The following is a 112,562-nucleotide window of genomic DNA, read 5'->3' on the forward strand; positions in this document are numbered from 1 at the left end:
GCCGGTCTGGATCACGTTCACCCGCCCGGTCGGGTCGATGAACAGGATATCCAGCGGGATCAGCGTGTCATGCATCCAGAAACTGGCGCTATGAGGTGCCTGAAAGATAAAGAACATGCCCGCGCCGGTCGCCATGCTGTCGCGGTGCATCAACCCGGTGGCGCGTTCCTGCGGTGTCTGGGCCAGTTCGACCCGGAACCGCGACACACCGTTTTCCGAGCGGATCTCGACCCGGTCGTCGCGGCATTGCTCTTGCGCGTCGGCCCCCTGCGGCATCAGGATCAGCGCCACCACCCCGAAGGCCAGTCCGCGCAGCGCCGCAATCAAGGGCGCAGCCGGAGACGGCATGGGTTTGAATTGATACATCTTCTTGCCTTTCCCTCACGTCGTGGCCTGCCCGCCGAACCGCGGATTCAGGCCATCGGATCAGGGATCTGGCGGGGCGTCCCAGGCACGGATTTCGGCCGCCATACGACCCCGTTTGCCGTCGATCACCCGCAGGGCGATCGCCTCTCCGGGGTCCAGATCCGCAAGGCCCGAGGCCCGCAGTACCTCGACGTGTATAAAGACATCTTCGGGACGTCCAAACACATTTGCAAAACCGAAGCCCTTGCCCTTGTCGAACCATTTGACCCGTGCCGCCACCAGCGGCGCGTCCTGAAGGGCCTCACCGTCCAGCGCTTCGAAATCGTCGAGGACCTGAACGCCATGGCCTTCGGGCGGGGCGATGCGGATGATCTCGACCGCCTGCTGGCCCCGGTCGGATTTCTGGACGATGATCTCTATCAGCGCGCCTTCACCCACCGAGTTCTGGCCGTAGTTCCGCAGCACATTCGCATGCAGCAGGATATCGGGACCACCGTCCTCTGACAGGACAAAACCAAAGCCACGGGCCGGATCGAACCATTTCACATGGCCTTCCATCTGACGCGTGTTTTCACCTAATTCGCTCAACTGGCACCTCAACTCGTCGCTGCCAGCCTCCGCACCGCGAAGACACCGACAGTATCACATGACCTGCCGGGTTCGATTCGCGTCGATCCGTGCAGCACGTCCGAGTCAGGGGTTGAGACGGTTAACAAACCATGAATCATCCTGCGTTTCCCTGCTCCAGCGGTACCGATCATGTAGTCGAAAGGCGCCATCGGCCCAGAATTCGATCTCGGTCGGGGCAATGTGGTAGCCACCCCAGAACGGGGGTCGGGGCGGATTGGTCCCCTTGCTGGCGGTGACGCGGGCGACCTCGGCCAGCAGGGCGTTGCGGGATTCCAGCGGCCTGGACTGGCGCGAGGCCCAGGCGCCAAGCCGGGATTTCAGCGAACGCGATTCGAAATAGGCATCCGCCTCGGGCCCCTCGAACCGGGTGATCGGTCCGCGCACCCGGACCTGACGGCGCAGGGATTTCCAGTGCATCACGAAGGCCGCCTTGCCGGCCAGGTCCAACTCCTGCCCCTTTACGCTTTCGTAGTTGGTATAGAAGACGAAGCCGTCCTCCAGGATATCCTTCAGCAATACCATGCGGACATTGGGCAGACCGTCGCCGTCCACCGTCGCCAGGGCAATGGCATTGGGATCGTTGATCTCGGCCTCGGTGGCCTCGGCCAGCCAACTGCGGGCGATGGCGAAAGGATTGTCTCCGGCAAAGATGCCGCTGCGGTCGGACATGGGCTGATCTTCCTTCTGCAAGGTGCCTTCCGGATGATGTGAAAAATCGAGCCCGAAAGGCGGGGATGTTGCCCCTTGGTATCCCGCCCTGCCCCGAGGATGGCAAGGCCCTGCCCCCCTGCCCCATGACCTGCCGCCTGCCCCGCGCGCCCGGCGGCGGGCCTGTCAGACTTGAAGCACCCCGACCTATCGCCTAAAGGAAGTGAACCGAAGGACACAGGTCCGAAAACCAGAGAGGCTGAGAGCGGATGGCAAATACTCTGATGGCAGGCAAACGTGGCCTGATCATGGGCCTGGCCAATGACAAATCCATTGCCTGGGGCATCGCAAAGGCGTTGGCCGATGCCGGGGCCGAACTGGCCTTCACCTACATGGGTGACCAGTTCAAGAAGCGGGTCGTGCCACTGGCCGATCAGCTTGGGGTCACCAAGTTGTATGATTGCGATGTGTCGGACGAAGCCTCGATCGACGCGGCCTTCGATTCGCTGAAGGCCGATTGGGGCCAGATCGACTTTATCGTTCATGCCATCGGGTTTTCCGACAAATCGGAACTGCGCGGCCGCTATGTCGACACCAGTCGCGGCAACTTTGCCATGACTATGGATGTGTCCGTCTACAGCTTTACCGCCGTGGCGCAACGGGCCGAAAAGATGATGCCCGCCGGTGGCTCGATGCTGACGCTGACCTACTACGGCGCCGAACAGGTGATGCCGCATTACAACGTCATGGGCGTCGCCAAGGCCGCGCTGGAAGCCAGCGTGAAATACATGGCCGAGGATCTGGGCAAGGACGGTATCCGCGTCAACGCGATCTCGGCCGGCCCGATCAAGACACTGGCGGCCAGCGGCATCGGTGATTTCCGCTATATCCTGAAGTGGAACGAACTGAACTCGCCGCTGCGGCGCAACGTGACCATCGAGGACGTGGGTAAATCCGCGCTCTACCTGCTGTCCGACCTCGGGTCGGGCGTGACGGGCGAGAACCTGCATGTGGACTCGGGGTATCACATCGTCGGGATGAAGGCAGTCGACGCCCCCGATATCGACAAGAGCTGAGCGCGCCTTGCTGGCCGTGGTCTTCGTCAGCGAGGCCGCCTGGAACATGATGTTGGCGCGGCTTTTCTCGCTTTCACGGGCGCGGGCCTGCTATACCCGCCTCAAGACACCGATCGACCGCGTGCTGGGCGCCGGGCTTGCTGCCCTCGGCCTCAAGATCGCCACGACCTGAAGGATCAGACCATGACCGACCGCCTTCCCCATGAAAAGGGCTTCCATGTTTCCTGGGACCAGCTGCACCGCGACGCCCGCGCATTGGCCTGGCGGCTGGACGGCCATGGCCCCAAGGAGACCGGCGGCTGGAAGGCCGTGGTCGCCATCACCCGCGGCGGCATGGCCCCGGCGATGATCGTCGCGCGCGAGCTGGACATTCGCACCGTCGACACGATTTCGGTGAAAAGCTATGACCACCAGAGCCAGGCTCAGGCCCATGTGCTGAAAGCCCCGGACGCCGAGATGATGGGCGATGGCACCGGCATTCTGGTCATCGACGACCTGGTCGATACCGGCAAGACGCTGGAACTGGTCCGGTCGCTTTATCCCAAGGCGCATTTCGCCACCGTCTATGCCAAGCCGAGCGGCCGCCCGCAGGTCGAGACCTTTATCACCGAGGTCAGCCAGGACACCTGGATCTTTTTCCCCTGGGACATGGCCCTGCAATACGTCGAGCCCTATCGCGGCAAGGACTGATCCCGGCGCGGGGGGCTCTGCCCCGTCTCCGTGCCGGAGACTCCCCGGAGTATTTTTGACAGGATGAAGGCCCGTGGTGACTTGCTGCGGGCCTTTTGCCGTCGGATTGATCAGGGGCGCGCGCCGGGCCCATCGGGCGCTTTTCCTTTGGGCGGGGCGCTGCTAGCGTCGCGTAGTCCACATCCCCGGAGAGCCCCTGAATGACTGCTGCCCCGACCCGAACGTCTGCGACCTTCCTGCCCCCGGTGATGGAGGCGCGGCGCTGGATTTCCGGGGTATCCTTCCCGCCCGAACGCCCTCTGATCAACGTCTCGCAGGCCGCGCCGGTCGCGCCGCCGCCCGCGCCGCTCGTGGCCGCGATGGCCGAGGCGCTGGAGCGCACCGAGACGCATCTTTACGGCCCCGTTCTGGGCCTGCCCAGCCTTCGCGCCCGGATAGCGGCGGATTGGTCTGCGATCTATGGCGGGACGATCCGGGAAAGCCAGGTCGCGATAACGGCCGGCTGCAACCAGGCCTTTTGCGCCACCCTTGCCGCCCTGACCGGCGAAGGGGACGAGGTCATCCTGCCAACCCCCTGGTATTTCAATCACAAGATGTGGCTGGACATGACCGGGGTGCGGGCGGTTGCCCTGCCTTGCGAGGCCGATTTCCTGCCCGATCCCGAACGCGCCGCGACCCTGATCACCGATCGTACGCGCGCCATCGTTCTGGTCACGCCCAACAACCCCACGGGTCGGGAATATCCGCCTGAACTGATCGCTGCCTTCCGGGATCTGTGCCGGGACCGTGGCCTTCGCCTGATCGTGGATGAGACCTACAAGGATTTCCACAGCGCCACCGGTGCACCGCACGACCTGTTCACCGATCCCGACTGGGACGACACGCTGGTGCAGCTTTATTCCTTTTCCAAGGCCTACCGGCTGACCGGACACCGCACCGGGGCCATCGTCACATCGCCCGCCCTGCTGGCCGAGATCGAGAAGTTCCAGGACACTGTCGCCATCTGCGCACCGCAACTGGGCCAGATCGCCGCCCTTTGGGGGATGGAGAACCTTGGGGAGTGGCTCGCCGGGGAACGGGTGGAGATCCTGACCCGCCGCGCCGCGATGGAGGCTGAGGCCGACCGGTTGGCGCAGGCCGGCTGGCAACTGCATTCGGTCGGCGCCTATTTCGCCTATCTGTCCCAGGGCATGGGGGTGTCTTCGGCTGAGCTGGCCCCGGATCTCGTGCGCCGCGCCGGGGTGCTCATGCTGCCGGGGACCATGTTCATGCCCGTCTCGGATGCCTCCGGTCAGGGCCAGATGCGCGTGGCCTTCGCCAATCTCGACAGCGCCGGGATCGCGGGTCTGGTCGACCGTCTGGTCGCGCTCTGACCCGGTCGCTTGCCCCGCGCCGGGCAAGGCCTTATCAAGGCCAGCAATGAAATACCGGCGCCGCGCACGGCGCCTGCTATCGGCAGAGGGAGCCCCATGGCGAACAAGAAATCCAAGACCCTTATGTGGGGTCTCCTGGCGATGCTCGTGGTCGGTCTGGGCGGCTTCGGCGCCACCAGCTTTACCGGAACGGTGAACGAGATCGGCCATGTCGAGGACAAGCCGATCCGCGTTACCGCCTATACCAGCGCGGTTCAGGCCCAGATATCGCAGGTCTCGCAGCAATTCGGTCAGCAGATCGGCTTTGCCCAGGCCGAGATGTTCGGCATCCCCAATGCGGTCCTGTCCAACTTGGTGACCGATCGCGCACTGGATGTCGAAGCGGATCGCCTTGGCCTGTCTGTCGGGGATGGCACGGTGTCGGAATCGATCATGCAGATCCCCGCCTTTCAGGGGCCGACGGGCGAATTTTCCCGCGACACCTATGATTTCGCCCTGCAGAACGCCGGTCTGACCGATGCCGTCTTCGAGGCGGATCTGCGCGATGAAAGCGCCCGGTCGATCCTGCAGACGGCGGTGATTTCCGCAACCCGGATGCCGCCTGCCTACCTGACCGCGCTGACCGCCTATTCCGCCGAGACCCGGCGCATCACCTATGCCCGCGTCGGCGCCGATCAGTTGGACGCACCCCTGCCGCAGCCCGAAGAAGCCGATCTTCAGGCCTTTTACGACGCCAATATCGCCGATTACACCGCGCCCGAGAAAAAGCGCCTGACCTATGCCTACCTGTCGCCGGAAATGGTGATCGATGCGGTCGATATCCCCGAGGAAACCATCCGCGCCCAGTATGACGCCCGCATCGATGAATTCGAACAGCCCGAACGCCGTCTGGTCGAACGCCTGATCTTTTCCGACGAGGCTGCCGCCACTGCTGCCTCGGACCGGCTGAAGGCAGGCGAGATCGATTTCGACACGCTGGTCGGCGAACGCGGTCTGGCCCTGTCGGACATCGACCTTGGCGATGTGGATCAGGACGCGCTTGGCGCCGCCGGCGCCGCCGTCTTCGACACGCCCTCGGGCGAGGTCACGGAGCCGCTGGATACCGATTTCGGCCCGGCGCTGTTCCGGGTGAACGGCATCCTGCAGGCAACCTCGACCGACTACGACGAGGCCGCTGCGCTGATCCGCGATGACCTTGCCGCCGACGCCGCACGCCGCGATGTGGAACTGGAGGCCGAACCGGCCGAGGATCTGCTGGCCGGTGGCGCGACGCTGGAGGATCTGGCCGAGGAAACCTCGATGCAGCTTGGCACCATGGACTGGGCGGATGGATCGACCGAAGGCCTTGCCGCCTACGAGGATTTTGCCGCCGCGGCCGCCACTGTCAGCGCCGGAGATTACCCCGAGATCCTGACGCTGGACGATGGCGGTATCTTCGCCCTGCGCCTTGACGAAGAGCTTGCCGCCGCGCCGATCCCCTTCGAGGAGGCCCGCGACCAGGTGGCTGCCGACTGGCAGGCGGATACCGCTGCCAAGGCCTATCACGCCCGCGCCGAGGCGCTGATGGCGCGGCTTGATGCCGGCGAAAGCTTTGCCGATCTGGGTCTGGATGCGCTGACCGAATCCACCGTGACCCGCAACGGATCGGTGCTGAGCACACCCGAAGGTTTCAACGCCGAGGTCTTTGCCATGGAGACCCCCGGCACCCGCCGGATCACCGACGGCTTCGACGCTGCGATGATCGTGCAACTGGACGGCATCGTGCCGCCCGCCGTGGATGACCCCAACCTGGCCCAGATGCGCAATGCGCTGGATCAGCAGATCTCGGGCTCGCTGTCGACGGATCTTTACCAGGCCTATGCGCAGGAAATCCGCGACAATGTCTCGATCTACGTCGACCAGGACGCGCTGAACGCGGTCAACGCGCAGTTCCAGTAACGTCTTTCAAAGGCTGAAATGCAGAATGCGCCGCGGTTTCCCGCGGCGCATTTTTAGTTTTCTCACCTCTGATCCGTTCGTTGGCTCTAGCTGCCGGAGCCTTCGGTCAATACAGCCGAGACCGGCACCAGCGCGACCGTATCGGCCTTGTCCGTCAGTCCCCAGACCACAAGCGCCGACAGGGTTTCGGGGCGCAGATGGCCCAGCATCACGACGCCCGCCCCCGGCCGGGCCAGGTTGGCCCCGAAGTCAAGGAAGCGACGCATCAATGTGCGGTCCTCTCCCTTGCCGTCAAATTCCCGGAACAGCGTCGCGGCCGGAACGCCCCGACGTTCCGCAATCTTGCGGGTGACGTCTTCGCCTTCGGGATAAAGCACGAGGCCGTAGCCCTGCTGTGCCAGCGCCCCGGCCAGATCCTGCGCCGCCGCACTTCCCTGTTGCAAGGCACCCGGCGCGGGTTCCAGCAAGGCGAGGCTGCCCGGCAAGGCCGAGATCCAATCGGCGGTCAGATCAGGCGCGGAGGCAGCATCGGGGACAGTGGCAGGACGCGCCAGCACCTCGAATCCGGCAGCCCGGTACTGCGCCATGGCGGCGGCGGCACCGGGTGCTGCCGGATCAAGCGCAATGCTGAGCGGATGGGGGAAATCGCGCACCCGGTTCAGCAGCGCGGGGGTTGCGGTGCCGTCGTCGATCAGCACGACCGCCAGCCGGGGGCGGCTGTCACCGGCGTCAAAGGGCTGGGCATTACGCTCCAGCGCCGCGCCGCCTTCCGGCGTTGGCAGCGTGGGCGTATCAGGCTGGATCTCGGGGCGGACCAGACCGTTCGCGCCCGGTGCGGGCGCGGGTAGCGGGACCGTGGGGCCGGTTTGGGGCGGCTCCGGCAGGGTGTCGGTGGCCTCGGACGCAGGAGGTTCGGGCGCTTCGGGGGCATCGGCCTCGGGCGTTTCAGGCACCAGCTCAGGGACAGTCGGGACGACCGACGCCGGAGCCTCCGTTTCCGGGGTGTCGGCTTCCGGGATGTCGGCTGCGGGCCCTTCGACACCGGGCGTCCTAGCCTCCGCAGGCGCGGCGACAGGCGCTGCCACTTCCGGGGTTTCAACATCGGGGGCTTCAGGCTGCGGCGCAGGTTCGGCCTCCGCTTCCGGCGCGACCACGGGCGCCTCGGCCACCGCCTCTGTGTGGCCGCCGATCTGCGGGCTGGGGATCAGCGCCCCGGCCAGCCAGATCAGCCCGATTGCCGCCAATATCCCGGTCACCCCGCCGGTAAGAATTCCTCGCAACACGGCCCGTGCTCCTTCCTGCGGGTCATGCCCGCCGCCGCGCGCCCCCCGGCGCAAGCGGCCCGTCTGCGGCGTGAAACGCGACAGAGGCCCTTGACGCTGAGACGCTGGCGCGGGATTGATGTGCCCGGCCTTTCCGGCCGGTTTTACCCAGCTTTTGGGTCCGGGCCGGACTATACCACCATATCCGGCCTCGGAAAGAGCAAGAGGGAAAGATCCATGTCCGACGCCATCAAGCCGCTCATCGCCGCTGCCGCCAGCCGCCCGCTGACCCGCGAAGAGGCCGGAACCGCCTTCGAGATCCTGTTCAACGGCGAGGCGACGCCAAGCCAGATCGGCGGCTTTCTGATGACCCTGCGCACGCGCGGCGAAACGGTGGATGAATATGCCGCCGCTGCCGGTGTAATGCGGGCCAAATGCCACAAGGTCGCCGCCCCCGCCGGCGCCATGGATATCGTCGGCACCGGGGGGGACGGCAAGGGCACGCTGAACATCTCGACCGCGACGGCCTTCGTGGTGGCGGGCGCCGGGGTGCCGGTGGCCAAGCATGGCAATCGCAACCTCAGCTCCAAATCCGGCGCGGCAGATGCCCTGAGCGCGATGGGTGTCAACGTCATGATCGGCGCGGACCGGGTCGAACGCGCGCTGGCGGAGGCCGGGATCGCCTTCATGATGGCCCCGATGCACCATCCTGCCATGGCCCATGTCGGCCCGACGCGGGTCGAACTGGGCACGCGCACGATCTTCAACATCCTCGGGCCGCTGACCAATCCGGCCGGAGTGAAACGCCAGCTGACCGGTGCCTTTTCCCGCGACGTGATCCGACCGATGGCCGAAACCCTTGGTGCGCTCGGCTCTGAAAAGGCCTGGCTTGTGCATGGGTCCGACGGCACGGACGAGCTGACCATCACCGGTGTCAGCTGGGTTTCCGCGCTGGAAGAAGACGGCAGCATCCGCGATTTCGAACTGCACCCCGAAGAGGCCGGCCTGCCCGTCCATCCGTTCGAGGACATCATCGGCGGCACGCCCGAGCACAACGCCGAAGCCTTCCGCGCTCTGCTGGCCGGTCAGCCCTCGGCCTATCGCGACGCGGTGCTGCTGAACGCCGCCGCCGCGCTGGTGGTCGCCGGGCGCAGCACGGATCTGAAGGAAGCCGCCGGGATCGCCGCCGAAAGCATCGACAGCGGTGCGGCAAAGGCGCGGATCGAGACGCTGGCGCGCATCACCTCGGCATGACCCCGCCGGAACCCTGGGCGCATCTGCCCTTTTTCCGAGACGGTTACCCCCGGATCAAGGCCACACTGGCCGCCGAGACACGCCCCGTTCTGCCGCCCGAGGAACAGCGTTTCGCGGCCCTCGACCTCTGTCCGCCCGACGCGGTGCGGGTGGTGATCCTTGGCCAGGACCCCTATCCGACGCCCGGCCATGCCCATGGCCTGGCCTTTTCCACCGAGGCGGATGTGCGCCCCCTGCCGCGCAGTCTTGGCAATATCTTCAAGGAGATGCAGGACGATCTTGGTGCCTGCCCACCGAATGGTGACCTACGTTTCTGGGCCCGCCAGGGGGTGCTGTTGCTGAACACCTCGTTGTCGGTTCCAGCCGGGGATGCCAATGCGCACGCAAAGCTCGGCTGGAGCACCCTGACACGGCAGGTCATCGCCGATCTGTCCCGCACCCCTCGCGCTTTCGTCTTGTGGGGGAAACCTGCGCAGGGGTTCGCGCGTTACATCCATACCCCCGAAGGCGGCCGCGCCGGGGATCACCTGATCCTGACCAGCGCGCATCCTTCACCCCTGTCCGCGCGGCGGGGATTTTTCGGCAGCCGGCCATTTTCAAGCGTTAACAACTGGCTTACAGAAAAAGGCGCGCCGCCCATCAACTGGATCAATCCGGGAGCCCCGACATGAGCGAAACCATCCTAGATCGCATCAAGGCCTACAAGCTGGAAGAGATCGCCGCCGCCAAGGAAGCCCGTCCCGTTGACGAGGTCGAAGAGGCCGCCCGCAAGGCCCCCGAGGTGCGCGGTTTCAAGGATGCGCTGATGGAGAAAGCCCGCACCGGCTTTGGCCTGATCGCGGAAATCAAGAAGGCTTCGCCCTCCAAGGGGTTGATCCGGCCCGATTTCGATCCGCCCGCCCTGGCCGCCGCCTACGAGGCCGGCGGAGCGGCCTGTCTGTCGGTGCTGACCGATACGCCATCTTTCCAGGGTGCGCCGGAATTCCTTGAACAAGCGCGCGCCGCCTGCTCCCTGCCGGTGCTGCGCAAGGATTTCATCTATGACACCTACCAGATCGCCGAGGCCCGCAGCTGGGGCGCGGATTGCATCCTGCTGATCATGGCCTCACTGGACGACGGCCAGGCGCAGGAGCTGGAAGCCGCCGCAATGGACTGGGGCATGGACGTGCTGATCGAGGTCCACGACAAGGCCGAGCTAGAACGCGCCTCGATGCTGAAAAGCCCCTTGATGGGGATCAACAACCGCGACCTCAACTCCTTCGAAACCAGCCTCGACACCTCGCGCACCCTTGCGCGGATCGTGCCCGAGGACCGGATCATCGTGTCGGAAAGCGGGCTGAACACACCCGAGGATCTGGCCGATCTGGCGCAATACGGCGCGCGGTGCTTCCTGATCGGGGAAAGCCTGATGCGGCAAGACGATGTCGAACAGGCCACCCGCAAGATCCTGAGCCAAGCCGCCCGCACGGGCATGGCCGGCATGATGTGACGAAAGATCCGGCCATGTCCCTGACCCATTTCGACAGCAAGGGCGATGCCCATATGGTCGATGTGTCCGACAAGCCCGAGACCGCGCGCATCGCCGTGGCCCAGGGCTGGGTGCGGATGCTGCCCGAGACGTTGGAAATGATTACCTCCGGCACCGCGAAGAAGGGCGATGTGACCGGCATTGCCCGGCTGGCAGGCATCATGGGGGCCAAGCGCACCGCCGATCTTATCCCGCTATGCCATCCGCTGCCGATCACCAAGGCGGCCGTGGAGATCACCCCCGATACCACCCTGCCCGGCCTGCGGATCGAGGCGACGGTCAAGACCTCTGGCCAGACCGGGGTCGAGATGGAGGCGCTGACGGCGGTCTCGACCGCCGCGCTGACGGTCTATGACATGGCCAAGGCCGTGGACCGCGCGATGGAGATCGGTGGTATCAGGGTTCTGTTGAAGGATGGCGGCAAATCGGGCCGCTACGAAGCCAGATGATTTCGGTAGCGGGTGCGCTCGACGCGCTGTTCGCGCTGGCCCGGCCGCTGCCGGTGGAGACGGTGCCGCTGCGCGCCGCCGCGGGCCGCGTTCTGGCCAGTCCTGCGACGGCGCGCCGTGACCAGCCGCCCTTTGCCGGCTCGGCCATGGATGGCTATGCGCTGGCCAACGCCGAGGCCCATACCGGCGCGCGGTTCCGCGTTGTGGGCGAAGCCGCTGCGGGGCGGCGTTTTGACGGGCGCCCCGGACCCGGCGAATGTATCCGCATCTTCACCGGCGCGCCGGTACCAGAGGGCTGCGACCGGATCATCATTCAGGAAGACGTAACCCGCGACGCTGACATGATCACCCTCAGCGACCGGCTGGACCGGGGCACCCATATCCGCCCGGCTGGTGCGGATTTCCGCATCGGGGATCAGCTTTCCGCCCCGCGTCGGCTGTCCCCGTCGGATGTTGCGCTTCTGGCCTCGATGAACATTCCGCAAGTCGCGGTGCATCGCGCGCCCGAAGTTGCGCTGATCTCGACCGGGGATGAACTGGTGCTACCGGGTGAAGACCCCGGGCCGGATCAGATCATCGCCTCCAATACCTACGGGCTCGAGGCGCTGTTTCGCAGCCTTGGCGCGACCACCCGTCTTTTGCCGATCGCCCGCGACAGCCGTGCCAGCCTGCGCGCGACCTTCGCGCTGGCCCAGGGTGCGGATCTGGTCGTCACCATCGGCGGCGCCTCGGTCGGAGATCACGATCTGGTCGGACCGGTGGCGGCTGAACTGGGGATGCAGCAGGCCTTTTACAAGGTTGCCATGCGCCCCGGCAAGCCGCTGATGGCCGGGCGTCTGGGCGATGCCATGATGATCGGCCTGCCCGGCAATCCCGTTTCGGCCATGGTCTGCGGGCATGTCTTCGTCGCCCCCGTCCTGCGCGTCATGCAGGGCCTTGGGCCCACTGCGGCCCTCCGCAGCCGCGCCCCACTTTCCGCGCCGCTGCCACGCAATGGGCCGCGCGAACATTACCTGCGCGCCCTGCTGACACCCGAGGGGATCGAAGCGGCCCCACGTCAGGACAGCTCTCTTCTGACGGTTTTGTCGGACTCCAATGCGCTGATCATCCGCCCCCCCGATGCGCCCGAGGCTGCCATTGGTGATCTCGTGGACTTCCTCACCATCTAGGCATCTTGCCGCCGATTCCCGTCGCACTTGAACGCCAGCGGCCAAGTATCCGATTTCCCTGATGGATTGACACAAAAGGGGAACAGCTATAGAACAAACCTTAACGGGACCCGGGCGAACCGGAACATCGCATTGCCGATTTCCTTTTTTGCCCAACCAACGCATCGAAGGAGCGCACAGGATGTTGACCAAGAAGCAGCTGGATCTGCTGGAGTTCATCCACTCGCGGGTGCAAAGCGACGGCGTACCGCCCTCTTTCGACGAAATGAAGGAGGCGCTGAACCTGCGCTCCAAGTCCGGCATCCACCGGCTGATCACGGCGCTCGAGGAACGCGGCTTCATCCGGCGCCTCGCGCATCGCGCGCGCGCCATCGAAATCGTCAAGCTGCCCGACAGCATCGCCCGCTCCCCGGCCAGCTTTCGCCCCCGGGTGATCGAAGGCGGTGCCGGCAAGCCCAAAGCGGCCCCAGCCCGTCCCGATGCCGCGCAGGTTCTCGAGTCGCTGTATGCCATGGAATTGCCCGTCATGGGCCGGATCGCCGCCGGTGTGCCGATCGAGGCGATCAGCGAAGTGTCGCACAACATGGCCGTTCCGGGTGCCATGCTGCGCAGTGGCGCGCACCATTATGCCCTTGAAGTCGATGGCGATTCCATGATTGACGCCGGGATCAACGATGGTGACGTGGTGATCATCCGCGAAACCGCCACGGCCGATGACGGCGATATCGTCGTCGCCCTGGTCGAGGAAAAGGAAGCCACGCTGAAAAAGCTCTATCGTCGCAATGACCTGATAGAACTGGTGGCCGCCAACCCCGCCTATCCCCCCCGCAAACTGCGCCCCGATCAGGTGCGTGTGCAGGGACGGCTGGTCGGGTTGATCCGCTCTTACTGACCCCCCATCATGGGTTTGGAGCCGGTCAGTCCGGCGGATGCACCCGGGCGATCGCGTTTCCGCTCGTCAGTGACTCCAGCACCTTCTGCAATTGTTGTCCGAGCGGTGGGATCCGTCCCGGCACGCTCCAGTACCTGTCGCCCGAAACCGCCTTTGCCGTGACTTCGCGCCAGCCATCCGCTTCGGCGAACAGCGCGACCGATCCACTTTGGCGCAGGCTGTCGATATCGTAGATCCGGCAGTTCCTCGCCCCGGAGGCCTCCGCCGCCGGGACGTTCAGCACCAGCACACCACCCGACGCGCAGGGTCCGGCGGCCGCAGCGGCACGCTTGCCTGTTTCATGGCGGATCGCCCCGGCGGGCCAGCGCAGGGCTGCCGTTTCCTGACCGACCGGGTCGCCGTCATTTTCCAGCCAGATCGAGGCGACAAAACTCTGCGCGCGATCCCGGCTCAGCCCGCGCCCCTCGGGCGTCATCACCCCGACAATCCCGCCGCTTTCGGCGATCAGCACATCGGGACGCGTGGCGGCGGACCAGAGCCAGAAGGCCAGCGCTATCGGCACCGCCCCCAACCAGCGCCCCCGCCCGATCCAGAGCGCGATGACCAGCGCCCCAAGCGCCAGCATCGGCAGCACCTCGGACGGCGGAGCCATGACCATGCCCCGTGCGCCGGACATGCCCGCAACCCAATGGGCGATCATCAGGATCCAGTCCAGCCCCAGCCCCATGACCCACAAGGGAAGCGCCTGTAGCCCGAAGGGCATCGCCAGCACCGCGATCAGCGCCGAGGGGATGACCAGGGTGCCCATCACCGGCACCGACAGCAGGTTGGCGAGCAGCCCGTAATGCGCGATCTGGTTGAACTGCGCCGCCGCCACCGGCGCCGTGGCCGCCCCCGCGACGGCCGAGGACATGACCAGCGCCAGCGCCTTGCCCTTCCAGCCCGGCAGCCGCCAGCCCTTGGCATTGATGCCGCCAAAGACCGCGACCAATGCCAGCGTCGCGGCAAAGGACATCTGGAACCCCGGCGACAGCAGGGCTTCGGGGCGCATGAGCAGCACGATCAGCGCCGCCAAAGCCACCGCCCGCAGTGAGATCGCGCGTCGCAGCACCATCACCGCGATCAGTGCGACGGCGGCCATGACATAGGCGCGTTCGGTCGCGATGGAGCCACCGGCCATGGCGAGGTAGGCTGTTGCCACCAGCAGCGCCGCCATCGCCGCGATGGGCTTCACCGGCCAAAAAAGCGCGGCACGGGGCGACAGGACCAGCAGGCGCCGCACGGCCATGAAGACGAAGCCCGCCAGCAGCCCCATGTGCAGCCCCGAAATCGCGAGCAGATGCGCCAGGTTCGACACCCGCAGGGCCTGCAGTGTCTCCTGCCCCATGCCGGACCGATCCCCCGCCGTCACCGCCGCTGCAAAGGCCCCGGTTTCACCGGCAAGCCCGGTCTGAAACGCGCGGCTCAACCCCATGCGCCAGCGGAAAACGACGGTTTCACGGGGGTTTGGAGGCTCCAGAAGCATCAGCGGCACGCGGGTATACCCAACCGCGCCGATGCGCAGAAACCAGGAATGGCGCTGGAAATCGAAACCGCCCGGCTCGACCGGGCCGCCGGGGGGCGACAGGTGGCCGGTGGTCATCACCAGCGCGCCGGGTTGCGGGGTCGTGCCTTCGGGACCATGCAGCGAGATTCGCACCTTGGCCGGGGTCCGGTCCGGCGCGACCCGGTCCAGCCGGACCCGATCCAGCGTCAGCCGCACCGCGTCCGAAGCGGATCGGTCGATGCCAATCACCCGCCCCTCGACCGGCCCGTAATAACGCCAGCCCATCACCGGGGCCGACACGGCCTGCGCCCGCCAACCGGCCAGCAGCAGTCCGGCCCCGATCAGCACCAGCGCGCATATCAAGGGCTGCACCACCGGCCCGCAGCGCCAGGCGATCAGCACCAGCAGGACAATGCCGCCCGCCAGCCCGGCCAACAGGGGCAATCCCGGCTCTTTTCCAAGCGCGAAATACCAGCCGATGCCGATGCCAAGGCAGACCGGCGACCAGTGAAACAGGCAGCCGCGCTGCGCCAGCAGGGCCGCTGCAAGGGTATCCGCGATGCGCCGCACTTGTCTCGCCTCCGGCCCGCCGATAGACATTGCCGGAAACGCTACCCGGCGCATGGTTAATCAAAGGTTAGGACCCCTCCCTCGTGTCTGAACAGGTCGTCACCCGCTTCGCCCCTTCTCCCACCGGATATCTGCATATCGGGGGCGCCCGAACGGCGCTTTTCAACTGGCTCTATGCCCGCGGACGCGGCGGCAAGTTTCTGCTGCGGGTCGAGGATACCGACATCGCCCGATCGACCCCCGAGGCCACTGCGGCCATCATCGAAGGCATGGCCTGGCTCGGCCTCGATCACGACGGAGAGATCGTGTCTCAGGCCAGCCGCGCCGACCGGCACCGTGCCGTCGCGCTGGAACTGCTGGACCGCGGCGCGGCCTACAAGTGCTTTGCCACGCAAGAAGAAATCGAAGCCTTCCGCGAATCGGCGCGGGCCGAAAAGCGCTCGACTCTCTATCAAAGCCCCTGGCGCGATGCCGATCCGGTCAACCACCCGGATATGCCTTACGTGATCCGGCTGAAGACCCCGCTGGAGGGCACAAGCGTCATCGCGGACCAGGTGCAGGGCAACGTGAAGATCCGCAACGATCAACTCGACGACATGGTCCTGCTGCGCTCGGATGGTACGCCGGTCTACATGCTGGCCGTGGTGGTCGATGACCACGACATGGGTGTGACCCATGTCATTCGCGGTGACGATCACCTTAACAATGCCGCCCGCCAGATGGGCATCTATACTGCCATGGGTTGGGATGTTCCGGTCTGGGCGCATATCCCGCTGATCCACGGCCCGGATGGCAAGAAACTGTCCAAACGTCACGGCGCGCTTGGGGTCGAGGAATACCGCGACATGGGCTATCCGGCGGCCGGCATGCGCAATTACCTCGCGCGGCTCGGCTGGTCCCACGGCGACGACGAATTCTTTACCGATGCGCAGGCGCAAGAGTGGTTCGGCTTTGACGGAATGGGCAAGAGCCCGGCGCGGTTCGATTTCAAGAAACTGGCCAATATCTGTGGTCAGCATATCGCTGCCACGGAGGATGCTGCGCTGCTGCATGAACTGGAGGCGTTCCTGGCGGTCACCGAAGCCGCCCCGCTGAGCGAGGCAAAAAAATCTTTGATGGCCGAGGCGATACCCAGCCTCAAAGACCGCGCGAAGACATTCCCTGAACTCCTTGATAAAGCGCAATTCATTCTCGCGGAAAGGCCGATTGAGCCGGATGAAAAAGCCGCGAAATCCCTTGATCCTGTATCCATTGGTATACTGGGAGAATTGACGCCGCAGTTGCAAAGTGCTAGCTGGAACCGTCCGGAACTGGAGGGTGCGCTGAACACTTTCGCCGAGGCGCGGGAGATGAAATTCGGTCAGCTGGCCGCACCGCTCCGCGCGGCTCTGGCGGGCCGCAGCGCCACCCCGTCGGTCTTCGACATGATGCTGGTCCTGGGACGCGAGGAATCCATCGCGCGCATCCAGGACGCAGCCAAGGGTCCGGCTTAACGCTTCGTTGAGATCGACCATGAGAAGTAAGGGCGCCGGACTGACCGGTGCGGGAAACGAGGAAGGGAATTCACTGAATGTCTGATTCGAACAAGAAGGCAACTCTGACGGTCGGGGATCAAAGCTGGGACTTCCCCGTCCTTTCCCCCACGGCCGGGCCTGACGTGATCGATATCCGCAAGCTCTACGGCAGCACGGGCATGTTCACTTACGACCCGAGCTTCACCTCCACGGCATCCTGCGATTCCGAGATCACCTATATCGACGGTGAAGAAGGCGTCTTGCTGCACCGTGGTTATCCGATCGACCAACTGGCCGGCAAATCGCATTTCCTCGAAGTCTGCTACCTGCTGCTTTACGGAGAACTGCCCGACGCGGCCAAGCTCGAGAAATTCGAGACCCTGGTGACCCGTCACACCATGGTCCATGAACAGATGCACCGGTTCTTCACCGGCTACCGCCGCGATGCTCACCCCATGGCGATCATGGTCGGGACCGTTGGCGCAATGTCGGCCTTCTACCACGACAGCACCGATGTGAACGATCCGCATCAGCGCGAGGTCGCCTCGATCCGCCTGATCGCCAAGATGCCGACCATCGCGGCCATGGCCTACAAGTACACGATCGGCCAGCCCTTCGTTTATCCGCGCAACGATCTGGATTATGCGTCGAACTTCCTGCGCATGTGCTTCGCCGTCCCGGCCGAGGAATACCAGGTGAACCCGATCCTGGCCCGCGCCATGGACCGGATTTTCACGCTGCACGCGGATCATGAACAGAACGCCTCGACCTCGACCGTGCGTCTGGCCTCGTCTTCGGGCGCCAACCCGTTTGCCTGCATCGCGGCCGGCATCGCCTGCCTCTGGGGCCCGGCTCATGGCGGCGCCAACCAGGCCTGCCTCGAGATGCTGCGCGAAATCGGGACCGTCGACAAGATCCCGGAATACATCGCCCGCGCCAAGGACAAGAACGATCCCTTCCGCCTGATGGGCTTCGGCCACCGGGTCTACAAGAACTTCGACCCGCGCGCGACGGTCATGAAGGAATCGGCGGACGAGGTGCTCGACCTGCTCGGGATCGAGGACAACCCGACGCTTCAGGTTGCCAAGGAACTGGAAAAGCAGGCTCTGGCGGACCCCTACTTCACCGAGAAGAAGCTGTTCCCGAACGTCGATTTCTATTCCGGCATCATCCTTGAAGCCATGGGTTTCCCGACCTCCATGTTCACTCCGATCTTCGCCCTGTCGCGGACCATCGGCTGGGTGTCGCAGTGGAAGGAAATGATCGAGGAACCCGGCATGCGGATCGGCCGTCCGCGCCAGCTTTACATCGGCGCGACCGCACGGGATTACATCGACGTCGAAAACCGCTGATCTTTCAGCGAGACAGATCAGGCCGGGCGCGGAAGACCGCCCCCGGCGGTCAGACCGAAAAAGGCGGCGCTCGATGCGCCGCCTTTTTTGTTCTCGTCCTGCAGAGTGTCCCTATCGCCCCTCGAACCGAGCCTCGCGTTTTTCGAGGAAGGCAACGACACCTTCCTTGAAATCCCGCGACCCGCCGCAGGCCCCCTGGGCCCGTCCTTCGGCGGCAAGCTGTTCTTCCAGCGTATTGTCCCAGCTTGCCCGCACGATCTGCTTGAGCTCGCGGTAAGCCAGGCTTGGCCCCTTGGCGAGTTGTTCAGCGCGGGCCTGCCAATGGGTCGGGAAATCCGCGTCGGGCACCGCTTCCCAGATCATTCCCCAGTCAGAGGCCTGCTGCGCCGACACCGGTTCGGCAAACAGCGCCGCACCCATGGTTTTCGCCATGCCCATGCTGCGCGGCAGGAAATAGGTCCCGCCCGCATCCGGCACCAGACCGATCCGGGTGAAGGCCTGCAGGAAATAGGCGCTTTCGGTCGCTATCACCACATCGGCACATAGCGCAAGGTTCGCCCCAGCCCCCGCCGCCGCGCCGTTCACCGCACTGATCACCGGTACCGGGCAATCCACGATGGCGCGCAGCATCGGCAGGTATTCGTCGCGCAGGGTCCGCTCCAGATCCGGATTGGCGATGCTGGCGCGATCCGACAGGTCCTGCCCCGAGCAGAAGGCCTTGCCCTCGGCCGTCATGACCAGCACCCGTGCTTCGGACGGCAAGCTGCGGACGGCGTCGGTGATCTCGGCCCGCATCTGGCCGTTCAGCGCATGCATGACCTCAGGACGGTTCAGGCGCAGCACGGCAACGCCTTCGGTCAAATCGAATGTAATGGTTTCGTAGGTCAAGGGATCTCTCCTCCCGCTTGCATTCCCGGGGATGGAACCCGCAACGCGGCGCCAGGTCAAATCGGACGAGGCGTCATTCCTTCAGAATTTCACGCAACCGCGCGGCTTCGGTCTCTGAAAGGCGATCTGGCACATCTGCTGCCCGACCCCGGCGGCGGACAAAGACCAGCGCCCCGATCAGTCCCAGCAAAAGCATCGCCGGCCCCGCGCCCCAAAGCAGCCAGTTGGCGCCGGTGACGCGCGGTTGCAGCAGGACGTATTCGCCATAGCGGTCGGTGACAAAATCGAGGACCTCGGCATCGCTGTCCCCCGCCGTCAGACGTTCGCGCACCAGAAGGCGCAGATCGCGGGCGAGATCAGCGTTGGAATCGTCGATGTTCTCGTTTCGGCAGACGAGGCACCGCAGCCCCTGACTGATCTCGCGCGCCCGGCTTTCCAGCGTCGGATCGGCGAGAACTTCGTTTGGCTGCACCGCAAGACCCGGCGCCACGAAGGACGGGGTCATCAGCGCGGCCACCACCAGCGCACGAAGGATCCGGCGCAGGCTCATTCTGCCGCCACCTGGTCGCGTCGCCGTGTCGTCTTGGCCGCGCCAGCCGCGACGCGGAAGCGCCGGTCAGACAGGCTCAGCCCACCCCCAAGCGCCATCAGCATTGCGCCGCCCCAGATCCAGTTGGCCAGTGGCTTGTAATAGCTGCGCATCGCCCAGCCTCCGCCCTGCTGTGGGTCGCCGATCACCACGTAGATATCGCGCAGGAAACCATTGTCGATGGCTGCCTCGGTGGTCGGCATGGCCGCCACCGGATAAACTCGTTTTTCGGGATGCAGGGTCGCGACGTCGCGCCCTTTCCGCGCCAGTGCGATGTCTGCCGTGGTCGAAAGGTAATTCGGCCCGCGGACCTCGCGCACATCTTCCAGCGTGATCGCGTATCCCGCCAGTTCGACCGTATCGCCGATTTGCACCACGCGAATGTCTTCCTGTTGCCAGGCCAGCATGGCCGCGATCCCGGCCAGGGTCACACCCAGCCCGCCATGGGCCACGACCCGGCCCCAATCCGCCCCCGGAAGCCGCAACAACCGGGCGAAACCACCGGAGCCAGTGCGCGTCCAGATATCCACGACCGCGCCGCCGATCAGCCAGGCGCCCAGCCCAAGACCCAGGGGCCCAAGCGCCGAACGACCGTCCTGCATTGCCCAGAACAGCGCCGCAATCGCGATGGCCAGCACCGCCACAGGCAGCAGCTTGCGCGCCACCCGACCCAGTTTAGCGCGTTTCCAGGACAGCATCGCCCCAAAGGGCAGGATCACCCCCAACAGCACCATGAAGGGCGTGAAGGCCATGTTGAAGAAAGGCGCCCCAACCGACAATTTGCGCCCGAACCCCATTTCCGCCACCAGCGGCCAGATCGTTCCGACGAAAACGACGAAGGCCGCCACCGCCAGCAACACGTTGTTCAGGACCAGCGCGGTCTCGCGACTTTTCAACCCGAAGACCCCCTTGGAGGTCATCGTCTCTGCCCGCGCGGCATAAAGCACCAGCGCACCGCCCATGAAAAATCCCGTGATCGCCAGCAGGAACACCCCGCGCTCCGGATCATTGGCAAAGGCATGGACCGATGTGAGCACGCCAGATCGGGTGATGAAGGCCCCGATCAGCGAGAAACCGAAGGCGATAATCGCCAGCAGCACGGTCCAGCTTTTCAGGCTTTCACGTTTCTCGACCACGATGGCCGAATGCAGCAGTGCCGCCGCGATCAGCCAGGGCATGAAAGAGGCATTCTCGACCGGATCCCAGAACCAGAACCCGCCCCAGCCAAGCTCGTAATAAGCCCACCAGGAACCAAGCGCGATGCCCACGGTCAGGAACATCCAGGCCGCCAGCGTCCAGGGCCGCACCCACCGGCCCCAGGCCGCGTCGACACGGCCTTCGATCAGGGCGGCGACAGCGAAGGAGAAGCTCATCGAAAGGCCGACGTAGCCCGCGTAAAGAAAAGGCGGATGGAAGGCGAGGCCCGGATCCTGCAGTAGTGGATTCAGATCCTGCCCGTCAAAGGGCGGAAAGGCGATCCGCAGAAACGGGTTGGACGTGAAGATCAGGAACGCAAGAAAGGCCACCCCGATCGAGGCCTGAACGCCGATGACCCGCGCACGCAGACTGGGCGGCAGGTTGCTCCCGAAGACCGCGGCAGCCGCCCCGAACAGGGCCAGGATCAGGATCCAAAGCAGCATGGACCCTTCGTGGTTTCCCCAAACCCCGGTCACCTTGTAAAGCATCGGCTTGGCGGAATGGGAATTCGCCCAGACCAGCTCCAACGAGAAATCCGAGGTGATGAAGCCGTGCATCAGACAGCCGAATGACAGGGTGACCAGCAGGCATTGCGCGATGGCGGCAGGCTCGGCTGCGGCCATCCAGGCAGGCCAGCCGCGCCAGGCACCGATCAGGGGCACGAGCATCTGGAAAAGCGCCACCGCGAAGGCGAGGATCAGGGCGAAATGACCGAGTTCTGCATACATGCCCTGCTTATAGGACGGCCTTGGACCGGGGGCCAATTCAAATACGCGTTGGGGGCGCGACAGATTTGTCGCGCCCCCTCTGGCTCAAGGTGAGATCCAGCGGTTTGAACTCCGGACTAAGTCCGGGCGCGCCATGCCTCCAGCGCCGGATTGGGGTCAGCGGGGCCCTCGGAGATTGGGCCCACCGGCGTCTGATCAGCAGACAGTTCCGGCCCCTCGCGCAGGGCGTGAAGGTCGCGCATATTGCCCGCGACCTGCGGCGCCATGGTCAAATTGCGGGCCAGTTCCCGTTGAAATTGTTGACCTTTCACCTGATGGCGGGCGCCGAAATAGAAACTGACAACCGCCCCCAGCAACCACCACAAGGCCTCGGGCACCAGCGCCAGACCCTGCATTCGCGCGGCAAACCAGATCGGGTCGCTCATCGCAGCAACCATGAGGCCGATGGCACCAAATGCCATGGCCGGGCGCGGCAATCGGTTCAGCGCGTCCATCACCCGGTCAAAGCCGCTGCGTTGATCGCGGAATTCAGCGCTGAATTGCTGCAACGCATTGGCAAGCATCTCGTGATCCCGCTGCGCGGCAGCCTCTGCATTGGGGCGGAAGACCTCTGCGGTGCTTCGGATCACGTTGCCGCCCTGGCCAAGCAGCGCGTTAAGCCCCGTGTCGATCATCCCCATGCTGCGGTCCTCGCGGTAAATTCCGCCGCAGACAGATGGAATGCCGGAGAGATAAATTCCTCGGCCCGGCGAATCCAGCCACCCTTTCCGCCTGCGCGGGTTCGGGCGTATTTGCGGCTGGCCGGTCGCCGATCCGCAAGGCTCAGGTAATAATTGCGCCGCGCGATCCCATAGGCATCCACGATATGATCCGGGGCTTCGAAACAGGCAGCCGCACAGGCGTGGAGCGTCTGCGGGCCAATCATCCCATCGACATCCACGGCCTGCCCCATGTCCCGCAAAAGCTGTTGCAGGATGCGCACGGCGTTGGTGCCCGCATTCACGTACATGTCGAAAACCGAGGCGCGCAGGGAATCGGGCAAGTCACCGATCCGGGGACGATGGTAATAGTCCCGCATGAAGATCTCGATTGCCTGATCGCGGTCCAGGGCGCGGACATCATGTTCATCGACCCGACCGTCGCCCGTCAGATCAAGGCCGAGGCCGCGCAGGGTGTGGATCGTCACCCCGTGATTGGTCGCCCCACCCGGATCGTCCGGGTCGTTTACATAGCCCCCCTCCCGGGCGACGATCTCTTCTGCAATCTTGCGTACCGCGATGCTCATCTCGGGCCTCCTGCTGATCACCTTGCAGGGCCGAGGCTAAGCCTATTTTGGTTAATTCCGCCTATCCGGACCGGTCTCTGCCGGGTGGCGGCCTGTCGACCCGGTCCTCAACTGCCCTCCGGAGCTTCGTAGACGCCTTGCTCCTTCAACGCATCGATGACCTCTTTCGGCATATAGGTCTCATCGTGTTTTGCCAAAATTTCAGAGGCTTCGAAGGTGCCGTTGATGTATACGCCGGTGCCTACCATGCCCTGTCCCTCGTCAAAGAGATCCGGCAAGATACCGCTATAGACCACTGGCACGGACACGGCCGTGTCGGTCACGACAAATCGCACGACTTCTCCTTCGCCGCGGATCAGGGACCCTGCCTCGACCAACCCGCCAAGGCGGAACACCTCGCCCGGTGCGGGCGGATCGGACATCACCTGACTTGGGCTACGGAAGAAGTTGATCCCGTCGCGCAGCGCATATCCGGTCAGCCCGCTGGCAAACGCCAGGGCGACGAAGGCCAGCAGGATGACCTGTATACGGCGTTTCTTCTTCAGACCTTTCATAGCGACCTCACGGGAAAAGAGGGACGCCCATCAGCCCCTCCGTCTCGGGCAGGCCGAGCATCAGGTTGGCGTTCTGGATCGCCTGCCCGCTGGAGCCCTTGCACAGGTTGTCGAGTGCTGTCACCACAATGGCCCGCCCCGGAATCCGGTCACCCGCCACCCCGATATGTACGAAGTTAGAGCCCCGCACATGATGGGTGCTGGGCGTTTCTCCAAACGGCAGAACCGAAATGAAAGGTTCATCCGCATAAGCCATTTCATAAGCTTTCTGAATGGCTTGCGCGCCACCCTTGACGTAAGACGTGCACAGGATACCCCGGTTCACCGGCAGCAGATGCGGGGTGAACTGAACCTGCACGGGCCGCCCGGCCAGCTTCGAGAACTCCTGATCGAATTCGCCGAGGTGCCGGTGGGTCCCCCCGACGGCATAGGCGTTGTAGCCCTCGCTCAACTCGGCATGCAGAAGGTTTTCCTTCAGGCTGCGTCCGGCCCCGGAGACCGCGCATTTCATGTCGAGGATAATCTCGTCCAGGTCGATCACCCCGGCCTCGATCAGCGGACGGATGGTAAACTGCCCGGTCGCGGCATTGCACCCCGTCCCGGCAACTAGACGCGCAGCCGTGATGTCGTCCCGATAGAATTCGGTCAGCCCATAAACGGCCTCGGCCTGCATCTTGATCGCCGAATGAGGATTACCATACCACTTTTCGTACTCATCCGCATCGCGCAGCCGGAAGTCTGCCGAAAGGTCGACGATCTTCAAGGTCTTGGGAAGGTCACGGATGACCTCCTGGCTGGTCTTGTGCGGCAGCGCGCAGAACGCGAGGTCTATCTGGCCGAAATCGATCTGGTCCACGGTCACCAGATCGGGCAGCCCGAGGTGGCGCAGATGCGGATAAACCTGCGCCATGCTCTGCCCCGCCTTGGAATTGGCGGCCAGCGCGGCGATCTCCATGCCCGGATGGGTGGCGATCAGCCGGATCAATTCGGCTCCGGTATAACCGGAGGCGCCGATGATTGCGATTTGCTTTGCCATGTCAGCCCTTTCAGCGCGGCCCTTGGGCCCGCTTTTACATCTTCTTGCATATATCTGGATATGTCCGAGATCAAAACCCGGCGATCTGCGCGGTCACGCCGCGTGAAAATCGATTCTTCGTCGCAGGAATTGCGTCGCGTGGGTCGATACGCGGGCGGGATCACCTGTGGTCAGGAACATCGCCACCTGCCCCGGCCCGCGCATCTGCGGCCGTCTTTCAAGGTAGTCGGCCAGCGATTCCGCCACCAGGTTGGCCTGGCTGTAGACCGAGACATCCCCGCCGAGGGCCTGCTGGAAGATCTCCTGCATCAGCGGGTAATGGGTGCAGCCCAGGATCGCGGCCTGAGGATGCGGCATCTTGCGCTTCAGCGCCTCGACATGGCTTCGCACAAGGGCTTCGGCGAGAATCATGTCACCTTCCTCGATCGCATCGACAACACCGCCGCAGGCCTGCGCCTCGACATCCACACCGATGGCACGGAACGCCAATTCGCGCTGAAAGGCCCGGCTGGCGACGGTCGCGGGGGTGGCGAAGAGCGCGACATGTTCGACGCCGACGGCACGCGGCGGGGAATTGTCCCCCCATTGCCGTTCCGTCAGCGCCTCGATCAACGGAACGAAGACGCCAAGCACGCGCCTGTCGGGGGCCAGCCAGCCTTCTTGCATGCGACGCAGGGCCGCGGCAGAGGCCGTGTTGCACGCCAGGATCACCAGATCGCAGCCCGCGTCGAACAGACGCTGTACACCAGCCTTGGTCAGGTCATAGATATCGTCGGCGGCCCGCACGCCATAGGGTGCATGGGCATTGTCGCCCAGATAGACGAAGGGCACATCCGGCAGCCGCCGCGTGCAGGCGTCCAGCACGGTCAGACCGCCCAGACCGGAATCGAAAATACCAACTGCCATGGATCAGGTCCGATGCTTTTCTTCAAATTCAAACCCGTAATCGTAGGATTTCAAGGGCTTCGGTGAAAGCTCATATGTCGCCTTGCGCAGGAAATCCATCATGGCCTTGCTGTCCCCGGCCCGCGCCTGCAGCGCCTCGGGCTTGATCGGCTTGCCGATGACGATATCGACAGGGCCATCGACGCGGGCGCGGAATTCCCGCAGCAGCAGCCCCATGCGCAGGGTGGCATGCAGGTGGCTGGCGATCTGGAAGCTGCGCGAGGTCGTGCCGTCAAAGAAAACCGGGACGACGGTCGCCCCGCTGCGCGCAATCATCCGCGCGGTAAAGCCGCGCCAGCCTGGGTCCATCGGGTGGGAAAACGGCCCCTGGGCGGTGCTGACCGTACCGCCGGGGAATACGCCGATCGCACCTCCTTCGGCCAGATAGCGCAGCGCCTCCTTGCGGGTTTCAAGGTTGGTCGCGATACCTTCGCGCGTTTCATCGAAGGAGACCGGCAGGATGATCCGGTTCAGATCCTCGGCGCGCCGGAAAACCCGGTGCGCCAGCAGACGGAAATCGCCTCGCCGTGCCTGCAACATGTGCCCCATCACCAGCCCGTCCAGGATGCCGTAGGGGTGGTTGGCAATCAGGATCAGCGGGCCCGTTTCGGGAATGTTGTGAAGGCTGCCACCGATGACGTTCAGCGTCAGACCGTAGCGCTGCATCATAACCGACCAGAAATCCCGGCCCGCTGCGACCTCTTCGCCATAACCATCCGCGCGCCGGATCAGCGCCGGGCGGCCAAGCGTGTTTTCCATCAGCCGGATGATCGTCCGTCCACTGCGCGTTGCGGCGCTGCTTGCATAGGATATATCGCGCGCGGCCTGATGCGCCGATGCGACCGGACAAGGTCCAGGCAGCTTGCCAGGTAGGATCTCTGCGCTCATCACCGGGCCCTCGTGATCGCGAAAAGGGTGTCGCCTTGAAAAACAGACGCCAGAACCACGGGAATCGCGGTCCTGGCGTCTATTTAGGCAGATCACGCGTTACGATCCAGTTGTGCGAGGCCCCGGCGCCACTATTCGGCGGCTTCTGGTATCCCTGCAACGCGGGTTTCCGCCGGCCCGGGCGCAAGCTCTGCGATCAGGGCTTCGCGGGTCTTGGCCGCGCGCGCCTGGTTCGCCGCCTTGACCGGACCGAAGCCCCGGATCTCCAGCGGCAGTTCGGCCAGCGCGCATGCGACGCCCATCCGACCCGGCGCGATGCCTGCCAGCAGGCGTTCAAGGTCGCCTTCGTATTGGGCAATCAGATCGCGCTCCAGCCGGCGTTCCTCGGCCCGCCCGAAGGGATCAAGCCGGGTGCCGCGCAGGAATTTTCCGCGCGCCAGAACGCTCAAGGGCAACTTGAACCACGGCCCGAAGGTCCTTTTCGCCGGGCGGCCATCCTTGCCCTCGGTGCCCAGGGTCGGCGGAGCCAGGTGATAGGACATGCGAAAATCGCCAGAAAAGTCCTTCTCTGCCTTCTTGCGGGTCTGGATCAACAGGCGGGCGACCTCGTATTCGTCCTTGTAGGTCAGCAGCTTGTGATAGCCCTTCGCGACGGCTTCCTGCAGGGCGGGATCGTCAAACCGGGCCACCATCGCGCGGTATCGCCTGGCCAGCCCGCGACCCTGGTAGGCCCGCAGATGATCGGCCCGGAAGGCGATCTTTTCTTCCAGTGTCTTTTCCGCCGGCGGACCCGCCGGGGCGATCATCGCTGCCGCCTGATCGGGATGCAGCGAAGCCCAACGTCCGATTTCAAAGGCACGCAGGTTGGCTTCGACCGCAGCCCCGTTCAGGCCGATCGCTTCCCGGATCGCTGCGTGCCCGATCGGCACCAGCCCGCGTTGCCAGGCCGCCCCGCACAGCAGCATATTGGCAAAGATACTGTCGCCCATGGTCGCCCGCGCCAGTTCGCTGGCATCGAACAGGCTGACCTTGTCGCCCAACCGTGCCTCCAACTGCAGGGCAAGCCGGTCGGAGGGCAGCGCGAATTCGGTGTCCCGCGTGAAATCACCGGTGATGATCTCGTGGCTGTTGACCACCGCACCGGTATGCCCCGTACGCGTCAGCCCAAGGGTCTTTGACCCCGCACTGACAACAAGATCGCCGCCGATCACTGCGTCTGCCTCGCCATTTGCGACACGGATGGCGGTGATGTCGCCGGGGGTTTCCGCGATGCGCAGATGGATATGCACCGCGCCGCCCTTCTGGGCGAGACCGGCCATTTCCATCATGCCCGCTCCCTTGCCATCGATCTGGGCCGCCTGCGCCAGGACCGCGCCGATGGTCACCACGCCGGTGCCGCCAACGCCAGTGATGATGACGTTATGGGTGCCTTCGATCGGCGCGAATTGCGGCTCGGCCATCTCGGGCAGGTCCAGCGCCTGAGTTTCGGCGGCATCCTTTCGGATCCTGGCCCCTTCCAGCGTCACGAAGCTGGGGCAAAAACCCTGAATACAGCTGAAATCCTTGTTGCAGCTCGACTGGTCGATGGCGCGTTTGCGGCCCAGGTCCGTCTCGACCGGCACGATGGAAACGCAATTGGATTGCACGCCGCAATCCCCGCAGCCTTCGCAGACGTCGGTATTGATGAAGACCCGCTTGTCGGGGTCCGGGAAAGTGCCGCGCTTGCGCCGGCGACGTTTCTCGGCAGCACAGGTCTGGATATAGAGAAGTGCCGAGACGCCTTCCTGCCGGGCGAGGTCCTCTTGCACCTGCATTACATCGGCGCGTTCGCGGGTCTCGACCTCCCTGGGGAACAGGGTCAGGTCGACCTCTTCCTTGGCGTCATAGACAGCCACGACGCGGGGCACACCCATGGCGACCAGTTCGCGCGCTATCTGATAGGCATCAAGGCCCCCTTCGTTTGCCTGCCCGCCGGTCATCGCAACGGCATCATTATAGAGGATCTTGTAGGTCATGGTGACGCCGGACATCACCGCCGCCCGGATCGCCTGAATGCCGGAGTGGTTATAGGTCCCGTCTCCGATGTTCTGGAAGACATGCCCGCGCTTGGAAAACGGCGCCTCGCCGATCCAGTTCGCGCCCTCGGCCCCCATATGGGTGACCCCGAGCGTGTCACGGTCCATCCATTGCACCATGTAGTGACAGCCGATCCCGGCGTAGGCGCGACTGCCTTCGGGCACCTTGGTCGATGAATTATGCGGGCAGCCCGAGCAGAAATAGGGCAACCGCGCGGCCAGATCCGTTGCGGTATCGTTGCGCCGCACATCGGCCAATGCGGTCATCCCGTCGCTGATAGCCTCGCTGCCATGGCCTTCGTCGATAAGGACCTGCCCCAAGGCTTCGGCGATCATCACCGGATCAAGCTGCATCTTCGAGGTGAACAGCACCTTGTCGCCGTTCTTCGCCCCGATGACCCTTGGCCGGTCGGGCACGTCGAACAGGGTTTCCTTGATCTGCGTTTCCAGGATCTTGCGCTTTTCCTCGACCACCACGATCAGGTCCAGTCCGCCGGCCCATTCGGCAAAGCTGGTCCGATCCAGCGGCCAGACCTGCGCGATCTTGTAGCTGGTCAGGCCAAGCCGCTCGGCCCCCTCTCCGTCCAGCCCCAGCAGGCTGAAGGCATGTTGCAGGTCGAGCCAGTTCTTTCCGGCCGCGACGAACCCGATCCGGGCGCCGGGCTTGCCCCAGCCGCGCTTGTCGATCCGGTTGGCGCGGGCATAGGCTTCGGCCGCGCGGACCTTGTAGTCCAGCAGGCGGGCTTCCTGTTCGACAGGCGTATCGACCAGCCGGATGTTCAGGCCACCTTCGGGCAGCGCATCCGGTGGCGAGAAAAGGGTCACGCGGTCATGGTTGCCTTCGACAACGGCCGTTGCCTCGACCGTGTCCTTCATCAGTTTCAGCGCGACCCAGAGGCCGGCGTAGCGGCTCAGACCATAGCCGTAATGGCCAAGATCCAGGATCTCCTGCACGCCGGCGGGGCTGAGGACCGGCATCTGCGCATCCATCGCTGCCCATTCGCTGGCATGCAGCACGGTCGAGCTTTCGCCGGTATGGTCATCCCCCATGGCAACCAGAACACCGCCATTGGGATCGGTGCCGGCCATATTTGCATGGCGGAATACATCGCCTGACCGGTCCACGCCCGGCCCCTTGCCGTACCAAAGGCCGAAGACGCCGTCGAAACGCCCCTCGCCCCGTAGCCCGGCCTGCTGCGCGCCCCAAAGGGCGGTCGCGGCGAGGTCTTCGTTCAGACCTTCCTTGAAAAGCACATCTGCGCCTTCGAGCAGCTTTCCTGCCCGGCGCATCTGCATATCCACCGCCCCAAGCGGTGATCCGCGGTATCCCGTGACATATCCAGCTGTGTTGAGCCCTGCATCGGCGTCGCGCGCCTTCTGGGCCAGCATGAGCCTGACCAGCGCCTGTGTGCCGTTCAGCAACACCGTCTTGCGCGTCAGGTCGAATTTGTCATTCAGGCTGATCCGAGGTTGGGTCACCTAAGTTGCCTCCTCTGCCTTCATATGGATCAAGCCTAGGCCACCGCCCGGCAGGTTTGAAGGGATTCACGAAAAATAACCTATGCTTCCGGTATGGTCGCCGCTAAGAGAGGCGCCAAGAGCCGATGGCAGGAAACTGTTGCGCTAAACACCGAACTCACATCAGATTGAGTTGTTATGGACTGGGACAAGCTCAGAATATTCCACGCTGTCGCCGATGCCGGCAGTCTGACCCATGCGGGAGATGCGCTGCATCTGTCGCAATCCGCCGTGTCGCGTCAGATCCGCGGGCTCGAGGATTCGCTGAACACCACCCTGTTCCACCGACATGCGCGCGGGCTTATCTTGACCGAACAGGGCGAATTGCTGTTTGACGCGACCCGCGCCATGGCCAAGCGGCTGGATACGGCAACGGCCCGGATCCGTGACAGCGAAGAAGAAGTCTTTGGCGAATTGCGCGTCACCACGGCTGTCGGTTTCGGCACGCTCTGGCTGGCCCCGCGCCTGACTAAGCTCTACGACCGCTATCCCGATCTCAAGATCGACCTGATGCTGGAAGAACGCGTTCTGGACCTGCCGATGCGCGAAGCCGACGTGGCCGTGCGCATGAAGGAGCCGAGCCAGGCCGACCTGATCCGCAAGAAGCTGATGTCGATTCGGATGCGCTGCTATGCCTCCAAGACCTACCTGGAAAAGCGCGGGCATCCCGAAACGCTGGACCAGTTGTCCAGCCACCGCATCATCTGCCAGGCGCCATCGGCACCGCAGGTGGCCGGTGGGGCATCCCTTATTCACAAGCTGCTTGCCAATGACGTCGGCTCTACCCTGACGGTGAACAATTACTTCGGCGTGCTCCAGGCGGTGATCCACGATCTCGGGATCGGCGTGCTGCCGGATTACCTGATCGAGGAGTTCCCCAACCTCGAGCGCGTCTTCCCCGACATCGAAAGCAGCGAAGTCCCCGTCTTCCTCGCTTTCCCGGAAGAACTGCGCCATTCCAAGAGAGTCGCCGCCTTCCGCGATTTCGTTCAGGAAGAGATCATGGCGCACCGTCGATCTATCCGGGAACTGCGCGAACGGGACGAAGACATCTGACACAATCCGGCCGCGAAAAGACTCGGTCGGCCGGATATTTTCTGTCGAATTTGGGGGGCTTTGCGCCCTTGGCCCGATTGGGCGAAGCTTGTTAAGCTTTGCACCCGTCTCTCGCCCCCGCCTCACAGAAGTGTTAGCGCCAAAACAAATACCCTAACGCACTAATTTCGCTGGATATTTCTAATATCGAGCGGACTTGCATTTTTCGCATAGCCGCAATGCGAAAAATTGTCCGACAAAAGACTTGATCGTTTACACTCCGACGAATATTTCAGCACTCGACGGTGATGCTGCCTAGCGGCGCGTCACCTTCATACCTCCCTGTTGGACTTGGCCGGACCTTGTGTCCGGCCTTTTTTTTTGCGCTTCTCCCGCGCATCGGACATGGGCTGAAATGCGCGTCCGGAACCCCGTCATGATTCTGTCATGTGCCAGGCGCGCTCACGCAGGGATCATACCTTTTCCAATACGCGCATTCCGCCCCGCCCGGCTCCGTGTCAGCTTACGACTAGCGGAACTGCGCGACCGGCCAAGGTTCCTTGGCGAGACAGGCCCCATGGCTCGTTCGGAGCCCCAGCCGACGCCATTCCCTGAATTTGCCGCCTGCACGCACCCCGGCCGGCCGGTAAGGCCCGGGGGCAGAGAGCCCGCCCATCCGATAGCTCATTGGCGCTTCAAGACAGCCCGTGCCGCGGCTTCCTGCGCCTGTCGCCATTCACGCCCTTGCTCAAACAAACGTCAGTAATCGCCGCGAGGCATGAAATGCGGGGCAAGTTCCCTAACGGAAAGACATTTTTTCGAAGCGGTCCCGAGTATAAACCTTGGGTCACGCCCCGGCCCCAAGGCGAACTGAACGGTTCGGTCTAGACACGACAACCAAGGTTTCAAGGTTTTCCGTCGGAAATGTGTGTGCGCCAATACACAGCGCACCAGCAGTTTCCGCCAGTTTCGTGCGGGACAGAACGCTCCTAAATCATCCTCATCGCTGACAGACACAACGCCGGTCAGCCAGAAGATAACATAAAGGAGCTCAGCCATGACTGGTTTTGCAAAATTCGTTTCCGTCGCCGTTCTCGCAGCAATCGCCCCCTTCGCCGCCACCGCTGAAAGCGTTGACGTCCTCAACCCCTACACCCGGGATGCAGGCGCCTATGTGACCGGGGATACCTTCGGCCATGATGTCGACGGTGTGCAAGAGTCCGACGTCGACGTCACCAACCCCTATATCCGTGACGCTGGCCCGCGGGTCACTTCTTCGACCTACTCCAACCAGACCGGTGAAGCCGATGCCAGCAACGTCGACGTGCTGACCCCCTACCGCAACGACTCCGGTCGCATCGTCACCGAAACCCATTCCGACTCGCCTGCCGTGTCTCAGAACTTCTGATCAAGGCAGTCAGGACGGCGGCTGGCGGTCTTTCGCGACCGTCAGCCTTTCGGATCCGGCCCATGTGACATCCCCTGCTTATGAAGCCGGGACCCAGAAAAGGATGCAGGGAAACCTGCATCCTTTTAGCTTTGCAGATAGGCCGGGAACGCCCCATCCACGTGGTCAATGGAACGCGCGGGCATGATGCCAGGATCCTCTCTGGACTCTCCTCACTCCCCAAACCCCCAAACTTGGACAGCCGACGTCAGATCCCTGTTTCCCGGCGGACCATCAGATCCAGAAGACGGTTTTTCAAAATTTATTCGGAACCAATCACCCCACCCCGGACTTGTACCTTCAATGCCACTGAGGCAAACATGTAGGAGTAAGTTATGAATACCTTTAGCAAAATTCTCACCGGTGTTTCCGTTGCCGCCCTGCTGCCGCTGACCGCGATGGCCCAGTCCACCGACAACGGCGTGCCCGCGGAAGTTGACCAAGCATTTGGCGAGGCCACAGCGCCGAACGCTGAAGGTGGTATGAGTTCCGAAGGCGATCTTGAAGTGATCGCCGGCACCGACGACGAAGAAGGCACTGTCGACCCCTCCGGTCTTGATGCCCCGATGGCAACGGGCGAAGAATACGCCCCCGACCAGATCGAAATCGCTGAAATGGACTTTGATGCCGTTCTTGCCGATGCGACCCTGGTTGACGGCATCCTCGAAGACAGCCTTGTCGTTTCCAGCGACCGCAAGATGGTCGGTAACGTAAACGCCGTCTATGAAAAGCCCAATGGCCAGATGCTGGCAGATGTCACCCTGTCCAGCGAATTGGATACGGATGAAGCCCGCGCTCTGGTGCCGGTTTCGGAAGTTGCCGACAATGGCAACATCGTGATGAAGGACGATTTCACGACCATTCGTGACACCTTCATCCAAACCGAAGGTTCCAAGACGATGGAATGATATACCGTGACCGGCGGGCCTGCGGGCCTGCCCATCACCGGGATCAAGGGGATATGGCGATGCCATGTCCCCTTTTTTATGGGTTGAAGCGTTGAAAACGCCGGGTCCAGCCCTGCCAAATGCGTCAGAACGCTCGGGCTTGCCCCTCCCAGCGGTCCTTTTCACCCTCAGCGAGCCGCTTTCGTGGGTCTTTCCGGCCCCTTTTGCCTCTCAGCCCTTTTCCATCCCGTCGCAGTGGCGTAAATCGGGCGCCAAGCAAGGGGCAGCAATCTGGGGGATAAGATGCAGGAACCGGCCATCACGGAAGAACTGATCGCAAGCCACGGGATCAACCCGGAGGAATACGCCGAGATTCTGTCGATCCTCGGCCGGGCGCCCAGTTTCACCGAACTTGGCATCTTTTCGGCGATGTGGAACGAACATTGTTCTTACAAATCGTCGAAAAAATGGCTCCGCACCCTGCCGACCACCGGCCCCCAGGTGATCTGCGGCCCCGGTGAAAATGCCGGTGTGGTTGATATCGGCGACGGGCCGGATGGCAAGAAGATGGCCGTCATCTTCAAAATGGAAAGCCATAACCACCCCTCCTACATCGAACCCTATCAAGGGGCCGCCACGGGTGTTGGCGGCATCCTGCGTGATGTCTTCACCATGGGCGCACGGCCCGTCGCGGCGATGAATTCGCTGTCCTTCGGCGCGCCGGACCACCACAAGACCCGCCAATTGGTGCATGGTGTCGTCGAAGGCGTCGGGGGCTATGGCAATTGTTTCGGTGTCCCCACCGTCGGCGGAGAGGTCCGTTTCGACCCCGCCTATAACGGTAACTGCCTTGTGAACGCCTTTGCGGCCGGTTTGGCCGATGCGGATGCGATCTTTTATTCGGCGGCTTCCGGCGTCGGCATGCCCGTGGTCTATCTGGGCGCCAAAACCGGGCGCGACGGCGTTGGCGGTGCCACCATGGCCAGCGCCGAATTCGACGATACGATCGAGGAAAAGCGCCCCACCGTCCAGGTTGGCGATCCCTTCACCGAGAAACGCCTGATGGAAGCGACGCTGGAGCTGATGCAAACCGGCGCCGTGATCTCGATCCAGGACATGGGCGCTGCCGGCCTGACTTGTTCGGCGGTCGAAATGGGTGACAAGGGCGGCCTCGGCATCCGGCTCGACCTGGATTCGGTGCCGCAACGCGAACCCAACATGACCGCCTACGAGATGATGCTGTCGGAAAGCCAGGAGCGGATGCTCATGGTGCTGAAACCCGAAAAAGAGGCCGAAGCCCGCGCCGTTTTCCAGAAATGGGATCTGGATTTCGCCATCGTCGGGGAAACCATCGCCGAGGACCGTTTTCTGATCGAAATGGGCGGCAAGGTCTTTGCCGATATGCCTCTGTCGAAACTGGCCTCCTCCGCCCCGGAATACGACCGCCCCTGGGTCGAAACCGAAGCGCCCGAGGCGCTGACCGATGCGGATATCCCCTCGGTCGATCCGATCGATGGGCTGAAGGCGCTGATTGGCTGCCCGAACTATTGTTCGCGCCAGTGGGTCTATGAACAATACGACAGCATGGTCATGGCCGATACGGCACGCGGTCCCGGCGTCGGGTCAGGTATCCTGCGGGTTCATGGCACGCAAAAGGCGCTCGCCTTCACATCGGACGTGACGCCGCGCTATGTCAAGGCAAACCCTGTCGAAGGTGGCAAGCAAGCGGTCGCCGAAGCCTTCCGAAATCTGATAGCAACGGGCGCCAAGCCCTTGGCAACAACAGATAACCTTAACTTCGGCAACCCGGAAAAGCCTGAAATCATGGGCCAGTTCGTTGGCGCCATCAAGGGCATCGCAGAGGCCGTTGCAGCGCTCGACATGCCGATCGTTTCGGGCAATGTCTCGCTTTACAACGAAACCGACGGGACCGCGATCCTGCCTACTCCTACCATCGGCGCGGTCGGTCTGATCGAAGACATCGACAAGGCAATCATCAGCCCCGTGCGCGAAGGCCACGTGGCGCTGGTGCTGGGCGGTCTCGGCACGCATCTGGGCCAATCTGCCCTGCTGGCCGAGGTCTTCAACCGAACCGACGGCGACGCCCCCCATGTCGATCTGGACGCCGAGGCCCGCAACGGGGCCTTCATCCTCGACAACATCGACTGGATCCGCACCTGCACCGATATTTCGGACGGCGGGCTGGCGCTCGCGGCCTTCGAACTGGCCGAAGCGGCGGGGGTTGGCGTCACGCTCGACAGCCATTCGCAGGTCGAATTGTTCGGTGAAGATCAGGGACGCTACCTGATCGGTTGCAGCTTCGATTCTGCCGAGGCCCTGATGGTCGCCGCCGGCAAGGCGGGCGTCGAGGTGCTGAGCGTCGGAAAGTTCGGCGGCGAGATGGTCAACTTCGGCGGCTTTGCGGCCCCGCTCGACGAACTCTCGACGATCTTCCGTGGTACCTTTGGTGAGGTCTTCGGCTAGGGTCACGCCTTCGCCTCCGAGCCGAGCATCAATGACGGCCCCGCGCCGCTTGGCGCGCCGATATCCCGCGGCGCGCCGCCCACTTGCGGCCAAGCCCTGCAGGGCATACATTTCACTCGAAGACAAACCGGAGTTCTCCATGACCATTCAGGCCTCGGATATCGAAGCGATGATCCGCGACAGCTTTCCCAATGCCAAGATCGATGTCCAGGGGGACGACGGTCAGCACTTCTCGGCGATGGTCGAGGACGACAGCTTTCGGGGCATGAACCGCGTGCAGCAGCAACGTGCCGTCTATGCCGCCCTGAAAGGCAAGATGGATGGACCAGCTGGTGAGCTTCACGCCCTTGCGCTGACCACGCGGGCGCCCTGAACAGGATCAAGTATGCGCTTCAACCTCCTGAAGCCGCATGAAAATGACAAGCCGCAAGGTGGCGGGAACACCCGGACACCGTGACGCGAGACAAAGGAACAGCCAAATGAGCGACGCCAAGACCCTCATCACCGAAACCGTGAAAGCCCATGATGTCGTGCTCTACATGAAGGGCACCAAGTCGATGCCGCAATGTGGTTTTTCCTCTCGCGTGGCGGGCGTTCTGAACTACATGGGTGTGGATTACACGGATGTGAACGTGCTTTCGGATGCCGACCTGCGCCAGGGCATCAAGGATTATTCCGACTGGCCCACCATCCCGCAGCTGTACGTCAAAGGAGAGTTCGTGGGCGGCTGCGACATCATCACCGAGATGACCCTTTCGGGCGAACTCGACACCCTGTTCGAAGAAAGCGGCGTGACCTACGACAAGGAAGCCGCGGACAAGATCCGCGCTGCAAACGGCTGATTTCCCGGCCTATTCCTGAACGGTACAAGAGGCGAAAAGGGTGACCTTTTCGCCTTTTTCGCTGTCGGTGAACTCAAGGCGGCCGGTGTCGCCCTTGCTCCACCAGACGTAGCTGGCGCCACCGTCAGCATAGCGCGCACCTGACCCCGATTCCACCTGCGGCAAGAGGATCAGCCTGTCATCCGCCCAAAGCGCGACATGCGGTTCATCCCCGTTCACATACGTCACCGGGACGACCACATCGCGTTCGCAAATATACCGCGCTTCGATCATCTCCAGGGCCGCAGCCCCGTTGCACAAACCCAACACCGCGACGGTCGCTAAAAAGAAAATCCTCATCTTGTCAGCCCCTTACGGCATTGCCTTCAACAAGTATCAGCGTCTTACTCTGCACCGACATTGTCTTCCAGGCGCTGCGCCATCGCCTCGGCCCTTGCGGCCAGCTCCGCCATGCTCTGCGTCACGCTATCGGGAATGAAAGGCACGCGGATTTCCTGCGGCGGCGTATCCTGAAGCGCCTGGATCTGGCCTTTCAGGTCCTCGATCTCCTGCTGCATTGCGTCGATCTGTGACTCCGACCCAACCGTCCTGTCGGCCAGCATCAGCCCCGCCATCAGCAGCATCTTGGCTTCGGTCAACCGCCCCGTCTGGCCCACCAGCACCTGGGCTTCGCGGTCAAGCATCCCGGCGGCGCCATGCAGGAAATCTTCTTCGCCCGGCTGGCAGGCGACATCGAATTTGCGCCCACCGATTGAAATGGTCACGTCAGGCATCAGAAAGTCTCCGTCTTCGGGGCGGCGTCGCTTGCGGTCTCATCCGTCACCAGCGGGCCGAGGGCGGCCATGATCGCATCGGCTTGCGCTTTCGAGGCGGATTGTTCCGCCCGCAGCGCCTCCAATTCGGCCATCGCCGCCGGATCGACCAGATCGGCACCGGCAGGCGCGCCTTCGGCGACCGCTTCGCGAAGGGCACGGTTGTTGCTTCTCAGAACCTCGTTCGCCGCGCGCAAGCGCGACATCTCGGTTTCCAACCCCGCCACGGCGCCCAGCATGGTCTGACCTGAGGTCGATGCGGCATCGGTCGCAGCCTTCGCCTCGGCCAGCGCGGCTTCCAGTTCCGGGATGCGGTCGATCTGGGATGCCATGTCCGACAACTGCCCCTGCAAGGCGGCTTCACGATCCTTCGCAATCCCCAGGTCGCCCTCCAGACGGGCGAGATCCTGCCGTGCAACGGCCAACTCGGCCTTCAGGACATCAGCTTCGCTTTCCCCGGCGGGGGCTTCCTCGCCGCGTTCGATGCCTGCCTGGATCCGGTCCATGGCCAGGGCAATCCGACCCTGCAATTCCTCAAACGTACTCATCTGCCCTCATCATATCGCCGCCCTATGACCCCATATGTCCCGATTTTGCTTCCCCTCAAGGGGTCGGCACGGTGCCCTGCCCCCGGATCTGACCGGGCCGCAGCGAATCATGGGCGGTCTCCACTGTTCGGGGGAGTTTACCGGAAGCGGAGAAGTTTCCAAATCACCCCGCTGGAGGGCGAAAATCGGCCCCTTCGCTTGCCTTTCCGCCCCCGGCTGGTAAGAGCGCGACAAAGACGTGCCATCCTGTCTGGCCAGCAATTCTTGGGAAGAGGAAGACCAAAGTGGAAATCGACGCTCTGCGCACCGCGCATCCCGAACATTGGGCCAAGGCAAGTGCCATCCGCGCCCTGACCCTCGACGCCGTCCGGGCCGCCAATTCCGGCCATAGCGGCATGCCCATGGGCATGGCCGATGTCGCGACCGTCCTGTTCGAAAAGCACATGAAGTTCGACGCCGCGACCCCGGATTGGGCCGACCGCGACCGGTTCATCCTGTCGGCTGGCCATGGCTCGATGCTGGTCTACGCGTTGCTGCATCTGACCGGCGACGTACAATTCCCGATCGAGGAAATCCGCAACTTCCGCCAATGGGGGGCCCGCACCGCCGGCCACCCCGAGAACTTCCTGGCCGATGCGATCGAGACCACCACCGGCCCGTTGGGTCAGGGCATCGCCAATTCCGTCGGCTTCGCCATGGCCGAGGAAATGCTGCGCGCCCAGTTCGGCAAAAAAGTCGTGGACCACCACACCTATGTCATCGCCGGCGACGGCTGCCTGATGGAAGGCGTCAGCCAGGAGGCGATCACCCTTGCCGGCCGCCACCAGCTGAGCAAGCTGGTCGTCTTCTGGGACAACAACGGCATCACCATCGACGGCAATGTCGAACTGTCGGACAACACCGACCAGGTCATGCGCTTCAAATCGGCTGGCTGGCACGTCCAGGAAATCGACGGCCATGACCCCGAGGCCATCGATGCCGCCATCACCGCTGCCAAGCGCGCCGGCAAGCCGTCGATGATCGCCTGCAAGACCCACATCGCGCTCGGCCACGCCGCCCAGGATACCTCCAAGGGCCACGGCGCGCTGACCGATGCGGATCAGCTGGCGGCAGCCAAGGCCGCTTATGGCTGGAAATTCGGCCCCTTCGAGATCCCCGCAGACGTGAAATCCGCCTGGGAGGCCATCGGCAGCCGGGGCGCTGCGGACCGCGCCGAATGGCTGGATCGCTTTGGCGAACTGTCTGAACGCAAGCAGGCCGAGTTCACCCGCCGCATGGCCGGTGAGGTCCCCAACAAGCTGGCCTCGACCGTGCGCGCGCTGAAAAAGCAGCTCTCCGAAGTCCAGCCCAAGGTTGCCACCCGCAAGGCCTCGGAAATGGCGCTCGAAGTCATCAATCCGCATCTGCCCGAAACCATCGGCGGCTCGGCGGATCTGACCGGCTCGAACAACACGCGCACCCATGATCTCGGGATCTTCGACATCGACAACCGCAAGGGGCGCTTCGTCCATTGGGGTATCCGCGAACACGGCATGGCCTCGGCGATGAACGGCATGGCGTTGCACGGCGGGATCAAGCCCTACTCGGGCACCTTCATGTGCTTCACCGATTACGCCCGCCCCGCGATGCGTCTGTCGGCATTGATGAAGGTCGCCCCGGTCTACGTGATGACCCATGATTCCATCGGCCTCGGCGAAGACGGTCCGACCCACCAGCCGGTCGAACACCTCGCCATGCTGCGCGCCACGCCCAACATGTTCGTCTTCCGCCCCGCGGATGCCGTGGAAACCGCCGAAAGCTGGGAACTTGCGCTCAGCCAGACCTCGACGCCCTCGGTCCTGTCGCTGACCCGTCAGAACCTGCCGACCGTGCGGACCGAACACAAGACGCGCAACCTCTCGGCCCAGGGCGCCTACGTGCTCGCCGATGCCACGACGAAACGTCAGGCCATCCTGCTCGCCACCGGCTCCGAAGTCGAAATCGCGCTCGCCGCCCGCGCCCTGCTGGAAAAGGACGGGATCGGCACCCGCGTGGTCTCGATGCCCTGCTTTGAACTGTTCGAAGCCCAGGACGCCACCTATCGCCGCAAGGTCCTTCCCGCCGGCGCCGTCCGCGTCGCGATCGAGGCCGGAATCCGCCAGGGCTGGGACCAATGGCTACTCGGCGAACGCGGCCGCGACACAAAGGCCGGCTTCATCGGCATGACCGGCTTCGGCGCCTCCGCCCCCGCCGAAACCCTCTACGAAAAATTCGGCATCACCGCCGAAGCCGTGGTCGAAAAGGTCAAATCCCTTCTCTGACCCCACCGATACGTCCAGACGACCAGAAGCCAGGCTGCACCACGCGCCCGGCTTCTTTCGTTTCCCTGTTAGAAATATCCTGGGGGAGGCGCCGCCCGGCGCCGGGGGCAAAGCCCCCGTCCTCCGGTGATTCCCCCTGCCACAGGGCAGACCAGAAACCCGTCTCGCACTTGCAGCATATGTTAGCGCGAACCTTCCAAAAGGGTTAGCGCAACCATGGGCAACAGCGCAATGTTTCCGCTAACACTTTGTCCTGCAATGGATTTTTAGCTTACTCCCCTTAGAGAGGACCGGTATAGACAAAGGCATATCGGGTTTGCAGGAGATATTGAAATGACCGTCACCCTTGCCATCAATGGTTTCGGCCGCATCGGGCGCTGCACGCTGGCGCATATCGCCGAAGCCGCCCGCAACGATGTCCAGGTCGTCAAGATCAACGCGACCGGCCCGATCGAAACCAATGCCCATCTGCTGAAATATGACTCCGTCCATGGCCGCTTCGGCAATGACGTGAAGGTCGCCGGCAACACCATGGATATCGGTCGCGGCCCGATGGAGGTCTTCTCGACCTACAACCCCGAAGACCTCGACTGGGACGGCGTCGATGTCGTCCTGGAATGCACGGGCAAGTTCAACGACGGCGAAAAGGCAAAGATCCACAAGGAACGCGGCGCCAAGTCGGTCCTGATCTCCGCCCCGGCCAGGAACGTCGAAAAGACCATCGTCTTCGGCGTCAACCACCGCGACATGGTGGAAGGCGACAGCATGATCTCCAACGGGTCCTGCACCACCAATTGCCTCGCCCCGCTGGCCAAGGTGCTGAACGATGCCATCGGCATCGAGTCCGGCATCATGACCACGATCCACAGCTATACCGGCGACCAGCCGACGCTCGACCGCCGCCACGGCGATCTCTACCGCGCCCGCGCCGCCGCGATGAGCCAGATCCCCACCTCGACCGGGGCTGCCAAGGCCATCGGTCTGGTGCTGCCGGAACTGAAGGGCAAGCTTGACGGCTCCTCGATCAGGGTCCCGACGCCGAATGTCTCTGCCGTCGACCTGACCTTCATCGCCTCCAAGGACGTGACCGTTGATGACGTGAACGAGATCGTGCGCGAAGCGGCCGCCGGCCACATGGGCCATGTGCTGGGCTATGATCCCGAACCCAAGGTCTCGATCGATTTCAGCCATACCGAACAAAGCTCGATCTTCGCTCCGGACCAGACCAAGGTCATCGGCGGCCGGCTCGTCCGGGTGCTGGCCTGGTACGACAACGAATGGGCCTTTTCCTGCCGCATGGCGGATGTGGCCGCTGCATTGGGCCGCCTGCAACACTAAGCCCGCCGCCCGGTACCGCCTGACAGGCCTCGAAGCACCGCTTCGGGGCCTTTTTCTTGCCGATGGCGCCAGCAGTCGCGACGCCCCCTTGACCTTGCCCCCCGCAATGTGGATTGCTGAAAGCAAGTTGTTAGCGCAAACAGCCCCCTCCGGCTGCGCGCGAGGATCTGCGGAAAGGAAAGTCCATGGCGATCACAGTCGCAATCAACGGGTTTGGCCGTATCGGGCGCAATGTCCTGAGGGCCATTGCCGAAACCGGCCGCACGGATATCGAAGTCGTGGCGGTCAACGATCTGACCCCGGTCGACACCAATGCACACCTCTTCCGTTACGACAGCGTCCACGGGCGCTTCGGCGGCGAGGTCACCACCGGCGACGACTGGATGGATGTTGGCACGGGCCGCATCAAGGTCACCTCGCTGCGCAACCCCGAAGAACTGCCCTGGAAGGATGTGGACATTGCCCTGGAATGTACCGGGCTGTTCACCAAGCGGGACACGGCGGCGCGCCACCTTGAAAACGGCGCGCAGCGCGTGCTGGTCTCGGCGCCCTGTTCGGGGGCCGACATCACTTCGGTCTTCGGGGTGAACCACCTGGCGATCAAACCCGATCACATGGTGGTTTCCAACGCCTCCTGCACCACCAACTGCCTGGCGCCGGTGGCCAAGGTGCTGAACGACACCGTCGGCATCACCAATGGCTTCATGACCACCATCCACAGCTATACCGGCGACCAGCCGACGCTGGACCGGGGGCATTCGGACCTTTACCGGGCCCGCGCGGCCGCCATGTCGATGATCCCGACCTCGACCGGCGCGGCCAAGGCCGTCGGTCTGGTTCTGCCCGAACTGGCGGGCAAGCTTGACGGTGTGGCGATCCGGGTCCCCACGCCCAATGTCTCGGCCGTCGACCTGACCTTCAACGCCGGTCGCGCGACCAGCGCCGAAGAGATCAACGAAGCCCTGATGAAAGCCGCTGAAAGCGGCGCGCTGAAGGGCATCCTGGCCTGCACCGGGGACAAGCTGGTGTCGGTTGACCTGAACCACGACCCGGCTTCCTCGACCGTGGCGCTGGATCAGACCAAGGTGCTGGACGGTACGCTGGTGCGCATCCTGTCCTGGTATGACAATGAATGGGGCTTCTCCTGCCGGATGGCCGACATGGCCGCCCATATGGGGACGCTTCTGTAAGATCTTCGGGCCTGCCGTGATCCAGTCGGCAGGCCCGAAGACGCTTTCCACCGTGCAGCCTGAACCCCGGCGGCGCGGTGGCCAAAACCTACTTGCCCGAAGCCCCCTTGATCGGGCATAGGCGCTGCGGCATAGCTGGGCATACCCTGCCGAAGGCCCACGCCCACAGGATGACACATCGCGCATGAACACCCGGATCACCCTGATCATTGCCTTGCTGGTGTTCGGCTTCCTGTTTTACGACAATGTCCTCGGAACCGGGGAAACCTCCCTGTTCCTGGCTCGGAAATTCGTGGATCTTGTCGACTGGATCGCCTTCTGGCGATAGCCTTGGCTTCAGATCCAACCGTCGAAAGGCCTGCCCCATGAGCACGACCCTGCTTCTTGCCGCGCTCACGATCCTCCTGCTGGTTCTGGGGGGGCTGGTCCTGAACAGCTTCCTGTGGAAACACCGGGTCGAAGCACTGGTGCCGCCGCGTGGTGTCTTTACCCGCATCTCGACAGGGCGGCTGCACTACGTCGTCAAGGGCCCTGCCGAGGCGCCCCAGGTGCTGCTGATCCACGGGCTGGGCGGCCAATTGGGCAATTTCGACTGCGGCCTGATCGACGATCTGGCACGGGATCACCGCGTGATCGCCCCGGACCGCCCCGGCATGGGCTATTCGGACCGCCGCAGCAGCGCCGGATCGACGCCCGCCGATCACGCCCGCTACATGCTGGAACTGATCGAGGATCTCGGCCTGAAGCGCCCCCTCGTCATCGGTCATTCCCTTGGCGGCGCCATCGCGCAGGAAATCGCCCTGCAAGCCCCAAAGCGGATCTGCGGCCTTGCGCTGATCTCGCCGCTCACACAACCGGGCCAACCGCCCAGCCCCGCCTTTTCCAACCTTGCCCTGCATTCCGATATCGGCCGCTGGATTGTCGGCTGGACCCTTGCGGTGCCGACCTCCCTGCGCCGTACGCCACAGATCCTTGATGCGGTCTACGGACCCGAGGCCATGCCCGAGAACGCCCCGATTCAGGGTGGCGCCATGCTGGGCCTGCGCCCTGCGCATTTCGTCTTTACCAGCAAGGATTTCAGCGCCTCCACCAAGGGGCTTTCGGGCCGTGCCGGGCGTCTTGCGGAGCTTGCCCTGCCGCAGCACGTGTTGTTCGGCAGGGATGACCGCATTCTGGACCCGTCGTTGCATGGCCACCAGTTGGCGACGCAGTTGCCCGATCTGCACCTGCGCCTTGTGCCGGGCGGGCATATGCTGCCCGTCACCCAACCGCAGCTTTGCGCTGATTTCATCCGCGAAGCCCTGGCCCGGATGAACGGCCCGGTCGCGGACTAAACGCGCAGCTTGGCCTTCAGCCGTTCATTGACGGCGGGGGGCACGAATTTCGAAACGTCCCCGTCCAGCCGACAGATTTCCTTCACCAGCTTGGAAGCGATCGCCTGATGCTGGGCATCGGCCATCAGAAAGACCGTCTCGACCCCGGAATCCAGCGCCCGGTTCATGCCCACCATCTGATATTCATATTCGAAATCCGCCACAGCCCGCAGGCCGCGCAGGATCACCCCGGCGCCGACATCGCGGGCGCAATGGATCAGCAGGTTTTCGAAGGGATGAACCAGGATCTCGGTCCCGGTTTCCCGAGACAGGCTGCGGCACTCTGCCTCGATCATCTCGACCCGTTCCTCGAGCGAGAACAGCGGGCCCTTGTCGCGGTTGATCGCGACGCCGATCACCAGCCGGTCCACGAGGGCCGCAGCCCGCCGGATGATGTCGATGTGCCCAAGGGTAACGGGGTCGAATGTGCCGGGATACAGGCCGATGCGCATGGGGCTCTCCGGGTTGGCGTTCTGCGCACGCAACAATATTGCGCAATAGATTGCAAGAGTAGAACCCGACTTTTACCGATTGCACGGCCCGCGTTGCCCGAGGGCCGCCGTCGCCCCCGGGGGCGACGGCCGCGCGGGGTCAGTGCCCCATGATCATGCCTTCCAGCGCGTCCTTTTCGGCGGCAAGCTGGCTGAGGCGGGCTTTTACGACATCGCCGATGGTGACGATTCCCACAAGCTTGCCATCGCGGGTCACCGGCATATGGCGGAACCGGCCTTCGGTCATCTTTTCCAGGACCTGATCGGCGCTCATGTCCATGGTGGCGCAGACCGGGTTGGCGGTCATCAGCGCCGAGGTTTCCAGATCAAGACAGCTTGGTCCCCGCAAGGCCAGCGCCCGCACGATATCGCGTTCCGACAGGATGCCATCCGCCGTGTCGCCATCCCGACTGACCACCACCCCGCCGATGCGCTTTTCTGTTAGCAGATGTGTCACGGCATGGACCGCCAAATCCGGCGTCACGGTAAAGACACCTTCGGTGCCCTTGGATTTCAGGATTTGCTGAACCAGCATGTGTTTCCTCCCTGGATTGCATCCGTCCCTTTCAGCAAGCCTCAGCCACCGTCATTGAACTGTCAAGAGATCGCTTCCCGCCGGGCGATTTCGGCCTTCAGATGCTCTGCCAAAAGAGTTGCGAAGCGGTTATTGCGCTCCAGCCGCACGTCGTCGGCATGGCGCACCAGATAAAGACCACGGTTCAGCGACAGGTGGTCGGGCAGGACGCGGGCCAGCTGCGGCGCATGGGGCATGGCGAAATCGTGGATGATCCCAAGGCCGAAGCCCTGCGCGATCCATTGGAACTGCACCGAGACGGAGTTCGAGGCGAGCGGCACGCGCTCTGCCCCGATCTCGTTCAGGTAATCCAACTCCTTGTCGAAGATCATGTCGGGGATATAGCCGACGATCCGGTGCCCACGCAGATCACCAAGGTCGCGGATCGGTCGATGGCGCGAAAGGTAGGCGCGGCTGGCGGCCAGATGCAGATGATAATCGCTGATCTTCTGCACCGTCAGACGACCCGCCGTGGGGGCGCTGACGGTGATGGCCATGTCGGCTTCGCGCTGTGACAGGTTGAACAGGCGCGGCAGGGCGACGATCTGGATATCGAGATCGGGGTTCGTCTCCGCGATGGCGGCGCAGACCTGGGGCAGCAGGAAATTCGCCACCCCGTCCGGCGCACCAAGGCGGATCTGCCCCGACAACCCGGCGGCACCCTGCCCCGCGATTTCGCTCATCCCCGCATCCAGCGAGGCTTCGGCGCGGCCCGCGTGATCCATCAGCCGCTGCCCCGCATCGGTCAGCGCATAGCCCTGCGGACTGCGCGCGAACAACGCCACCCCCAGCCCTTCTTCCAGCCGCGCGATGCGCCGCCCCACCGTGGCCGGGTCGATCCGCAGCCGACGCGCCGCTGCCGTCAGGCTTTCCGCCCGACCGACCGCCAGAAAGAAACGCAGGTCATCCCAGTTCATGGCACCACCGTACCCGCATTTGTGCAAAACGTCTTTGAATTTTTTCCCCTGTTGCCCACAGAAATGCAGGTCTATCCTGTGAGCAACTGAACAGGAGGATCCGATGACGGAACTGAGCCATTATATCGACGGTGCCCATGTGGCAGGGGCCTCCGGGCGTTTTGCAGATGTCTTCAACCCCGCCACGGGCGAAGTGCAGGCCCAGGTGCCGCTTGCCAGCGCAGCCGAGATCGACAAGGCCGTGCAGATCGCCATGGCCGCCCAGGTCGAATGGGCCGCGACCAACCCGCAGCGCCGCGCCCGGGTGATGATGAAATTCGTCGACCTGCTGAACCGCGACATGGACAAGCTGGCCGAAGCGATCAGCCGCGAGCATGGCAAGACCCTGCCGGATGCCGCAGGTGACGTGCAGCGCGGTCTGGAAGTCGTCGAATTCTGCATCGGTGCGCCGCATCTGCTCAAGGGTGAATACAGCGACAGCGCGGGCCGTGGCATCGACATGTACTCCATGCGCCAGCCCCTGGGTGTCTGCGCCGGGATAACCCCGTTCAACTTCCCTGCCATGATCCCGATGTGGATGTTCGCCCCGGCCATCGCCTGCGGCAATGCCTTCATCCTGAAACCGTCCGAGCGCGCGCCCTCCTGCCCGATGATGCTGGCCGAACTGCTGGTCGAAGCCGGTCTGCCCAAGGGCATCCTGCAAATCGTCAATGGCGACAAGGAAGCCGTCGATGCGCTGCTCGATCACCCGGTCGTGCAATCCATCGGCTTCGTCGGCTCGACCCCGATCGCCGAATACATCTATGGCCGCGGCTGTTCCAACGGCAAGCGCGTGCAATGCTTCGGTGGTGCCAAGAACCACATGATCGTCATGCCCGATGCGGACATGGATCTGGCCGCCGACGCTCTGATCGGCGCAGGCTACGGCGCGGCGGGCGAACGCTGCATGGCGATCTCGGTCGCGGTGCCGGTGGGCGATGAGACCGCCGACCGCCTGATCGAAAAGCTGGTGCCGCGGATCGAAAAGCTGAAGGTCGGCCCCTATACGGCTGGCAATGAGGTCGATTACGGTCCCGTGGTCACCGCAGCCGCCAAGGAAAAGATCCTCGGACTGGTGCAGACCGGAATTGATCAGGGTGCCGAGCTGGTCGTGGACGGCCGCGACTTTTCCCTGCAGGGCTATGAGGACGGCTATTTCGTCGGCCCGCATCTGTTCGACCGGGTCACCCCGGACATGGACATCTATACGCAGGAAATCTTCGGCCCGGTCCTCGCCACCGTGCGCGCGGCCAGCTACGAAGAGGCGCTTGGCCTTGCCATGGACCACGAGATGGGCAACGGCACCGCGATCTTCACCCGTGACGGCGACGCGGCCCGCGATTTTGCCAACCGCGTGAACATCGGTATGGTCGGCATCAACGTGCCCATCCCGGTGCCGCTGGCCTACCACAGCTTCGGTGGCTGGAAGAAATCTGCCTTTGGGGACCTGAACCAGCACGGCACCGACAGCTTCAAGTTCTACACCCGCACAAAGACGGTCACGGCGCGTTGGCCCTCGGGGATCAAGGAAGGCGGAGAGTTCAACTTCAAGGCCATCGACTGATCCGACGGTCCGATCGAGATGGGAAAGGGGCGCGAAAGCGCCCTTTTCGCGTCTGCGCCCGGGCCCTGTCCAGGCGCAGACGCCGCGTGCAAACCATTCCACTCACAACGGATTTCCGCCGACCCGACCAAGCACCGACCCCGACCCGGTCGGAACCTTTCCCAGCCTCCCGGTGTTCCCTTTCCAGAACCTGGCCTGTCCGATGACGGGCCCAGATCGGGGCTTTCGCCCCGGATCGGAAAAGGAGAGGTCCCATGCGACACGCCCTTCTCACCCTGCCCCTGCTGGGCCTGACGGCCCTGTCGGGCATCACCATACAACCGGCCCCCGCTCGGGCCCTGGCCCCGGCAGATGTCATCGCGGCGGCCGATGAAAGTAGCTGCACCGAGGCCAGAACCTGTTCGGCGCTGTTGACGGCCAGCGACTACGATGCCCCCGCACCGAACCTTGCGGTTGGTGACCGGGTTGCGGCCACCGACGATCGCACCCAGCTGGTACGCGACCCGGGGCGCTATCGGCTGGACCCCTATGGCACCTTTTACCAGATCGACAACAAGGTGGTCGAAGTGAATCGCATCACGATGAAAATCATCCGTCTGCTTGGCCCGGCAGCGGATGTGTTGAAGTAAGCCCGCAAAGGGTGGCGGCTGTTATTCCGCCGCCACCCGTTTGCTACCCAGCATGTCCTTGAGATAGCGGCCAGTGTGGCTGCGCTCGACCTTGGCAACGTCTTCCGGGGTCCCCACGGCAACGATCTCTCCGCCGCCATCACCGCCCTCGGGGCCGATATCGATGATCCAGTCGGCGGTCTTCACCACGTCGAGATTATGCTCGATCACCACGACGGAATTGCCCTGCTCGACCAGTTCATGCAGCACTTCCAACAATTTTCGCACATCTTCGAAATGCAGACCCGTGGTCGGTTCGTCCAGGATATACAGCGTGCGCCCCGTGGCCCGCCGCGCCAGCTCCTTTGACAGCTTGACGCGCTGCGCCTCGCCGCCAGACAGGGTCGTCGCCTGCTGACCGACCTTGATGTAGCCAAGCCCCACATGACAAAGCGCAACCATCTTGTCGCGGATCGAGGGCACGGCCTGAAAGAAGGTCTGTGCATCTTCGACCGTCATGTCGAGCACATCGGCAATCGACTTGCCCTTGAACTTGATCTCCAGCGTTTCGCGGTTGTAACGCGCGCCGCCACAGGTTTCGCAGGTGACATAGACATCAGCAAGGAAGTGCATCTCGATCTTGATGACGCCGTCGCCCTGACAGGCCTCGCAGCGGCCCCCCTTGATGTTGAAGCTGAAGCGCCCCGGTTTATAACCCCGCGCCTTTGATTCCGGCAGGCCCGCGAACCAGTCGCGGATCGGCGTGAAGGCCCCGGTATAGGTCGCCGGGTTGGATCGCGGCGTGCGACCGATGGGGCGCTGGTCGATGTCGATGACCTTGTCGAGGTGCTCCAGCCCCTTGATGGTTTCGCAAGGCGCAGGCGTCTGACGGGCGCCGTTCAGCCGCATCGAGGCGGTCTTGAACAGCGTCTCGATGGTCAGCGTGGATTTCCCGCCGCCCGAGACCCCGGTCACGCAGACGAATTTGCCAAGCGGGAATTGCGCCGTCACATCCTTCAGGTTGTTGCCGGTCGCCTTGACGACTTCCAGCGCCTTGCCACTGCCTTCGCGGCGGGTAGCGGGCACCGGGATCTCGCGCTGGCCGGACAGGTATTGCCCGGTCAGGCTGGCGGGATCGGCGGCAATTTCATCGGGCGTGCCCTGAGCGACGACCTGGCCGCCGTGGATCCCCGCGCCGGGACCGATGTCAAAGACGTAGTCGGCCTCGCGAATGGCTTCCTCGTCATGTTCGACAACCAGAACGGAGTTCCCCTGATCGCGCAGGTTCTTCAGCGTTTCCAGCAACTTGCCATTGTCGCGCTGATGCAAGCCGATGGAAGGTTCATCAAGGACATACAGCACCCCCGTCAGACCCGACCCGATCTGGCTGGCCAGCCGGATGCGCTGGCTTTCCCCGCCCGACAGCGTGCCCGAGGACCGCGCCAGCGTCAGGTAATCAAGGCCGACGTTGTTCAGGAACCCGAGCCGTTCGCGGATCTCCTTCAGGATCGGCACCGCGATTTCGCCTTTTTGCTTCGACAGGGTTTCGGGCACCGTCTGAATCCAGTCCAGTGCCTCGCGGATCGACATCTGCACCACTTCGCCGACATGAGTCATGGCGATCTTGACAGCCAGGGCCTCGGGCTTCAGGCGGTAGCCGTGGCAATGACCGCAGGACCGGTTGTTCTGATAGCGCTCGAATTCCTCGCGCACCCAGTTGCTGTCGGTCTCGCGGTAGCGGCGTTCCATGTTCGGCACCACGCCTTCGAAGGCGCGGGTGACGTTGTAGACCCGGCCACCTTCGTCGTAGCGGAACTGGATTTCCTCGTCGCCGGAGCCGTACAGGAAGACCTTCTGAACCGCTTCGGGCAGGTCCTTCCAGCGGGCGTTCTTCTTGAAACCGTAATGCTTGGCGATGGCTTCGATGGTCTGCAGGAAATAGGGGCTCTTGCCCTTGCGCCAGGGGGCGATGGCCCCATCGGCGATCTTCAACTGCGCATCGGGCACCACGAGGCGTTCGTCAAAGAACAGCTCGACCCCAAGGCCGTCGCAATGCGGGCAGGCCCCGTCCGGCGCGTTGAAGGAAAACAGCCGTGGTTCAATGGACGGGATCGAGAAGCCACTGACCGGGCAGGCGAATTTCTCGGAAAAGGTGGCGCGTTCGGAATCGCCTTCCTTTGGCGCGGTTTCCAGGACGGCGATGCCATCGGCCAGATCAAGCGCGGTGCGGAAGCTGTCCGCCAGCCGGGTTTCCATGCCTTCGCGGACCACGATCCGGTCGACCACCACATCGATGTCATGGCGGTATTTCTTGTCCAGCGTCGGCGGCTCATCAAGCTCGTGGAATTCGCCATCGACCTTGACGCGCTGAAAGCCCTGCTTGCGCAGTTCGAGGAATTCCTTGCGGTATTCGCCCTTCCGGTCGCGCACCAGCGGGGCGAGCAGATAGCCGCGCGTGCCCTCCTCCATGCCCATGACCCGGTCGACCATGTCCTGCACCTGTTGCGCCTCGATCGGCAGGCCGGTCGCAGGGCTGTATGGGGTCCCCGAGCGCGCATAAAGCAGTCGCAGGTAATCGTAGATCTCGGTCACCGTGCCGACGGTCGAGCGCGGGTTCTTGGACGTGGTCTTCTGTTCGATGGAAATCGCCGGGCTGAGGCCCGCGATGTGATCCACGTCCGGTTTTTCCATCATGTCGAGGAACTGGCGCGCATAGGCGCTGAGGCTTTCGACATAGCGACGCTGGCCTTCGGCATAGATCGTGTCGAAGGCGAGGCTGGATTTGCCCGACCCGGACAGACCGGTGATCACCACGAGCCGATCGCGCGGAATATCCACGTCGATCCCCTTGAGGTTATGTTCGCGCGCGCCGCGGACTTCGATATTCTTAAGATCTGGCATGTCGGACCCCACCGGTGATTGTGGCAAATCTAGTGGGACTTGGGCCGGGTTCCAAGGGAAATTGAAGAACAATTAACGAACACGCCAGATTTCGCTGCAATGCGGAAGGCACAGGGGGCAAAGCGCGCTTTGCCGGCCCGGATCACTGGGGATCGCGCAGGCCCCAAGGGCGGGAAATCGCGGAAACCGCCTGTTGACGATAATATGAGGTGACCCGCTCCCGGCGCCGCTGACAGGCTGTGTCGTGAACCCCACCCCATTGCGCGCGGCCCGATACCGGCACCGCACCAAGGGGAGCAACGGATAGGAAAGGAGCGATGCGATGCTGATCAGCAGACAAGGCCTGCTCGCCCTGCTACCGGCGATGTCGGCCAGTCCCGCCCTCGCCCATCATGGCTGGCGCTGGACGGAAGACGAGGAATTCGAACTGACCGGGATCATCACCGAGGCACCCGAAGGCCCCGGCGGGATCCTGTGGCTGAACGTCGAAGGGCAGATCTGGCAGGCGAGGATCGGCCCGCTGCTGCATGACGCGGATTCCCTGCCGAACGCAGAGATGCTGGTGCCGGGGACCGAGATCACCCTGCGCGGTCAATTCGACCCGGCCCCCAACCGCCAGGGGATCAAGGTTCGAAAGGTCCTGCTGAACGGACGAAGTTACGTCCTGCGCGGCGAACCGGCCTGAAGCCCCCCACCCGGAAAACGAAAAAGGGCGCCCCTCAAGGCGCCCTTTGACGTTGCGACCGGGGCAGGCCCGATCAGATGTGGATCGCGCGGCCATAGGCGGCCAGCGTGGATTCATGCATCATTTCCGACAGGGTCGGATGCGGGAAGACCGTGTTCATGAGGTCTTCCTCCGTGGTCTCAAGCTGACGGCCCACGACATAGCCCTGAATCAGTTCCGTCACTTCGGCACCGACCATATGCGCGCCCAGAAGCTCGCCCGTCCTGGCGTCGAAGACTGTCTTGATCAGACCTTCGTGTTCACCAAGCGCCACGGCCTTGCCATTGCCGATGAAGGGGAACTTGCCGACCTTGATGTCAAAGCCCGCCTCCTTGGCCTTGGCTTCGGTCATCCCGACCGAGGCGACCTGCGGATGGCAATAGGTGCAGCCCGCGATCGAGCCGGGCTTGATCGGGTGGGGATGCTTGCCCGCGATCAACTCGGCCACCATGACGCCTTCGTGACTGGCCTTGTGCGCCAGCCAGGGCGCGCCCGCAATGTCACCGATGGCAAACAGGCCCTCGACCCCGGTGCGGCAGAATTCGTCTGTCACCACATGGGTTCGGTCGATCTTGACCCCCATGTCCTCAAGCCCGAGGCCCTCGACATTGCCGACGATCCCGACGGCCGAGATCACGGTGTCGAACTCCATCTTCTCGACCTTGCCGCCGGTCTCGATATGAGCAGTAACCTTGCCCTTGCCGCGATCCAGCTGCTTGACCGCGGATTTCTCCATGATCTTCATGCCTTGCTTGACGAACTGCTTCTTGGCGAAGGCGCTGATGTCGGCGTCCTCGATCGGAAGGACACGGTCCATGACCTCGACCACGGTCGTGTCGGCGCCAAGGGTATTGTAGAAGCTGGCAAATTCGATCCCGATGGCACCGGAGCCGATCACCAGCAGTTTCTTGGGCATGCGCGGTGGATTCAGCGCGTGGCGGTAGGTCCAGACCAGGTCGCCGTCGGCCTCGAGGCCGGGCAATTCGCGGGCCCGCGCACCGGTGGCGACGATGATGTTCTTCGCCGTCAGATCTTCGCTGCCCTTCTCGGTCTTGACCGCGACCTTGCCCTTGCCGGTCAACCGGGCCTCGCCCATGATCGTGGTGACCTTGTTCTTTTTCAGAAGGCCCCGCACGCCGCCTTCCATCTGCTTGGCCACGCCGCGCGACCGGGTCACGACCGCGTCGAGATCATAACCGATCTTGTCGGCGGACAGGCCGAATTCCTTGGCCCGCTCCATCAGGTGAAAGACTTCGGATGACCGCAGCAGCGCCTTGGTCGGGATGCAGCCCCAGTTCAGGCAGATACCGCCAAGGTGTTCGCGTTCGACCACCGCCACGTTCAGCCCCAGCTGGGCCGCCCGGATGGCAGAGACATATCCGCCGGGACCTGCTCCGATCACGATGACGTCGAAAGATTTGGCAGCCATGCGCCCCTCCGTTTATCAGATAGTTTGACGTTAAACTATTCTGGGAACCGCTTCAATTGTCGAAACGCCCCGCATGGCTGCTGCCCGGTTTAGCCGGGTCCGTGATGCCGGAACGGGCCGTTCCGGGGCCGAGCCTACACGCTTGGGGCCGAATGTCAGCCGCCAAGCGCGAAAGTTTTTCGCCCCATCAGCGGCCGGTTGCTGGCGCAAGGCGCGGGATGATGGGGCCGGAAACGGGAAAACCGGCCGTCCAAGGGACGACCGGTTTCGAATTGGCCGGGATCCTGCCGTCAGGCTTCGGCCCTGATCTCGGAAACAGTCCGGGCATAGGCGCCGGCGTTCAGATAATCCATCTCGGCCGAAGTGCCCCGGCGTTCAAGCGCATCGTTGCGATAGGGAAAGCGGCCGAACATGCGGATCACTTCACGATGCGCGCGGGCATGCAGCAGGTTGGGCGCCCCGGTTTCCGGCATCCGTTCCACCAGAAGACGGACACAACGGTCCTGATCGCAGAGGTTCTCGGAATGCATCATCGGCAGGTAGAAGAACTGACGCGCCGGTTCGTCGATGCGCAGATCCCAGCCGTTGCTGATTGCGACCTTCGCCGCCGCCAGCGCCACGCGGTCGCTGTCAAAAGCCTTGCCCTTGCCGCGGAACATGTTGCGCGGCAGCTGATCCATCAGGATGATATAGGCAAGCGCACCACTGGGGTAAGTCAGCCAAAGCCCATAGGCGCCGGCGCAGGCATTTTCCCAGGCCGCGCCGAACCTGTCGCGGATCTGCTGGTCCAGATCTTCTGACGGCTGATACCAGCCGGAGGGTCCCACGTCATCCAGCCAGAACTTCAGCAGCTCATCGGGGGCAATCATGGCGGTCTCCTCTCGTGTTGACCATTGCGCTTATGTGACAGCATTGCAAAGGAACTACGCAATTGAAATGGGGGAATCTCTTACCTTTGGCGTTAACAGGCGGCTCAGCTCCCGCTTTCTTCGGCGGCGGCTTCGTCCGCGGCCTCCTGTGCCCATTCCTGCGCCGCTTCCACCGCGACAGAGGTCGAGGACATCATGACCGGTGCATAGGCCCCCGTCTCGTCCGGTGCGGAACCGGGACGGCGCAGCATGCGATAGGCGCCATAGACCGAGGTCGCCACCAGCAGCGCAGCGATGAACAAGAAGAAACCGCCCGGCCCGACAAGGGTCATGACATAGCCGGTCAGCACCGGGCCGCCGATGGCGCCCAGCCCGTTGACGAACATCATGCCCGCGCTGCCCGCCGCCATCTGGTCGGTTTCCAGGTAGTCGTTCAGATAAGCCAGCAGCAACGAGTAAAGCGGATTGGTCATCGCCCCGATGATCGCCGCCGCCACCAGCATGGCGATATAGCTGTCCCCGAAGACGAAACCGATGATCGCGCCAACCCCGCCGACGATCGCCTCGCAGGCGATCAAAAGCCGCCGGTCCACCCGATCCGACAGCCAGCCAAGCGGGTAAAGCGCCAGCAACGCCCCGATATAGAACGTCGAAATGAACAGCGAGATCTGTGGCAGGCTCAGCCCGGCCTGGGCGCCAAAGACCGCTGCCATGCCGAATTGCGCCGAAAAGGACCCGCCGACCAGAAAGACCCCCACCAGGCTCAGCGGAGAGGTCTTGTATAGTTCCACCAGGGACATCGGCTTGGTGCTTTCAAAGGCCGGGGTCGGGGAAATCGACAGAAGGATGGGTGCGAAGGAAATCGAAACCAGAACCGATGGCACGATGAACAGGATGAACCCAGCCGGATCCCCCAGCAGCAGGATGCCCTGCGCGGCCATGATCCCCAGCACCTGCACCAGCATGTAAAGCGACAGGCTCTGACCGCGGGTCTCGTTCGTGGCGGCGTTGTTCAGCCAGCTTTCCGCCGTCACGTAGACGCCCGAGAAACAGAAGCCGATCAACATCCGCTCCACGGTCCAGGCCCAGGGGTTGGCATAGGCCGGATAGAGGATCAGCACGGCCGAGATAAAGGACCCCAGGGCGGCGAAGACCCGCACGTGGCCGACCCGGCGGATCATCTCGGGGGCAAGGCGCGACCCGCCGAGGAAACCGGCGAAATAAGCCGACATGACAATCGACATGTGGAAGGTGGAAAAGCCCTCGATCTCGCCGCGCACACCAAGCAGTGTGCCCTGCAAGCCGTTGCCAAGCATCAAAAGAAGAAGGCCGAGCAAGAGCGCCCAGGAGGTTCCGAGAACCTGAATCATCTGGAAAACTCCTTTTGGATTGACGCCGGGCTGGCGCGAGTCACCTGCCCCTGACTTCCACGTCAGGCATCGGGGATCAACAGAGAGGCATCACCGTAGGAGAAGAATCTGTATTTTCCCTTGATCGCATGGGCATAGATCTGCCGGACGCGATCCTGCCCCACCAGCGCCGAAACCAGCATCATCAGCGTGCTTTTCGGCAGGTGGAAATTGGTCATCAGCGCATCGGTCACGCGGAATTCGAAACCCGGATAGATGAAGATATCCGTTTCCCCGCGCCAGGGCGCAATGGCCCCGCTGTCACGCGCCGCACTTTCGATCAGCCGCAGCGCCGTGGTGCCGACCGGGATCACCCGCCCCCCGGCAGCGCGGGTGGCCGCGATTTCCGCAGCGGCGGTTTCAGTGACCTCGCCCCATTCGGCATGCATGCGGTGGGTGGTCACGTCCTCGACCTTCACCGGCAGAAAGGTACCGGCGCCCACATGAAGGGTCACATGGGTTCGGGTCACGCCCATGGTGTCGAGCCGGGCCAGAAGCGCCTCGTCGAAATGCAGCGACGCGGTCGGCGCGGCCACGGCGCCGCTGTTGCGCGCCCAGACCGTCTGATAGTCGTCCTTGTCCTGGGCATCCGGCGCGCGCAGGGCGGCAATATAGGGCGGCAGCGGCATCGCCCCGGCCTCGGCCAGGGCCGCGTCGAAATCTGCCCCGGTCTGATCGAAGCGCAACAGGCCCTGCCCGGATTCGCGGCTTTCCAGCACCGCCGACAAGCGGTCGGAAAAGATCACCCTTTCGCCGTCGCGGATCTTTTTCAGCGGCTTCAACAGCGCCGACCAGGTGCCATCGGCGCGCGGCTCCAACAGCGTGACCTCTATGCGCGCTGCGGTTTCACCCTGTTCGGAACTGCGGTGACGCAGGCCGCTCAGCCGCGCGGGGATCACCTTGGTGTCGTTCAGCACCAGACGATCGCCGGGGCGCAGGTAATCGCCAAGGTCGCGCACCACCGCATCGGTGATGCTGTCACCCTGCGCGACCAACAGCCGCGCCGAGGATCGCGGCCGGGCTGGCCGGGTGGCGATCAGGTCTTCGGGCAGGGCGAAATCGAAATCTGAAAGATGCATGGCGGCAGCGCCTATACCTGAGTGCAGGCTGACGCAATGGGCCGCGCAGGGACCACAGGCGGGCTCCGGCGACTCATTGCCCGGCCTGCGGCGGACGGCTGCGGAAGATCTCGCGCAGCGGTCCGGGGGCCAGCAGGGTCAGCGGGTTGACCGACACGCTTGGTGCCGCGGTTGTGCCCTTGACGGTAAAGGTCATGCCGAACAGCCCTTCGCCCTTGCGGGTCAGGATCTGGCCCACGGCATTGATGATGTAAAGCGGCGAAAACACCCCCTGCATGTTCAACTGCTGCGAAGAGAGCGCATAATATCCGCCCAGAGATAGCCCCATGGAGGCCCCGACAGCACTTGAAGATCGCAGCACAAGCTGTTCCGGGTCAAGACGAAAATCGGCATCCACCTCGGCGAACTTGATGCCTTCGCCCGCCATTTGTTCAAGCATGCCGACGATGCTGAGACCGGACAGGATTTCGGCCATGACCGGGGCCTGGTAAACCGAGATGTCTGAAATCGCCAACCGCCCGTCATAGGTGCCCGCTGCGCCTGTGGGTTGCAGGTCGATCTGCAACACGCCACCGCTGGCACTGGGCAGGATCCCGACCGATTTCACCGCCGCCCCGGCATCCGCCGAGGTGATCTGGATCGCCGGCCCCTGAGGCGATGGCGTCACCCGGCCCGACACCGTCGCGCCGCCATTGATGCGGCCAGAAAAGCTGCCCTGCCGGACCTTGCCGCCCTCGAAGCTGCCGCGCATGTCCTGCAACCACAGCTTTTCGCCGATTGTGAAACGGTCCAGCGCCAGGGTGACGGGGCCGGACTCGCTGTTGGCGTTGCCCTTCGGCAGGTTGCGCAGATCGACCATGCCCCCAGCAGTTCCACCCCCGGCGGGTTCCCCGCCCCGCGCCCCGCAGGACCACCGGCGCATCAAGCCAGCTGCCCACCCGCACCCGGTCCGGGTTCAGCGTATCGAGACTGCCGTCAGGCTTCATGCTGACCGATCCGACGGCGCTGAAACCCGGCGCTTCCAGCCTCAGCAGATCGAAATGCGCCGGTTCGGCCAGGCTGCCGGTGATTTCAAGCTGACCGGTCGACGCGCGTGGCAGCGTCCAGTTCAGCGCGTCGATCCGCAGGCCCAGTCCCGTCAGATCCGAGGTCAGGCGCAGCCGGGGCGGCACCCCCTTGACCAGCTTGATCGACAGGTCAGCCGTGCCGCTTCCGGTGATCGCCTCGGGTGGCAGGCCAAGCTTGAAGGTCTCGACGAAATTGCGATCGAGCCTGATCTGCGCCGTGACCTGCGATCCTTCTGCCGAGGCAGGTCCAAGGTTGCTGTGCCACTGTCCGGTCAGCGCCACACCGTCCAGCGCGGCATTGCCCGAAATCGTCAGCGCCTCTTCCGTGCCCGTCAGGGTCAGGCGGTCGGCCGTCAGCCGGTGCCCCTTGGCCAGCACATCGCTTTGCACCCTGGTCAGCACGCCATCCAGTTTCAGTTTCAATTCACCCGGCTCCAGCTTTCCCTTGCGCAGGGGAAAGGCCAGATCGGCAGTGACTTCGGCCCGACCATCGGCCAGGTCGACCGGCTGACCCGCCTTGGTCAGCAATTCGAACCGCGGCTGGTCCAGCAGGGCAAGGGCGTCGGGAATGGCAGTGCGGGCCTGCAGGCGGGCCTCGGCGGGGCCTTGCTTGATACGGACATCCGGGATGATGAAGGCGCTGCCGGCCATGTCCACAGCCCCGCGACCGGGCGCGGCAAGCTGGCCGGTTTCGGCCTGGATCGCAAAGCGGTTGCGCAACAGCGATGCCTGGCCGCTGACCCCAGTCGCCACTGGCAGCCCTTTCAGGATGCGGGTGGAAAGGTTGTCGAACTCAAAACCCAGGTAAAGGTCCGGGGTCGCCCCGCCTTCGGCCTTCAGGCCAAGCTGGATATCGTGCAACCGCGCCTCTTCGACGTTCTCGGCCACCCAGGTGCGTGCGCCCGCCGCGACGCCTTCGGGCCAATGCGCCAGCAGGGCCCGGTTGCCGATCTCGTCCACATGCCCGTCCATCGACATCGACCAGCCCGCGGCATCGGCCAGCATGTGACCGCGCGCCGCCAGTGTCAGATCCCCGGCGCTGACCCGGGCCGAGCCAAGGTCGAGCCGGAAGGGATCGACCTGCAGCTTCAGATCCAGCTGGCCACCCGTCAGGTTGAGCCCGCCCAGATCCGGCGCCCCGGCCCCAAGCGCACCCGGTCCAAGCGAGACCCGGCTGAGGTTCAGCTGACCGACAAGCTGCGGCCCCCCGTCGCCGGTCGAGACCAGGCGCAGCGCCCCGTCGGCCATCGCCTTCAGCCGCTCACTGTCCACCGACAGCTCAGAGAACCGCAGCGTCTCGGACTCCGGGTCAAAGGTGAAATAGGTTCGCGCCAGGGAGAACGGCAGCGGCTCCACATCCGGGGTCGGTTGCAGCACGCCCTGCCCGATCTGCAGCGTCGCATTGACCGGGCCCGCCGGACCACCGCCATCCAGCGGCATCCGCAAGGCCCCCGAGATCGGCGCATCCAGCACCCCCAGCCAGGCCAGAGCCGGGGATTGGCTGGCCAGATCCGCCGCCGCCATGTCCTGAATCGACAGCGAGAATTGCCCCAGACTGTCACCAAGCCGGGTCTCATAGGTGGTGCGGATCACCGTGGCATAGGCATGACCGCCCAGAAGCGTGAAATCCCCGACGATGGACACCCCTTCGCCGCTGCGTGCCAGGTTGATCAACCCGCCATCCACGGACCAGCTGCGCCCCGCGCGCAAATCCTCATAGGCGACGCTCAGCCCGTCACCGTGGATTTCCGTCAACCGCGACAGGTTGTCGAGCGACAGAAGGGTCTTGAATTCATCGACCGCGGCCTGCAGGTCACGCCCCGCTGCGGCGGCCGTGTTGGCCGAGGGCTCGCCCGCCGTGGAAAAGATGTTGAACCGGCCATCGGCGCCGCGACGCAGCAGGAATTGCAGCCCCGAGACCGACAGGGACTCCGGCTGGATACGGCCCCGAAGCAACGGCGCTGCGGCCAGATCCCCCGAGATCTCGGCAACAGACAGGTTGGTGCTGCCGTTGCTCATCGCCAGATCGACGTTTTCAAGACGGATGCGCATGCGGCCGCCCTCGGCAAAGACCAGGCCAAGATCATCGAAGCGCACCTGCAAGCCGGGGAACTGCGTTTCCAGCCGTTCCTCGATCCGGGCGCGCAGCCAGTCCGGCGCGGCAAGCCGTTCCTGGCGCACGACGATGGCGGTCAGCAGGATCGAGGCGCTAAGGAGGATCGAGATCACCACCGCCAGCAGGATGACCACGCAGCGCCAAAGGTGACGCCGCCGGCTGATGTCCGGTACGGGCACGGGGTCGTCCGGCCGCAGCGGCACGACATTGGTCGGCGCAGCGCCGCCGGTCTGCCCTGGCTGGTCGCGACCGGGATCCTCCGGCCGCAGCACCTTGGTCATCTGCTGGTTCCCACCCTTCGTCTTCTGTGTGCCACCCCCGGCACCTTGCCCTGCCGGCCATCCCATCTGCCGTCGCCCCAGGCAAGCCGCGCGCGTCCAGCACGCCAGAAATTCCCGAACCTCTTGCCGCCATGGCTTTATTCTCGTCCCGCTCGGCTTAATATGGAAGCGAAGTTTCATCCATCGAAAGGCATCCCCATGCTCAGCATCGGCGATACGGCACCTGATTTCACGCTTCCCGCGACCTCCGGCGGGACCGTCACCCTGTCGGATTTGCGCCCGGCACCCGTCGTGGTCTTTTTCTACCCGCGCGACGATACGCCGGGCTGCACCACGGAAAACAAGGATTTCAGCGCCTTGTCGGATGACTTTAAAGCCGCCGGTGCGTCTGTCCTCGGGATTTCCAAGGACAGTATCGCCAAGCACGGCAAGTTCCGTGACAAGCATGAACTGACCGTCGACCTGCTGTCGGATGAAGACGGCGACACTTGCGAATCCTGGGGCGTATGGAAGGAAAAGTCGATGTACGGCAAGACTTTCCTCGGCATTCAGCGCGCGACCTTCATCGTCGATGGCGAAGGCCGGATCGCCGCCGCCTGGACCAAGGTCAAGGTCGCAGACCATGCCCGGCAGGTCCTGGAGGCCTTGCGCGCCCTGTGACCCGCCCCCACAAGGGCGCGAAACGAACAGACAGGAAGACCCCATGACGCAGACCCTGACCCAGATGGCCGTCGAGGTCCTGACCACGGCGGACGGGCGGGAAAAGACCGCGCTGTCGCATCGCCATGCCGCAAGCTGGCGCGCATCCCGCGAGGCGGGCGCGCCGATCCCGATCGGAGAGGCCAGCCCGCCGCTGCGTCCCGCGCGCCCCGACCAGCCAGAGCTGCGCAACCCCCGCGAAGTGCCGCGCCGCCGCCCCGGCACCCCCGAGGGGCGCATCGCGTTGCTGCATGCAGTCGCCCACATCGAACTGAACGCGGTCGACCTGCACTGGGACCTGATCGCACGGTTTGGCCATGTGCCGATGCCGCTCGGTTTTCACGATGACTGGGTGCAGGCGGCGGATGAAGAATCCAAGCATTTCAACTTGATGTGCGATTGTCTTGAAGCACTCGGCAGCCACTACGGCGCGCTTCCCGCCCATGCGGGCATGTGGCGCGCGGCCGAAGACACCGTCGATGACCTTTTCGGGCGTCTGGCCGTGGTACCCATGGTGCTGGAGGCGCGGGGCCTTGACGTCACCCCCGGCATGATCGAGATCTTCCGCAAGGCCGATGTTCCCCAGGCCATCGCCGCGCTCGAGGTCATCTACGGTGAAGAAGTCGGCCATGTGGCCTATGGATCGAAATGGTTCCACTTCCTGTGCGGCCGCGAGGGGCGCGACCCCAAGCCCTTGTTCCATGACCTCGTCCGACAGTACTTCCACGGGGTGCTGAAACCGCCCTTCAACGAGGAAAAGCGCGCCGAAGCGGGCATTCCGCCGGATTTCTACTGGCCCCTGACCGAAAGGCTGGAAGAAGACGCGCCCTAGGACTGCCGGACGACCACAGGGAGAGCCGAGGATGGCCCGGACCGGATTAACCGGGCCGCAAGCCCTCTCTGCGAACATGTGCGCAAAATCGACCCCGGCAACGCGAGAATTCGGCGAAATCCTGCCAAAAACGCACGAATCCGCCTGCCCGGGCCAGCGGTCCCTGCAAAACTGTTGCCCGGTGCTGGGGTGGCGGCTAACAGACCATAGGCGCCCGAGGTGGGGACCTGATGTATCAGGGCGCCTGGGATTGGGACGACTGAGGGACAGACCCCTGTGAGAACAAGATTGGCAATTCGCGTACACGCGATGCTTGAGCGGCATTTTCCGGAACGCCGGCTCTTTCTGAGATCAGACACGGACACGCGGTTCATTCGTCTGCGACCGGCCACGCAACTGGTGGCCTTCGCTGGCAGTGCCGCTCTGGTCGCCTGGACGATCATTGCCACCGCTATCCTGCTGATGGACACAATCGGGGCCGGAAACTACCGCAGCCAGGCGCTGCGCGATCAGGAAACCTATCAGGAAAGCCTGAACGCCATGGCCGCCGAACGCGACCTGCGCGCCGAAGAGGCGCTGGCCGCCCAGGACCGCTTCAACGCCGCGCTGGTACGGGTTTCCGACATGCAGACCGAATTGCTGCAATCCGATACCCGGCGCCGCGAACTCGAGACCGGCATCGACGTGATTCAGGTCACGCTGCGCCGAACGATCCGCGAACGCGACGAGGCCCGCACCAATCTGGCCGCGCTCGAGGCACCGGCTGCCGATGCGCCGGTGACGGCCCTGCCCGCCGCGGCGGAAGACACCGTCAACTTCCTCAGCGCTGCGCTTGCCGATACGGCCGCCGAGCGCGACCAGGTCGAGTCGAATGCCCAGGACGCGCTGCTCCAGGCCGACGAAATGGCACAGCGCATCGCCCTGATGGAGGATCAGAACGACGCGATCTTCCGCCAGCTGGAAGACGCCATGGAAATCTCGGTCGAGCCGCTGGACAAGATGTTCCGCGCTGCCGGCATGAACCCCAACAGCCTTCTGGACCAGGTCCGGTCCGGCTATTCCGGCCAGGGCGGACCGCTGACGCCGATCTCCTTCTCGACAATGGGCGAAATGCCGAACCCGGATGCCGACCGCGCCAATGCCATCCTCGGCGAGCTGGACGAATTGAACCTTTACCGGATCGCCGCCGACAAGGCGCCTTTTGCCATTCCGGTGCAGGCCTCGTTCCGCTTCACCTCCGGCTACGGTCGGCGGCGTGATCCCAAAACGGGCGGTATCCGCAGCCACATGGGCGTCGACCTCGCCGCCCCGGTCGGCACACCGCTGTATTCCACCGCGGATGGCACCGTTATTTTCGCCGGATGGTCAACGGGTTACGGTCGTCTCGTCAAGATCCAGCACGCCTTCGGCATTGAAACCCGCTATGCGCACATGTCCCGGGTCGGGGTTCGCGTGGGACAAAAGGTCTCGCGCGGGGAACGTATCGGTGATATGGGAGCATCCGGACGTGTGACTGGACCGCATGTGCATTACGAGGTGCGCGTGAACGGTAATCCCGTTAATCCGATGACATATATCAAGGCTGCACAAGATGTTTTCTAAGAGCAAGATCAACGAACCCGGTTCGAAAACTTCCGAGAGCCCGAGCGCCGACAGCGCCGCGCCGAAACCTGCGGCCCCGGCATCTGCCTCCAAGGACATGAAACCGGCGACGCCGCCGAAGGCCAAGCCGCCGGCCTCGGTTCTGTCCTCGGATCTGCACATCTCGGGCAACCTCAAGACCACCGGCGACATCCAGGTCGAAGGCACCATCGAAGGCGACATCCGCGCCCATCTGCTGACCATCGGCGAAGGCGCCACCGTGCGCGGCGAAGTCACCGCCGACGACGTGGTCATCAACGGCCGCATCGTTGGTCGTGTGCGTGGCCTGAAGGTGCGCCTGACCTCGACCGCACGCGTCGAAGGCGACATCATTCACAAGACCATCGCCATCGAAAGCGGTGCGCATTTCGAAGGCTCCGTACAGCGCCAGGATGATCCGCTCTCCTCCGGCCCCAAGACCACCGCGCCGGTCACCAGCGCGAGCTTCGAGAAAAAGGCCTGAGGCCGCCTCTCCCCAGCAATGGGCAGGAGAATGCAAAACCCCGCCGACAGGCGGGGTTTTTTCATGTCTGGAGTTCAAGCATCGGGCCCCAAGGTCGCCCGACCTGACAGAATGGATCAGGCTTCCAGTTCGGCGTCCCAATACAGGAAATCTACCCAGCTGTCGTGCAGGTGATTGGGCGGAAAACGCCGGCCCATGTTGCGCAATTCCTCGGCCGCGGGGGGGCGCGGCGGTTTGCGCAGGTGCATCCCCGCCCGGCGCAGCGACTTCGATCCCTTGCGCAGGTTGCAGGGCGAACAGGCCGCCACGACATTTTCCCAGCTGGTGATCCCACCGCTGGCCCGCGGCACCACGTGGTCAAAGGTCAGATCCCCCCTGGCCCCGCAATACTGGCAGCAGAATTCGTCCCGCAGAAAAAGATTGAAGCGCGTGAATGCCACGCGCTTCTGAGGTTTCACATAATCTTTCAGGACCACCACCGAAGGGATGCGTATCTGCATCGACGGGCTTCGGACAAAATGGTCGTATTCGGCCACGATATCGACCCGGTTGAGCCAGGCCGCCTTTACCGCCTCCTGCCAGGGCCAGAGGCTGAGGGGATAATAGGAAAGCGGCCGGTAATCCGCGTTCAGGACCAGCGCCGGATGCTGCTTCAGCGCGGCGGGCTCCCTCACGAATTCGGTTCTGAAATCTCCGTCCATTCTGCGACTCCGTTTCCGCCTCGTCTGCCCTGTCGGGCACCAAGGCGGGGAACCCCGCCCCGGCAATGCTTTGACTATATATCGCGTTGCCCTTCAGGCAAGCCCCATGATCTATAGTTCACCTGGCAAAGGCCTACGCGCCAAGCGTAACGCCCAAATGACAATCGCAGAGGTTATACACAGGCCGGATCCGCGCGGTGTGCCGCCCAACGGTGGGGTGCGCGCCGGGACGGATGACAGCGCGCCTGCATGTGCTATTCTTTGCCCCATGAAACTGCATCACCCTGCCCCCGCCGGCGTGCTGGAAGCCGCGCTTTACGCCGAAGACCTCGACGCGGCCGAGGCGTTCTACGGAACCATCCTTGGCCTTGAAAAACTTACCCGGGTCGCGGACCGGCATGTGTTCTTTCGGGTCGGCCAGACCGTGCTGCTGATCTTCAACCCCGAACGCACCGCAGAGCCCGGCGGCAACCCGGATATGCCGGTCCCGCCCCATGGCGCGACGGGGCCGGGCCACCTGTGCCTTGCCGCCTCCGCAACCGAAATCCAAGCCTGGATTGACATCCTGACCCTCAGCAACATTCCGATCGAGGCCGATTTTCATTGGCCCAACGGCGCGCGGTCGGTCTATTTTCGCGACCCGGCCGGTAATTCTGTGGAATTTGCCGAACCCCGTCTGTGGTTCGCCGAAAGCTAGGCCGCGCCGGTTGCGCGGCCCGAACCTGTCAGCAGGCGATCAAAATCCGCATTTGTCGCGCAGGAAGGCCAGCGCCACGGACAGCCCATCGGGCGCGATGCCATGGGCGGTGCCCTTCATGACATGGGCGAAGATTTCCTTGAACCCGGCCTCTTGCAGGGCTTCGGCGGCTTCAGGCAGGGATTGCGGCGGCACCACGTCGTCCTCGTCCCCATGTATCAGCAGGATCGGCATTCGGCTTTCAACCTCGTCGACAAGCAGATCGGGGCGCATCAGGCGGCCCGAGAATCCGACGATTCCCGACACCGGGTCTTCGCGGCGCGGGGCCACATGCAGCGCCATCATGGTGCCCTGGGAAAAGCCCAGAAGCGCCACCTGTTCGGGCAGCAGGTCTTCGTCCACCATCAGCGCATCAAGGAAGGCATCCAGATCCTGGGCAGCCGACAGCAGGCCGCGTTCGGCCTCCTCCTGAGACGATCCGTCGATCCAGGGGATCGGGAACCACTGATAGCCCATGGGCGCGCCTTCGACGCTTTCGGGCGCATCGGGGGCTACGAACATCGTGTCGGGCAGGTGTTCGCCAAGCGGGTCCGCCAGGCTCAGCAGGTCGGCACCATTGGCCCCATAGCCATGCAGAAAGACCACAACAGAGCGGGTCGAACCGGAAACCGGGTTTCTTTTCTCGGCGTTCAGAACACGTGTCACAGCATCGCTTCCCTTCGTTTTTCGGCCCCATACCAGGCCCAGAGCATCCGGGCCGCGACGCCGCGCCAGGGCGACCAGGCGGTGCCTCGGGCGCGCAGGGCGGCTTCGGCAGGGCGGTCCTGCAAGCCGTAAAGGAGGCGCGTGGCCTCCTGCAAGGCCAGATCGCCGGCGGGCAGGATATCGGCGCGACCAAGCGCGGTGGTGGCATAGATCTCGGCCGTCCAACGCCCGATGCCGGGCAGCGCGGTCAGGCGGGCAAGGACGCTATCGTCGGGCAGCGCGGCAAGGGCGGGGAAATCCATCTCCGCTTCGGCCAGCGCCAGGGCATAGCGGATCTTGGGACGGCTGAAGCCGATGGCGCGCAGCCCCTCTTCGCCCGCCGTCATGACCGCTTGTGGCGTGGTCAGCCCTGCCTGTTCCACCCGCCCCCAGATCGCCGCCGCCGAAGCGGTCGAGACCTGCTGGCCGGTGATCGCCTGCAACAGCGTGGCAAAGCCTTCGGCGCGGCGGCGCAGGGGCGGCGGCGGCAGGGTCGCGGCGATCCGGGCCATGCCTGCGTCGCGCGCGGCCAGCCAGGTCATGCCCTCGGCCAGAACGGCCTCATCCGTCAGGATGCGGCCTATAGGGTCCGAAGCCATGCCTCCGCCTCCTCTACAGTGGAAAGAACCCGGCAGGCCGGCAATGGCGGGCGGGCCAGCATCAGAACCGGCAGGCCAAGGTTGCGCGCCGCCAGTAGCTTCGGCCGCCCACCGGCCCCCCCGGCGTTCTTGGCAACCAGCCAGTCGATCCTGCGGTCGCGCAGCAAGGCTTCTTCCTGCGTCAGGTCGAAGGGCGGGCGACCGACAAGATAGGCGCCCTCGTAGGGAAACGGCTCCTGCGGCGGATCGACCACGCGCAGGAAAAGCTGCCGCCCCGGCGCAAGGGAGGCGAAATCCGCCAGGGTGCTGCGCCCGGTCGCCAGAAAGACCCGCGCGCCGGTTGGAATATGTCCGCTGCCCTCTTGCGCCCCGGCGACCGTGGTCCAGCGATCCCCCGGTTCCGCCTGCCAGCCCGGGCGGTTCAGCAGGGCATGGGGCAGGCCGAGATCTGCACAGACCCGCGCGCTGCGCGCCGAGATCCGGGCGGCAAAGGGATGCGTCGCGTCCAGCACAGCCGAGATACCCGCCTGTTCGAGATAGCTTCGAAAGCCTCCTTCGCCGCCAAAGCCCCCGATGCGCAACGGCAGCGGCTGGGGCGCGGGGCGCCGCAGCGCCCCGGCAAGCGAGACGACGGCGGGCCTGCCCGCCCGAGCGAGCTTGCCCGCGATCTGACGCGCTTCGCCCGTGCCACCAAGGACCAGCACCGTCATGCCCGCCCCACGATCTGCCCGGCGCGGTCGATGACCACTACGTCGACGCCTTGACCGGCAGGCAGACGGCGGCGCGCTTCAGCGAGGGCGGCGCCGGCTACGTGATCGCCAAAGACCGGGCCAAGGTGGTCCAGCACCGCCAGCGCGGTCTGCATTTCCGCGATCTCTGGTCGCCCGAAGACGTCGGCAAGGGTCGCGAAATCGACCTGGCTGCGCCCGGAATGCAGATCGCCCGCGCCCTGGCCAAGCTTGGTCAGCTTGCCGATTCCACCGGCAATGGTCACATGCTCGACCGGATGGGCCGAAAGGTATTTCAGCAACCCACCGGCGAAATCCCCCATGTCCAGCATGGCGTGGTCGGGCAGATCGTACAGCTCTTGCACGACCCTTTCAGAGGTCGCCCCGTCGCCCCGCCACATGGCGCTGCCCCCGGCCCGCGCCACATCCACCCCGCGGTGGATCGAGGCGATCCAGGCCGAACAGGAAAACGGCCGCACCACCCCCGTGGTCCCGAGGATAGACAGACCGCCGAGAATGCCCAGTCTCGGGTTCCAGGTCTGCGCGGCAAGCGCCTCTCCGTCCCGAACGGAGACGGTGATTTCCGCGTCGAGGTCCCGCCCGTGCAGGGCGGCCATATCGCGCAGGACCTCCTCCATCATCTGGCGCGGGACCGGGTTGATGGCCGCCGCGCCGACGGGCAGCGGCAGGCCGGGGCGGGTCACGGTGCCGACACCCGGCCCGGCGACAAAACGGATGCCCTGCCCGCCCGGTGCGACGCGGCAGCGGACCAGGGCGCCATGGGTCACGTCCGGGTCATCGCCCGCGTCCTTGATGATCGCGGCCTCCGCCCAATCGTCACCGACAACAAGATCCTCGATGGTGAAAACAGGTGTCTCACCACGCGGCAGGCGCAGGCCGACGCTGTCCGGCCGGGTCCCGGACCATAGCGCCAGCAGGGCCGTCTTCAGCGCCGCCGTTGCACAGGCCCCGGTTGTCCAGCCACGCCGCAGGGTCGGGTCCGCGCCCCGGCCCCTGGAATTGCTTGATCCTGTCCCCTCTCGGCTCATCTGCCTGCCTCGGTCCTTCTGAATGCCCTGCCGCCCCGGCGCCGGTTCCCGAAGCCACTTCAACCTGTTGCGCCCCGGCGGGGCAAGCGGGCATATTGCGGCGATGAACGACTCGAACCTTCCTGCGGGCAATTGGCCCGAGATGCTGCCCGGATGGGTCTGGCTGTGCGGTGCCGGTCCCGGCGATCCCGGCCTGATGACCCTGCATGGGCTGAACGCCCTGCGCCAGGCCGACGTGGTGATCTATGACGCGCTGGTTGCGAAGGAGATCCTCGACTGGGCGCCGGGGGCCGAGCATCTTTACGCGGGCAAGCGCGGTGGCAAGCCTTCGGCAAAGCAGCGCGACATCTCGTTGCAGCTGGTGGACCTGGCGCGGGCCGGCAAGCGGGTGCTGCGGCTGAAAGGCGGCGACCCCTTCGTCTTCGGGCGCGGCGGAGAAGAGGCGCAGACCCTGATCCAGCATGGCGTGCCCTTCCGCATCCTGCCCGGCATCAGCGCCGGGATCGGCGGGCTGGCCTATGCGGGCATCCCCGTGACCCACCGCGACGTGAACCAGTCGGTCACCTTCGTTACCGGCCATGACCAGACCGGAGAGGCCCCCGGATCGCTGAACTGGCGCGCCATTGCCGAAGGCGCCCAGGTTCTGGTCATCTACATGGGCATGAAACACGCCCGCCGCATCGCCGACAACCTGATCGAAGCGGGGCGATCCCCCGATGAACCCGCCGCCGTTGTCACCAATGCGACCACGGCCGCGCAACAGGTGCTGGAAACCACGCTGGGGCGGATGGCCGACGATATCGCGGCCTCGGATCTGGCACCGCCGGCGATCCTTTGCATCGGGCGGTCGGTGCTGATGCGTCAGGTGCTCGACTGGCAGGCGCTGGCGCAGGGCATGGCGCCGCGTGATCTCGACCCGCTCGGGCGGGGGCGCCCGGCCGAAATCTCGTGAAAGGGCTGATCCTTGCCGCGCCCGGATCCGGTGCGGGCAAGACGACGGTGACCCTGGCGCTGTTGCGCCTGCTCAGCCGTCAGGGGATCGCGCTGCGCGGTGCAAAGTCCGGACCCGATTACATCGACCCCCGGTTTCACGAGGCCGCCTGCGGCGCACCGAGCCTGAACCTTGATGCCTGGGCGATGACGCCGGACAGGCTGCTGACCCTGGCGCATCGCGGCACGGCGGATCTGCTGGTGATCGAAGGTGCCATGGGCCTGTTCGACGGCGCCCCCCCCGAGGGCCGCGGCGCGGTGGCGGATCTGGCGCGGGGACTGGGCCTTCCGGTCGTCCTGGTGGTCGATTGCGCGAAAATGGCGCAAAGCATCGCGCCGCTGGTCGCGGGTTTTGCAGGTTTTGACCCGCAGGTGCGCCTGGCCGGGGTGATCCTGAACCGCGTCGGCTCGCCCCGCCACGAAGGGATGCTGCGCCGCGCCCTCGCCCCGCTTGGCCTGCCGGTGCTGGGCTGCCTGCCGCGCCGCGCCGACCTTGGCCTGCCCGAACGCCATCTGGGCCTTGTCCAGGCGGGCGAGACCCCGGGGCTTGGGGACTTTCTGGAGCGCGCTGCCGATGCCCTGACCGACGGCATCACGGAAGCGTTCGACAGTGCCGCGCTGCTTGATCTCGCGACGCCTCTGCCCCGGGCCGGGCCTGAGAGCTGCCCGCCGCCGCCCGCACAACGGATCGCCGTGGCGCAGGATGCCGCATTTGCCTTTGCCTATCCGCATCTGCTGGGGGATTGGCGGCTGGCCGGGGCCGAGGTGCAGATGTTTTCGCCCCTGGCCGATGATCCGGTGCCGGAGGCCGAGCTGATTTATCTGCCCGGTGGCTATCCGGAACTGCACGCCGGTCGCCTGGCTGCCAACCACCGCTTTCTGGAAAGCCTTAGGTGTGCGTCGGAAAATACTGATATTTATGGGGAATGTGGTGGTTACATGACGCTGGGGGATGGGCTGGTCGACGCACATGGCACGCGCCACGCCATGGCCGGTCTGCTGCGGCTCGAAACCAGCTTTGCCAGCCGTCGCCTGCACCTGGGCTATCGCAGCCTCGACGCGGCAAAGGGACCTTTCGCCGGCCGCTGGCGCGGGCATGAGTTTCACTATGCGACCACTCTTAGCGCGAAAGGGGAACCGCTGTTTGCCGCCCGGGACTCCGAAGGCGGCGCCCTGTCTGCCATGGGTCTGCGTGCAGGACGGGTCTGCGGCAGCTTCGCCCATCTGATAGCGCCGATCTGATCCAAGCCGTCCGATCCCAACAACTGGTCCTGTGCCCAAGGATGTCGCCCCTGAAACCGGGCAAAGCGCGGGCCGAGTGCCCGGATGTGCGTTTTCGCGCTCTTGCCGGTTTGGCCGGGCGCGCTTACGGAGATCGCCATGACAGAGACCAGCCAGATCCCCGACGATTCCCGCGCCCGCCGCAACGTGGTGGTGTTAGTGCTTGCCCAGGCGATCCTGGGCGCGCAAATGCCGATGATGTTCACCATCGCGGGTCTGGCGGGGCAGAGCCTTGCGCCCAATCCCTGCCTCGCGACCCTGCCGATCTCGCTGATCGTGCTCGGCTCGATGCTGGCGGCAACACCGATGTCGGCGCTGATGCAGCGGTTCGGCCGCCGGACGGGGTTTGTCACCGGCACGATGTTCGGCGCGCTTGGCACCGTGACCGCGGCCTATGGGCTGTATCAGGCGAGCTTTGGCCTGTTCCTGGCGGGCTCGATGCTGACCGGGGTCTATATGTCCGCCCAGGGGTTCTACCGCTTCGCCGCGACCGATACCGCATCCGATGCCTTCCGGCCCAAGGCGATTTCGCTGGTCATGGCCGGCGGTCTGGCCGCCGCGGTCATCGGGCCACAGTTGATCAAGGTCACGGCCGAAGCCATGGTGGTGCCCTTCCTTGGCGCTTACGTGACCATGGTGGCGCTGAACCTTGGCGGGGCCTTCCTGTTTGCCTTCCTTGATATTCCACGCCCGCCGCGCCCGGAAAAGGATGCTCCGAAGGGGCGCAGCCGGCGCGAGCTGATCAAAACGCCGCGCATCGCCGTGGCGGTGATCTGCGCCACGGTCAGCTACATGCTGATGAACCTGGTGATGACCTCGACCCCGCTGGCGGTGGTGGGCTGCGGCTATACCGCCGGGACGGCGGCGGACGTGGTGACCAGCCATGTTCTGGCGATGTATATCCCGAGCTTCTTCACCGGCCATCTGATCGCCCGGTTCGGGGTCGAACGGATCATGGGCATTGGCCTGGCGATCCTTGCCGGGGCCGGGCTGGTCGGCTTGCAGGGAGTCGAGCTGGGCAATTTCTTTGGCGCGCTGGTGCTGCTGGGGATCGGGTGGAACTTCGGCTTCATCGGGGCCACGACCATGCTGGCCGGCGCGCACCGTCCCGAGGAACGAGGCCGGATGCAGGGTCTGAACGACCTGATCGTCTTTGGCGGCGTGACCCTGGCCTCGCTGGCCTCGGGCGGGTTGATGAATTGTTCGGGCGGCACGCCGCAGGCTGGATGGTCGGCCGTGAACCTGGCCATGGCGCCGCTGCTGGCACTGGCGGGGGGCGCGTTGATCTGGCTGGTGCTGCGGCCACGGGACGGCGAAGACACCGCTGGCTGAGCCGGTTGAAGCTGGCAGAGGGGCTCTGCCCCAGGCCGCGCGGGCGCGGCCTTCCCCGGGATATTTGTAACAGGGAAACCTTGAGGGTTTACCAGCGGCCGAGGAGGGCTGCCCGGGTGAGGTCGAAGCGCGCGCGCAGGGGGGTTGGCGCGAGGGTGCCGGATTTCACCGCTGCGGGATTTCGCGCGGCGCGGGTGAGCAGGGTCGCGGATTCGGGCAGGCCGAAGAACAGGGCCGCCTGGGTTGACGCAATCTGCGTTCGGCGGGTGCGGGCACGGGTGATGGCCTCAAGCCCTTCACGCGCGAGGTTGGCCACGGTTTCGGGGCGGCCATCGGGCAACGGCTGACGCCCGGAGGCTTCGAGTTCGGGGATGGCGGCGAACCAATTGGCGAGGCCGATCGCAAAGCCCGCATCCGAAGCGAGGCTTTCTTCCAGCGGATCGCCCAGCATCAGCGCCCCGGCCCGCAGCAGGTGGCCCGAGGTCGCGTCGAGATAGGCGCGGAAATGGGCCTCATCGGCAAAGGGTTCCTTCCAGATGTCCCAGCGGCGCGCATCGATCAGCGCATCGAGCCAGGGGGTCGCATGGGTCGGAAGGCTGAGCGCCAGGGGGGTGACGACCTCATGCCGGCGGATGGCAGTGCCATCGCGGCCTTCGCGGGCGATTTCATCCAGCGCGTCGCGCCACCATTGCAGGCGCATTTCCGCGATCATCGGTTCCTGGGTGACCCAGGGGGCGCGCGCGACCTCTATGTTGAACGCATAGAGCGGAAAGAGTGCATGACGCACCGCAAGCGGCGCGGCCATGGCCTGACGGAACCGGTCGGGATCGGCCCGTTCGACGATGCCGGCGCAGGCCGTCAGGTCTTCGGTCCAGTCAGGGAGGGGCGTTTCGGCCAAGGGGCTATCCTTCGGGTTCGGCCTGAGGTGAGGCCTCGCGTGGTTGGTCAGTCGGCGGCGGGCGCATCCAGCAGCGCGGCATGGGCGTGCAGCAGTTTCCAGGAGAGCGCATCCAGCAGCGCCTCGAAAGAGGCGTCGATTATGTTGGCGGAGACACCGACCGTCGACCAGCGCTGCCCCTGCCCGTCTTCGCTGTCGATGATGACACGCGTGACCGCGCCGGTGCCGCCATGGGTGATGCGGACCTTGAAGTCGACCAGCCGGACCTCGGCGATCAGGTCCTGGTACTTGCCCAGATCCTTGGCCAGCGCGCGGGACAGCGCATCGACCGGGCCGCTGTCCTGTTCGGATGTTTCCAGGCTTTCAGCGACCGAAAGACGCTTTTCCCCATCCACATCGACCACCACCACCGCTTCGGAATAGGAGCGCACGGTGCCGGTTTCATCCTTGCGGCGCTCGACGGTGACGCGGTAGCGCTCGACCTCGAAAAAGCGGGGCATCTGGCCGAGGGCCCGACGGGCGAGCAGTTCGAAACTGGCCTGGGCGCTGTCGTAGGTATAGCCCTGATCCTCGCGGCGCTTGACCTCGTTCAGGATCGCCGACAGGGCCGGATCGCCCTTTTCCACTTCCAGGCCCGCGTCCGCAAGGCGGCGGCGCAGGTTGGACTGGCCGGCCTGGTTGGACATCGGGATGACCCGTTCATTGCCGACCAGCGAGGGGTCGACATGTTCATAGGTCGTCGGGTCCTTCAGGATCGCCGAGGCATGCAGCCCCGCCTTGTGGGCAAAGGCCGAGGCGCCGACAAAGGGCGCCTGCTTGGTCGGCACGCGGTTCAGGATGTCGTCCAGCTGACGCGAGACGGTGACCAGCCCCTTCAGCGCCTCTTTCGCGACGCCGGTCTCATAGGCCGAGGCATAGGGTTCCTTCAGCAGCAGGATCGGCAACAGGGTGACGAGGTTGGCATTGCCGCAGCGCTCCCCGAGGCCGTTCAGCGTGCCCTGGATCTGGCGCGCCCCGGCATCGACGGCCGCCAGCGATCCGGCGACCGCGTTCGCGGTGTCGTTATGGGTATGGATGCCGAGCCTGTCGCCAGGAATGCCGGCGGAAATGACCTCGGCCACGATATCGTGGATCTCGACCGGCAGGGTGCCGCCGTTGGTGTCGCAGAGCACGATCCAGCGCGCCCCGGCGGTCAGGGCCGCCTGAAGGCATGACAGGGCATAGGCGCGGTTGGCCTTCCAGCCGTCAAAGAAATGCTCGGCGTCGAACAGGGCTTCGCGGCCCTGCGCCACCAGATGCGCGACCGAGCGCGAGATGTTGTCGACGTTATCGTCCAGAGAGATCCCGAGCGCCGTTGTGACGTGGAAATCATGGGTCTTGCCGACAAGGCAGACGGCGGGCGTGCCCGCATTGGTGACGGCGGCCAGCACATCGTCGTTTTCGGCGGAAACCCCGGCCCGCTTGGTCATGCCGAAGGCCGTGAGCGTGGCGCGGGTGGCCGGAGCTGCGTCGAAAAAGGCGCTGTCGGTGGGGTTGGCCCCGGGCCAGCCGCCTTCGATGTAATCCATGCCGAGGCGGTCGAGCATGCCGGCGATACGGATCTTTTCGGGGGTCGAGAACTGGACGCCCTGGGTCTGCTGCCCGTCGCGCAGGGTGGTGTCGTAGAGGTAAAGACGCGCGGTCATCGCTGGCCTCTTGGGTTGGTGTCTTGGTGTTCCTTGCGGCGCAGGCAGATAGTCCCGGACGGGTCGCGGAGCGGCCCGGACAGCCCCCGACCTCCCCCCAGGAGGGCGCTGCCCATTATTTCTACACGAGACATCACAGCAGGCCCTCGAGCTTGGCCTCATCGAATCCGTCCAGCGCCTCAGCCTGCAGCGCGCCTTTCAGAGCTCTGAGCTCCAATCCCGCCGCTGCCGCCTTGTGCTTTAGGCTGTCTGCGGTGTCCCAATCCTTTGCTTCGCGCAGTCGACCCCACTGTTCGGCAATACTGCGAGCCAAAGCCCCATGCTTTTCGTCGCCGCGCCCAACAAATTGAATGGCACCCTGATCTTTTTCGATCGTTTGCCACTCCCAATCTCCTAGGTCATCGCTCAGCAGACCCATCAGATTGGCCGCCGCTTTGAGCCCCGCATAATCACCGAGTTTAGCCATCTTATGCAGTTCGGCCAATGCGCCTGCTGTATTCAGGTCGTTCGCAAGCGTTTTCAAAATTTGATCATGAACCTCGCCCGCGTCGACGTCTGCGACTAGCCCGCGCCACTTGCGCAAAGTGGCCTCCGCCTCCGCCCGCTTCTTCTCCGTCCAGTCCATCGGCTTGCCGTAATGCGTGCCGAGGAAGACCATGCGGATCACCTCGCCCGGCACGCCCTGCTCCAACAGATCGCGAACAGTGAAAAAATTCCCCAGCGACTTGGACATCTTCTTGCCCTCGACCTGCAGCATCTCGTTGTGCAGCCAGTAGCGCGCGAAACCGCCATCGGGATGCGCGCAGCAGCTTTGGGCGATCTCGTTCTCGTGGTGGGGGAATTGCAGGTCGATGCCGCCGCCGTGGATGTCGAAGGTCTCGCCCAGAAGCGCGTCGGCCATGGCCGAGCATTCGATGTGCCAGCCCGGACGCCCCCGGCCCCAGGGGCTGTCCCAGCCGGGCAGGTCATCGGCCGACGGCTTCCAGAGGACGAAATCCATCGGGTTGCGCTTGTAGGGCGCGACCTCGACCCGCGCACCGGCGATCATGTCGTCGATGGAACGGCCCGAAAGCTTGCCGTAATCGGCGTAGCTGTCGACGGCGAACAGCACATGACCCTCGGCCTCGTATGCGTTGCCGGAGGCAATCAGGCCTTCGATCATGGCAACCATCTGGGGGATGAACTCGGTCGCGCGGGGCTCCGCTTCCGGACCCACCTTGCCCTTGATCGAAGGGCGCAGGGCGCCGAGGGCATCCATGTCCTCGTGAAACCAGCCGATCGTCTCGTCGGTGATGTCGCGGATATCACGGCCCGTCTGTTCTGCCTTGGCGTTGATCTTGTCGTCGACGTCGGTGAAGTTGCGCACGTAGGTGACATGCTCCGCGCCGTAGACATGCCGCAGCAGCCGGTTCAGCACGTCGAAGACCACCACGGGGCGCGCATTGCCAAGGTGGGCGCGGTCGTAGACGGTGGGCCCACAGACATACATCCGCACGTTGTCGGGATCGATCGGAGTGAAGGGGTCCCTCTTACGGGTGCGGGAATTGTGCAGCTTGATCTCGACCATGTCTTTTGTCCTCGTCCTCGCGCGCCAAAGGCACTTCGCCCGCGGGCGGCTTACAGGATCCTTTGGCAGAGGAAAACGAGGAAGCGGCCCGCGAGAATGCTCTCAGCAGGGAATGATGCAGCCGGTAATGAGGCAACGCTTCGTCATGGCAAGCGGCATAGCGCGGCGACGGGTCTTTGCCAAGTCCGGAATTGGCGGGGGAACGGCGGGCGGGACGCCGGCAGCCTTGCCTTTGCCACCCGTTGTGCCAGGCTGGATGGCATGAACCGCCACCTTCTGCACCAGATCTGCGCCCCCCTGCCCGGAGCCGAGGTTTCGGATCCCTGGGGCGGTCATGATGCCTGGAAGGTGGGCGGCAAGATGTTCGCCTCGGTCGGGGCGCGGGATCTGGGCGTTGCGGTCAAGACAGCCGATGCCGATTTCGCGCGGATGATGATCGAGGCCGGGGATGCAGAGCGCGCGCCCTATTTCCACGCCAGCTGGATCCTGCTGCGCTGGAGTGCGCCAGAGACTCTGATCCGCGACCGGGTGGTGATCTCCTACGATCTGATCCGGTCGAAGCTGACGAAAAAGGTCCCCGCCGGGATGGCGGAGCGCGCGCCGTGACGCTGTGGCAAGGGGCCTGCCATTGCCAGGCGGTCCGGTTCGAAGTCACGGCAGAAATCACCCATCTGCGGGTCTGCAATTGTTCGATATGTCACATGCGCGGGGCGCTGAACATCCGCGTTCCAAGGGCGGCGCTGCAGCTGCTGACCCCCTGGGAGGGGCTGAGCCCCTACCGCTGGGGCGGCGGCACGGCACGGGATTACTTCTGCCCCACCTGCGGGATCATGCCGTTCCGCAGGCCCTCGGACCCGACAGCCGCGGAACGCGCAGCCGGGGTGCCGCCCTTCGATGGCTGGGCTGTCAATGCCCGCTGCCTTGACGGCTTCGACATCGGCTCTGTCCCGCTGCGCGCCATCGACGGCGCGGCGATCTAGCCCCCGAGGGTGCCGGTCGTCACCGCATTTGCCCAGGCAGGTTCGCCATAGTTGCGCGCGGCCTGCGCCATGCGGGCGCTGTCATAGGGCACATACCGTTGGGTAAAGCGGAAACCCTCGCCCGCGCGATCGATGATCGCATAGGCGGCGGCGGGGCTGCGGGCCTCGACCTTGTGCGGGTATGGCGGGCGTTCGTCGTCATAGGCCGGGCAGCCGACGGAGCCGGGGTTGAACAGGATCTGCCCTGTCGGCAGGCGCAAAAGCGCCGGGATATGGGTATGGGCGAACAGGACCAGCGGCGCCGTGACGCCAGCCGACCAGTCCGCGATCTGCGCCATGGGGCGGGGATGCAGGATGCCGCCCGGCCCGGGCTCATGGTTCCAGTAGGTGCCATCGCTCAGGGGGGTGGCATGGCAGGCCAGGACATCGCCGAAATCCAGCAGTTGCGGCAGATCGCGCAGCCAGTCGAAGGCCTGCGGCGACAGGGCCTCATGGGCGATCCGGTCGCTGCCCCACATGTCTTCTGGCGCTTTTTCAAGCAGATTGCGGTCGTGATTGCCCGCAAGGCTGTAGGCGTTCAGCGTCATGAGACGATCCGCCGTGCCCTGCGGATCGAGCGGGCCGGAAAAGTGATCGCCCAGCACCAGCAGGGCTTCGGGGGCGAAATCTGCCATGTCCGAAAGCACGGCAGACAGGGCATCGGCATTGCCGTGAATATCGGCGATGACGGCGAACCGGGCGGGCAAGCGGGGGCATTCGAGAGTGATCATGGCAGGACCATGGCGGCATGAGCCCGCATGGAACAAGCGAAAAACCCTTGCACCCCCCCGCCATCTGCAAGACCTTTCAAGACAACGACCCAGAGGAGGCAAAGATGCAAGATTCCGGCGCCACGTTCCGCGCGTTACACCATGGTGAGAAACCCTTTGTCCTGGCCAATGCCTGGGATGCAGGCTCGGCCCGGATGCTGGCGGCGATGGGGGCAGAGGCCATCGGCACCTCCTCCGCCGCGCTGGCCTTCACCCTTGGCAAGACGGACGGCAATGTCACCCTAGACGAAGCGCTGGCCCATGCCGAGGCCATGGTGGCCGCGGTCGACCTGCCCGTTTCAGGCGATTTCGAGAGCGGCTATGCCGAGGCCCCCGAGGACGTCGCGCAGACCGTGCGCCTGGCCGCCGAGGCCGGTCTGGCCGGGATCACGATCGAGGATCTGGTGGACGGCAAGGCCTATGACCGCGATCTGGCGATCGAACGCATCCGCGCCGCTGCCGATGCCGCCCGCGCCCTGCCCCGCGATTTCGTGCTGGTCGCGCGCGCCGATGGCGTGATGACCGGGCTTTACGACATGGATGAGGCAATGGCGCGGCTGGCCGGTTTCGAAGCCGCCGGGGCCGATTGCCTCTATGTGCCCGGCCCACCCGATTGGGAGGCGCTGGAACGCATCGTTGCCAGCACCGACCTGCCGGTCAACGCGCTGGCCGCCGGAACCCTGGCCAGTTACGCGCTGGAGGATTTCGCCCGGATCGGCGTCGCGCGGATTTCCCTTGGCTCCTCGCTGGCGCGGGTCACCCACAGGGTCATCATCGACGCGATGAGCGAGATCTGGGAAGACGGCTCCTTCTCCCGGCTCAAGAAATCGGTGTCCGGCGAAGAGGTCGACCAGATGCTGATCGAGGGCGCGCGCAAGGCATGAGGCGGCTGGGATGAGGCTGGGTGTCCGCCTGCGCGGGCTCCTTTGTGCCGCCATGCTCGCCCTGCCCGGCGCGCTGGCGGCCCAGACCCCGCTGCCCGCCCCACGCGAAGCCTATGTCAATGATTTCGCGAATATTCTGAGCCCGGCCGAAGAAGACCGGCTGCGCGAAATCCTGCAAGCCGCGCGTCAGGACCCCGGGGCCGAGATCACCGTCGCGACCCTCGACGGCCTGAAGGGTCGCCGCCTTGAGGATCTTGCCGCTGCGCTGTTCGACCAATGGGGCATTGGTGATCCGGCACGCAACGACGGCGCGCTGCTGCTCCTGATGCCTGACGACGGGCAGACCCGCATCGAGCTTGGCGCGGGCTATGGCCGCGACTGGGATGCACAGGCCCGCCGGATCATGGAAGACACCATGATCCCTGCCTTTGCGACGGGCGCCTACGGCGAGGGCCTGGAATAGGGCGCGGCCCGTGTCATTGCCGAGATCCAGCGCCCCTTCCTGACCGATCCGACACCGCCCGCATCGCAGGGCGGCGGCACGCCCTTCCTTTTCATCGGCGGCGGCATCCTTGCGCTGCTGTTCATCGCCACGCGCGGAAAGCGGCGCGGCAAGGGCCAGACCTGCCCGCGCTGCGGCAGCCCGAAACGGATCAGCCGTCAGCGCGAGGTCATCCGCCGCCCCACCCGCCAACAGCCGGGAGAGGCCAGGGACAGCCTGCGCTGTCGCACCTGTGGCCATGCCTGGACACGCCTTCTGACCCTGCCGGTCCTGACGGCGCGTGACAGCCGCAGCAGCGGTTTCGGCGGTGGCCGGTCGGGCGGCGGCGGGGCTTCGGGCCGGTTTTGACGCAAAAGGCCCCCGATCCTGCGACCGGGGGCCCTTTTCAGATGTCCTGCGAAAAATCCGCGCGGGGCGGGATCATTCGGTAACGGTCACCGTTTTCATCATGTCGGGCGCACCCACGACGCTGCCGTTGGCCCCGGTGCCGCGCTTGATCTGATCGACCACTTCCATGCCCGATGTGACCTCTCCGACAACCGTGTACTGACCGTTCAGCTGCATCGAGGGGTCGAACATGATGAAGAACTGCGAATTTGCCGAATCCGGGTTCTGGCTGCGCGCCATGCCCACGACACCGCGCACGAAGGGCTTGTCGGAAAACTCCGCCGGCAGGTTGCCGAGCGAGGATCCGCCGCGACCGGCCATGGCGAGATTGCCGCCGTCCTTGGCATATTCCACGTCGCCCGTCTGCGCCATGAAACCGTCGATCACCCGGTGAAAGTAGACGCCGTCATAAGCGCCCTCTTCCGCCAGGGTGGTCAGGCGCTCGGCATGCAGCGGGGCGATGTCGTCGAACAGCTCGACATGGACGACGCCATTGGCCTCGCCCGCGATCTCGATATCAAGGCCGGTGGCCAGCGCCGGGGCCGCCAGCGCGGTGAAGGCTGCGGAGAGAACGAGCTTACGCATCGGCGGCCACCTTCACAGACACCATCGTGTCGGGCTTCGCAGGCGGCTCGCCACGGGTGATGGCGTCGACATGCTCCATGCCTTCGATGACACGACCATAGACGGTGTATTGGCCGTTGAGGAAATGGTTGTCCTTGAAGTTGATGAAGAACTGCGAATTCGCCGAATCCGGGTTCTGGCTGCGCGCCGCGCCCAGGGTGCCCCGGTCATGCGGCAGACGCGAGAATTCGGCCGGGACGTTCGGCAGGTCCGATGCACCGGTTCCGGCGCGACGGATGTCGAAATCGCCGGTCGAATTGCCGTGCTGCACATCGCCGGTCTGTGCCATGAAGCCTTCGATCACGCGGTGGAACACCACGCCGTCATAAGCGCCGGAGCGGGCCAGTTCCTTCATCCGCTCGGAATGCTTGGGGGCGACATCGGGCATCAGCTCGATGATGACGGTCCCACCGGTCAATTCCATCAGAATGGTGTTCTCGGGATCCTTGATTTCGGCCATTTGCCTCTCCTTCCACATGTTTGCGCCAGCATTAGGGACCGATGGGGCAAATGCCAAGGCCGGGCTGTTGACCCAACCGCTGGATAGCGCCAGAACTTCGCCAAGAGCTAATCAAGGAGAGGCACCATGGGCTGGAAAACACTGGATGATATGGATCTTGCAGGCAAGATCGTGCTGACCCGCGTCGATATCAACGTGCCGCTCGAAGACGGCAAGGTCACGGATGCGACCCGGATCGAGCGAATCGTGCCGACGGTGACGGATATCCTGGAAGCGGGCGGCAAGGTCGTGCTGATCGCGCATTTCGGCCGCCCCAAGGGCAAGGTCGATCCGGAAATGTCGCTGCAGCTTCTGCTGCCCGCGCTGGAAGAGGCCTTTGGCCGCAAGGTCGCCTTTGCCGAGGATCTGGAAGCGGCCGAAGGGCTGGATGTGCCGATCCTGCTGCTGGAAAACATCCGTTTCCTGCCCGGCGAGGAAAAGAACGACCCCGCATTGGCCAAGACCCTGGCCAAACTGGGCGACATCTATTGCAACGATGCCTTTTCGGCCGCCCACCGGGCCCATGCTTCGACCGAGGCGCTGGCACGGGAACTGCCCGCCTGTGCCGGGCGCCTGATGCAGGCCGAATTGCAGGCGCTGGAGGCCGCGCTTGGCGCGCCCGAACGCCCCGTCGTGGCCGTGGTCGGCGGCGCCAAGGTGTCGACCAAGCTCGACCTGCTGGGCAATCTGGTCGAAAAGGTCGACCGGCTGGTGATCGGCGGCGGTATGGCCAATACCTTCCTTGCGGCGCAGGGCATCAACGTGGGCAAGTCGCTTTGCGAACACGAGATGACCGAGATCGCCAAGCAGATCATGCTGAAGGCACTGGACGTGGGCTGCGAGATCATCCTGCCCGCCGACATCGTCGTGGCGCGCGAATTCAAGGCCGGGGCCGAGAATGAAACGGTGCCGTCCACCCGGTGCCCCGACGACGCGATGATCCTGGATGCAGGTCCCGAAAGCGTGGAACGTGTCGGCTATGCCTTCGAACACGCCAGGACGCTGATCTGGAACGGCCCGCTTGGCGCCTTCGAGATCGCGCCCTTCAACGCCGCCACCGACGCCGCGGCGCTGAAGGCCGCTGAGCTGACCGAAGCGGGCAAACTGGTCTCGGTCGCCGGCGGTGGCGACACGGTAGCGGCGCTGAACGCCAGCGGCGCGGCCGAGAAGTTCACCTATATCTCGACCGCTGGCGGGGCCTTCCTCGAGTGGATGGAAGGCAAGACCCTGCCCGGCGTTGCTGCCTTGGAGGGCTGATTACCGCCACCGCCCGTTGCGGTGGCCACCGTTAGCGCAACCTGCGTTGCCAGCCCCTGCCCCGTCGCCTAGAACTTTCCGGGACGGGGCGCGGAACCGCCGCGCTCTTTGAACAAAACTCACTTTTCAGGCGATTGATCATGACTGAGACGACCCAGGCCGAGATGGTACGCGCGGATGCCGCACAGGCGGAGCAGATGCGCAGCGGAGATGGTTTCATTGCAGCCCTCGATCAGAGCGGCGGGTCCACGCCCAAGGCTTTGAAGCTCTACGGCATCGAGGAAGATGCCTATTCCGGCGATGCCGAGATGTTTTCCCTGATGCACCAGATGCGGGCGCGGATCATCAAGTCCCCCGCCTTCAACGGTGAAAAGGTGATCGGCGCGATCCTGTTCGAACGCACCATGGATGGCGAGATCGACGGCGTGCCGACGGCCGAATATCTTTGGAAAGAAAAGCAGGTCGTGCCCTTCCTGAAGGTCGACAAGGGCCTTGCCGATCCGGAAGACGGTGTGAAGCTGATGAAGCCGATGCCCGAGCTTGACACGCTGTGTGCCCGTGCGGTCACCAAGGGGATCTTCGGGACCAAGATGCGTTCGGTTGTGGATGCGGCCGATCCGGTCGGCATCAAGAAGATCGTCGATCAGCAGTTCGAGGTCGGGATGCAGATCCTGGGCCATGGGCTGATGCCGATCCTGGAACCCGAGGTGACGATCACCATCGAGGACAAGGCCGCAGCCGAAGACCTTCTGCGGGACGAGATCCTGGCCCATCTGGACGCCCTGCCCGAGGGCATCGAAGTGATGCTGAAGCTGTCGATCCCCGAGGCGGTGAACCAGTACAAGGCTCTGGTCGATCACCCCAAGGTCATGAAGGTCGTGGCCCTGTCCGGCGGCTATGCCCGCGAGGACGCCAATATGCGCCTGTCCAAACAGACCGGCATGATCGCCTCGTTCAGCCGGGCGCTGACCGAAGGTCTGTCGGCACAGCAACCGGATGCGGATTTCGACGCCGTGCTGGGCGAGACCATCGACGGGATCTACCAAGCCTCTGTCGCGGGCTGAGCCCCGGCGCCCTAGGCGCGCCGAGATATTTGCAAACGACCTTGGGCGCCTGCGGGCGCCCTTTTCGTGGAGCGTTCAACCGCCGATTTGCGCGAAAAGTGATGCTTCGGGGGATTCCCTTTGCGAATCAGCTGTGTCATGATGATCGGACAGCGCCCAGAAGAGGCGCAAGGCAGACCCTTGAGGTCGGGATCACGAGGCAAGGCATGACTGGCGAGACGCGCCCGGCGTTCGGGTTGTTTCTATATTTCGGGCTGATTTTCCTGCTCGGCATGTATTTCACCTTTGCCGCCGTGCAGGGCGAATACGGGCTGTTCCGTCGCGCCGTGGTCCAGAGCGACAACGTGCAATTGCGCCATCAGCTGGCCGAGCTGGAAGAGCGGATCGTCGTGATGGAAAACCGCACCCGGCGCCTGTCGGATGATTACCTCGACCTCGATCTGCTGGATCAACAGGCCCGCGATGTTCTGGGTCTGGTGCGCGGCGACGAATTCGTCCTGCGCTGATTTTGGGCCGGCTTGGGGGCGCTGCCCCCGCGCGCCCGGACGCTGCGCGTCCAGGCGCCCTCCCCCGGGATATTTAGAACAGGGAAACATGGTGCAAGTCTGTCAGGCTATGCGCCTTTCCGGCATTGTCGGATGGCATCAAAGCTCTATTGTAAAGAAATGAAACGGCCCTGGCGGCCGCCTGCGGGTGGTCGGGCACGGGCCTGGGAAGGGGTTGCGGCAAATTCCCCCTCGCATCCGGCGGGGAAGTGTTGTAGTTGATAGTTTAATACTAAACTATTCCAGTTTCCCACCTTTTGCGATGACACTCAGGGGAGGATACCCATGGCGACCCGCAAGACCCCAGCCAAGCCGAATGTTTCGGCCGAAGAGCTGAAGACCTATTACCATGACATGCTGCTGATCCGCCGCTTCGAAGAGAAGGCCGGCCAGCTATACGGCATGGGCCTGATCGGCGGCTTCTGTCACCTCTACATCGGCCAGGAGGCCGTCGTGGTCGGGCTGGAAGCCGCGGCCGAGGAAGGCGACAAGCGCGTCACCTCTTACCGTGACCACGGGCATATGCTGGCCTGCGGCATGGATCCCAATGGTGTCATGGCCGAGCTGACAGGTCGCGAAGGCGGCTATTCGAAGGGCAAGGGCGGCTCGATGCACATGTTCTCGAAGGAGAAGAACTTCTACGGGGGGCATGGGATCGTCGGGGCGCAGGTGCCGATCGGGACCGGGCTGGCCTTTGCCGACAAGTACCTGGGCAATGACCGTGTGAGCTTTGCCTATTTCGGCGATGGCGCGGCCAACCAGGGTCAGGTCTACGAGAGCTTCAACATGGCCTCGCTGTGGAAGCTGCCGGTGATCTTCGTCATCGAGAACAACATGTATGCCATGGGGACTTCGCAGACGCGCTCGACCTCTTCGGCCGAGATCTACAAGCGCGGCGAGCCCTATGGCATCCCCGGCGAAGAGGTCGATGGCATGGACGTGCTGGCAGTCAAGGCAGCCGGCGAGAAGGCCGTTGCCCATTGTCGCGCCGGCAAGGGGCCATATATCCTTGAGGTGAAGACCTATCGGTATCGCGGTCACTCCATGTCGGACCCGGCCAAGTACCGGACCCGCGAGGAAGTGCAGAAGATGCGCACCGAGAAGGATGCCATCGAGCATGTCCGCGATATGCTGATCACCGGCAAGCACGCCACCGAGGACGAGCTGAAGGAGATCGACAAGACGATCAAGGACATCGTCAACAAGTCCGCCGATTTCGCCAAGGAAAGCCCCGAGCCCGCGCTTGATGAGCTTTGGACCGATATCTATGCCGATGTGGCGCCGCAAGAAGCCGACGCCTGAGGGAGACGACACGCATGCCAATTCAAGTTCTGATGCCCGCCCTCTCACCGACCATGGAAGAAGGCACGCTGGCCAAGTGGCTGGTCAAGGAAGGCGATACCGTTTCCTCCGGGGATATCCTGGCGGAGATCGAGACCGACAAGGCGACGATGGAATTCGAAGCCGTGGATGAAGGCACGATCGGCAAGATCCTGGTCGAGGCCGGCACCGAGGGCGTGAAGGTCAATGACCCCATCGCCGTGCTGCTGGAAGAGGGCGAAAGTGCTGACGATATCGACAGCGCCTCTGCCGCCCCTGCGCCAGCGGCGGATGCCCCGGCCGTGGCCGAAGACGAACCCGCCAAGCCTGCCGCCGCCTCCGCCCCGGCGGAAGTGAAATCCAAGGCCTCGCCCGACTGGCCCGAAGGCACGCCGATGAAGACCCAGACGGTCCGCGAAGCCCTGCGCGACGCCATGGCCGAGGAAATGCGGTCCGACGACAACGTCTATCTGATGGGCGAGGAAGTCGCCGAGTACCAGGGCGCCTACAAGGTCAGCCAGGGTCTGCTGGACGAATTCGGCGCCAAGCGCGTGGTCGATACGCCAATCACCGAACACGGCTTTGCCGGGCTCGCCGTCGGCGCCGCCTTCGGTGGTCTGCGCCCGATCGTCGAGTTCATGACCTTCAACTTCGCCATGCAGGCAATCGACCAGATCATCAATTCGGCGGCCAAGACGCTTTACATGTCCGGCGGCCAGATGGGTGCCCCCATGGTCTTCCGCGGTCCGAACGGCGCTGCGGCCCGTGTCGGCGCGCAGCACAGCCAGGACTACGCGGCCTGGTATGCGCAGATCCCCGGTCTGAAAGTCGTGATGCCCTATTCGGCCTCTGACGCGAAAGGCCTGCTGAAATCGGCCATCCGCGACCCCAACCCGATCATCTTCCTCGAAAACGAGCTGATGTACGGGCAAAGCTTCGAAGTGCCGGATGTCGATGATTTCACCATCCCCTTCGGCAAGGCGCGGATCTGGCGCGAAGGCACGGATGTGACGCTCGTCTCCTTCGGAATCGGCATGAAGTACGCGCTGGAAGCCGCGGAAAAGCTGGCAGAAGATGGCATCGACGCCGAGGTCATCGACCTGCGCACCCTGCGCCCGCTGGATTACGACACGCTGATCGCCTCGGTGATGAAGACCAACCGCTGCGTCACCGTCGAAGAAGGCTTCCCCGTGGCGTCGATCGGCAACCACCTGTCGGCCTACATCATGGAAAACGCGTTCGATTACCTCGACGCGCCGGTGATCAACTGCACCGGGAAGGACGTGCCGATGCCCTATGCGGCGAACCTTGAGAAACATGCCCTGATCACCACGGACGAGGTGATCGCGGCGGTGAAAAAAGTCACCTACCGGTAAGGAGCGCGCGCAATGCCGACAGAAATTCTGATGCCTGCCCTGTCTCCCACGATGGAGGAAGGCACGCTGGCGAAGTGGCTGGTCAAGGAGGGCGACACCGTGTCCTCCGGTGACCTGCTGGCCGAGATCGAGACCGACAAGGCGACGATGGAATTCGAAGCCGTGGATGAAGGGGTGATCGGCAAGATCCTGGTCGCCGAAGGCACCGAAGGCGTGAAGGTCAACGACCCCATCGCCGTTCTGCTGGAAGAAGGCGAAAGCGTCGACGACATCGGCAAGACCTCCGGTACCGCCAAGGCCAGCGCCAACCCCGAGGAAACCTCCGAGGCGGCTCCGGCCCCGAAAGAGGCCCAGGCGGCACCGAAGCAGGAGGCCTCCGCCAAGGACGCCCCCGCCCCGGCAGCCCCCAGGGACGGGGATGGCAAGCGCATCTTCGCCTCGCCGCTGGCACGTCGCATCGCGGCCCAGAAGGGTCTCGACCTGGCGAATGTCACCGGGTCGGGTCCACATGGCCGGATCGTGAAGGCAGACGTGGAAGCCGCCGAAGCCCAGCCCGCCGAAGCCGCCTCGAAAGAGGCCGCCACGGCGGATGCCGTGGTCGGCAAACCCGCCCCCACTGGCGCCTCTTCCGATGCGGTCAAGAAAATGTACGGCGACCGCGATTACGAAGAGGTCACGCTGGACGGCATGCGCAAGACCATCGCCGCGCGTCTGACCGAGGCCAAGCAGACCATCCCGCACTTCTACCTGCGCCGCGACATCAAGCTCGACGCGCTGCTGAAGTTCCGCGCCCAGCTGAACAAGCAGCTGGAAGGGCGCGGTGTGAAGCTGTCGGTCAATGATTTCATCATCAAGGCCTGCGCCCTGGCGATGCAGTCGGTGCCGGATGCCAACGCGGTCTGGGCCGGTGACCGGGTGCTGAAGATGAAGCCGTCGGACGTCGCCGTTGCCGTCGCGATCGAAGGTGGTTTGTTCACGCCGGTGCTGCGCGATGCCGACATGAAGTCCCTGTCAGCGCTGTCGGCGGAAATGAAGGACCTCGCCAAGCGTGCCCGCGACCGCAAGCTCGCGCCGCATGAATACCAGGGCGGCGCCTTCGCGGTCTCGAACCTCGGCATGTTCGGTATCGACAACTTCGACGCCATCGTGAACCCGCCGCATGCAGGCATCCTGGCCGTCGGCGCGGGCGTCAAGAAGCCCGTCGTCAACGAGGCCGGCGAGATCGAGGTCGCGACCGTCATGTCCGTGACCATGTCGGTCGATCACCGCGTGATCGACGGGGCGCTTGGGGCGGACCTGCTGAAAGCCATCGTCGAGAACCTCGAAAACCCGATGGTCATGCTCGCCTGACCTTGGTGCGGTTACTGAAACAGCAAAGGCCACCCCTCGGGGGTGGCCTTTTTCGTTGTGCTGGATGTCTTGCCGCCACTCAGCGGGCCCGGATCACATCCCCAGAATCTGGTCCATGCGCAGCGCCGGCTGATCGCAGCCCGCCTCACCCACGATACGGGCAGGTACACCGGCAACGGTCTTGCAGGCCGGCACCGGATGCAACACCACGGACCCGGCCGCGATCCGCGAACAATGCCCGATCTCGATATTGCCCAGCACCTTGGCCCCAGCCCCGATCAGGACACCGTTTCCGATCTTGGGGTGACGATCCTCTTCTTCCTTGCCGGTACCGCCAAGGGTGACGGAATGCAGCATCGACACATTGTCCCCCACCACGGCGGTTTCCCCGACGACGATGGAGTGAGCGTGGTCGATCATGATCCCCTTGCCGATCTTGGCTGCCGGATGGATATCGACCCCAAAGACCTCGGACGACCGCATCTGGAAGAAATAGGACAGATCGCGGCGGCCCTCGTTCCACAGCCAATGGCCCACGCGATAGGCCTGCACGGCCTGGAAGCCCTTGAAGTACAAAAGCGGCTGAAGGAAACGATGGCAGGCGGGGTCGCGTTCATTGATCGCCACGATATCGGCCCGTGCCGAGGCAAGGATCGCGGGATCGGCGGCAAAGGCCTCGTCACAGATTTCGCGCAGGATCTGGCCGGACATCTCGTCCGAGGCCAGCTTCATCGCGATCCGGTAAGCCAGGGCACGCTCCATCGACGGATGGTGCAGAATGGTCGAATGAACCATCCCGCCCAGAAGCGGCTCCTCCGCAATGGCCAACCTGGCTTCGCGAAGGATCCGGTCCCAGACGGGGTCCAGTTCGGCAAGTTTTGCTTTCGGTGTGACCATGGCATCTTTCCTGACGGCTGAAGGTCAGGGTACCAGAACCAGCGGAACGAGGAAATCGTAAACCCGTTACGCCCATGATCACGAACTGTAATGTTCAGGTGACGGTAAACGCCAACTTGCGCGCCGCCCCCGGACCGAAGCTCGCCGAGATCTGGGCTAGTTCAATCTCTCCGCTGCCGCCCAAGCCGTCCGCCTCTTGCTGTGCGCTGCTGTAGGTCCACGAAGTGCCGCTTACGAAGACCTCACGCAAAAGGGCCCCGCCCGAACGGATACGCAGCAGGAAGCTCAGGGTCTCTTCGCCAAGCGGCACTTCGGGCAGGTCCCAGCCGTCGCCCCCCACCCGTGTTCGCCGCACCCAGGTAAAGACGGTATCACCGCCAGGCATGGTTCTGGCCCGCAGATGGCAGGACGACAGCGGCTTCAGTCCGACACCTTGGAAAGCATGTTCGGAATGCCGGTAAGACGCATCATCCAACGACTTGGCAGCCGGCCCAATGCGGAAATAGCGCGGCAGATTGCGCTGGTTCGGCGCCAGGGAGATCTGTCCCGGCTGTCCGTCCAGCACCACCACATAGGATCCCTCGGGCCAGACTTCGGGCATCAGGGAATCGCTGCCAAGTTGTCCGCGCAACCGATGGCCAAGCGCATAGGATCCGGGTGCCGTCAGGACTGCGTCACGGAACTGAAAGACCTCCCAATTGCCCGGACTGCCATCCCCGATGGCCATCAGGTTGCGGCCGGCCAACAGCCCCGCTTCGTCGACCGAAGCCAACTGCCCCGAAGTCAGCGCCACACCGAGCGGGGGGCCCGGGTCAGGCCGTCCAACGGGACCGCGCGGCATCTCGGTGGTGGTGACCCCGATCACGGACCGGGTCCGGACCACCTGATCCAGCAAATAGCCCGCGTCGCTGCCGGAACTGTAGATCGCCACATCTCCCGGCCAAGGCTCCGCCGTGATCGCGACATGGGGAGCATGCGGGGTTTCGTCGCCACGCATTAACGGCAGGTCCAGGAACAACGGCAGAACCGGCAGCGCGGTGACAAACTGTGCCACCGGCGACGCGGTCTCGTCGATGGCCACGGGCGTATAGACATCCGGGTCCACGCGCACTGCCTCCAACAGACCGACGCCGGAAAATTCAGCCCGGTCCACCCGGTAGCGTTCAGTCACACCATCCTCGCTCAGATCGATCACGTCGCCGGGTCCGACCCCGCGCCGCGACGGCGGCAGGGCCAGTCGCAGGGTGTCGCGCGCTACGCGGGCCTCGGTCAGCCACCGCTCGACGGTTTCACGACCTTCGGCGCGGGTCATGGCCAGGGGGAGTTCACTGCCCGCAATACCTCGGGTTTCCTCATCCGGTAGAACAGCCTCTTCGGTAATGGAGGCAAAGTCTGCATCCGCTTCGAAAAACCGCAAGCGCATGCGCCCGGACATCTCGGCCTCCGCGGCGCGCTGGCGTTCGATCCGCCCGTCGATTTCGCGCGAAACGGCGACGCTTCCGGCATCGACCTTGGCAGTGACCCGACCGTCGCGCATTCGAAAGACGATTTGTCCCCCGGTTTCGATCGCGTCGAATGCGTAACGCAGCATCAGCGGTTGCAGGACGGCACGCGGTTCTGCGACGTCACTCGCCAGGTATCCACTGACCTGGCCATACAATCCGCTGACGTCGTAATCGGTCAACCCCGCAGCCTCGCAGATCTCAGCGACAACCAGCGCCAGCGATCGACCAGCGCTGCGCCCGGTGATCCAATGCCCCGCATGGTAGTTCGCGCCATCGGTCCAGAGCGTCCGGTTGTTGGGGAAATAGGGGAAAGGCCGCGCATCCCAAGCCCAGACAAAAGCCCGCGTCATGTCGACCATTGGCCCGGCATAAACCGAAGAGTTCGGGTTGTTTTCTGTCTCGGCCCAATAGCCATGCATCGCCTGAAGATATTGCGCCTGTATCAGGTCATCCCGACGCCCGCTCGACCCATAGGGCAAGGCGGATTCCGAACTTTTGGGGTCGAGAAACTTGTTGGGCTCATTGGTGGCCTTGTCGACCGCCGCGCATCCCAGTTCCGTGAACCAGATCGGTTTGGATTGCGGCTGCCAAAGGGTTGTAGTGGCTTGCCGGATCCCACCGATACGCTCGTGATGCGGCGACGCCCACCAGTTGCGAATATCCTTGATCCGATAGATCCAGGGCTCTTTATGAGCGCCATCTGTGATGGGCGTACGAATCTGCGCTGCGCGGTCCGCCGCGGACTGGTAATACCAATCGTAAAGCTCTCCGCCGGCGATATTGCCGCGCAGATACGCCGGATCATAGATCGTGGCATGGGTCTGCGCATCAAGATGGGCGTCCCCGTCCCGCCAGTCAGACAGCGGCATGTAGTTGTCGATGCCGATAAAATCGATCTCGTCATCGGCCCAAAGAGGATCGAGATGGAAATAGCGATCACCGCTGCCGTCCTGGGGCTGATATCCGGAATACTCCGTCCAATCCGCCGCATAGCCGATCCGTGTGCCCGCGCCGAGGATCGCACGCACTTCGCCCGCAAGATCGCGCAGGGCCTGCACGGCGGCGAAACTCCCCCCCGCGCCACGGATCTGCGTCAGCCCGCGCATTTCCGACCCGATGCAGAAGGAATCCACCCCGCCGGCCGCGACACACAAAGCGGCGCAATGCAGGATGAAGCGGCGATAGCGCCACTCCGCCGGGCCGGAGTAGGTAACCGACCCTGAAACAACCGAGAAATCACTGGCGGAAGCGGTCCCGAAAAAGGCCGCCACTTCGCTATCCGCGGCGGCGGAGCCATCCGGCGACCCCGAAACGCCGGGGGCACGCGAGGTGGTTATCCGCCCCCGCCAAGGCAGTTCCGCCTGACCGGTGCCAGTGCTGTAAGGGTCAGGCAAGGCATTGCCGGCCAACTGTTCCATCAGCATGAAGGGATAGAACATCACCGCCTTGCCCTGCGCGGCGATCGCCTGAATTGCCTCGATCACCGAAGCATCCGCCGGGGTTCCGCCGTAGACGGGTCTGTCGTCATCCCCATGTGGCACGACCTGCGCCGTCGCCCGCGTCAGACCCGACACGGACCAGGGCATCTCGATCCCGTCGAAATCGCCCTGTTCGACCTTCGGGCGGATATGGCAATCACCACAGCGCAGGTCATCCCCGAACCAACTGACGATCAGTGATACGGCTTCGCATTTGGGCAGATTGGCGTCCAATTGGTCGAGAGAGCTTTCAAGGTCGCTCTTGCCAGAGGGTGAATGAACATTGGCCACCGCCCCCCGGCCTGCGCCGTAGTCGTGATGGACCCGCGTGGTCGCCAGGGCATATTCACCGCTGCCCGGCATAAGCGCCACGCCGCGCAGGGCATGGGCGGCCTCATTCTCCGCCCCCGAAAGGGCAGCAGGCGCCGGGCGGATCACCTCGAAGGAAAACTGCGGAATGCGGCTGCCGAATTGCGTCAGGTCGAGATCCTCGAAGACCACATAGGCGAGCCCCCGATAGGCCGGGACCTGGCCCGGTCCCTCGATCGCTTCCATGCGCGGATCGGCCAACTGGTCGGCAGCGCCGTGATAGACCCGCATGCTCAGCGAACCTGTCTCCAGCTCCGCCCCATCCGCCCAGACGCGCCCGACCGAGGCGATTTCGCCTTCGCAAAGCGCTAGGGCCAGGTTCACGCTGTAGCTGTAACTGGTGACCGATGGCTGCGACGGCGCCCCCTTGCCGCCGCCACCACCGGAACGCGCCGAATGCTCGGAAAATTGCGAGGCCCAGATGACCTGCCCCGCCACCCGCATCCGGCCATAGACCCGCGCCACGCTGTCGCCTTCCCCCGCGCCGGTCAGGCGGAATCGTTCGACCCGCCCGGTTTCCACTGCTGCAGAGCCCTGGCCCATGATCCGCTGATCGATGGCTCGACCGACCATGGCCCCTGCGAAACGACCCGCCATGGCCGCCGACACACCGAGGATTGAGCCGCCGATGGACCCGCCAATAGCCGCGCCAGCGGCCGAAAGAAGAATGGTAGCCATCAGGACGTTCCTCCGGGAAATGCAAACCGCGCCACGATGCGACGCCTCCAGGGTGCGCTCAGCGGGCTTTCGACGACCGCGTGGGCGCTATAGGCATGGATGAAGGTGGCACCGGGCCCCGTTTCAGCGGCGATCCCAAGGTGCTTGGCCACACCGCCTGACCGCATCCGGAACAGCAGCACGTCGCCAGGTGTTTCGCCGTCCAAGGGCTTGGCAATCAGATGCCGCGCGGCTGCCGTCCACAGGCGTTCATCCCGCTGGGGTTCGGACCAATCCGGTGAATAGGCGGGCACGGCTTCGGGTTCCTGTCCCAGAACCTCACGCCAGATGCCTCGCAGCAGGCCAAGACAATCGGTCCCCGCGCCCCGAACCGACGCCTGATGGATATAAGGTGTGCCGATCCAGCCACGCGCCGCCGCGACGATGTCGATTTCCTGTCTCACCGTCGGCTCCCCCCCGAGGCCGAACCGCTGCGCGACGGTGGCACCATAAGCCAGTCCTCACCCGGAATATCCGGAAAACCCTGAAAGTTGAGGCCATTGCCGAACTTTTCCCGGCAACTCTGGAACCGCTTGTCGCATCCCGCATCAAGCCGGAACATCGCCCCCAGTCCCGGGTCCGCCCGCAACGGGGACCAAAGCTCGAGGCACCGCAGCGCGCCTTCGGCCCAATCCCGCTTGATCGGCGCCGAAAGTCCCACGGCCGGACCGTCGAGAACCTCAAGCCGACCCCGGGTGAACCACCCGTCGTCATAGCCTGAGAGCGTGGCGAAGGTCAGCACTCGACTTTCGGCGATATCCGTAGCGGTGGTCTCGGCCCGGAAAGCTGCCTGATCAAGGTCCAGACCACAGGCCGCATTGCCAAGTACCGCGCTGCAAGTTTTTTGATAGATCCGTCCCTGCGGCCGGTTCAGGATCTCGGCCAAGCCGCGCAACTCGGCCCGGAAAGCGCCGCCACTGCGGGTGATTTCCCCGATCGTGCCACGGAAGACGACCTGACGCTCGTTCGGCGCAGACCAGTTGACCATCCAGGCGGTTACTTCTGCCTCGTCATAGCGACCGGCTTCGACATCGGCTTCGCTGATCGCGCTGTCACTGAGCGCACCAATGGCGTCGCTGTTGTCAACGGAAAGCCCGGTGCCTTGCTGTAGGGCAGAGGCGGACAGGCCGCTGTCGGCACGAAATGCGATACCATCGAAGGCCAGCGGCCCGTCGTGATCGGTAAAGCCAAGGGTCGTGCCATCCTTGCGGGTAATCGCCCAGCAATGGCAGGTCGTGGTCGCTCCCGTGGCAAGATGGGCAGAAAGGGCACTGTTGAAAGTCATCAGATCCGCACCTCCACCACCGGCACATCGGGAACCTCTCCGGCGCGGAAGGTCGCGATGGAGGTCATGATCCGGTCGGTATCGAACCGCACAGGAACATCGAATTCGAAACCGGCGGTCACCAATTGGCCGACACCAGCGGCCGAGGCCAGCGTGACCAGCCCGGTTTCCGTATCGATCGTGAAATCACTACCTAAGCCCTGCTCGACACCATCGATGGTAACGCGGGTCGTGGCAGCGACAGGCTTGGTAATCGGACGCGTGTAGCTTTGTACGCCCGAGGTATAGGTCTTGCTGAGTTGGAAACAGACCGTGGCGCCATCCCCTGTGCCGATGCTCTGATCCGTGGCGCCGACAGAGGCGCTTGGCAGACAGGATTTGTAATCCGCCCAATCCTTCCAACGGAAGGCATGCAATTGCCCCTGACGTGCTTCGAAGAACGCGATCAGCTGTTCGATATCGTCCAGCGACCGCATCGCGGCCCCTGCGTCGTAGCGGCGGCGGGAATGCTGCCAGGGGGTGTTGCGCTCTTCATAGCCATTGGCAAGGGTCACCACCTCGGTGCGCCGCTCGGGGCCGCCCTGGGCACCGAAGGACAGGTTGGCGGGGAAACGGGTTTCGTGAAAGCTCATTGATCCCTCCTCAGGCGTTGCGTTGGCCACGGCCAAGGGCGCGGCTCATCTGCGATGCGATCTGGCTTTGCGACCGGCGGAAACCGTCGACATCGGGGGTCGAGATATTAACCACCACCTGCACGGGCTGGCCGCCGCTCTCGCTGCGCACCCCGAGCTTGCCGTCGGCACCTCGGGTCAAGGGCATGATCGCTTCGGGACCGGCTTCGCCCATCAGACCGGTACCGCCGCGCATCGGAAAGGTCGTCGGGCCCGAGACGATCCCACCCGAGGCAAAGGCCTGCACCCGGCCCTGGGAAAAACTTCCCCCGGCGGCAAAGGGCATCAGCCCACTCATCAGCGACCCGACGCCTTGGGCAACCATGCCGCCGAAATGATCCGTGACCGGTTTCACCGCCGCCGAATAGGCCGAGTTCACCATAGAATTCGCCACGCCGCGCATCGCATCGCTGATCCGCATGCCGTCAAGGACAACACCATCCACGGCCCGACGCAGACCCCGGCTGATCCCCTGCTCCAGGATCGCCATTTCCTTGCCGGTGCTGGTCAGGGAGCCGCGCATCTTGCGCATCTCCAGGTCGAATTCCGAAACCATCCCCGCTGTGCCCTCCAGAGTCAGGTCCAGCGCATCAAGCTGGCTCTGAAGGTCGTCATAGGTCCCATGATCCGCCATCGTCTTCTCCTCCGTTGTCCGCGTCCCTGCCCCCCGTGTCGGGATAGGCCGCCAGCAATTCGTCCAATCGTTTACGTCCAAGCACGGCGCCGCTGCCCGCAGCCCCCCCGAGCAAAAGCCGCAGTTCGGCCGGGGTCAGGCGCCAGAACGCCTCGGGCGAAAGGCTCAGACCGCACATGCCGGCCTGCATCAGGGCGGGCCAGTCGACCCGGCCCGGCCCGCCGCTCACATCGCCTCCTCGGAGGGCAGTTCGAAGGCACGGGTCAGCAGTTGCGCGGCTTTCTGCGCCGCCCCAAGCGGCCCGCCTTCTATCTCGGCAGTCAGCAGATCACGCGCCCGCCCCTGCCAGCCACCGCCACGCAGGCCGGCAACGATCAGCGCCAGCACGTCGCGGGTCGAATAGCTGGCGTTCTCGAAGCGCTGCACCAAGGCGATGAGAGAGCCGTCTTCCAACCCCGCCTCCAGTTCTGCCAAGGCGCCAAGAGTCAGCTTCAGCACATGGCGCTGACCGTCGATCGCAACAGCCACCTCGCCTGTCCAGGGATTGCCCATCAGAGCGCCGTGAAGCTGAGCGCACCTGCCGACGCCATCGACAGCTCGTAGGTAGCCTCGCCATCATGGGCGCCGGAGTATTCGATGGCGGTGACCTGGAAAGGGCCTTCGATGGTGCCGAAATCCGGGATGATGACCTGAAAATCCGGTGTTTCCCCATCAAAGAAGATCTGCCGTGCGCGTTCGTCGCTGGTCGCGTCCTTGAAGACGCCGGAGCCGCTCATCGATGCCGATCGCACACCTGCGCCACCCAGCAATTCCCGCCAGCCGCCGGTACTTTCCAGGCTGGTCACATCGACCGACCCGGCGTTGAAATTGATCCGCGTGGCGCGCAGCCCCGCGAGGGTCTCGAACACGCCGGCTCCGGTCATGTCGACCTTGATGAGAAGGTCCTTGCCGTTCTGGGCTACCATTTTCGTCACTCCGTCAAAAAGTTCAGGTATCTTCCACCAAGGCGCGGAAGCTCAGGTCGATCCGGCGCAAGGCCCCGGAATCCGTCAACTTTGCCCGCGCCTTGAGAAACGTCAGACTGATCAGCACGCCACGGCTCAGCGCCGGCAGCGGTTGGTCGAGCGCATCGTTGACCGCGGCGGCGACCTCCTTTGCGGTCTGGAACCCGGCGGCATCGCTGACCACCGACACAGTCAGGTCATGCCGGGCCCCGTTGCCGGTCTTGTCGGACCGGTCGCGCACGCTTTCAGGACCAAGGGTCACATAGGTCGCGGGTGGGGTGCCCGTTGGGGGCGCATCGAAGATGTCCGACCCGACCAGCGCGGCGACCGAGACATTCCCGGCGATCTGCTGATAGATGGCCGCCTGCAGGGCGGCAGCGACGCTGTAGCTCATAGGTAAAGCTCCTCACGTGCTTGGCAGATCAGGAAACGGCCCTGCGGGTCCCGGTCTGCGACAGTTTCGATCACCAGCGTCTGGATTTCGTCGCGAAAGCGCTGGCCGGGCACCGGGCGGCTGGAGGCCCCGACCGGAGCACTGCGTACCGTCACCTTGTATTTCTGGACCTGGGCCGCGATACCGCCACGGCTGACGGTCGATCCGGCACCCGGAAGGACCTCTGCCCAGAGCATGCCGAGCGTGGACCAGACTTGCTGATAGCCGCCCGATCCATCCGGCACATCCTGGGATACTTCCAACATGACGGGGCGGTTCAGACGCGGGATCATGACTGCCCACCGACCATGCTAAGACGCATCGGGCGATAGCGTTCGATCAACGCGGTGACGCCGAAGGGGGTGCATCCCTGACCCAGGGCCAGATCATTGCGGTACTCATAGTAATGTGCAGCCATCAACAGCACGGCCTGCGCAAGGTCCGGCGGCACATCTGACCAGACCTCGGCGCTGCCCGCGTTGATCGAAATCTCGACCCGACCATTGTCCGGGATCGTCGGCAGGCTGCCGTCTACGGATCGCAGAGCCGGACGATAGCTGTCCTCGACAATCTTGAAATCCGTACTGTCATAGGCATAGCCGACGCCCGCTTCATTCACCACGGTGACGGCAAAGATCGAGCGAACCGGAGCCAGCGGAAAGACCTGCCGGTCCGCCGACTGCCACTCCGACAGGGACAGCACGAAATTACGTGCATACAGCGCCTGCCCGGTGCGCCCTTCGATCGACGAGATTGCCGCTCGAAGGTAGCCTTCCAGCACCTGGTTCTGCAGGGTATCCTCGGCAAAACCGGATCCCATGCGCAGGTGTTCCTTGAAGTGGTCGATCGGCAGAACCGCCGTCGGAGTCTTGTTTTCTTCGATCAATATCATGGTTTTCTCCGATGATCGCGACGGTTTCGGCTGGCCCCGCAGGGCGGCGCGAACGACTTTTCCCTCTCCGGCGCGTGTCTCCCAACGTTGCTCGGACGGAGGGAGCTGCTGGACAACGCATGCAGAAGACACGCGCCCGGTGAGGCCGAAGACCCGGCCCCACCGATCCGCCGCTCGCTGTTACGATGCGGCGAATTTCAGCAGCTTGATCGCGGCGAAATCGCTGACGTCACCGCCCACCCGCTTGGTGGCATAGAAAAGCACATGCGGCTTGGCACTGAAGGGATCACGCAGGATGCGCAGGTCCGGACGCTCGGCCACCGTATAGCCGGCATGGAAATCCCCAAAGGCGATCGCATAGCTGCCGCTCGAAATGTCGGGCATGTCCTCGGCGATCAGTACCGGATAGCCCATCAGGCGCGCAGGTTCACCAGCCGCCAGCCCATCGGACCACAGGAAGCGACCGTCGCCATCCTTCAGCTTGCGCACCGCACCGGCGGTCTTCGAATTCATCACGAAGGTGCCATTTGCGCGGTAACGGGCACCAAGCGCATAGACCAGATCGACGATCGCATCGGCTGGCTCGGAGGGATCGAAACCACCCGAGGTGCCGGTGGCGATATACCCGAGGTTATCCCAGCTCCAGGAGCTTTCAGCGACCTTGGTGTGGGTCAGAAAACCCATCGGTTTGTCGGCACCATCCCCGTTGACGAAGGCATCGGCCTCAGCGCGGGCAAACTTGTCGGCGATGCGTTCGGCCAGCCAGCTTTCGATGTCGAAGGCGCTGTCGTCAAGCAGGCGCTGCGAGGCCTTCGGCAGGGCCGAAAGTTCATGCAACGGGATCGAGATCCGGTCGACACCGGGCGTCGAGGTTTCCGAGACCGAGGTTTCGTCGTCCCAACCCGCTCCGACGTCGGAGGTATCGACCAGCACGTCATAGGAGGTCGCATTGACGTTCACTACATTGGCGACCTGGCGGATCGAGGCGGCGGAGTTCATCACCGACTGGATCGTGTCCGAAGTCACCGGATCCACCAGGTAGCCACCGTCGCCGGTCAGACTGGCCAGTGCCTTGCCTTCCAGGTCAAGGCTGCGCAGGCCGTCGTCATCGCCGGTGCGCACATAGGCGGCAAAGGCCTTCTGATGGGGTGCCTCGACTTCGGCAGCATTGGCAAGCGCCGGGCGGGCGGCGGTCAGGGATTTGCGGTCAAGCATGGTAAATCGGCTTTCCTGTTGTTGCAGTCGTTCCTGAATGTCGGACTGGAAGTCCTTGAACTCCCTCATGAAACCCGTCATTGCGGATTTCACCTCAGCCATCGGAGACACAATCTCCCCGTGCCGAGAACTCTTCTCGGTCAATCCCATCGACTTCTCCTTGGATGGTAGGTGAGAGCGCCCTAGCGGGAGCCCAGTTCGGCGCCCGCGTCCCGCAGGGCAGCCGCCAGTTCGCGCAGGTCGTCGTCCAGGGGGTCGACCCCGGACTTGGCAGCGACCCGCGCACTTGGCAGCATCGGGAAGGTCACAAGCGACACCTCCCAAAGCTCCAGTTCCGTCAGGAGCCGACGGCCCCCGGTGTCCTTCGCCGCGCGCTTGGTGCGATAGCCGATCGACAGCCCGTCGATGGCCCCGGCCTGGATCAGCGCGGCGGCCTCGCGGCCCTTTGCGACGGCCTCCAGCAGACGCCCCTTGACCCAAAGGCCGGTGCCGTCCTCGCGGATCTCGTCCCAGACACCGATGGGCTGCGCCGGATCGTGCTGCCATAGCATCTTGATCCGCCGCCCCTGCGCCGCCAACCCGGCCAGCGAGGCCGCATAGGCCCCGGTCTGGACAACATCGCCGCCCTGATCCGTGGCGCCAAAGCGCGAGGCGTAGCCTTCGATCACCATGCCGTCTTCCTTGACGGTCAGATCCTCGTCGAAGCGGCAGAACTTCTGTTCCAGCCCGTTCATCGTTTCTTGCATCTCGGTCTCCTCGTGGTGCCGGGTTTCAGGGCAGCCGTTCGATGATGGATTGAAAGGCCTGGGCCAGAATGACCCCGACGACGCCGTAAACGGTGATCCACAGACGCTTTTCCATACGCTCGATGATGACGTTCAGCCGGTCGATCCGCTCGTTCAGCGCCGCGATCTGCAGGGCGCTGACGCGTTCATGCGCTTCCAGCTTCAACGATGGGGCACATTGGAAATCATAGCTTACCGGCGTAATCTTGCGTGCCTCACCCATCGGTTTCGGCCATCGGCGGCAGGCCCAGCATTGCGCGTTTTTCGGCCGGGCTCAGAAAATCGGCCTCGCTGACCCGCTTCCATTGCGCATCCCGTTCCGGCGCCAATGCGGGCACCTGGTCAAGGTCGGGCGACAGGGTCAGGTCTTCGCCGATGTAGCGCTCAAGCCATTCGCAGACCGCCGCCGAAACCCGTGTTGCCAGCGGCAGAACCGTCAGGCGATAGAAGGCCCGGTGCGCTTCCTGATAATTGGCGTAGATCGCGTCGCCCTGGATCCCCAGCAGCATCGGCGGCACGCCAAAGGCCAGGGCAATCTCGCGCGCGGCGGCTTCCTTGGTTTTCTGGAATTCCATGTCCGAGGGACTGAAACCCATCGGCTTCCAGTCCAGCCCACCTTCGAGCAACATCGGCCGCCCGGCATTGCGCGCACCTTGATGGTGCATCTCCATCTCCGACACCAGACGATCATACTGATCGGTGGTCATCGCCCCGTCGCCACCCATACCGTTGTAGACGATGGCCCCGGACGGCCGCGCCGCATTGTCCAGCAGCGCCTTCGACCAGCGGGTCGCGCTGTTGTGCACGTCCAGCGCGGTGGCTGCTGCCTGCATCGGGGACAACCCGTAGTGGTCGTCCTGTGGGTGAAAGCTTTTCAGGTGGCAAATCGGCGGGCGCTCTCCACTGACGTCAAAGCGATGCTTGCGCCCGTTCACGGTGTAATCAAAGGCCACGGGCCAGCCATCCGCTCCCGGCACCAGGCTCATCCGGTCGCTGCGCAGCACGTGCAACTCAAACGGAATGCCGGTTTCGATCGCCACGGCCTCTAGGTAGGCATTGCCGGTCAGCAGCAACTGCCCGTAAAGCGCTTCGAACATCTCTGCCCGGCCCTGCGCCTGGTTCGGCGACTTCAGCAAGGAGATCACGGGATGCTCGTCATAGCGGCGGGCGCGATCGTTCAGCACCAGCGGCAGGGCCGCACAGGCCTCGGCGATCATCTTCACGGCACGGAACCCCACCGGGTTGCCGGCAAAGCCGTTGCGGGTCAACGAAACCGCATCCCGAGGCGTCCAGGCCACGCGGCCGCCCGCCGCCTGCATCGCCACCAGCTTGCCCGTTACGGACGCCTTCTGCTCCGGCGCTGCGGATACAGTTGCCTCGCGGCGGAAATAGTCGATGACGCCCATTTCAGTCTCCTTCTCTGCCCTGTCCGGGCCTGACGCTCTCGGGGGTCAAGCGAACCCTCCGAACCGGGAGCACCATGTTGCGAACCCGTGAGACAGAGATTGCTACGACTTCGTTAAGAAGCATCTCACGGACCGTTCGGTGCCGGTTTTTCCATTTCTGAAGAGTGCCTTGCCCCAGAATCAAGGAAACGGGCCCCGGTTTCCCGAGACCCGTTTCCTGGTGTGTCCTGTCGCATCCACGCGTCTTCGGCGCGCTGGCCGTTTCACCGTCAGAGACTGCGCACCTGTGGCCTGTTGCGGGGCTGAGCAGAGATCATCAGATCGTGCAATGCCCAAACCAGCGCATCGAGGCGATCCGGACTGCCGGCGCCTTCCCAGCCGCGCATGGTCATCTGGACCAGTTGATCCTCCAACTGCCCGAGGCCGCGCAGATGCCGCACTCGCCCCTGTTCGTAAAGGGCTGCAACCGGTTCGGCGCGGGCGGCCTTGCCACGGGCGGCGCGAACCTTCTTCACCGGGGCCATGGGATCGACCTGATGGATCACCGCCTCCACAAGGTCGCCGCCCTGGTTGACCTCGGCCACGATCCGTTCCGCGCCATGGCGTTCCATCGCGGCAATCGCCGCCTCGGCCCATTGCATCGGCGAGGCGGCGCTGACGCTGGCGTCCTCGATCACATAGGCCCGCCAGTCCCGCGCATCACCCCGGCAGATCACCCCGGCGACGATGATCCCGCATTCATCCGATCCTTCGTGGCCGGTGACCGGAGGATCGACAGCAACGATCACACGGGTCAGTTCCGGCAGGGTGTCGACCTGCGCCGCAACCAGCATCGCCTCGGTCCAAAGCGCGCCTTCCGCGTCGCTCATCATGATCCCGTCAAGCTCCTGCCGCCCAAGCCGGGTCCCGGCATAGCGCGAGCGGACTTCCTCAAGAAAGCTTTCAGCCAGATTGGCCCGGTTCGCCTCGGTCGGGGCCTGGGTCACCGCGGTCGACGGACTGGCCAGAAGGGTCTTCAGCACCCCCACATTCCGCGGGGTGGTGGTTACGCAGACACGCGGATCATCGCCAAGCCGAAGCGCGAATTGCAGCATGTCCCAGGTGTCCTGCGCCTTCTTCCACTTCGCCAACTCGTCCAGCCAGGCGCCGTCGAATTGCGGCCCGCGCAGGACTTCGGGTTCATGGGCGGAATACACTTGCGCCTCGGCCCCATTGGGCCAGACAAGGCGCTTGCGGCTGGCCTGCCAGTCGGGGCGCCGGTCGGGCGGCGAACAGGCCATGATGCCACTGTCGCCAAAGATCATCACGTCGCGCACCTGATCGATGGTCTCCCCGACCAGCGCAATGCGGCGGCAGCGGCCCGGATCAAGCGGCCCGGCCCCTTCGACCTGGGCGCGCACCCATTCGGACCCGGCGCGGCTTTTCCCGGCGCCCCGCCCGCCCATGATGATCCATGTGCGCCAATCGCCCTCGGGGGGCAATTGGTGCGGCAGGGCCCAGAAATCGAACAAAAAAGGGAGAGCACGAAGCTCTCCCTCATCAAGTTCATCCAGAAACCGTTTCTGGACCTGTGCACCTGCGCAGGCGATCCAGGCGGCACCGGATCGAAGTCCTTGCGGCATCGAGGTCGAGATCTTCGCCTCCTGCGGGCCTTGCGCCCCTCCGCTGTCTACCTTCATCAAGCTTCGCCTCCATCTCCATTGCAAACCGGATCCAGTACCGGATTTCCCCGCACATCTTCGCGGTCTCCTTTACCGCGTCGGACTCCCCTGCGCGCAGCCTGCCCTGCAGCGCCTTCAGATCATCCGTAATGTCGAGCACCTGTCGTTCAATCGTCTCAATCGTGTCACGCAACCGGGTGTCTTCTTTGTTGGACATCGTTTTTGTTTTTGTCATTGTCGCTCTGCCTCGTGCGATTGTTGTCCCCGATCGAGCAAAATGAAAAAACGGCCACGGGATTTCTCCCGGACCGTTCGCCCACTTCTTCCAGCATGTCACAAAAGGTGCCAGAGACCGTTCGCTCTGTCAAATCCCCCCCTCGGGCGCGATGGGTATGAAAATCTTAAGGATTTTCCCCACCCGACACCCAAGAGGTTGATCTGAAAGGTTACTGGTTGGCGTTCTGCTGTTCGATCTCGCGCCAGCGCGCGACATTCCGGTTATGTTCGGCCAGCGTCTCGGCAAAGGCGTGACCGCCCGACCCGTCCGCGACGAAGTATACGAAATCCGTCTGCGCCGGGTGCACCGCCGCTTCGATGGCTGCACGCCCGGGGTTGGCAATGGGTCCTGGCGGCAGACCGTCGATGATATAGGTGTTGTAGGGGGTCGGACGGCTTAGCTCGCTGGCGCGCAGGCCACGATCCAGCACGCCTTCGCCATTGGTTACCCCGTAGATCACCGTCGGGTCGGTCTGCAGACGCATGCTGCGCTTCAGCCGGTTCTCGAAGACGCTGGCAACCATCGTGCGTTCCGCGGCCAGCGCCGTTTCCTTTTCGATGATCGACGCCATGGTCAGCACCTCTTCGGGGCTGGCCAATGGCAGGTCGGGATCACGTTCTTCCCAGGCCTGCGCAAGGATCACGCTTTGGCGGCTGACCATCTTGTCGATCAGCGCCTGGCGGTCGTCGCCCCGTTCGATGCTGTAGCTGTCCGGAGCCAGCGTGCCCTCGGCGGGAAGATCCGCGATATCTCCGGTCAGAATATCGGCTTGGTTCAAAACCTGAACCACCTGCCACGAGGTCACACCTTCTGCCATGACGACCTGAAACCGCGTGTCGGAATCTTCCAGCAAGTTGGTGAAGATTTCCGGCTCCGCCCCATCACCGGGGGTGAAGCGCGCCTGTTCCTCGAACCGGTTGCTGGCCGGGTCGAGTTCGCGCACCAGAACGTCGGACGTCCGCACGCCGACACGCCAGATAACTTCGGTGCCGCAGGTATTCGCGCCGCCACGGGTCACGATATCGACAATCTCGGCCATCGAGGCGCCGGCAGGAACGCGGAACGCCCCTGCCTTCAGATCATCGGCTTTCTCGGCGTAATCGGCCCCGACCCGCAAAAGCGTGCCGCTGCTGATCGCGCCGTTCGATGCCAGGTCATCGCTGACCCCGCGCATGTTTTCACCGGGCGCGACCCGAACGCAGATTGCCTCGGCCAGCGGCCCCGGAGCACGGTATTCCCGTTTGCCCCAAAGAACCGCCCCCGCCAGAAGCACCCCCGCGACGATCAGTATCGAAAACCCGTTCGAAGCGATGGAGCGCCACATTCAGCGGGCCTTTCCGAAGATCAGGCTGGCATTGGTGCCGCCGAAACCGAAGGAATTCGACAGGACATAATTTATCTCGCGTTCGTGCTTGGCCTTGGGGGCCAGGAACACCTTTGAAGAGATTGCCGGATTGTCGAGATTGATCGTCGGCGGAGCAACCTGGTCACGGATCGCCAGGATCGAGAAGATCGCCTCGATCGCGCCCGCCGCACCCAGAAGGTGCCCCGTGGCGGATTTGGTCGAGGACATGGTGACCTTGCTCGCGTGATCGCCCATCAGGCGTTCAACGGCGCCCAGTTCGATCGTGTCGGCCATGGTCGACGTCCCATGGGCATTGACGTAGTCGATATCTTCGGGCGTCAGATCCGCGCGTTTCAGCGCCATCTCCATGCAGCGCCGCGCACCATCGCCATCCTCGGACGGGGCCGTGATGTGGTAGGCATCGCCCGACAAGCCATAGCCGAGGTATTCACCATAGATCTTGGCGCCACGCGCCACGGCGTGATCGTAATCTTCCAGCACCACGATGCCGGCGCCTTCGCCCATCACGAAACCGTCGCGGTCCTCGTCATAGGGGCGGCTCGCTTCTTCCGGGCAATCGGTGCGTTTGGTCGACAGCGCCTTGCAAGCGTTGAAGCCGGCGATGCCGATCCGGCAGATCGCCGCCTCTGCGCCACCGGCGACCATCACGTCCGCGTCGCCCCATTGGATCAGCCGGGCGGCGTCCCCGATAGCATGGGCGCCGGTCGAACAGGCCGTGACAACGGAATGGTTCGGACCGCGGAAGCCGTACTTGATCGAAACCTGACCCGAGATCAGGTTGATCAGGGCACCGGGAACGAAGAAGGGGCTGACCCGGCGGGGGCCTTTTTCTTCCATCATCACGGCGGTATTTGCGATCGAGTTCAGCCCGCCGATACCCGAGCCGATCAGCACGCCGGTGCGCGCCTGATTTTCGGCATCGGTGGGTTTCCAGCCGGAATCCTCGACCGCCTGCAGAGCAGCCGCATAGCCGAACTGGATGAAGGTATCGACCTTGCGCTGTTCTTTCGGCGCCATCCAGTCATCGGCATTGAACGTACCGTCGCTGCCATCGCCACGGGGCACTTCGCAGGCGTAATTGGTGGTCAGCCCGTCGGTATCGAACTGTGTGATCCGGCCCGCGCCGGAGTGACCGTCGAGGATCCGTTTCCAGCTTTCTTCGACACCAGTGGCCAGGGGGGTGACCAGCCCAAGGCCGGTAACGACAACACGACGCATATACTGTCCCTTTGTTCTCTGCTTGCTTGCTCATACCCGAGGGGGCGTATCGGGGGCAAGACTTGGCGCTTTGCGCCATGTGGATCGGCGGGCATTCCGCCGCAGACTACATGGGGGCGCTGCCCCCGAGCGGCAAGCCGCTCTCCCCCGGGATATTTCCGACAGGGAAACATGAATTTGTTCGGCAATCGGCGCGGCCGCCCGGAAAACGGGAAAGGCCCCTGCCGTTCGGGCAAGGGCCTTTCATACGCGATTCCGGCAAGCCCGTCTTGGCGGACCAAGCCGGGAATGCGGTTCAGGCGGCTTCGGAGATGAATTTCACCGCGTCGCCGAACGTCTGGATGTTCTCGGCGGCGTCATCGGGAATCTCGATGCCGAATTCTTCTTCGAAGGCCATGACCAACTCGACGGTGTCGAGGCTGTCTGCGCCCAGATCGTCGATGAACGAGGCGTTCTCGGTCACTTTTTCTTCTTCCACGCCGAGATGCTCGACAACGATTTTCTTCACGCGTTCTGCAACATCGCTCATAGGTAATCCCCTCACGTCACATGGGCTTCTCGGCCCGGTTTTGCCTCGCCCCTGCGGGCTGCTTGTTCTGCCCTTTCGGGCTGCTCGACCTCGCGGCATGCGAGGCGCGGGGGCTTGTCGGTAAGGACCGCCCCCGCAGATCTGCGCCGCCTATAGCATATGCTTGGCAAGAGGCAAACGCTTTCACGACTTGGCCCATGCATGGCGCGATTGCAAGATGCGCAGATCGGCTTTCCCCCGCCATCCCCTTAGGTCGCTTGGCCTTTTCGCCGAAAAAACAGGTCGGGTATGGATTTTCCAGCCATTCAAGGCAGGTGTCGCCGCAGAACGCCGATGGCATCTTCCAAGGGCAAGGCCCCGCCAGATCGCGACCGCGAATCCGCTCTCAGAGCATCGCCATGCCGCCGTTCACATGTATCGTCGCGCCGGTGACATAGGCAGCCTCCGGGCTCGCCAGATAAAGAACCGCTGCCGCGATTTCCTCGGGAGTGCCCATGCGCCCCGCCGGGATCTGGGAATCGATCTTTGCCTTCTGGTCGTCGCTAAGCTTTTCGGTCATGGCGGTCGCAATGAAACCCGGCGCCACGCAGTTGGCGGTGATCCCCCGGCTGGCGACCTCATAGGCTATGGATTTGGTCATCCCTACCATGCCGGCTTTGGACGCGGCATAGTTCACCTGACCGGGGTTTCCAGTCGACCCGACGATCGAGGAAATATTCACCACCCGCCCCCAACGCGCCTTCATCATCGGACGCATGACGCCACGACACAGGCGCATCGTCGACGTCAGGTTCACGTCCAGCACGCTTTGCCAATCCTCGTCGCTCATCCGCATGAACAGCTGATCGCGGGTAATCCCGGCATTGTTCACCAGGATGTCGATCCCCCCCATCGCCGCGATAGCGGCTTTTGGAAGGGCATCGACTGCGTCAGGATCAGACAGGTTGCAAGGCAGCACATATGCGCGCTCGCCCAGGTCCGCCGCCAATGCTTCCAGTGGTGCTTCCCGAGTCCCCGACAACCCCACCGCGGCCCCGGCCCCATGCAGAGCCTTCGCAATCGCCCCGCCAATGCCGCCACTTGCGCCCGTGATCAGCGCCCTTTTTCCGGTCAGATCGAACATCTTCCAGTTCCCTCGCTCTTGTTCAGGCAGCCCCGTCCTGCCCGTTTCCCTGTTGGAAATATCCCGGGGGAGTCGCGCAGATGCGCGACGGGGGCAGCGCCCCCTTACCTTGTTTCAGCCCGCGACCACGTTCGCGACGTCTTCCGGTGCACCGATCTGGCGGCACAGGATACTGCGCTCGATCCGCCGCACCATGCCCGAAAGCGCCTTACCGGCTCCGATCTCCCAGATTTCCGAGACACCCTGCCCGGCCATCCACGCGACGCTTTCGCGCCAGCGGACGGAGCCTGTGACCTGCTCGACCAACAACGCCTTGATTTCTTCCGGATCGTTGACGGCTTGGGCACGCACATTGGCAACCAGAGGCACGGCGGGGGAAGAAAAGCGGACATTGGCCAGCGCTTCGGCCATCACCTCGGCGGCGGGCTGCATAAGGGCACAATGGAAAGGGGCGGACACCGGCAGCAGCAACGCCCTTTTGGCACCACGCCCCTTGGCGATCTCGACCGCACGTTCGACGGCTTCCTTGTGGCCCGAAACCACGACCTGGCCCGGATCATTGTCATTGGCCGCCTGGCAGACCTGCCCTTCGGCAGCTGCTTCGGCGACTTCCGTGACCGTGGCGAAATCCAGCCCAAGCAGGGCTGCCATGGCCCCGACACCCACCGGAACCGCCTCCTGCATCGCCGAACCACGAATCCGCAGAAGCCGTGCAGCATCTCCAACGCTCAGCGCGCCGGCGGCGGCCAGCGCCGAATATTCCCCCAACGAATGCCCGGCCACGAAAGCCGCGTCTGTGACCGAAACCCCTTCGACCTCAAGCGCGCGCATCGCAGCAAGCGAGGTCGCCATCAGCGCCGGTTGGGCGTTCCGCGTCAGGGTCAGCGCATCCTGGTCGCCTTCCCAGATCAGACTGCTGAGGCTTTCGCCAAGGGCTTCATCCACCTCGTCGAAGACGGCCTTCGCAGCCGGATAGGTCCGGGCCAGGTCGCGACCCATCCCGATGGTCTGGGCGCCCTGCCCGGGAAAAACGAATGCGCGGCTCATGAAATGCTCCCTCAGGTCGATTGCAGGCGGAATATCCAAAGCGGCGGCATATGGCAATGGATCGGGCTCGCAGCATAAGGAGCGGACCGGGCGATCAGCAACGGTCACGAACGGCCCCCCGCATAGCCCGGACCGGGCGCGTCCCCGCACCTTCCCGGTGCGATCCCGGCAGGCAGCAGGCAGATACCCTTGCCAGCCTCGCCGAGGCCGTGTAAGGCAGCACTTCCTTCCGCAAGTTCGCTTTCATCGCGCAGCCTCTCGTGGACGGGTCGCGGAAGGATCGACCCTCCTATGAAATGCGCCTCGACAGAAACAGGAGTGCACATGCCGCTTTACGAGCATGTCTTCATCGCGCGCCAGGACCTTTCCAACGCGCAGGCCGAAGGCCTCATCGAACATTTCGGCACCGTCCTCGCGGACAACGGCGGCTCGCTCGTCGACAGCGAGTACTGGGGTGTCAAGACGATGGCCTACAAGATCAACAAGAACCGCAAGGGTCACTACTCCTTCCTGCGTTCGGACGCCCCGGCGACCGCGATCCAGGAAATGGAACGCCTGATGCGCCTGCATGACGACGTGATGCGCGTCCTGACCATCAAGGTCGACGAGCACGCCGAGGGCCCCTCGGTCCAGATGCAGAAACGTGACGAACGCGACGACCGCCGTCGCGAGCGCCGCTGATCTTAGCCCAGGAAAGGACATAACACATGGCCACGAAACCATTTTTCCGCCGTCGCAAGGTTTGCCCCTTCTCCGGCGACAACGCGCCGAAGATCGACTACAAGGACACGCGTCTGCTGCAACGCTACGTTTCCGAGCGCGGCAAGATCGTCCCGTCCCGCATCACCGCCGTCTCTGCAAAGAAGCAGCGTGAACTGTCCCGCGCCATCAAGCGCGCCCGGTTCCTCGCCCTGCTTCCCTACGCCGTCAAGTAAGGAGCACATCCCATGGAAGTCATCCTTCTCGAACGCGTCGCCAAACTGGGCCAGATGGGCGATATCGTCTCGGTCAAACCCGGGTTCGCGCGCAACTACCTGCTGCTGCAAGGCAAGGCGCTGACCGCCTCGAAAGAGAACATCGCGCAGTTCGAAGTGCAGAAAGCCCAACTTGAAGCCAACAACCTCGAAACCCGCAAGGAAGCCGAGGCCCTGGGCGAAAAGCTGGACGGTCAGAAGTTCGTCGTGATTCGCGCCGCCTCCGATGGCGGCAACCTTTACGGCTCCGTTTCGCCGCGTGACGTTGCAACCGTCGCCACCGAAAACGGCTACACCGTCGAGCGCAAGCAGGTCATCATCCCGCAGCCGATCAAGGACCTTGGTCTGCACGAAGCGAATGTGACCCTGCACCCCGAGGTCATCGTCACCGTGATCCTCAACGTCGCACGGACCCCGGAAGAAGCCGAAGTTCAGGCTGCCGGCAAATCCATCCAGGAGCTTGCCGCCGAGGAAGAAGCCGCTGCGGAGTTCGAGATCTCCGAACTCTTCGACGACATCGGCTCTGCCGCGTCGGACGACGAAGACGGCGCACCGCTGGAAACCGCGGACGAAGACGAAGACTGAGCTTCGGTTCAGCGCTGAAAAGACTTAGGCCGCGTCCCCTCGGGGGCGCGGCTTTTTCGTTGCCCCCGGGGGTGCCGCAGGTCGCAAGGCCGCCCCGGCAAACGGCCAGGCAGTGGTGGCTTTTTCACAATCATGACGTGAACTGACTTTCAGCCGACACGCAAAAGTGAAACACTGGCGGCATTTCACCAGGCCCCTGCCGCCTGCCCCTTTCGGAGCCTTGCCGATGACCGTTTTGACCTCGCGACGCCTCGCGGCCTGCGCCTGTCTCGTCTTGCTGACGGGTCCCCTTGGAGCGGCTGCACAGGAAAAGCTGGATGACGACCCGACCAAGGTCGCCACCAAGATGGGGGTCAAGTACACGGACGAATTCTCCGTCTCGGGCTCCCTTGCCTTCGGACCGGTCACCAAGATCAATGCGCAGGTGTCCGAAAGCGGCCATTGGCAGTTCGGGGGCTCCTACCTGTTTTCCTTCGGGATCGTGAACGTGAACGCTGGCCGCGACGACCTGGATAACGGGGTGTCGCAGGTGCATTACGCGATCGGAAGTTTCCTTCCCCTGTCCGCGCTTGGCCTGCAGACGGGCAGTTGGCAGCTATTCACCGCTTTCGGGTACAATTACACGGACAGCGATGTGCCGGTTTACGATTACACGCTGAACGACATGATCACGATGCCGGTGACGAACAGCAGCGGCTATCTAGGGCTGATGGCACTGAAACCGATCAGCACCAAGGTGACCCTGCAGGGCGGGTTGATCGCCATCCGCGGCACCGACGATTATTCAGGCCTCGGCGGCGGCATCGGCGCAACATATCAGGTGACGGACCGGGACGGGATAACCCTGTCGGGCAGTTATTTCGACAACAGCTACGGCACGAAAGACCAGGTGGCGATCAGCTATCGGCACGAATTCTGACGCGTATCAGGCCCCATATTTGCCCCCCCGACGTGAAAAAGGCCGCCCCAAGGGGCGGCCTTTCTTTCTGATCCGAAGGACCTGAACCTATTCGTCTTCCAGGGCTTCAACAGCTTTTTCAAGCTCTTCCTTGGAGATTTCCTTTTCACTTACATCCGCAAGTTCGAAGACGTAGTCGACAACCTTGTCTTCGAAGATCGGCGCCCGCAGCTGCTGTTGCATCTGCTGGTTCTGCTGCACGAATTCAAAGAACTGACGTTCCTGACCGGGATACTGACGCGCCTGGTTCATGACCGCCTGGGTCATTTCGGCGTCGGTGACCTCGACTTCGGCCTTCTGACCCAGTTCGGCCAGCAGAAGCCCCAGTTTCACCCGGCGCACGGCCAGCTTCACATGCTCTTCGGTCGGCTCGACCTTGGCGTGGTCATGCCCTTCGACTTCGGGGTTTTCCTCGTGCCACAGCTGATGTGCGATCTGGCTGGCTTCGGCATCCACCAGGCTCGGCGGCAGGTCGAAGGTCACGACCTCGTCCAGCCGGTCCAGCAGGTGACGCTTCATAACGGCACGGGCCGCGCCGGCGTATTCCGCTTCCAGACGCTCGGTGATCTGCGTGCGCAGAGCGGCCAGATCTTCAGCGCCGAACTTCTTGGCCAGTTCGTCGTCGATCTCGGCGGCCCTGGGCGATTTGACTGCCTTGATGGTGCAATCGAACACGGCCGGTTTGCCCGCCAGGTTCTCGGCACCGTATTCCTCGGGGAAGGTGACCTCGACAGCCTTTTCTTCACCGGCTGTGACGCCCTTCAGCTGATCCTCGAAACCGGGGATGAAGCTGTTGGAACCCAGCACGAGGGGGTAATCCTCGGCAGAGCCGCCTTCGAAGACTTCGCCGTCGACCTTGCCGACGAAATCGAAGACGACCTGGTCGCCCTCTTCTGCTTCGCCGTCTTTCTCTTCGAAGTCCTGGGCGGTTTCGGCCAGGTTCTTGAGCGCGTCGTCGACCGAAGCCTCATCGGCCTTGGCAACCAGCTTCTCGAGCGAGATCGCCTTCAGGTCGACATCCGGCATCGTCGGCAGCGCTTCGTAGGACATCTTGACGACGACATCGTCGCCCTCTTTCCAGGTCTCGCCATCGACCATGGTGACCTCGGGCTGAACCGCCGGGCGGTCGCCGCTGTCTTCGAAATGCTTGTTCATGGCGCCGTCGATGGTTTCCTGCATCGCTTCGCCGACCAGACGCTGGCCGAATTGCTTCTTAAGCAGGGCCATCGGCACCTTGCCCTTGCGGAAGCCCTTCATCTCGACATCAGGCTGCGCTTCGGCGAGCTTCTCGTTCACTTTCACGTCGAGCTCATCCGCCGAGACGGTGATCGTGTAGCCGCGCTTCAGGCCCTCATTCAGGGTTTCGGTGACCTGCATCCTAGCTTGTCCTTCCATTCCGGGGGCCGCTGCTTGGCGGCCAGCAAAATCAGACGCCCTTCTAAGCGCAGTACCCCCGCCACGCAAGGCGGATTAATGCGGATTTCAGCCTGAAAAGCGGAAAACCCCGTGCCTTGCCCCGCTGCGCCGCACCCCGCCGGTCAAACCCCTGTCGGTCATGGTCCTCACGATAGACCTGGGCCCGTGCCACCCGGGCCTTCAGCCCTGCCGCCCCGCGCCGGACAGCACACGGGATGCGTGTAAAGCATTTTCCAAACCTGACCGTTCAGGGGGCAGTTCGTGCAAATTCAACAACTTGCAGGGCCAGTAGGACCAAGGTCCAACTATCAGCCCCCCTCGGGACAGCGC

The 112,562-nt window shown here is 64.0% G+C and carries 112 protein-coding genes (1 of these 112 only partly in view); 49 read left to right on the forward strand and 63 right to left on the reverse strand.

What is annotated here, in order from left to right; translation table 11 throughout:
* The 3 genes from PSAL_RS05325 to pdxH all read right to left on the reverse strand — a co-directional run.
* Positions 1–366 carry the 5' portion of a DUF192 domain-containing protein gene (locus PSAL_RS05325; protein WP_231388623.1) on the reverse strand. Its footprint begins 198 nt before the window's first position, so 366 of the gene's 564 nt are visible here — the first part of the coding sequence; the start codon lies at positions 364–366; the stop codon falls past the left edge of the window.
* Positions 367–426: 60 nt separating this feature from the next.
* Positions 427–924 carry a cold-shock protein gene (locus PSAL_RS05330; protein ID WP_119840213.1) on the reverse strand — a complete coding sequence of 166 codons (498 nt, stop codon included), beginning with the start codon at positions 922–924 and terminating at the stop codon, positions 427–429.
* Between the two features lie 135 nt (positions 925–1,059).
* Complete coding sequence (gene pdxH, locus PSAL_RS05335) at positions 1,060–1,665, reverse strand: pyridoxamine 5'-phosphate oxidase (RefSeq protein ID WP_119840214.1); 606 nt, start codon at positions 1,663–1,665, stop codon at positions 1,060–1,062.
* A 248-nt stretch (positions 1,666–1,913) separates the two neighbouring features.
* Between pdxH and fabI the strand changes: the two genes are divergently transcribed.
* From fabI to PSAL_RS05360, 5 genes are all read left to right on the forward strand, one after another.
* Positions 1,914–2,720 carry an enoyl-ACP reductase FabI gene (gene fabI / locus PSAL_RS05340; RefSeq protein ID WP_119840215.1) on the forward strand — a complete coding sequence of 269 codons (807 nt, stop codon included), beginning with the start codon at positions 1,914–1,916 and terminating at the stop codon, positions 2,718–2,720.
* 7 nt (positions 2,721–2,727) lie between these two features.
* Positions 2,728–2,892 (forward strand): hypothetical protein, encoded by a 165-nt coding sequence (locus tag PSAL_RS05345; RefSeq protein ID WP_196222841.1) that lies wholly within the window; start codon positions 2,728–2,730, stop codon positions 2,890–2,892.
* An 11-nt stretch (positions 2,893–2,903) separates the two neighbouring features.
* On the forward strand, positions 2,904–3,410 hold the full coding sequence (gene gpt / locus PSAL_RS05350) for a xanthine phosphoribosyltransferase (RefSeq protein WP_119840216.1): 507 nt from the start codon (positions 2,904–2,906) through the stop codon (positions 3,408–3,410).
* A 200-nt stretch (positions 3,411–3,610) separates the two neighbouring features.
* Positions 3,611–4,783 (forward strand): aminotransferase, encoded by a 1,173-nt coding sequence (locus PSAL_RS05355; protein WP_119840217.1) that lies wholly within the window; start codon positions 3,611–3,613, stop codon positions 4,781–4,783.
* 96 nt (positions 4,784–4,879) lie between these two features.
* Positions 4,880–6,721, forward strand: a complete 1,842-nt coding sequence (locus PSAL_RS05360; protein ID WP_119840218.1) for a peptidyl-prolyl cis-trans isomerase — start codon at positions 4,880–4,882, stop codon at positions 6,719–6,721.
* A gap of 86 nt (positions 6,722–6,807) precedes the next feature.
* On the opposite strand, the gene PSAL_RS05365 is transcribed toward PSAL_RS05360, so the two are convergent.
* Positions 6,808–8,004, reverse strand: a complete 1,197-nt coding sequence (locus PSAL_RS05365; protein ID WP_196941904.1) for a divergent polysaccharide deacetylase family protein — start codon at positions 8,002–8,004, stop codon at positions 6,808–6,810.
* A 216-nt stretch (positions 8,005–8,220) separates the two neighbouring features.
* Here PSAL_RS05365 and trpD point away from each other — a divergent pair, with 216 nt between their 5' ends.
* From trpD to lexA, 6 genes are all read left to right on the forward strand, one after another.
* Positions 8,221–9,237 carry an anthranilate phosphoribosyltransferase gene (gene trpD, locus PSAL_RS05370; RefSeq protein ID WP_119839552.1) on the forward strand — a complete coding sequence of 339 codons (1,017 nt, stop codon included), beginning with the start codon at positions 8,221–8,223 and terminating at the stop codon, positions 9,235–9,237.
* Positions 9,234–9,908, forward strand: coding sequence for a uracil-DNA glycosylase (locus PSAL_RS05375; RefSeq protein ID WP_119839553.1), 675 nt, complete (start codon positions 9,234–9,236; stop codon positions 9,906–9,908). The genes trpD and PSAL_RS05375 overlap by 4 nt, the downstream gene beginning before the upstream one ends.
* A complete protein-coding gene (gene trpC, locus PSAL_RS05380; RefSeq protein WP_119839554.1) occupies positions 9,905–10,726 on the forward strand; it encodes an indole-3-glycerol phosphate synthase TrpC in 822 nt (273 codons plus the stop codon). The genes PSAL_RS05375 and trpC overlap by 4 nt, the downstream gene beginning before the upstream one ends.
* Before the next feature lie 14 nt (positions 10,727–10,740).
* Complete coding sequence (moaC, locus tag PSAL_RS05385) at positions 10,741–11,214, forward strand: cyclic pyranopterin monophosphate synthase MoaC (protein WP_119839555.1); 474 nt, start codon at positions 10,741–10,743, stop codon at positions 11,212–11,214.
* Positions 11,211–12,383, forward strand: coding sequence for a molybdopterin molybdotransferase MoeA (locus tag PSAL_RS05390; protein WP_119839556.1), 1,173 nt, complete (start codon positions 11,211–11,213; stop codon positions 12,381–12,383). The genes moaC and PSAL_RS05390 overlap by 4 nt, the downstream gene beginning before the upstream one ends.
* Before the next feature lie 181 nt (positions 12,384–12,564).
* The gene (lexA, locus tag PSAL_RS05395) at positions 12,565–13,275 is read left to right on the forward strand and encodes a transcriptional repressor LexA (protein ID WP_119839557.1); all 711 of its coding nucleotides are present in this window, start codon (positions 12,565–12,567) and stop codon (positions 13,273–13,275) included.
* 25 nt (positions 13,276–13,300) lie between these two features.
* On the opposite strand, the gene PSAL_RS05400 is transcribed toward lexA, so the two are convergent.
* Positions 13,301–15,391, reverse strand: coding sequence for a ComEC/Rec2 family competence protein (locus PSAL_RS05400; protein ID WP_231388625.1), 2,091 nt, complete (start codon positions 15,389–15,391; stop codon positions 13,301–13,303).
* An 83-nt stretch (positions 15,392–15,474) separates the two neighbouring features.
* Here PSAL_RS05400 and gltX point away from each other — a divergent pair, with 83 nt between their 5' ends.
* A complete protein-coding gene (gene gltX / locus PSAL_RS05405; protein WP_119839559.1) occupies positions 15,475–16,884 on the forward strand; it encodes a glutamate--tRNA ligase in 1,410 nt (469 codons plus the stop codon).
* Positions 16,885–16,961: 77 nt separating this feature from the next.
* Positions 16,962–18,257 (forward strand): citrate synthase, encoded by a 1,296-nt coding sequence (gene gltA, locus PSAL_RS05410; protein ID WP_119839560.1) that lies wholly within the window; start codon positions 16,962–16,964, stop codon positions 18,255–18,257.
* Positions 18,258–18,368: 111 nt separating this feature from the next.
* On the opposite strand, the gene PSAL_RS05415 is transcribed toward gltA, so the two are convergent.
* The 10 genes from PSAL_RS05415 to PSAL_RS05460 form a co-directional block, all read right to left on the reverse strand.
* Entirely contained in the window at positions 18,369–19,145 is a 777-nt protein-coding gene (locus PSAL_RS05415) for an enoyl-CoA hydratase-related protein (protein ID WP_119839561.1), read from the reverse strand.
* A 73-nt stretch (positions 19,146–19,218) separates the two neighbouring features.
* Positions 19,219–19,695, reverse strand: coding sequence for a cytochrome c-type biogenesis protein (locus PSAL_RS05420; protein ID WP_119839562.1), 477 nt, complete (start codon positions 19,693–19,695; stop codon positions 19,219–19,221).
* The gene (locus tag PSAL_RS05425; RefSeq protein ID WP_119839563.1) at positions 19,692–21,659 is read right to left on the reverse strand and encodes a heme lyase CcmF/NrfE family subunit; all 1,968 of its coding nucleotides are present in this window, start codon (positions 21,657–21,659) and stop codon (positions 19,692–19,694) included. Before PSAL_RS05425 ends, PSAL_RS05420 begins: the two co-directional genes overlap by 4 nt.
* Positions 21,660–21,775: 116 nt before the next feature.
* Positions 21,776–22,339, reverse strand: a complete 564-nt coding sequence (locus tag PSAL_RS05430) for a holin family protein (RefSeq protein ID WP_119839564.1) — start codon at positions 22,337–22,339, stop codon at positions 21,776–21,778.
* Positions 22,330–22,944 (reverse strand): holin-associated N-acetylmuramidase, encoded by a 615-nt coding sequence (locus PSAL_RS05435; RefSeq protein WP_119839565.1) that lies wholly within the window; start codon positions 22,942–22,944, stop codon positions 22,330–22,332. Before PSAL_RS05435 ends, PSAL_RS05430 begins: the two co-directional genes overlap by 10 nt.
* A 107-nt stretch (positions 22,945–23,051) precedes the next feature.
* Entirely contained in the window at positions 23,052–23,498 is a 447-nt protein-coding gene (ccmE, locus tag PSAL_RS05440; protein WP_119839566.1) for a cytochrome c maturation protein CcmE, read from the reverse strand.
* A 7-nt stretch (positions 23,499–23,505) separates the two neighbouring features.
* Positions 23,506–24,534, reverse strand: a complete 1,029-nt coding sequence (gene argC, locus PSAL_RS05445) for an N-acetyl-gamma-glutamyl-phosphate reductase (RefSeq protein WP_119839567.1) — start codon at positions 24,532–24,534, stop codon at positions 23,506–23,508.
* A 93-nt stretch (positions 24,535–24,627) separates the two neighbouring features.
* Positions 24,628–25,440: a glutamate racemase gene (locus PSAL_RS05450; RefSeq protein WP_119839568.1), complete on the reverse strand. Its 813-nt coding sequence runs from the start codon at positions 25,438–25,440 to the stop codon at positions 24,628–24,630.
* A 3-nt stretch (positions 25,441–25,443) separates the two neighbouring features.
* Positions 25,444–26,367 carry a lysophospholipid acyltransferase family protein gene (locus tag PSAL_RS05455; protein WP_119839569.1) on the reverse strand — a complete coding sequence of 308 codons (924 nt, stop codon included), beginning with the start codon at positions 26,365–26,367 and terminating at the stop codon, positions 25,444–25,446.
* 131 nt (positions 26,368–26,498) lie between these two features.
* Positions 26,499–29,921, reverse strand: coding sequence for an indolepyruvate ferredoxin oxidoreductase family protein (locus PSAL_RS05460; RefSeq protein WP_119839570.1), 3,423 nt, complete (start codon positions 29,919–29,921; stop codon positions 26,499–26,501).
* A gap of 177 nt (positions 29,922–30,098) precedes the next feature.
* On the opposite strand from PSAL_RS05460, the gene PSAL_RS05465 reads away from it, so the two are divergent.
* The 6 genes from PSAL_RS05465 (at position 30,099) to grxD (ending at position 36,655) form a co-directional block, all read left to right on the forward strand.
* Complete coding sequence (locus tag PSAL_RS05465) at positions 30,099–31,016, forward strand: LysR family transcriptional regulator (RefSeq protein ID WP_119839571.1); 918 nt, start codon at positions 30,099–30,101, stop codon at positions 31,014–31,016.
* Positions 31,017–32,052: 1,036 nt separating this feature from the next.
* A complete protein-coding gene (locus PSAL_RS05470; RefSeq protein WP_119839572.1) occupies positions 32,053–32,403 on the forward strand; it encodes a hypothetical protein in 351 nt (116 codons plus the stop codon).
* Between the two features lie 374 nt (positions 32,404–32,777).
* Entirely contained in the window at positions 32,778–33,350 is a 573-nt protein-coding gene (locus PSAL_RS05475; protein WP_119839573.1) for a hypothetical protein, read from the forward strand.
* 282 nt (positions 33,351–33,632) lie between these two features.
* Positions 33,633–35,813, forward strand: a complete 2,181-nt coding sequence (gene purL, locus PSAL_RS05480) for a phosphoribosylformylglycinamidine synthase subunit PurL (protein WP_119839574.1) — start codon at positions 33,633–33,635, stop codon at positions 35,811–35,813.
* A gap of 139 nt (positions 35,814–35,952) precedes the next feature.
* A complete protein-coding gene (locus PSAL_RS05485) occupies positions 35,953–36,186 on the forward strand; it encodes a BolA/IbaG family iron-sulfur metabolism protein (RefSeq protein ID WP_119839575.1) in 234 nt (77 codons plus the stop codon).
* Between the two features lie 106 nt (positions 36,187–36,292).
* The gene (gene grxD, locus PSAL_RS05490; protein WP_119839576.1) at positions 36,293–36,655 is read left to right on the forward strand and encodes a Grx4 family monothiol glutaredoxin; all 363 of its coding nucleotides are present in this window, start codon (positions 36,293–36,295) and stop codon (positions 36,653–36,655) included.
* Between the two features lie 9 nt (positions 36,656–36,664).
* Here grxD and PSAL_RS05495 read toward each other — a convergent pair whose 3' ends face one another.
* From PSAL_RS05495 to PSAL_RS05505, 3 genes are read right to left on the reverse strand one after another with little or no spacing between them, the layout of a single operon-like run.
* On the reverse strand, positions 36,665–36,994 hold the full coding sequence (locus tag PSAL_RS05495; RefSeq protein ID WP_119839577.1) for an MliC family protein: 330 nt from the start codon (positions 36,992–36,994) through the stop codon (positions 36,665–36,667).
* A 44-nt stretch (positions 36,995–37,038) separates the two neighbouring features.
* Positions 37,039–37,428, reverse strand: coding sequence for a cell division protein ZapA (locus PSAL_RS05500; protein WP_119839578.1), 390 nt, complete (start codon positions 37,426–37,428; stop codon positions 37,039–37,041).
* Entirely contained in the window at positions 37,428–38,015 is a 588-nt protein-coding gene (locus PSAL_RS05505) for a hypothetical protein (protein ID WP_119839579.1), read from the reverse strand. The genes PSAL_RS05500 and PSAL_RS05505 overlap by 1 nt, the downstream gene beginning before the upstream one ends.
* Positions 38,016–38,299: 284 nt before the next feature.
* On the opposite strand from PSAL_RS05505, the gene tkt reads away from it, so the two are divergent.
* The 5 genes from tkt (at position 38,300) to PSAL_RS05530 (ending at position 44,177) form a co-directional block, all read left to right on the forward strand.
* Complete coding sequence (gene tkt / locus PSAL_RS05510) at positions 38,300–40,315, forward strand: transketolase (protein ID WP_119839580.1); 2,016 nt, start codon at positions 38,300–38,302, stop codon at positions 40,313–40,315.
* 333 nt (positions 40,316–40,648) lie between these two features.
* Positions 40,649–41,653 carry a type I glyceraldehyde-3-phosphate dehydrogenase gene (gene gap, locus PSAL_RS05515; protein WP_119839581.1) on the forward strand — a complete coding sequence of 335 codons (1,005 nt, stop codon included), beginning with the start codon at positions 40,649–40,651 and terminating at the stop codon, positions 41,651–41,653.
* Between the two features lie 185 nt (positions 41,654–41,838).
* Positions 41,839–42,843, forward strand: a complete 1,005-nt coding sequence (gap, locus tag PSAL_RS05520) for a type I glyceraldehyde-3-phosphate dehydrogenase (RefSeq protein ID WP_119839582.1) — start codon at positions 41,839–41,841, stop codon at positions 42,841–42,843.
* A 184-nt stretch (positions 42,844–43,027) separates the two neighbouring features.
* Positions 43,028–43,171: a hypothetical protein gene (locus PSAL_RS05525; protein ID WP_196222808.1), complete on the forward strand. Its 144-nt coding sequence runs from the start codon at positions 43,028–43,030 to the stop codon at positions 43,169–43,171.
* Between the two features lie 37 nt (positions 43,172–43,208).
* Positions 43,209–44,177 carry an alpha/beta fold hydrolase gene (locus PSAL_RS05530; RefSeq protein ID WP_119839583.1) on the forward strand — a complete coding sequence of 323 codons (969 nt, stop codon included), beginning with the start codon at positions 43,209–43,211 and terminating at the stop codon, positions 44,175–44,177.
* On the opposite strand, the gene coaD is transcribed toward PSAL_RS05530, so the two are convergent.
* From coaD to PSAL_RS05545, 3 genes are all read right to left on the reverse strand, one after another.
* A complete protein-coding gene (gene coaD, locus PSAL_RS05535) occupies positions 44,174–44,668 on the reverse strand; it encodes a pantetheine-phosphate adenylyltransferase (protein WP_119839584.1) in 495 nt (164 codons plus the stop codon). The genes PSAL_RS05530 and coaD overlap by 4 nt on opposite strands.
* A gap of 139 nt (positions 44,669–44,807) precedes the next feature.
* Positions 44,808–45,242: a CBS domain-containing protein gene (locus tag PSAL_RS05540; protein ID WP_119839585.1), complete on the reverse strand. Its 435-nt coding sequence runs from the start codon at positions 45,240–45,242 to the stop codon at positions 44,808–44,810.
* A 62-nt stretch (positions 45,243–45,304) separates the two neighbouring features.
* Entirely contained in the window at positions 45,305–46,198 is an 894-nt protein-coding gene (locus PSAL_RS05545) for a LysR family transcriptional regulator (RefSeq protein ID WP_119839586.1), read from the reverse strand.
* Between the two features lie 103 nt (positions 46,199–46,301).
* Here PSAL_RS05545 and PSAL_RS05550 point away from each other — a divergent pair, with 103 nt between their 5' ends.
* Positions 46,302–47,801 carry a CoA-acylating methylmalonate-semialdehyde dehydrogenase gene (locus PSAL_RS05550; RefSeq protein WP_119839587.1) on the forward strand — a complete coding sequence of 500 codons (1,500 nt, stop codon included), beginning with the start codon at positions 46,302–46,304 and terminating at the stop codon, positions 47,799–47,801.
* A gap of 254 nt (positions 47,802–48,055) precedes the next feature.
* Positions 48,056–48,430 (forward strand): hypothetical protein, encoded by a 375-nt coding sequence (locus tag PSAL_RS05555; protein WP_119839588.1) that lies wholly within the window; start codon positions 48,056–48,058, stop codon positions 48,428–48,430.
* A gap of 21 nt (positions 48,431–48,451) precedes the next feature.
* Here PSAL_RS05555 and uvrA read toward each other — a convergent pair whose 3' ends face one another.
* Positions 48,452–51,310, reverse strand: coding sequence for an excinuclease ABC subunit UvrA (gene uvrA / locus PSAL_RS05560; protein ID WP_119839589.1), 2,859 nt, complete (start codon positions 51,308–51,310; stop codon positions 48,452–48,454).
* Between the two features lie 322 nt (positions 51,311–51,632).
* Between uvrA and PSAL_RS05565 the strand changes: the two genes are divergently transcribed.
* Positions 51,633–51,995 carry a hypothetical protein gene (locus PSAL_RS05565; protein WP_119839590.1) on the forward strand — a complete coding sequence of 121 codons (363 nt, stop codon included), beginning with the start codon at positions 51,633–51,635 and terminating at the stop codon, positions 51,993–51,995.
* Positions 51,996–52,068: 73 nt separating this feature from the next.
* Here PSAL_RS05565 and lpdA read toward each other — a convergent pair whose 3' ends face one another.
* From lpdA to PSAL_RS19410, 6 genes are all read right to left on the reverse strand, one after another.
* Entirely contained in the window at positions 52,069–53,463 is a 1,395-nt protein-coding gene (gene lpdA / locus PSAL_RS05570) for a dihydrolipoyl dehydrogenase (protein WP_119839591.1), read from the reverse strand.
* 290 nt (positions 53,464–53,753) lie between these two features.
* The gene (locus PSAL_RS05575; RefSeq protein WP_119839592.1) at positions 53,754–54,332 is read right to left on the reverse strand and encodes a DUF924 family protein; all 579 of its coding nucleotides are present in this window, start codon (positions 54,330–54,332) and stop codon (positions 53,754–53,756) included.
* Between the two features lie 104 nt (positions 54,333–54,436).
* Positions 54,437–55,702 (reverse strand): MFS transporter, encoded by a 1,266-nt coding sequence (locus tag PSAL_RS05580; RefSeq protein WP_119839593.1) that lies wholly within the window; start codon positions 55,700–55,702, stop codon positions 54,437–54,439.
* Positions 55,703–55,764: 62 nt separating this feature from the next.
* Positions 55,765–56,820, reverse strand: a complete 1,056-nt coding sequence (gene queA / locus PSAL_RS05585; protein ID WP_119839594.1) for a tRNA preQ1(34) S-adenosylmethionine ribosyltransferase-isomerase QueA — start codon at positions 56,818–56,820, stop codon at positions 55,765–55,767.
* A 73-nt stretch (positions 56,821–56,893) separates the two neighbouring features.
* Positions 56,894–57,388, reverse strand: a complete 495-nt coding sequence (locus tag PSAL_RS19405; protein ID WP_456239195.1) for a hypothetical protein — start codon at positions 57,386–57,388, stop codon at positions 56,894–56,896.
* Entirely contained in the window at positions 57,342–60,284 is a 2,943-nt protein-coding gene (locus tag PSAL_RS19410; protein WP_456239196.1) for a hypothetical protein, read from the reverse strand. The genes PSAL_RS19405 and PSAL_RS19410 overlap by 47 nt, the downstream gene beginning before the upstream one ends.
* Positions 60,285–60,482: 198 nt before the next feature.
* Here PSAL_RS19410 and bcp point away from each other — a divergent pair, with 198 nt between their 5' ends.
* The 4 genes from bcp to PSAL_RS05610 all read left to right on the forward strand — a co-directional run bounded on the left by bcp (position 60,483) and on the right by PSAL_RS05610 (position 63,919).
* Complete coding sequence (gene bcp, locus PSAL_RS05595; RefSeq protein ID WP_119840608.1) at positions 60,483–60,944, forward strand: thioredoxin-dependent thiol peroxidase; 462 nt, start codon at positions 60,483–60,485, stop codon at positions 60,942–60,944.
* 43 nt (positions 60,945–60,987) lie between these two features.
* Complete coding sequence (locus tag PSAL_RS05600; protein ID WP_119840607.1) at positions 60,988–61,815, forward strand: ferritin-like domain-containing protein; 828 nt, start codon at positions 60,988–60,990, stop codon at positions 61,813–61,815.
* 276 nt (positions 61,816–62,091) lie between these two features.
* Positions 62,092–63,417 carry a M23 family metallopeptidase gene (locus PSAL_RS05605; RefSeq protein WP_119840606.1) on the forward strand — a complete coding sequence of 442 codons (1,326 nt, stop codon included), beginning with the start codon at positions 62,092–62,094 and terminating at the stop codon, positions 63,415–63,417.
* Complete coding sequence (locus PSAL_RS05610; protein ID WP_119840605.1) at positions 63,407–63,919, forward strand: bactofilin family protein; 513 nt, start codon at positions 63,407–63,409, stop codon at positions 63,917–63,919. The genes PSAL_RS05605 and PSAL_RS05610 overlap by 11 nt, the downstream gene beginning before the upstream one ends.
* A gap of 116 nt (positions 63,920–64,035) precedes the next feature.
* Here PSAL_RS05610 and PSAL_RS05615 read toward each other — a convergent pair whose 3' ends face one another.
* Positions 64,036–64,620 carry an HNH endonuclease gene (locus tag PSAL_RS05615; protein ID WP_119840604.1) on the reverse strand — a complete coding sequence of 195 codons (585 nt, stop codon included), beginning with the start codon at positions 64,618–64,620 and terminating at the stop codon, positions 64,036–64,038.
* A gap of 268 nt (positions 64,621–64,888) precedes the next feature.
* On the opposite strand from PSAL_RS05615, the gene PSAL_RS05620 reads away from it, so the two are divergent.
* A complete protein-coding gene (locus tag PSAL_RS05620; RefSeq protein ID WP_119840603.1) occupies positions 64,889–65,317 on the forward strand; it encodes a VOC family protein in 429 nt (142 codons plus the stop codon).
* Between the two features lie 39 nt (positions 65,318–65,356).
* Here PSAL_RS05620 and PSAL_RS05625 read toward each other — a convergent pair whose 3' ends face one another.
* The 4 genes from PSAL_RS05625 to PSAL_RS05640 are packed head-to-tail and all read right to left on the reverse strand — an operon-like array spanning position 65,357 to position 68,437.
* The gene (locus tag PSAL_RS05625; protein WP_119840602.1) at positions 65,357–66,022 is read right to left on the reverse strand and encodes an alpha/beta hydrolase; all 666 of its coding nucleotides are present in this window, start codon (positions 66,020–66,022) and stop codon (positions 65,357–65,359) included.
* On the reverse strand, positions 66,019–66,660 hold the full coding sequence (locus PSAL_RS05630) for a DNA-3-methyladenine glycosylase family protein (protein WP_119840601.1): 642 nt from the start codon (positions 66,658–66,660) through the stop codon (positions 66,019–66,021). Before PSAL_RS05630 ends, PSAL_RS05625 begins: the two co-directional genes overlap by 4 nt.
* Positions 66,642–67,370, reverse strand: a complete 729-nt coding sequence (locus tag PSAL_RS05635) for a cobalt-precorrin-6A reductase (RefSeq protein WP_119840600.1) — start codon at positions 67,368–67,370, stop codon at positions 66,642–66,644. Before PSAL_RS05635 ends, PSAL_RS05630 begins: the two co-directional genes overlap by 19 nt.
* Complete coding sequence (locus tag PSAL_RS05640) at positions 67,367–68,437, reverse strand: cobalt-precorrin-5B (C(1))-methyltransferase (protein WP_196941906.1); 1,071 nt, start codon at positions 68,435–68,437, stop codon at positions 67,367–67,369. The genes PSAL_RS05635 and PSAL_RS05640 overlap by 4 nt, the downstream gene beginning before the upstream one ends.
* Before the next feature lie 103 nt (positions 68,438–68,540).
* Between PSAL_RS05640 and cobA the strand changes: the two genes are divergently transcribed.
* The 3 genes from cobA to PSAL_RS05655 all read left to right on the forward strand — a co-directional run bounded on the left by cobA (position 68,541) and on the right by PSAL_RS05655 (position 72,040).
* Complete coding sequence (cobA, locus tag PSAL_RS05645) at positions 68,541–69,389, forward strand: uroporphyrinogen-III C-methyltransferase (protein WP_119840744.1); 849 nt, start codon at positions 68,541–68,543, stop codon at positions 69,387–69,389.
* Entirely contained in the window at positions 69,386–70,669 is a 1,284-nt protein-coding gene (locus PSAL_RS05650) for a cobyrinate a,c-diamide synthase (RefSeq protein ID WP_119840745.1), read from the forward strand. Before cobA ends, PSAL_RS05650 begins: the two co-directional genes overlap by 4 nt.
* 138 nt (positions 70,670–70,807) lie before the next feature.
* Positions 70,808–72,040 carry an MFS transporter gene (locus PSAL_RS05655; RefSeq protein WP_119840813.1) on the forward strand — a complete coding sequence of 411 codons (1,233 nt, stop codon included), beginning with the start codon at positions 70,808–70,810 and terminating at the stop codon, positions 72,038–72,040.
* A gap of 88 nt (positions 72,041–72,128) precedes the next feature.
* Here the strand turns inward: PSAL_RS05655 and PSAL_RS05660 are convergent, their stop codons facing one another.
* The 3 genes from PSAL_RS05660 to cysS all read right to left on the reverse strand — a co-directional run bounded on the left by PSAL_RS05660 (position 72,129) and on the right by cysS (position 76,190).
* On the reverse strand, positions 72,129–72,938 hold the full coding sequence (locus PSAL_RS05660; protein ID WP_231388626.1) for a squalene/phytoene synthase family protein: 810 nt from the start codon (positions 72,936–72,938) through the stop codon (positions 72,129–72,131).
* A 47-nt stretch (positions 72,939–72,985) separates the two neighbouring features.
* Positions 72,986–74,623, reverse strand: a complete 1,638-nt coding sequence (cimA, locus tag PSAL_RS05665; RefSeq protein ID WP_119840746.1) for a citramalate synthase — start codon at positions 74,621–74,623, stop codon at positions 72,986–72,988.
* A gap of 133 nt (positions 74,624–74,756) precedes the next feature.
* A complete protein-coding gene (gene cysS / locus PSAL_RS05670; RefSeq protein WP_119840747.1) occupies positions 74,757–76,190 on the reverse strand; it encodes a cysteine--tRNA ligase in 1,434 nt (477 codons plus the stop codon).
* Between the two features lie 261 nt (positions 76,191–76,451).
* Between cysS and PSAL_RS05675 the strand changes: the two genes are divergently transcribed.
* Both PSAL_RS05675 and PSAL_RS05680 read left to right on the forward strand, forming a co-directional pair.
* The gene (locus PSAL_RS05675) at positions 76,452–76,796 is read left to right on the forward strand and encodes an MmcQ/YjbR family DNA-binding protein (RefSeq protein WP_119840748.1); all 345 of its coding nucleotides are present in this window, start codon (positions 76,452–76,454) and stop codon (positions 76,794–76,796) included.
* Positions 76,793–77,170 carry a GFA family protein gene (locus tag PSAL_RS05680; RefSeq protein ID WP_119840749.1) on the forward strand — a complete coding sequence of 126 codons (378 nt, stop codon included), beginning with the start codon at positions 76,793–76,795 and terminating at the stop codon, positions 77,168–77,170. The genes PSAL_RS05675 and PSAL_RS05680 overlap by 4 nt, the downstream gene beginning before the upstream one ends.
* Here the strand turns inward: PSAL_RS05680 and PSAL_RS05685 are convergent.
* Positions 77,167–77,940 (reverse strand): metallophosphoesterase family protein, encoded by a 774-nt coding sequence (locus PSAL_RS05685; RefSeq protein ID WP_119840750.1) that lies wholly within the window; start codon positions 77,938–77,940, stop codon positions 77,167–77,169. The genes PSAL_RS05680 and PSAL_RS05685 overlap by 4 nt on opposite strands.
* A 104-nt stretch (positions 77,941–78,044) precedes the next feature.
* On the opposite strand from PSAL_RS05685, the gene PSAL_RS05690 reads away from it, so the two are divergent.
* Entirely contained in the window at positions 78,045–78,863 is an 819-nt protein-coding gene (locus PSAL_RS05690; RefSeq protein ID WP_119840815.1) for an isocitrate lyase/PEP mutase family protein, read from the forward strand.
* Positions 78,864–78,873: 10 nt separating this feature from the next.
* Positions 78,874–79,326 (forward strand): TPM domain-containing protein, encoded by a 453-nt coding sequence (locus PSAL_RS05695; RefSeq protein ID WP_119840751.1) that lies wholly within the window; start codon positions 78,874–78,876, stop codon positions 79,324–79,326.
* Positions 79,327–79,785: 459 nt separating this feature from the next.
* Here the strand turns inward: PSAL_RS05695 and PSAL_RS05700 are convergent, their stop codons facing one another.
* On the reverse strand, positions 79,786–80,337 hold the full coding sequence (locus PSAL_RS05700) for a peptidylprolyl isomerase (protein WP_119840752.1): 552 nt from the start codon (positions 80,335–80,337) through the stop codon (positions 79,786–79,788).
* Positions 80,330–80,836 (reverse strand): peptidylprolyl isomerase, encoded by a 507-nt coding sequence (locus tag PSAL_RS05705; RefSeq protein WP_119840753.1) that lies wholly within the window; start codon positions 80,834–80,836, stop codon positions 80,330–80,332. Before PSAL_RS05705 ends, PSAL_RS05700 begins: the two co-directional genes overlap by 8 nt.
* 126 nt (positions 80,837–80,962) lie before the next feature.
* On the opposite strand from PSAL_RS05705, the gene PSAL_RS05710 reads away from it, so the two are divergent.
* The 6 genes from PSAL_RS05710 to PSAL_RS05735 all read left to right on the forward strand — a co-directional run bounded on the left by PSAL_RS05710 (position 80,963) and on the right by PSAL_RS05735 (position 87,787).
* Positions 80,963–82,132, forward strand: a complete 1,170-nt coding sequence (locus PSAL_RS05710; RefSeq protein WP_119840754.1) for a phosphoglycerate kinase — start codon at positions 80,963–80,965, stop codon at positions 82,130–82,132.
* 140 nt (positions 82,133–82,272) lie between these two features.
* The gene (locus PSAL_RS05715; protein WP_231388627.1) at positions 82,273–83,196 is read left to right on the forward strand and encodes a fructose bisphosphate aldolase; all 924 of its coding nucleotides are present in this window, start codon (positions 82,273–82,275) and stop codon (positions 83,194–83,196) included.
* A 206-nt stretch (positions 83,197–83,402) separates the two neighbouring features.
* Positions 83,403–83,702, forward strand: coding sequence for an FtsB family cell division protein (locus PSAL_RS05720; RefSeq protein ID WP_119840755.1), 300 nt, complete (start codon positions 83,403–83,405; stop codon positions 83,700–83,702).
* Positions 83,703–84,026: 324 nt separating this feature from the next.
* Positions 84,027–85,043, forward strand: coding sequence for a pyruvate dehydrogenase (acetyl-transferring) E1 component subunit alpha (gene pdhA, locus PSAL_RS05725; RefSeq protein ID WP_119840756.1), 1,017 nt, complete (start codon positions 84,027–84,029; stop codon positions 85,041–85,043).
* A 14-nt stretch (positions 85,044–85,057) separates the two neighbouring features.
* Positions 85,058–86,437, forward strand: coding sequence for a pyruvate dehydrogenase complex E1 component subunit beta (locus PSAL_RS05730; protein ID WP_119840757.1), 1,380 nt, complete (start codon positions 85,058–85,060; stop codon positions 86,435–86,437).
* 12 nt (positions 86,438–86,449) lie between these two features.
* On the forward strand, positions 86,450–87,787 hold the full coding sequence (locus PSAL_RS05735; protein ID WP_119840758.1) for a pyruvate dehydrogenase complex dihydrolipoamide acetyltransferase: 1,338 nt from the start codon (positions 86,450–86,452) through the stop codon (positions 87,785–87,787).
* A gap of 93 nt (positions 87,788–87,880) precedes the next feature.
* Here the strand turns inward: PSAL_RS05735 and cysE are convergent, their stop codons facing one another.
* The 23 genes from cysE to fabD all read right to left on the reverse strand — a co-directional run bounded on the left by cysE (position 87,881) and on the right by fabD (position 108,299).
* Entirely contained in the window at positions 87,881–88,684 is an 804-nt protein-coding gene (gene cysE / locus PSAL_RS05740; protein ID WP_119840759.1) for a serine O-acetyltransferase, read from the reverse strand.
* Between the two features lie 94 nt (positions 88,685–88,778).
* Positions 88,779–92,714 carry a baseplate multidomain protein megatron gene (locus PSAL_RS05745; RefSeq protein WP_119840760.1) on the reverse strand — a complete coding sequence of 1,312 codons (3,936 nt, stop codon included), beginning with the start codon at positions 92,712–92,714 and terminating at the stop codon, positions 88,779–88,781.
* Positions 92,714–93,157, reverse strand: a complete 444-nt coding sequence (locus tag PSAL_RS05750; RefSeq protein ID WP_119840761.1) for a C40 family peptidase — start codon at positions 93,155–93,157, stop codon at positions 92,714–92,716. The genes PSAL_RS05745 and PSAL_RS05750 overlap by 1 nt, the downstream gene beginning before the upstream one ends.
* Positions 93,154–94,038, reverse strand: a complete 885-nt coding sequence (locus PSAL_RS05755; protein ID WP_119840762.1) for a DUF2163 domain-containing protein — start codon at positions 94,036–94,038, stop codon at positions 93,154–93,156. The genes PSAL_RS05750 and PSAL_RS05755 overlap by 4 nt, the downstream gene beginning before the upstream one ends.
* On the reverse strand, positions 94,038–94,670 hold the full coding sequence (locus tag PSAL_RS05760) for a DUF2460 domain-containing protein (RefSeq protein ID WP_119840763.1): 633 nt from the start codon (positions 94,668–94,670) through the stop codon (positions 94,038–94,040). The genes PSAL_RS05755 and PSAL_RS05760 overlap by 1 nt, the downstream gene beginning before the upstream one ends.
* Positions 94,671–94,680: 10 nt before the next feature.
* Positions 94,681–95,343: a phage tail tape measure protein gene (locus tag PSAL_RS05765; RefSeq protein ID WP_119840764.1), complete on the reverse strand. Its 663-nt coding sequence runs from the start codon at positions 95,341–95,343 to the stop codon at positions 94,681–94,683.
* The gene (locus PSAL_RS05770; RefSeq protein WP_269212601.1) at positions 95,321–95,572 is read right to left on the reverse strand and encodes a rcc01693 family protein; all 252 of its coding nucleotides are present in this window, start codon (positions 95,570–95,572) and stop codon (positions 95,321–95,323) included. Before PSAL_RS05770 ends, PSAL_RS05765 begins: the two co-directional genes overlap by 23 nt.
* Positions 95,569–95,895, reverse strand: a complete 327-nt coding sequence (locus PSAL_RS05775; protein WP_119840765.1) for a gene transfer agent family protein — start codon at positions 95,893–95,895, stop codon at positions 95,569–95,571. The genes PSAL_RS05770 and PSAL_RS05775 overlap by 4 nt, the downstream gene beginning before the upstream one ends.
* A complete protein-coding gene (locus tag PSAL_RS05780; RefSeq protein WP_119840766.1) occupies positions 95,895–96,308 on the reverse strand; it encodes a phage major tail protein, TP901-1 family in 414 nt (137 codons plus the stop codon). The genes PSAL_RS05775 and PSAL_RS05780 overlap by 1 nt, the downstream gene beginning before the upstream one ends.
* Positions 96,309–96,330: 22 nt before the next feature.
* Positions 96,331–96,741 carry a DUF3168 domain-containing protein gene (locus PSAL_RS05785; RefSeq protein ID WP_119840767.1) on the reverse strand — a complete coding sequence of 137 codons (411 nt, stop codon included), beginning with the start codon at positions 96,739–96,741 and terminating at the stop codon, positions 96,331–96,333.
* A complete protein-coding gene (locus tag PSAL_RS05790) occupies positions 96,738–97,073 on the reverse strand; it encodes a head-tail adaptor protein (RefSeq protein WP_119840768.1) in 336 nt (111 codons plus the stop codon). The genes PSAL_RS05785 and PSAL_RS05790 overlap by 4 nt, the downstream gene beginning before the upstream one ends.
* Complete coding sequence (locus PSAL_RS05795) at positions 97,070–97,672, reverse strand: head-tail connector protein (RefSeq protein ID WP_119840769.1); 603 nt, start codon at positions 97,670–97,672, stop codon at positions 97,070–97,072. The genes PSAL_RS05790 and PSAL_RS05795 overlap by 4 nt, the downstream gene beginning before the upstream one ends.
* A gap of 180 nt (positions 97,673–97,852) precedes the next feature.
* The gene (locus tag PSAL_RS05800) at positions 97,853–99,037 is read right to left on the reverse strand and encodes a phage major capsid protein (RefSeq protein WP_119840770.1); all 1,185 of its coding nucleotides are present in this window, start codon (positions 99,035–99,037) and stop codon (positions 97,853–97,855) included.
* 32 nt (positions 99,038–99,069) lie between these two features.
* Positions 99,070–99,633: an HK97 family phage prohead protease gene (locus tag PSAL_RS05805; protein ID WP_119840771.1), complete on the reverse strand. Its 564-nt coding sequence runs from the start codon at positions 99,631–99,633 to the stop codon at positions 99,070–99,072.
* Positions 99,634–99,658: 25 nt separating this feature from the next.
* The gene (locus PSAL_RS05810; protein WP_119840772.1) at positions 99,659–99,895 is read right to left on the reverse strand and encodes a GTA head formation protein, RCAP_rcc01685 family; all 237 of its coding nucleotides are present in this window, start codon (positions 99,893–99,895) and stop codon (positions 99,659–99,661) included.
* Positions 99,888–101,078 (reverse strand): phage portal protein, encoded by a 1,191-nt coding sequence (locus PSAL_RS05815; protein WP_119840773.1) that lies wholly within the window; start codon positions 101,076–101,078, stop codon positions 99,888–99,890. Before PSAL_RS05815 ends, PSAL_RS05810 begins: the two co-directional genes overlap by 8 nt.
* A gap of 269 nt (positions 101,079–101,347) precedes the next feature.
* Positions 101,348–102,700 carry a DNA-packaging protein gene (locus PSAL_RS05820; RefSeq protein ID WP_119840818.1) on the reverse strand — a complete coding sequence of 451 codons (1,353 nt, stop codon included), beginning with the start codon at positions 102,698–102,700 and terminating at the stop codon, positions 101,348–101,350.
* A complete protein-coding gene (locus PSAL_RS05825) occupies positions 102,624–102,956 on the reverse strand; it encodes a hypothetical protein (protein WP_196941943.1) in 333 nt (110 codons plus the stop codon). Before PSAL_RS05825 ends, PSAL_RS05820 begins: the two co-directional genes overlap by 77 nt.
* A gap of 229 nt (positions 102,957–103,185) precedes the next feature.
* Positions 103,186–104,340, reverse strand: coding sequence for an endolytic transglycosylase MltG (gene mltG, locus PSAL_RS05830; RefSeq protein WP_119840774.1), 1,155 nt, complete (start codon positions 104,338–104,340; stop codon positions 103,186–103,188).
* The gene (fabF, locus tag PSAL_RS05835) at positions 104,341–105,600 is read right to left on the reverse strand and encodes a beta-ketoacyl-ACP synthase II (protein ID WP_119840775.1); all 1,260 of its coding nucleotides are present in this window, start codon (positions 105,598–105,600) and stop codon (positions 104,341–104,343) included. It abuts the gene before it with no gap.
* A gap of 295 nt (positions 105,601–105,895) precedes the next feature.
* Positions 105,896–106,129, reverse strand: coding sequence for an acyl carrier protein (locus PSAL_RS05840; protein ID WP_119840776.1), 234 nt, complete (start codon positions 106,127–106,129; stop codon positions 105,896–105,898).
* Between the two features lie 385 nt (positions 106,130–106,514).
* On the reverse strand, positions 106,515–107,252 hold the full coding sequence (gene fabG, locus PSAL_RS05845; RefSeq protein WP_119840777.1) for a 3-oxoacyl-[acyl-carrier-protein] reductase: 738 nt from the start codon (positions 107,250–107,252) through the stop codon (positions 106,515–106,517).
* Positions 107,253–107,366: 114 nt separating this feature from the next.
* Positions 107,367–108,299, reverse strand: a complete 933-nt coding sequence (gene fabD / locus PSAL_RS05850; RefSeq protein WP_119840778.1) for an ACP S-malonyltransferase — start codon at positions 108,297–108,299, stop codon at positions 107,367–107,369.
* Between the two features lie 324 nt (positions 108,300–108,623).
* On the opposite strand from fabD, the gene rpsF reads away from it, so the two are divergent.
* The 4 genes from rpsF (at position 108,624) to PSAL_RS05870 (ending at position 110,777) form a co-directional block, all read left to right on the forward strand.
* Positions 108,624–108,980 (forward strand): 30S ribosomal protein S6, encoded by a 357-nt coding sequence (rpsF, locus tag PSAL_RS05855; protein WP_119840779.1) that lies wholly within the window; start codon positions 108,624–108,626, stop codon positions 108,978–108,980.
* A gap of 26 nt (positions 108,981–109,006) precedes the next feature.
* A complete protein-coding gene (gene rpsR / locus PSAL_RS05860) occupies positions 109,007–109,234 on the forward strand; it encodes a 30S ribosomal protein S18 (protein ID WP_119840780.1) in 228 nt (75 codons plus the stop codon).
* A 12-nt stretch (positions 109,235–109,246) separates the two neighbouring features.
* On the forward strand, positions 109,247–109,858 hold the full coding sequence (rplI, locus tag PSAL_RS05865; RefSeq protein ID WP_119840781.1) for a 50S ribosomal protein L9: 612 nt from the start codon (positions 109,247–109,249) through the stop codon (positions 109,856–109,858).
* A gap of 226 nt (positions 109,859–110,084) precedes the next feature.
* Positions 110,085–110,777 carry a hypothetical protein gene (locus PSAL_RS05870; protein WP_119840782.1) on the forward strand — a complete coding sequence of 231 codons (693 nt, stop codon included), beginning with the start codon at positions 110,085–110,087 and terminating at the stop codon, positions 110,775–110,777.
* 87 nt (positions 110,778–110,864) lie between these two features.
* On the opposite strand, the gene tig is transcribed toward PSAL_RS05870, so the two are convergent.
* On the reverse strand, positions 110,865–112,193 hold the full coding sequence (gene tig / locus PSAL_RS05875) for a trigger factor (RefSeq protein WP_119840783.1): 1,329 nt from the start codon (positions 112,191–112,193) through the stop codon (positions 110,865–110,867).
* Positions 112,194–112,562: the final 369 nt, after the last annotated feature.

Origin of the sequence: Pseudooceanicola algae, assembly GCF_003590145.2 — a bacterium.
GTDB classification, from domain to species: Bacteria; Pseudomonadota; Alphaproteobacteria; order Rhodobacterales; family Rhodobacteraceae; genus Pseudooceanicola; species Pseudooceanicola algae.

What these genes read in the sequence shown, in the direction of transcription:
- PSAL_RS05330 (WP_119840213.1), bottom strand. Translation starts at nt 924, where the DNA reads ATGGAAGGCCATGTGAAATGGTTCGATCCGGCCCGTGGCTTTGGTTTT.
- pdxH (WP_119840214.1), bottom strand. Translation starts at nt 1,665, where the DNA reads ATGTCCGACCGCAGCGGCATCTTTGCCGGAGACAATCCTTTCGCCATC.
- fabI (WP_119840215.1), top strand. Translation starts at nt 1,914, where the DNA reads ATGGCAAATACTCTGATGGCAGGCAAACGTGGCCTGATCATGGGCCTG.
- gpt (WP_119840216.1), top strand. Translation starts at nt 2,904, where the DNA reads ATGACCGACCGCCTTCCCCATGAAAAGGGCTTCCATGTTTCCTGGGAC.
- PSAL_RS05355 (WP_119840217.1), top strand. Translation starts at nt 3,611, where the DNA reads ATGACTGCTGCCCCGACCCGAACGTCTGCGACCTTCCTGCCCCCGGTG.
- PSAL_RS05360 (WP_119840218.1), top strand. Translation starts at nt 4,880, where the DNA reads ATGGCGAACAAGAAATCCAAGACCCTTATGTGGGGTCTCCTGGCGATG.
- trpD (WP_119839552.1), top strand. Translation starts at nt 8,221, where the DNA reads ATGTCCGACGCCATCAAGCCGCTCATCGCCGCTGCCGCCAGCCGCCCG.
- PSAL_RS05375 (WP_119839553.1), top strand. Translation starts at nt 9,234, where the DNA reads ATGACCCCGCCGGAACCCTGGGCGCATCTGCCCTTTTTCCGAGACGGT.
- trpC (WP_119839554.1), top strand. Translation starts at nt 9,905, where the DNA reads ATGAGCGAAACCATCCTAGATCGCATCAAGGCCTACAAGCTGGAAGAG.
- moaC (WP_119839555.1), top strand. Translation starts at nt 10,741, where the DNA reads ATGTCCCTGACCCATTTCGACAGCAAGGGCGATGCCCATATGGTCGAT.
- PSAL_RS05390 (WP_119839556.1), top strand. Translation starts at nt 11,211, where the DNA reads ATGATTTCGGTAGCGGGTGCGCTCGACGCGCTGTTCGCGCTGGCCCGG.
- lexA (WP_119839557.1), top strand. Translation starts at nt 12,565, where the DNA reads ATGTTGACCAAGAAGCAGCTGGATCTGCTGGAGTTCATCCACTCGCGG.
- gltA (WP_119839560.1), top strand. Translation starts at nt 16,962, where the DNA reads ATGTCTGATTCGAACAAGAAGGCAACTCTGACGGTCGGGGATCAAAGC.
- PSAL_RS05420 (WP_119839562.1), bottom strand. Translation starts at nt 19,695, where the DNA reads ATGAGCCTGCGCCGGATCCTTCGTGCGCTGGTGGTGGCCGCGCTGATG.
- PSAL_RS05425 (WP_119839563.1), bottom strand. Translation starts at nt 21,659, where the DNA reads ATGTATGCAGAACTCGGTCATTTCGCCCTGATCCTCGCCTTCGCGGTG.
- PSAL_RS05430 (WP_119839564.1), bottom strand. Translation starts at nt 22,339, where the DNA reads ATGGGGATGATCGACACGGGGCTTAACGCGCTGCTTGGCCAGGGCGGC.
- PSAL_RS05435 (WP_119839565.1), bottom strand. Translation starts at nt 22,944, where the DNA reads ATGAGCATCGCGGTACGCAAGATTGCAGAAGAGATCGTCGCCCGGGAG.
- ccmE (WP_119839566.1), bottom strand. Translation starts at nt 23,498, where the DNA reads ATGAAAGGTCTGAAGAAGAAACGCCGTATACAGGTCATCCTGCTGGCC.
- argC (WP_119839567.1), bottom strand. Translation starts at nt 24,534, where the DNA reads ATGGCAAAGCAAATCGCAATCATCGGCGCCTCCGGTTATACCGGAGCC.
- PSAL_RS05450 (WP_119839568.1), bottom strand. Translation starts at nt 25,440, where the DNA reads ATGGCAGTTGGTATTTTCGATTCCGGTCTGGGCGGTCTGACCGTGCTG.
- PSAL_RS05455 (WP_119839569.1), bottom strand. Translation starts at nt 26,367, where the DNA reads ATGAGCGCAGAGATCCTACCTGGCAAGCTGCCTGGACCTTGTCCGGTC.
- PSAL_RS05465 (WP_119839571.1), top strand. Translation starts at nt 30,099, where the DNA reads ATGGACTGGGACAAGCTCAGAATATTCCACGCTGTCGCCGATGCCGGC.
- PSAL_RS05470 (WP_119839572.1), top strand. Translation starts at nt 32,053, where the DNA reads ATGACTGGTTTTGCAAAATTCGTTTCCGTCGCCGTTCTCGCAGCAATC.
- PSAL_RS05475 (WP_119839573.1), top strand. Translation starts at nt 32,778, where the DNA reads ATGAATACCTTTAGCAAAATTCTCACCGGTGTTTCCGTTGCCGCCCTG.
- purL (WP_119839574.1), top strand. Translation starts at nt 33,633, where the DNA reads ATGCAGGAACCGGCCATCACGGAAGAACTGATCGCAAGCCACGGGATC.
- PSAL_RS05485 (WP_119839575.1), top strand. Translation starts at nt 35,953, where the DNA reads ATGACCATTCAGGCCTCGGATATCGAAGCGATGATCCGCGACAGCTTT.
- grxD (WP_119839576.1), top strand. Translation starts at nt 36,293, where the DNA reads ATGAGCGACGCCAAGACCCTCATCACCGAAACCGTGAAAGCCCATGAT.
- PSAL_RS05495 (WP_119839577.1), bottom strand. Translation starts at nt 36,994, where the DNA reads ATGAGGATTTTCTTTTTAGCGACCGTCGCGGTGTTGGGTTTGTGCAAC.
- PSAL_RS05500 (WP_119839578.1), bottom strand. Translation starts at nt 37,428, where the DNA reads ATGCCTGACGTGACCATTTCAATCGGTGGGCGCAAATTCGATGTCGCC.
- PSAL_RS05505 (WP_119839579.1), bottom strand. Translation starts at nt 38,015, where the DNA reads ATGAGTACGTTTGAGGAATTGCAGGGTCGGATTGCCCTGGCCATGGAC.
- gap (WP_119839581.1), top strand. Translation starts at nt 40,649, where the DNA reads ATGACCGTCACCCTTGCCATCAATGGTTTCGGCCGCATCGGGCGCTGC.
- gap (WP_119839582.1), top strand. Translation starts at nt 41,839, where the DNA reads ATGGCGATCACAGTCGCAATCAACGGGTTTGGCCGTATCGGGCGCAAT.
- PSAL_RS05525 (WP_196222808.1), top strand. Translation starts at nt 43,028, where the DNA reads ATGAACACCCGGATCACCCTGATCATTGCCTTGCTGGTGTTCGGCTTC.
- PSAL_RS05530 (WP_119839583.1), top strand. Translation starts at nt 43,209, where the DNA reads ATGAGCACGACCCTGCTTCTTGCCGCGCTCACGATCCTCCTGCTGGTT.
- coaD (WP_119839584.1), bottom strand. Translation starts at nt 44,668, where the DNA reads ATGCGCATCGGCCTGTATCCCGGCACATTCGACCCCGTTACCCTTGGG.
- PSAL_RS05540 (WP_119839585.1), bottom strand. Translation starts at nt 45,242, where the DNA reads ATGCTGGTTCAGCAAATCCTGAAATCCAAGGGCACCGAAGGTGTCTTT.
- PSAL_RS05545 (WP_119839586.1), bottom strand. Translation starts at nt 46,198, where the DNA reads ATGAACTGGGATGACCTGCGTTTCTTTCTGGCGGTCGGTCGGGCGGAA.
- PSAL_RS05550 (WP_119839587.1), top strand. Translation starts at nt 46,302, where the DNA reads ATGACGGAACTGAGCCATTATATCGACGGTGCCCATGTGGCAGGGGCC.
- PSAL_RS05555 (WP_119839588.1), top strand. Translation starts at nt 48,056, where the DNA reads ATGCGACACGCCCTTCTCACCCTGCCCCTGCTGGGCCTGACGGCCCTG.
- uvrA (WP_119839589.1), bottom strand. Translation starts at nt 51,310, where the DNA reads ATGCCAGATCTTAAGAATATCGAAGTCCGCGGCGCGCGCGAACATAAC.
- PSAL_RS05565 (WP_119839590.1), top strand. Translation starts at nt 51,633, where the DNA reads ATGCTGATCAGCAGACAAGGCCTGCTCGCCCTGCTACCGGCGATGTCG.
- lpdA (WP_119839591.1), bottom strand. Translation starts at nt 53,463, where the DNA reads ATGGCTGCCAAATCTTTCGACGTCATCGTGATCGGAGCAGGTCCCGGC.
- PSAL_RS05575 (WP_119839592.1), bottom strand. Translation starts at nt 54,332, where the DNA reads ATGATTGCCCCCGATGAGCTGCTGAAGTTCTGGCTGGATGACGTGGGA.
- PSAL_RS05580 (WP_119839593.1), bottom strand. Translation starts at nt 55,702, where the DNA reads ATGATTCAGGTTCTCGGAACCTCCTGGGCGCTCTTGCTCGGCCTTCTT.
- queA (WP_119839594.1), bottom strand. Translation starts at nt 56,820, where the DNA reads ATGCATCTTTCAGATTTCGATTTCGCCCTGCCCGAAGACCTGATCGCC.
- PSAL_RS19410 (WP_456239196.1), bottom strand. Translation starts at nt 60,284, where the DNA reads ATGACCAAGGTGCTGCGGCCGGAGGATCCCGGTCGCGACCAGCCAGGG.
- bcp (WP_119840608.1), top strand. Translation starts at nt 60,483, where the DNA reads ATGCTCAGCATCGGCGATACGGCACCTGATTTCACGCTTCCCGCGACC.
- PSAL_RS05600 (WP_119840607.1), top strand. Translation starts at nt 60,988, where the DNA reads ATGACGCAGACCCTGACCCAGATGGCCGTCGAGGTCCTGACCACGGCG.
- PSAL_RS05610 (WP_119840605.1), top strand. Translation starts at nt 63,407, where the DNA reads ATGTTTTCTAAGAGCAAGATCAACGAACCCGGTTCGAAAACTTCCGAG.
- PSAL_RS05615 (WP_119840604.1), bottom strand. Translation starts at nt 64,620, where the DNA reads ATGGACGGAGATTTCAGAACCGAATTCGTGAGGGAGCCCGCCGCGCTG.
- PSAL_RS05620 (WP_119840603.1), top strand. Translation starts at nt 64,889, where the DNA reads ATGAAACTGCATCACCCTGCCCCCGCCGGCGTGCTGGAAGCCGCGCTT.
- PSAL_RS05630 (WP_119840601.1), bottom strand. Translation starts at nt 66,660, where the DNA reads ATGGCTTCGGACCCTATAGGCCGCATCCTGACGGATGAGGCCGTTCTG.
- PSAL_RS05635 (WP_119840600.1), bottom strand. Translation starts at nt 67,370, where the DNA reads ATGACGGTGCTGGTCCTTGGTGGCACGGGCGAAGCGCGTCAGATCGCG.
- PSAL_RS05640 (WP_196941906.1), bottom strand. Translation starts at nt 68,437, where the DNA reads ATGAGCCGAGAGGGGACAGGATCAAGCAATTCCAGGGGCCGGGGCGCG.
- cobA (WP_119840744.1), top strand. Translation starts at nt 68,541, where the DNA reads ATGAACGACTCGAACCTTCCTGCGGGCAATTGGCCCGAGATGCTGCCC.
- PSAL_RS05655 (WP_119840813.1), top strand. Translation starts at nt 70,808, where the DNA reads ATGACAGAGACCAGCCAGATCCCCGACGATTCCCGCGCCCGCCGCAAC.
- cimA (WP_119840746.1), bottom strand. Translation starts at nt 74,623, where the DNA reads ATGACCGCGCGTCTTTACCTCTACGACACCACCCTGCGCGACGGGCAG.
- cysS (WP_119840747.1), bottom strand. Translation starts at nt 76,190, where the DNA reads ATGGTCGAGATCAAGCTGCACAATTCCCGCACCCGTAAGAGGGACCCC.
- PSAL_RS05675 (WP_119840748.1), top strand. Translation starts at nt 76,452, where the DNA reads ATGAACCGCCACCTTCTGCACCAGATCTGCGCCCCCCTGCCCGGAGCC.
- PSAL_RS05685 (WP_119840750.1), bottom strand. Translation starts at nt 77,940, where the DNA reads ATGATCACTCTCGAATGCCCCCGCTTGCCCGCCCGGTTCGCCGTCATC.
- PSAL_RS05690 (WP_119840815.1), top strand. Translation starts at nt 78,045, where the DNA reads ATGCAAGATTCCGGCGCCACGTTCCGCGCGTTACACCATGGTGAGAAA.
- PSAL_RS05695 (WP_119840751.1), top strand. Translation starts at nt 78,874, where the DNA reads ATGAGGCTGGGTGTCCGCCTGCGCGGGCTCCTTTGTGCCGCCATGCTC.
- PSAL_RS05700 (WP_119840752.1), bottom strand. Translation starts at nt 80,337, where the DNA reads ATGCGTAAGCTCGTTCTCTCCGCAGCCTTCACCGCGCTGGCGGCCCCG.
- PSAL_RS05705 (WP_119840753.1), bottom strand. Translation starts at nt 80,836, where the DNA reads ATGGCCGAAATCAAGGATCCCGAGAACACCATTCTGATGGAATTGACC.
- PSAL_RS05710 (WP_119840754.1), top strand. Translation starts at nt 80,963, where the DNA reads ATGGGCTGGAAAACACTGGATGATATGGATCTTGCAGGCAAGATCGTG.
- PSAL_RS05715 (WP_231388627.1), top strand. Translation starts at nt 82,273, where the DNA reads ATGACTGAGACGACCCAGGCCGAGATGGTACGCGCGGATGCCGCACAG.
- PSAL_RS05720 (WP_119840755.1), top strand. Translation starts at nt 83,403, where the DNA reads ATGACTGGCGAGACGCGCCCGGCGTTCGGGTTGTTTCTATATTTCGGG.
- pdhA (WP_119840756.1), top strand. Translation starts at nt 84,027, where the DNA reads ATGGCGACCCGCAAGACCCCAGCCAAGCCGAATGTTTCGGCCGAAGAG.
- PSAL_RS05730 (WP_119840757.1), top strand. Translation starts at nt 85,058, where the DNA reads ATGCCAATTCAAGTTCTGATGCCCGCCCTCTCACCGACCATGGAAGAA.
- PSAL_RS05735 (WP_119840758.1), top strand. Translation starts at nt 86,450, where the DNA reads ATGCCGACAGAAATTCTGATGCCTGCCCTGTCTCCCACGATGGAGGAA.
- cysE (WP_119840759.1), bottom strand. Translation starts at nt 88,684, where the DNA reads ATGGTCACACCGAAAGCAAAACTTGCCGAACTGGACCCCGTCTGGGAC.
- PSAL_RS05745 (WP_119840760.1), bottom strand. Translation starts at nt 92,714, where the DNA reads ATGGCTACCATTCTTCTTTCGGCCGCTGGCGCGGCTATTGGCGGGTCC.
- PSAL_RS05755 (WP_119840762.1), bottom strand. Translation starts at nt 94,038, where the DNA reads ATGACTTTCAACAGTGCCCTTTCTGCCCATCTTGCCACGGGAGCGACC.
- PSAL_RS05760 (WP_119840763.1), bottom strand. Translation starts at nt 94,670, where the DNA reads ATGAGCTTTCACGAAACCCGTTTCCCCGCCAACCTGTCCTTCGGTGCC.
- PSAL_RS05765 (WP_119840764.1), bottom strand. Translation starts at nt 95,343, where the DNA reads ATGGCGGATCATGGGACCTATGACGACCTTCAGAGCCAGCTTGATGCG.
- PSAL_RS05775 (WP_119840765.1), bottom strand. Translation starts at nt 95,895, where the DNA reads ATGGGCAATCCCTGGACAGGCGAGGTGGCTGTTGCGATCGACGGTCAG.
- PSAL_RS05780 (WP_119840766.1), bottom strand. Translation starts at nt 96,308, where the DNA reads ATGGTAGCCCAGAACGGCAAGGACCTTCTCATCAAGGTCGACATGACC.
- PSAL_RS05785 (WP_119840767.1), bottom strand. Translation starts at nt 96,741, where the DNA reads ATGAGCTACAGCGTCGCTGCCGCCCTGCAGGCGGCCATCTATCAGCAG.
- PSAL_RS05790 (WP_119840768.1), bottom strand. Translation starts at nt 97,073, where the DNA reads ATGATCCCGCGTCTGAACCGCCCCGTCATGTTGGAAGTATCCCAGGAT.
- PSAL_RS05795 (WP_119840769.1), bottom strand. Translation starts at nt 97,672, where the DNA reads ATGATATTGATCGAAGAAAACAAGACTCCGACGGCGGTTCTGCCGATC.
- PSAL_RS05800 (WP_119840770.1), bottom strand. Translation starts at nt 99,037, where the DNA reads ATGGGATTGACCGAGAAGAGTTCTCGGCACGGGGAGATTGTGTCTCCG.
- PSAL_RS05805 (WP_119840771.1), bottom strand. Translation starts at nt 99,633, where the DNA reads ATGCAAGAAACGATGAACGGGCTGGAACAGAAGTTCTGCCGCTTCGAC.
- PSAL_RS05810 (WP_119840772.1), bottom strand. Translation starts at nt 99,895, where the DNA reads ATGGGTGAGGCACGCAAGATTACGCCGGTAAGCTATGATTTCCAATGT.
- PSAL_RS05815 (WP_119840773.1), bottom strand. Translation starts at nt 101,078, where the DNA reads ATGGGCGTCATCGACTATTTCCGCCGCGAGGCAACTGTATCCGCAGCG.
- PSAL_RS05820 (WP_119840818.1), bottom strand. Translation starts at nt 102,700, where the DNA reads ATGCCGCAAGGACTTCGATCCGGTGCCGCCTGGATCGCCTGCGCAGGT.
- PSAL_RS05825 (WP_196941943.1), bottom strand. Translation starts at nt 102,956, where the DNA reads ATGTCCAACAAAGAAGACACCCGGTTGCGTGACACGATTGAGACGATT.
- mltG (WP_119840774.1), bottom strand. Translation starts at nt 104,340, where the DNA reads ATGTGGCGCTCCATCGCTTCGAACGGGTTTTCGATACTGATCGTCGCG.
- fabF (WP_119840775.1), bottom strand. Translation starts at nt 105,600, where the DNA reads ATGCGTCGTGTTGTCGTTACCGGCCTTGGGCTGGTCACCCCCCTGGCC.
- PSAL_RS05840 (WP_119840776.1), bottom strand. Translation starts at nt 106,129, where the DNA reads ATGAGCGATGTTGCAGAACGCGTGAAGAAAATCGTTGTCGAGCATCTC.
- fabG (WP_119840777.1), bottom strand. Translation starts at nt 107,252, where the DNA reads ATGTTCGATCTGACCGGAAAAAGGGCGCTGATCACGGGCGCAAGTGGC.
- fabD (WP_119840778.1), bottom strand. Translation starts at nt 108,299, where the DNA reads ATGAGCCGCGCATTCGTTTTTCCCGGGCAGGGCGCCCAGACCATCGGG.
- rpsF (WP_119840779.1), top strand. Translation starts at nt 108,624, where the DNA reads ATGCCGCTTTACGAGCATGTCTTCATCGCGCGCCAGGACCTTTCCAAC.
- rpsR (WP_119840780.1), top strand. Translation starts at nt 109,007, where the DNA reads ATGGCCACGAAACCATTTTTCCGCCGTCGCAAGGTTTGCCCCTTCTCC.
- rplI (WP_119840781.1), top strand. Translation starts at nt 109,247, where the DNA reads ATGGAAGTCATCCTTCTCGAACGCGTCGCCAAACTGGGCCAGATGGGC.
- PSAL_RS05870 (WP_119840782.1), top strand. Translation starts at nt 110,085, where the DNA reads ATGACCGTTTTGACCTCGCGACGCCTCGCGGCCTGCGCCTGTCTCGTC.
- tig (WP_119840783.1), bottom strand. Translation starts at nt 112,193, where the DNA reads ATGCAGGTCACCGAAACCCTGAATGAGGGCCTGAAGCGCGGCTACACG.